106 protein-coding genes, 5 tRNA genes, 1 other RNA gene and 5 pseudogenes are annotated in these 112,107 nt (G+C 39.7%); 52 read left to right on the forward strand and 65 right to left on the reverse strand.

Annotated elements, in window-relative coordinates:
- The 3 genes from DV63_RS11200 to hypE form a co-directional block, all read left to right on the forward strand.
- A partial coding sequence (locus tag DV63_RS11200; protein ID WP_020982388.1) for an agmatine deiminase family protein occupies positions 1–395 on the forward strand: 395 nt, incomplete at its 5' end.
- On the forward strand, positions 392–2,644 hold the full coding sequence (gene hypF / locus DV63_RS11205; protein WP_017179836.1) for a carbamoyltransferase HypF: 2,253 nt from the start codon (positions 392–394) through the stop codon (positions 2,642–2,644). The genes DV63_RS11200 and hypF, both read left to right, overlap by 4 nt.
- Before the next feature lie 11 nt (positions 2,645–2,655).
- Positions 2,656–3,654, forward strand: a complete 999-nt coding sequence (gene hypE, locus DV63_RS11210) for a hydrogenase expression/formation protein HypE (RefSeq protein ID WP_000378787.1) — start codon at positions 2,656–2,658, stop codon at positions 3,652–3,654.
- 309 nt (positions 3,655–3,963) lie between these two features.
- Here hypE and DV63_RS11215 read toward each other — a convergent pair whose 3' ends face one another.
- From DV63_RS11215 to DV63_RS11280, 14 genes are all read right to left on the reverse strand, one after another.
- Positions 3,964–4,896 carry a GDP-L-fucose synthase family protein gene (locus DV63_RS11215; protein WP_001002918.1) on the reverse strand — a complete coding sequence of 311 codons (933 nt, stop codon included), beginning with the start codon at positions 4,894–4,896 and terminating at the stop codon, positions 3,964–3,966.
- On the reverse strand, positions 4,889–6,034 hold the full coding sequence (gmd, locus tag DV63_RS11220; RefSeq protein WP_000659792.1) for a GDP-mannose 4,6-dehydratase: 1,146 nt from the start codon (positions 6,032–6,034) through the stop codon (positions 4,889–4,891). The genes DV63_RS11215 and gmd overlap by 8 nt, the downstream gene beginning before the upstream one ends.
- A 28-nt stretch (positions 6,035–6,062) precedes the next feature.
- Positions 6,063–7,475, reverse strand: coding sequence for a mannose-1-phosphate guanylyltransferase/mannose-6-phosphate isomerase (locus tag DV63_RS11225; RefSeq protein WP_000694842.1), 1,413 nt, complete (start codon positions 7,473–7,475; stop codon positions 6,063–6,065).
- A gap of 69 nt (positions 7,476–7,544) precedes the next feature.
- Entirely contained in the window at positions 7,545–8,681 is a 1,137-nt protein-coding gene (locus DV63_RS11230; RefSeq protein ID WP_001045832.1) for a DNA type IV secretion system protein ComB10, read from the reverse strand.
- Positions 8,674–9,645, reverse strand: a complete 972-nt coding sequence (locus DV63_RS11235) for a TrbG/VirB9 family P-type conjugative transfer protein (protein WP_017179834.1) — start codon at positions 9,643–9,645, stop codon at positions 8,674–8,676. The genes DV63_RS11230 and DV63_RS11235 overlap by 8 nt, the downstream gene beginning before the upstream one ends.
- The gene (locus DV63_RS11240; protein ID WP_000660570.1) at positions 9,645–10,388 is read right to left on the reverse strand and encodes a VirB8 family type IV secretion system protein; all 744 of its coding nucleotides are present in this window, start codon (positions 10,386–10,388) and stop codon (positions 9,645–9,647) included. Before DV63_RS11240 ends, DV63_RS11235 begins: the two co-directional genes overlap by 1 nt.
- Positions 10,385–10,498, reverse strand: coding sequence for a hypothetical protein (locus DV63_RS11245; RefSeq protein WP_001217873.1), 114 nt, complete (start codon positions 10,496–10,498; stop codon positions 10,385–10,387). Before DV63_RS11245 ends, DV63_RS11240 begins: the two co-directional genes overlap by 4 nt.
- 15 nt (positions 10,499–10,513) lie before the next feature.
- Positions 10,514–11,569 (reverse strand): type IV secretion system protein, encoded by a 1,056-nt coding sequence (locus DV63_RS11250; protein ID WP_001016274.1) that lies wholly within the window; start codon positions 11,567–11,569, stop codon positions 10,514–10,516.
- A gap of 7 nt (positions 11,570–11,576) precedes the next feature.
- Positions 11,577–12,572 (reverse strand): PDZ domain-containing protein, encoded by a 996-nt coding sequence (locus tag DV63_RS11255; RefSeq protein ID WP_000468492.1) that lies wholly within the window; start codon positions 12,570–12,572, stop codon positions 11,577–11,579.
- The gene (locus tag DV63_RS11260; RefSeq protein WP_000347921.1) at positions 12,572–12,865 is read right to left on the reverse strand and encodes a YbaB/EbfC family nucleoid-associated protein; all 294 of its coding nucleotides are present in this window, start codon (positions 12,863–12,865) and stop codon (positions 12,572–12,574) included. The genes DV63_RS11255 and DV63_RS11260 overlap by 1 nt, the downstream gene beginning before the upstream one ends.
- Positions 12,866–12,867: 2 nt before the next feature.
- Positions 12,868–13,221 carry an aspartate 1-decarboxylase gene (gene panD, locus DV63_RS11265; protein ID WP_000142246.1) on the reverse strand — a complete coding sequence of 118 codons (354 nt, stop codon included), beginning with the start codon at positions 13,219–13,221 and terminating at the stop codon, positions 12,868–12,870.
- Positions 13,211–15,436: an AAA family ATPase gene (locus DV63_RS11270; protein ID WP_001051487.1), complete on the reverse strand. Its 2,226-nt coding sequence runs from the start codon at positions 15,434–15,436 to the stop codon at positions 13,211–13,213. The genes panD and DV63_RS11270 overlap by 11 nt, the downstream gene beginning before the upstream one ends.
- On the reverse strand, positions 15,436–15,711 hold the full coding sequence (locus DV63_RS11275; RefSeq protein ID WP_000708534.1) for an ATP-dependent Clp protease adaptor ClpS: 276 nt from the start codon (positions 15,709–15,711) through the stop codon (positions 15,436–15,438). The genes DV63_RS11270 and DV63_RS11275 overlap by 1 nt, the downstream gene beginning before the upstream one ends.
- Before the next feature lie 22 nt (positions 15,712–15,733).
- Entirely contained in the window at positions 15,734–16,147 is a 414-nt protein-coding gene (locus DV63_RS11280) for a universal stress protein (RefSeq protein WP_001023005.1), read from the reverse strand.
- Between the two features lie 145 nt (positions 16,148–16,292).
- Here DV63_RS11280 and DV63_RS11285 point away from each other — a divergent pair, with 145 nt between their 5' ends.
- Together DV63_RS11285 and bioD are read left to right on the forward strand one after the other, a co-directional pair.
- Positions 16,293–18,083, forward strand: coding sequence for a hypothetical protein (locus DV63_RS11285; protein WP_000927474.1), 1,791 nt, complete (start codon positions 16,293–16,295; stop codon positions 18,081–18,083).
- 3 nt (positions 18,084–18,086) lie between these two features.
- Positions 18,087–18,743 (forward strand): dethiobiotin synthase, encoded by a 657-nt coding sequence (bioD, locus tag DV63_RS11290; RefSeq protein ID WP_000897573.1) that lies wholly within the window; start codon positions 18,087–18,089, stop codon positions 18,741–18,743.
- Here the strand turns inward: bioD and DV63_RS11295 are convergent.
- Together DV63_RS11295 and icd are read right to left on the reverse strand one after the other, a co-directional pair.
- Positions 18,720–19,247, reverse strand: coding sequence for a DUF1523 family protein (locus DV63_RS11295; RefSeq protein WP_017179832.1), 528 nt, complete (start codon positions 19,245–19,247; stop codon positions 18,720–18,722). The two genes, bioD and DV63_RS11295, sit on opposite strands and share 24 nt — an antisense overlap.
- 71 nt (positions 19,248–19,318) lie before the next feature.
- Positions 19,319–20,596, reverse strand: a complete 1,278-nt coding sequence (gene icd / locus DV63_RS11300) for an isocitrate dehydrogenase (NADP(+)) (protein ID WP_000331117.1) — start codon at positions 20,594–20,596, stop codon at positions 19,319–19,321.
- Between the two features lie 200 nt (positions 20,597–20,796).
- Here icd and DV63_RS11305 point away from each other — a divergent pair, with 200 nt between their 5' ends.
- The 4 genes from DV63_RS11305 (at position 20,797) to lpxE (ending at position 27,232) form a co-directional block, all read left to right on the forward strand.
- Positions 20,797–22,077 carry a citrate synthase gene (locus tag DV63_RS11305; RefSeq protein ID WP_000117426.1) on the forward strand — a complete coding sequence of 427 codons (1,281 nt, stop codon included), beginning with the start codon at positions 20,797–20,799 and terminating at the stop codon, positions 22,075–22,077.
- 540 nt (positions 22,078–22,617) lie between these two features.
- The gene (sabA, locus tag DV63_RS11310; protein WP_000726333.1) at positions 22,618–24,687 is read left to right on the forward strand and encodes a Hop family adhesin SabA/HopD; all 2,070 of its coding nucleotides are present in this window, start codon (positions 22,618–22,620) and stop codon (positions 24,685–24,687) included.
- A 396-nt stretch (positions 24,688–25,083) separates the two neighbouring features.
- On the forward strand, positions 25,084–26,649 hold the full coding sequence (gene eptA, locus DV63_RS11315) for a phosphoethanolamine--lipid A transferase EptA (protein ID WP_000202342.1): 1,566 nt from the start codon (positions 25,084–25,086) through the stop codon (positions 26,647–26,649).
- A 10-nt stretch (positions 26,650–26,659) separates the two neighbouring features.
- Positions 26,660–27,232, forward strand: coding sequence for a lipid A 1-phosphatase LpxE (lpxE, locus tag DV63_RS11320; RefSeq protein ID WP_000819580.1), 573 nt, complete (start codon positions 26,660–26,662; stop codon positions 27,230–27,232).
- A gap of 9 nt (positions 27,233–27,241) precedes the next feature.
- Here lpxE and nspC read toward each other — a convergent pair whose 3' ends face one another.
- From nspC to DV63_RS11335, 3 genes are all read right to left on the reverse strand, one after another.
- Positions 27,242–28,459 (reverse strand): carboxynorspermidine decarboxylase, encoded by a 1,218-nt coding sequence (gene nspC, locus DV63_RS11325; RefSeq protein WP_000760849.1) that lies wholly within the window; start codon positions 28,457–28,459, stop codon positions 27,242–27,244.
- Positions 28,456–29,421 (reverse strand): chemotaxis protein CheV1, encoded by a 966-nt coding sequence (cheV1, locus tag DV63_RS11330; protein WP_000785473.1) that lies wholly within the window; start codon positions 29,419–29,421, stop codon positions 28,456–28,458. Before cheV1 ends, nspC begins: the two co-directional genes overlap by 4 nt.
- Before the next feature lie 99 nt (positions 29,422–29,520).
- Positions 29,521–30,861 (reverse strand): COG3014 family protein, encoded by a 1,341-nt coding sequence (locus DV63_RS11335; RefSeq protein WP_017179830.1) that lies wholly within the window; start codon positions 30,859–30,861, stop codon positions 29,521–29,523.
- A gap of 173 nt (positions 30,862–31,034) precedes the next feature.
- On the opposite strand from DV63_RS11335, the gene ffs reads away from it, so the two are divergent.
- Positions 31,035–31,132: signal recognition particle sRNA small type (ffs, locus tag DV63_RS17855), an RNA gene on the forward strand.
- A gap of 31 nt (positions 31,133–31,163) precedes the next feature.
- Here the strand turns inward: ffs and DV63_RS11340 are convergent.
- The 6 genes from DV63_RS11340 to dnaG all read right to left on the reverse strand — a co-directional run bounded on the left by DV63_RS11340 (position 31,164) and on the right by dnaG (position 37,867).
- Complete coding sequence (locus DV63_RS11340) at positions 31,164–33,527, reverse strand: VirB4 family type IV secretion/conjugal transfer ATPase (RefSeq protein WP_000890528.1); 2,364 nt, start codon at positions 33,525–33,527, stop codon at positions 31,164–31,166.
- Position 33,528: 1 nt separating this feature from the next.
- Positions 33,529–33,792 (reverse strand): hypothetical protein, encoded by a 264-nt coding sequence (locus DV63_RS11345; RefSeq protein ID WP_000584972.1) that lies wholly within the window; start codon positions 33,790–33,792, stop codon positions 33,529–33,531.
- Positions 33,792–34,073 carry a TrbC/VirB2 family protein gene (locus tag DV63_RS11350; protein ID WP_001277275.1) on the reverse strand — a complete coding sequence of 94 codons (282 nt, stop codon included), beginning with the start codon at positions 34,071–34,073 and terminating at the stop codon, positions 33,792–33,794. The genes DV63_RS11345 and DV63_RS11350 overlap by 1 nt, the downstream gene beginning before the upstream one ends.
- A gap of 145 nt (positions 34,074–34,218) precedes the next feature.
- Positions 34,219–35,046 carry a DUF5718 family protein gene (locus DV63_RS11355; RefSeq protein ID WP_001154901.1) on the reverse strand — a complete coding sequence of 276 codons (828 nt, stop codon included), beginning with the start codon at positions 35,044–35,046 and terminating at the stop codon, positions 34,219–34,221.
- A gap of 92 nt (positions 35,047–35,138) precedes the next feature.
- Positions 35,139–36,191: an MnmA/TRMU family protein gene (locus DV63_RS11360; protein WP_000802589.1), complete on the reverse strand. Its 1,053-nt coding sequence runs from the start codon at positions 36,189–36,191 to the stop codon at positions 35,139–35,141.
- Positions 36,188–37,867 (reverse strand): DNA primase, encoded by a 1,680-nt coding sequence (gene dnaG / locus DV63_RS11365; RefSeq protein ID WP_000601581.1) that lies wholly within the window; start codon positions 37,865–37,867, stop codon positions 36,188–36,190. Before dnaG ends, DV63_RS11360 begins: the two co-directional genes overlap by 4 nt.
- A 287-nt stretch (positions 37,868–38,154) precedes the next feature.
- On the opposite strand from dnaG, the gene groES reads away from it, so the two are divergent.
- The 8 genes from groES to DV63_RS11405 all read left to right on the forward strand — a co-directional run bounded on the left by groES (position 38,155) and on the right by DV63_RS11405 (position 43,834).
- Positions 38,155–38,511, forward strand: coding sequence for a co-chaperone GroES (groES, locus tag DV63_RS11370; protein ID WP_000671932.1), 357 nt, complete (start codon positions 38,155–38,157; stop codon positions 38,509–38,511).
- Positions 38,512–38,536: 25 nt separating this feature from the next.
- Positions 38,537–40,177, forward strand: a complete 1,641-nt coding sequence (gene groL, locus DV63_RS11375; protein ID WP_001040276.1) for a chaperonin GroEL — start codon at positions 38,537–38,539, stop codon at positions 40,175–40,177.
- A 323-nt stretch (positions 40,178–40,500) separates the two neighbouring features.
- A complete protein-coding gene (sabA, locus tag DV63_RS11380; RefSeq protein WP_000753157.1) occupies positions 40,501–42,609 on the forward strand; it encodes a Hop family adhesin SabA/HopD in 2,109 nt (702 codons plus the stop codon).
- Between the two features lie 691 nt (positions 42,610–43,300).
- A tRNA-Lys gene (locus DV63_RS11385) sits at positions 43,301–43,376 on the forward strand.
- 10 nt (positions 43,377–43,386) lie between these two features.
- Positions 43,387–43,461, forward strand: a tRNA-Glu gene (locus DV63_RS11390).
- Positions 43,462–43,502: 41 nt separating this feature from the next.
- Positions 43,503–43,578 (forward strand) — tRNA-Val (locus tag DV63_RS11395).
- A 40-nt stretch (positions 43,579–43,618) separates the two neighbouring features.
- Positions 43,619–43,695 (forward strand) — tRNA-Asp (locus DV63_RS11400).
- Between the two features lie 63 nt (positions 43,696–43,758).
- Positions 43,759–43,834: transfer RNA gene (locus tag DV63_RS11405), tRNA-Glu, on the forward strand.
- Between the two features lie 13 nt (positions 43,835–43,847).
- Here DV63_RS11405 and panC read toward each other — a convergent pair.
- Positions 43,848–44,678 (reverse strand): pantoate--beta-alanine ligase, encoded by an 831-nt coding sequence (panC, locus tag DV63_RS11410; protein WP_001264272.1) that lies wholly within the window; start codon positions 44,676–44,678, stop codon positions 43,848–43,850.
- Complete coding sequence (gene pyrF, locus DV63_RS11415) at positions 44,679–45,362, reverse strand: orotidine-5'-phosphate decarboxylase (RefSeq protein ID WP_001175267.1); 684 nt, start codon at positions 45,360–45,362, stop codon at positions 44,679–44,681. It lies immediately after the preceding gene.
- Between the two features lie 122 nt (positions 45,363–45,484).
- On the opposite strand from pyrF, the gene DV63_RS11420 reads away from it, so the two are divergent.
- From DV63_RS11420 to DV63_RS18490, 7 genes and pseudogenes are all read left to right on the forward strand, one after another.
- Positions 45,485–46,150, forward strand: coding sequence for a carbonic anhydrase (locus tag DV63_RS11420; protein WP_000643001.1), 666 nt, complete (start codon positions 45,485–45,487; stop codon positions 46,148–46,150).
- A complete protein-coding gene (kdsA, locus tag DV63_RS11425) occupies positions 46,137–46,967 on the forward strand; it encodes a 3-deoxy-8-phosphooctulonate synthase (RefSeq protein WP_000858038.1) in 831 nt (276 codons plus the stop codon). The genes DV63_RS11420 and kdsA overlap by 14 nt, the downstream gene beginning before the upstream one ends.
- A gap of 9 nt (positions 46,968–46,976) precedes the next feature.
- Positions 46,977–47,447 (forward strand): 6,7-dimethyl-8-ribityllumazine synthase, encoded by a 471-nt coding sequence (gene ribH, locus DV63_RS11430; RefSeq protein ID WP_000691112.1) that lies wholly within the window; start codon positions 46,977–46,979, stop codon positions 47,445–47,447.
- 1 nt (position 47,448) lies between these two features.
- Positions 47,449–47,865: a transcription antitermination factor NusB gene (gene nusB, locus DV63_RS11435; RefSeq protein ID WP_000235745.1), complete on the forward strand. Its 417-nt coding sequence runs from the start codon at positions 47,449–47,451 to the stop codon at positions 47,863–47,865.
- A 254-nt stretch (positions 47,866–48,119) separates the two neighbouring features.
- Entirely contained in the window at positions 48,120–48,881 is a 762-nt protein-coding gene (locus DV63_RS11440) for a YaaW family protein (RefSeq protein ID WP_000323683.1), read from the forward strand.
- Positions 48,882–48,965: 84 nt separating this feature from the next.
- Positions 48,966–49,106: a hypothetical protein gene (locus DV63_RS18345; RefSeq protein WP_000069195.1), complete on the forward strand. Its 141-nt coding sequence runs from the start codon at positions 48,966–48,968 to the stop codon at positions 49,104–49,106.
- A gap of 369 nt (positions 49,107–49,475) precedes the next feature.
- Positions 49,476–50,374: pseudogene (locus DV63_RS18490) on the forward strand (YaaW family protein); the annotation flags it as partial.
- Between the two features lie 106 nt (positions 50,375–50,480).
- Here the strand turns inward: DV63_RS18490 and flgG are convergent.
- The 4 genes from flgG to pdxJ all read right to left on the reverse strand — a co-directional run bounded on the left by flgG (position 50,481) and on the right by pdxJ (position 54,294).
- A complete protein-coding gene (gene flgG / locus DV63_RS11460) occupies positions 50,481–51,269 on the reverse strand; it encodes a flagellar basal-body rod protein FlgG (RefSeq protein ID WP_000946438.1) in 789 nt (262 codons plus the stop codon).
- A gap of 181 nt (positions 51,270–51,450) precedes the next feature.
- Positions 51,451–52,473, reverse strand: coding sequence for a tRNA (adenosine(37)-N6)-threonylcarbamoyltransferase complex transferase subunit TsaD (gene tsaD / locus DV63_RS11465; RefSeq protein ID WP_000603737.1), 1,023 nt, complete (start codon positions 52,471–52,473; stop codon positions 51,451–51,453).
- Between the two features lie 107 nt (positions 52,474–52,580).
- Entirely contained in the window at positions 52,581–53,504 is a 924-nt protein-coding gene (gene pdxA / locus DV63_RS11470) for a 4-hydroxythreonine-4-phosphate dehydrogenase (protein WP_001075086.1), read from the reverse strand.
- A gap of 1 nt (position 53,505) precedes the next feature.
- On the reverse strand, positions 53,506–54,294 hold the full coding sequence (gene pdxJ, locus DV63_RS11475) for a pyridoxine 5'-phosphate synthase (protein WP_001210813.1): 789 nt from the start codon (positions 54,292–54,294) through the stop codon (positions 53,506–53,508).
- Positions 54,295–54,434: 140 nt separating this feature from the next.
- Here pdxJ and wecA point away from each other — a divergent pair, with 140 nt between their 5' ends.
- The 4 genes and pseudogenes from wecA to DV63_RS11495 all read left to right on the forward strand — a co-directional run bounded on the left by wecA (position 54,435) and on the right by DV63_RS11495 (position 57,648).
- The gene (gene wecA / locus DV63_RS11480; RefSeq protein WP_017179826.1) at positions 54,435–55,445 is read left to right on the forward strand and encodes an undecaprenylphosphate N-acetylglucosaminyl transferase WecA; all 1,011 of its coding nucleotides are present in this window, start codon (positions 54,435–54,437) and stop codon (positions 55,443–55,445) included.
- Positions 55,442–56,038 (forward strand): lipid A 4'-phosphatase, encoded by a 597-nt coding sequence (lpxF, locus tag DV63_RS11485; RefSeq protein WP_017179825.1) that lies wholly within the window; start codon positions 55,442–55,444, stop codon positions 56,036–56,038. The genes wecA and lpxF overlap by 4 nt, the downstream gene beginning before the upstream one ends.
- Before the next feature lie 11 nt (positions 56,039–56,049).
- Positions 56,050–56,478, forward strand: coding sequence for a hypothetical protein (locus tag DV63_RS11490; RefSeq protein ID WP_000914388.1), 429 nt, complete (start codon positions 56,050–56,052; stop codon positions 56,476–56,478).
- Positions 56,479–56,522: 44 nt separating this feature from the next.
- A pseudogene (locus DV63_RS11495) lies at positions 56,523–57,648 on the forward strand (glycosyltransferase family 8 protein).
- Positions 57,649–57,679: 31 nt separating this feature from the next.
- Here DV63_RS11495 and DV63_RS11500 read toward each other — a convergent pair.
- The 4 genes from DV63_RS11500 to ribE are packed head-to-tail and all read right to left on the reverse strand — an operon-like array spanning position 57,680 to position 60,227.
- Positions 57,680–58,327, reverse strand: coding sequence for an ABC transporter permease subunit (locus tag DV63_RS11500; protein ID WP_000254592.1), 648 nt, complete (start codon positions 58,325–58,327; stop codon positions 57,680–57,682).
- 1 nt (position 58,328) lies between these two features.
- A complete protein-coding gene (locus tag DV63_RS11505) occupies positions 58,329–59,312 on the reverse strand; it encodes a methionine ABC transporter ATP-binding protein (protein WP_000634632.1) in 984 nt (327 codons plus the stop codon).
- Between the two features lie 21 nt (positions 59,313–59,333).
- Positions 59,334–59,606 carry a FlhB-like flagellar biosynthesis protein gene (locus DV63_RS11510; RefSeq protein WP_001044052.1) on the reverse strand — a complete coding sequence of 91 codons (273 nt, stop codon included), beginning with the start codon at positions 59,604–59,606 and terminating at the stop codon, positions 59,334–59,336.
- Positions 59,607–60,227, reverse strand: a complete 621-nt coding sequence (ribE, locus tag DV63_RS11515) for a riboflavin synthase (protein WP_000491112.1) — start codon at positions 60,225–60,227, stop codon at positions 59,607–59,609.
- A 74-nt stretch (positions 60,228–60,301) separates the two neighbouring features.
- Between ribE and DV63_RS11520 the strand changes: the two genes are divergently transcribed.
- From DV63_RS11520 to mrdA, 9 genes are all read left to right on the forward strand, one after another.
- Entirely contained in the window at positions 60,302–61,066 is a 765-nt protein-coding gene (locus DV63_RS11520; RefSeq protein WP_000469350.1) for a TatD family hydrolase, read from the forward strand.
- A 92-nt stretch (positions 61,067–61,158) separates the two neighbouring features.
- On the forward strand, positions 61,159–62,271 hold the full coding sequence (locus DV63_RS11525; protein WP_000873357.1) for a lytic transglycosylase domain-containing protein: 1,113 nt from the start codon (positions 61,159–61,161) through the stop codon (positions 62,269–62,271).
- The gene (locus tag DV63_RS11530; RefSeq protein ID WP_000521871.1) at positions 62,271–63,218 is read left to right on the forward strand and encodes a septal ring lytic transglycosylase RlpA family protein; all 948 of its coding nucleotides are present in this window, start codon (positions 62,271–62,273) and stop codon (positions 63,216–63,218) included. The genes DV63_RS11525 and DV63_RS11530 overlap by 1 nt, the downstream gene beginning before the upstream one ends.
- The gene (locus DV63_RS11535) at positions 63,215–63,709 is read left to right on the forward strand and encodes a KdsC family phosphatase (protein ID WP_000593733.1); all 495 of its coding nucleotides are present in this window, start codon (positions 63,215–63,217) and stop codon (positions 63,707–63,709) included. Before DV63_RS11530 ends, DV63_RS11535 begins: the two co-directional genes overlap by 4 nt.
- Complete coding sequence (locus DV63_RS11540) at positions 63,684–64,277, forward strand: hypothetical protein (protein WP_000830979.1); 594 nt, start codon at positions 63,684–63,686, stop codon at positions 64,275–64,277. The genes DV63_RS11535 and DV63_RS11540 overlap by 26 nt, the downstream gene beginning before the upstream one ends.
- A complete protein-coding gene (gene lptA / locus DV63_RS11545) occupies positions 64,277–64,834 on the forward strand; it encodes a lipopolysaccharide transport periplasmic protein LptA (RefSeq protein WP_001267849.1) in 558 nt (185 codons plus the stop codon). The genes DV63_RS11540 and lptA overlap by 1 nt, the downstream gene beginning before the upstream one ends.
- Positions 64,831–65,457 carry a ribosome biogenesis GTP-binding protein YihA/YsxC gene (gene yihA / locus DV63_RS11550; RefSeq protein ID WP_000560454.1) on the forward strand — a complete coding sequence of 209 codons (627 nt, stop codon included), beginning with the start codon at positions 64,831–64,833 and terminating at the stop codon, positions 65,455–65,457. Before lptA ends, yihA begins: the two co-directional genes overlap by 4 nt.
- 12 nt (positions 65,458–65,469) lie before the next feature.
- The gene (locus DV63_RS11555; protein WP_000949819.1) at positions 65,470–65,913 is read left to right on the forward strand and encodes a hypothetical protein; all 444 of its coding nucleotides are present in this window, start codon (positions 65,470–65,472) and stop codon (positions 65,911–65,913) included.
- Positions 65,894–67,660 carry a penicillin-binding protein 2 gene (gene mrdA / locus DV63_RS11560; protein WP_000793724.1) on the forward strand — a complete coding sequence of 589 codons (1,767 nt, stop codon included), beginning with the start codon at positions 65,894–65,896 and terminating at the stop codon, positions 67,658–67,660. Before DV63_RS11555 ends, mrdA begins: the two co-directional genes overlap by 20 nt.
- A 440-nt stretch (positions 67,661–68,100) precedes the next feature.
- Here mrdA and DV63_RS11570 read toward each other — a convergent pair whose 3' ends face one another.
- Entirely contained in the window at positions 68,101–68,916 is an 816-nt protein-coding gene (locus tag DV63_RS11570) for a MetQ/NlpA family ABC transporter substrate-binding protein (protein ID WP_001100436.1), read from the reverse strand.
- Positions 68,917–69,060: 144 nt separating this feature from the next.
- The gene (locus tag DV63_RS11575; RefSeq protein ID WP_000961633.1) at positions 69,061–69,657 is read right to left on the reverse strand and encodes a peroxiredoxin; all 597 of its coding nucleotides are present in this window, start codon (positions 69,655–69,657) and stop codon (positions 69,061–69,063) included.
- 241 nt (positions 69,658–69,898) lie between these two features.
- Between DV63_RS11575 and DV63_RS11580 the strand changes: the two genes are divergently transcribed.
- A complete protein-coding gene (locus DV63_RS11580; protein ID WP_000895616.1) occupies positions 69,899–70,900 on the forward strand; it encodes an ABC transporter substrate-binding protein in 1,002 nt (333 codons plus the stop codon).
- 23 nt (positions 70,901–70,923) lie between these two features.
- On the opposite strand, the gene DV63_RS11585 is transcribed toward DV63_RS11580, so the two are convergent.
- Positions 70,924–72,090 carry an FtsW/RodA/SpoVE family cell cycle protein gene (locus DV63_RS11585; protein ID WP_000205873.1) on the reverse strand — a complete coding sequence of 389 codons (1,167 nt, stop codon included), beginning with the start codon at positions 72,088–72,090 and terminating at the stop codon, positions 70,924–70,926.
- Between the two features lie 149 nt (positions 72,091–72,239).
- Here DV63_RS11585 and flgB point away from each other — a divergent pair.
- The 6 genes and pseudogenes from flgB to DV63_RS18495 form a co-directional block, all read left to right on the forward strand.
- Positions 72,240–72,714, forward strand: a pseudogene (flgB, locus tag DV63_RS11590) (flagellar basal body rod protein FlgB).
- A 12-nt stretch (positions 72,715–72,726) separates the two neighbouring features.
- Entirely contained in the window at positions 72,727–73,212 is a 486-nt protein-coding gene (flgC, locus tag DV63_RS11595; RefSeq protein ID WP_000480116.1) for a flagellar basal body rod protein FlgC, read from the forward strand.
- A gap of 127 nt (positions 73,213–73,339) precedes the next feature.
- Complete coding sequence (fliE, locus tag DV63_RS11600) at positions 73,340–73,669, forward strand: flagellar hook-basal body complex protein FliE (protein WP_001147918.1); 330 nt, start codon at positions 73,340–73,342, stop codon at positions 73,667–73,669.
- Positions 73,670–73,692: 23 nt separating this feature from the next.
- Positions 73,693–73,818 carry a transcriptional regulator gene (locus DV63_RS17870; RefSeq protein WP_080118665.1) on the forward strand — a complete coding sequence of 42 codons (126 nt, stop codon included), beginning with the start codon at positions 73,693–73,695 and terminating at the stop codon, positions 73,816–73,818.
- Between the two features lie 6 nt (positions 73,819–73,824).
- Complete coding sequence (locus tag DV63_RS11605) at positions 73,825–75,672, forward strand: peptidoglycan D,D-transpeptidase FtsI family protein (protein WP_000369150.1); 1,848 nt, start codon at positions 73,825–73,827, stop codon at positions 75,670–75,672.
- Between the two features lie 81 nt (positions 75,673–75,753).
- A pseudogene (locus tag DV63_RS18495) lies at positions 75,754–75,973 on the forward strand (hypothetical protein); the annotation flags it as partial.
- A 195-nt stretch (positions 75,974–76,168) separates the two neighbouring features.
- Here the strand turns inward: DV63_RS18495 and DV63_RS11610 are convergent.
- The 16 genes from DV63_RS11610 to DV63_RS11685 form a co-directional block, all read right to left on the reverse strand.
- On the reverse strand, positions 76,169–77,026 hold the full coding sequence (locus DV63_RS11610) for a cytochrome c1 (RefSeq protein WP_000657612.1): 858 nt from the start codon (positions 77,024–77,026) through the stop codon (positions 76,169–76,171).
- Positions 77,023–78,261, reverse strand: a complete 1,239-nt coding sequence (locus DV63_RS11615) for a cytochrome b (protein ID WP_000807843.1) — start codon at positions 78,259–78,261, stop codon at positions 77,023–77,025. Before DV63_RS11615 ends, DV63_RS11610 begins: the two co-directional genes overlap by 4 nt.
- A 10-nt stretch (positions 78,262–78,271) precedes the next feature.
- Positions 78,272–78,775: a ubiquinol-cytochrome c reductase iron-sulfur subunit gene (locus tag DV63_RS11620; RefSeq protein WP_000763650.1), complete on the reverse strand. Its 504-nt coding sequence runs from the start codon at positions 78,773–78,775 to the stop codon at positions 78,272–78,274.
- Between the two features lie 124 nt (positions 78,776–78,899).
- Positions 78,900–81,899 carry a transcription-repair coupling factor gene (gene mfd, locus DV63_RS11625; protein ID WP_000616312.1) on the reverse strand — a complete coding sequence of 1,000 codons (3,000 nt, stop codon included), beginning with the start codon at positions 81,897–81,899 and terminating at the stop codon, positions 78,900–78,902.
- A gap of 3 nt (positions 81,900–81,902) precedes the next feature.
- A complete protein-coding gene (locus DV63_RS11630) occupies positions 81,903–82,313 on the reverse strand; it encodes a bactofilin family protein (RefSeq protein WP_000963936.1) in 411 nt (136 codons plus the stop codon).
- Positions 82,232–83,170 carry a peptidoglycan DD-metalloendopeptidase Csd1 gene (gene csd1, locus DV63_RS11635; protein ID WP_000478130.1) on the reverse strand — a complete coding sequence of 313 codons (939 nt, stop codon included), beginning with the start codon at positions 83,168–83,170 and terminating at the stop codon, positions 82,232–82,234. The genes DV63_RS11630 and csd1 overlap by 82 nt, the downstream gene beginning before the upstream one ends.
- A gap of 8 nt (positions 83,171–83,178) precedes the next feature.
- The gene (gene csd2, locus DV63_RS11640) at positions 83,179–84,105 is read right to left on the reverse strand and encodes a M23B family cell shape-determining DD-metalloendopeptidase Csd2 (protein WP_001135940.1); all 927 of its coding nucleotides are present in this window, start codon (positions 84,103–84,105) and stop codon (positions 83,179–83,181) included.
- On the reverse strand, positions 84,105–85,274 hold the full coding sequence (locus DV63_RS11645) for a Mur ligase family protein (RefSeq protein ID WP_000798684.1): 1,170 nt from the start codon (positions 85,272–85,274) through the stop codon (positions 84,105–84,107). The genes csd2 and DV63_RS11645 overlap by 1 nt, the downstream gene beginning before the upstream one ends.
- On the reverse strand, positions 85,264–85,776 hold the full coding sequence (gene lptE, locus DV63_RS11650; RefSeq protein ID WP_001202108.1) for an LPS assembly lipoprotein LptE: 513 nt from the start codon (positions 85,774–85,776) through the stop codon (positions 85,264–85,266). Before lptE ends, DV63_RS11645 begins: the two co-directional genes overlap by 11 nt.
- Positions 85,773–88,193, reverse strand: coding sequence for a leucine--tRNA ligase (gene leuS / locus DV63_RS11655; protein ID WP_000345738.1), 2,421 nt, complete (start codon positions 88,191–88,193; stop codon positions 85,773–85,775). Before leuS ends, lptE begins: the two co-directional genes overlap by 4 nt.
- A 9-nt stretch (positions 88,194–88,202) precedes the next feature.
- Entirely contained in the window at positions 88,203–88,541 is a 339-nt protein-coding gene (locus DV63_RS11660) for a DUF6394 family protein (protein WP_000383774.1), read from the reverse strand.
- A 9-nt stretch (positions 88,542–88,550) separates the two neighbouring features.
- Positions 88,551–89,522: a protein translocase subunit SecF gene (gene secF / locus DV63_RS11665; protein WP_000418577.1), complete on the reverse strand. Its 972-nt coding sequence runs from the start codon at positions 89,520–89,522 to the stop codon at positions 88,551–88,553.
- An 8-nt stretch (positions 89,523–89,530) separates the two neighbouring features.
- Entirely contained in the window at positions 89,531–91,108 is a 1,578-nt protein-coding gene (secD, locus tag DV63_RS11670) for a protein translocase subunit SecD (RefSeq protein ID WP_000765462.1), read from the reverse strand.
- Positions 91,105–91,488, reverse strand: a complete 384-nt coding sequence (gene yajC, locus DV63_RS11675; RefSeq protein WP_000531789.1) for a preprotein translocase subunit YajC — start codon at positions 91,486–91,488, stop codon at positions 91,105–91,107. Before yajC ends, secD begins: the two co-directional genes overlap by 4 nt.
- Before the next feature lie 47 nt (positions 91,489–91,535).
- Positions 91,536–92,852, reverse strand: a complete 1,317-nt coding sequence (nhaA, locus tag DV63_RS11680; RefSeq protein ID WP_031202300.1) for a sodium/proton antiporter NhaA — start codon at positions 92,850–92,852, stop codon at positions 91,536–91,538.
- Between the two features lie 23 nt (positions 92,853–92,875).
- Entirely contained in the window at positions 92,876–95,716 is a 2,841-nt protein-coding gene (locus DV63_RS11685; RefSeq protein ID WP_000380096.1) for a RecB-like helicase, read from the reverse strand.
- 249 nt (positions 95,717–95,965) lie between these two features.
- Between DV63_RS11685 and rpsB the strand changes: the two genes are divergently transcribed.
- From rpsB to DV63_RS18500, 4 genes and pseudogenes are all read left to right on the forward strand, one after another.
- The gene (rpsB, locus tag DV63_RS11690; RefSeq protein ID WP_000258277.1) at positions 95,966–96,760 is read left to right on the forward strand and encodes a 30S ribosomal protein S2; all 795 of its coding nucleotides are present in this window, start codon (positions 95,966–95,968) and stop codon (positions 96,758–96,760) included.
- Positions 96,760–97,827 carry a translation elongation factor Ts gene (tsf, locus tag DV63_RS11695; RefSeq protein WP_000014379.1) on the forward strand — a complete coding sequence of 356 codons (1,068 nt, stop codon included), beginning with the start codon at positions 96,760–96,762 and terminating at the stop codon, positions 97,825–97,827. Before rpsB ends, tsf begins: the two co-directional genes overlap by 1 nt.
- A gap of 142 nt (positions 97,828–97,969) precedes the next feature.
- Positions 97,970–98,986, forward strand: a complete 1,017-nt coding sequence (locus tag DV63_RS11700) for a DUF5343 domain-containing protein (RefSeq protein ID WP_000384653.1) — start codon at positions 97,970–97,972, stop codon at positions 98,984–98,986.
- Positions 98,976–100,233: pseudogene (locus DV63_RS18500) on the forward strand (DNA cytosine methyltransferase). The gene DV63_RS11700 and the pseudogene DV63_RS18500 overlap by 11 nt, the downstream one beginning before the upstream one ends.
- Before the next feature lie 36 nt (positions 100,234–100,269).
- On the opposite strand, the gene DV63_RS11715 reads toward DV63_RS18500, so the two are convergent.
- The 5 genes from DV63_RS11715 to DV63_RS11735 form a co-directional block, all read right to left on the reverse strand.
- A complete protein-coding gene (locus tag DV63_RS11715) occupies positions 100,270–100,491 on the reverse strand; it encodes a hypothetical protein (RefSeq protein ID WP_020982392.1) in 222 nt (73 codons plus the stop codon).
- Positions 100,492–100,555: 64 nt separating this feature from the next.
- Positions 100,556–101,287 (reverse strand): hypothetical protein, encoded by a 732-nt coding sequence (locus tag DV63_RS11720; RefSeq protein WP_000891092.1) that lies wholly within the window; start codon positions 101,285–101,287, stop codon positions 100,556–100,558.
- On the reverse strand, positions 101,280–102,176 hold the full coding sequence (locus DV63_RS11725; protein WP_000254496.1) for a hypothetical protein: 897 nt from the start codon (positions 102,174–102,176) through the stop codon (positions 101,280–101,282). The genes DV63_RS11720 and DV63_RS11725 overlap by 8 nt, the downstream gene beginning before the upstream one ends.
- A 12-nt stretch (positions 102,177–102,188) precedes the next feature.
- On the reverse strand, positions 102,189–102,392 hold the full coding sequence (locus DV63_RS11730; RefSeq protein ID WP_001864762.1) for a hypothetical protein: 204 nt from the start codon (positions 102,390–102,392) through the stop codon (positions 102,189–102,191).
- A complete protein-coding gene (locus DV63_RS11735) occupies positions 102,392–103,264 on the reverse strand; it encodes a class 1 fructose-bisphosphatase (RefSeq protein WP_000384782.1) in 873 nt (290 codons plus the stop codon). Before DV63_RS11735 ends, DV63_RS11730 begins: the two co-directional genes overlap by 1 nt.
- Positions 103,265–103,333: 69 nt before the next feature.
- Between DV63_RS11735 and rpe the strand changes: the two genes are divergently transcribed.
- Both rpe and DV63_RS11745 read left to right on the forward strand, forming a co-directional pair.
- Entirely contained in the window at positions 103,334–103,987 is a 654-nt protein-coding gene (rpe, locus tag DV63_RS11740) for a ribulose-phosphate 3-epimerase (protein ID WP_000861412.1), read from the forward strand.
- On the forward strand, positions 103,965–104,828 hold the full coding sequence (locus DV63_RS11745; RefSeq protein ID WP_017179720.1) for a 3'-5' exonuclease: 864 nt from the start codon (positions 103,965–103,967) through the stop codon (positions 104,826–104,828). The genes rpe and DV63_RS11745 overlap by 23 nt, the downstream gene beginning before the upstream one ends.
- A gap of 162 nt (positions 104,829–104,990) precedes the next feature.
- Here the strand turns inward: DV63_RS11745 and DV63_RS11750 are convergent, their stop codons facing one another.
- The 5 genes from DV63_RS11750 to DV63_RS11770 form a co-directional block, all read right to left on the reverse strand.
- Positions 104,991–105,188, reverse strand: coding sequence for a hypothetical protein (locus tag DV63_RS11750; protein ID WP_000111865.1), 198 nt, complete (start codon positions 105,186–105,188; stop codon positions 104,991–104,993).
- 117 nt (positions 105,189–105,305) lie between these two features.
- On the reverse strand, positions 105,306–105,602 hold the full coding sequence (locus DV63_RS11755) for a hypothetical protein (protein WP_000539103.1): 297 nt from the start codon (positions 105,600–105,602) through the stop codon (positions 105,306–105,308).
- A gap of 17 nt (positions 105,603–105,619) precedes the next feature.
- Positions 105,620–106,927 (reverse strand): NFACT family protein, encoded by a 1,308-nt coding sequence (locus DV63_RS11760; protein ID WP_000667788.1) that lies wholly within the window; start codon positions 106,925–106,927, stop codon positions 105,620–105,622.
- Positions 106,924–108,498 carry a DNA repair protein RecN gene (locus DV63_RS11765; protein WP_001204454.1) on the reverse strand — a complete coding sequence of 525 codons (1,575 nt, stop codon included), beginning with the start codon at positions 108,496–108,498 and terminating at the stop codon, positions 106,924–106,926. The genes DV63_RS11760 and DV63_RS11765 overlap by 4 nt, the downstream gene beginning before the upstream one ends.
- Before the next feature lie 14 nt (positions 108,499–108,512).
- Positions 108,513–109,367: an NAD(+)/NADH kinase gene (locus DV63_RS11770; protein ID WP_031202302.1), complete on the reverse strand. Its 855-nt coding sequence runs from the start codon at positions 109,365–109,367 to the stop codon at positions 108,513–108,515.
- 185 nt (positions 109,368–109,552) lie between these two features.
- Between DV63_RS11770 and DV63_RS11775 the strand changes: the two genes are divergently transcribed.
- Positions 109,553–110,281, forward strand: a complete 729-nt coding sequence (locus DV63_RS11775) for an outer membrane protein (RefSeq protein WP_000713156.1) — start codon at positions 109,553–109,555, stop codon at positions 110,279–110,281.
- A gap of 9 nt (positions 110,282–110,290) precedes the next feature.
- Here DV63_RS11775 and DV63_RS11780 read toward each other — a convergent pair whose 3' ends face one another.
- Positions 110,291–112,048, reverse strand: a complete 1,758-nt coding sequence (locus DV63_RS11780; protein WP_001262977.1) for a DUF262 domain-containing protein — start codon at positions 112,046–112,048, stop codon at positions 110,291–110,293.
- Positions 112,049–112,107: the final 59 nt, after the last annotated feature.

Here is a 112,107-nt window from a genome sequence, read left to right on the forward strand (position 1 = left end):
ATAGCCATACCGACACGCTCGCTCGTTTTTTGGATAAAGACACCATTGTTTATAGCGCATGCGAAGATGAAAACGATGAGCATTACACAGCCTTAAAAAAAATGCAAGAAGAATTAAAAACCTTTAAAAAACTAGATGGCACGCCTTATAAACTCATCCCCCTAGAAATCCCCAAAGCCATTTATGATGAAAACCAACAACGCTTGCCGGCGACTTATGTGAATTTTTTATTGTGCAATAACGCTTTAATCGTGCCCACTTACAACGACCCTAAAGACGCACTCATTTTAGAAACCTTAAAACAACACACGCCCTTAGAAGTGATAGGAATTGATTGCAATACCTTAATCAAACAGCATGGGAGTTTGCATTGTGTAACGATGCAACTTTATTGAACAAAATCACGCTTTTTGGCGTGGTTCAAGGCGTGGGCATGCGCCCTTTTATTTATACCCTGGCTCAAAAATTAGAGCTTGTAGGCTTTGTGCGTAACGCCCAAGCGGCTTTAGAAATCATCTTGCCCGCTCATAAAACAGAGTCTTTTTTAAACGCCCTAAAAAACGGATTGCCCCCTTTAGCGTTGGTGGAGAAAATCATTATTAGCCCTTATGATAAGGCGCTTCATTTCAATGATTTTAGGATTTTAGAAAGCAAGAACCACCCCTTAAATTTGCTCAGTCAAATCCCTAAAGATTTAGGCGTGTGTGAGGATTGCTTGCGCGAAATCAGAGATAAAAACTCCCCCTATTTTCATTACGCTTTCAATTCTTGCGCGAAGTGTGGGGCGAGATACAGCCTTTTAAACGCCATGCCCTATGACAGAGAAAACTCCGCCCTAAAACCTTTCAAACTCTGCGGGTTTTGCGCATTCGTTTATCAAGACCCCACCAATAAGCGCTTCCACATTCAAGGCATCAGCTGCAAAAAGTGCGGTATCGCGCTCAATTACAAGCGATTCAAAAACGATGACGCTCTTTTAGAATGCGCTAAAGACATTCAAAAGGGTAAAATCATCGCTCTTAAAGGTTTGGGAGGCTTTGCTTTAGTGTGCGATGCGAGGAATGTTCAAACCATAGAAAGATTACGGCTTTTAAAAAACCGCCCCCTAAAGCCTTTCGCGCTCATGTTTAAAGATTTGAACACAGCCAAACAGCATGCGTTTTTGAACGCGTTAGAATGCGAAAGCCTAAATTCTGCAAGCGCCCCCATTCTTTTAGCGCGTAAAAAACCGGATACGCAATTAGCCCCCAATATCGCTAAAAACTCCCCCTTTTATGGCGTTATCTTGCCCTATACCCCTTTGCATGCTTTATTACTGGATTTATTGGATTTCCCTATTGTGTTCACGAGCGCGAATTTCAGCTCCCTCCCTTTAGCGAGTAATGAGGCTGAGATTGATTCCTTGAGTTTCATTTTTGATTTTAAGCTCACGCACAACCGTGCTATCATCCACAGGATTGATGATAGTATCGCACAGCGTGTGGATCATACCATCCGCCCCATGCGTTTGGCTAGGGGGTTTGCCCCCCTTTACCTCACTTTGCCTAAACGCTCTAATGGTTCGCCAAAAAAGATTTTAGCGCTTGGAGCGGAGCAAAAAGGGCATTTTAGCTTATTGGATAGCGAAACTTCCATTCTTTTACTCTCGCCTTTTTGCGGGGATTTGAGCGTTTTAGAAAATGAAAAACACTTTAAAGAAACTTTGGATTTTTTCTTAAAAACCTATGATTTTAAACCCACGCTCTTAGCTTGCGATAAGCATAAAAATTACACCACCACTAAAATGGCTTTTGATTTTAATACGCCCTTGTTGCAAGTCCAGCACCACCATGCCCACTTTTTAGCGAGCGTTTTAGACGCGTTGTTACAAGATCCGCATTTAAACAACCCTTTTATAGGTATTGTCTGGGATGGGAGTGGGGCTTATGAAAATAAGATTTATGGGGCGGAGTGTTTTGTGGGGGATTTGGAACGCATTGAAGAAACCGCCAGGTTTGAAGAATTTCTGCTTTTAGGGGGGCAAAAAGCGATTAAAGAGCCTAAACGCCTGGTTTTAGAAATGGCTTTAAAACACCAACTCAACAAGCTTTTAAAGCGCGTTCAAAAACATTTTAAAGAAGAGGAATTAGAAATTTTCCAGCAAATGCATGACAAAAAAATTCAAAGCATAGCCACCAATTCCATAGGGCGTTTGTTTGATATAGTAGCGTTTAGTTTGGGTCTAGTGGGAACGATTAGTTTTGAAGCAGAGAGCGGGCAGGTTTTAGAAAATCTGGCCTTACAAAGCGATGAGATCGCCTTTTACCCTTTTAAAATCAAAAACAGCGTGGTGTGTTTAAAAGATTTTTATCAAGCGTTTGAAAAGGATTTGGGCGTTTTAGAGCCCAAACGCATCGCTAAGAAATTTTTTAACAGCCTAGTAGAAATCATTAGTGCTTTAATTGCGCCTTTTAAAGAGCATGTGGTGGTGTGCAGTGGAGGCGTATTTTGCAACCAATTATTATGCGAACAATTAGCCAAACGATTGAGGGGGCTAAAGAGGAAGTATTTTTTCCACAAGCATTTCCCCCCTAACGACAGCAGTATCCCTGTCGGTCAAGCCTTAATGGCGTATTTCAACCCTACAATCATTAAAAAAGGATAAAAAGGATAAAAATGGATAGCGTAACTCTAGCATGCGGGAACGGGGGGAAAGAAACAAACGCTTTAATTGAGCGAGTGTTTATGCCCTATTTAAAAGAATTTATCGTTGCGTTTGATGAAGACGCCCCCAAGTTTGAAGCTAGTGGGGAATATTGCGTGAGCACGGATAGTTTTGTCATCACGCCCTTGATTTTTAATGGGGGCGATATAGGCAAGCTTTGCGTTTGCGGGAGCGCGAATGACGTGAGCGTGCAAGGGGGCAAACCTTTGTATTTGAATATGGGTTTTATTTTAGAAGAAGGCTTAGAAATTTCTCTTTTAAAACAAATTTTACAATCCATACAAAAAGAATTGTTTAAAGCCAACCTAAAACTCCTCTCCCTAGACACTAAAGTCGTGCCAAAGGGGAGCGTGGATAAGCTTTTTATCAACACAACCTGTATTGGTAAAACCATCAAGCCAGGGATTTCTTCGCGCCATTTAAAACAAGGCCAAGCCATTATCCTAAGCGACACTATCGCCAATCATGGGGCAAGCCTGTTTGCAATGCGTCATGAAATCAAGCTTAAAACGAATCTAGAAAGCGATTGCCAACTGCTCTATCCCTTATTAAAACCCCTATTTTTAAGCGATCTCAAAATCCATGCCTTAAGAGATGCGACTAGGGGCGGGTTAGCGAGCGTATTGAACGAATGGGCGAACAGCTCTAGAGTGAAAATCGTTATAGAAGAAGAAAAAATCCCCTTAAAAGAAGAAACGAAAGGGATTTGTGAGATTTTAGGGCTAGAACCCTACGCGCTAGCCAATGAGGGGGTATTTGTTTTAGCGCTCCATCAAAAAGACGCCCCTAAAGCCTTAGAAATTTTAAAAATTAACGAAAAAGCTAAAAACGCTTGCGTGATTGGCGAAGTGTTTGAAAACCCTTATCCTAGCGTGGTTTTAAAGAACGCATGGGGTTTTGAAAGGATCTTAGAGATGCCAGAAGGCGAATTATTGCCTAGGATTTGCTAACACGCCGTCATTTTTTAATCGTTTTAAGCCTGCCCTAAAAATGGTTTAGAGTCCGCTTAAGCTAAGTCTAAGTCCACTACACTCAAGGGATTTGAGAAAACTTGCAATATAGAGAGGGTTTTATGGTGGGTGTTACAAAAAAGCGGGCTTGATATTGATGATAAAAAAGCGCTTGAGATTGAGAGCGAAGCACACACCAAACCCCTTTTAATGGCTCAAAGTTTGTTTGAAGCTAAATAACCACAATATCGCAACTACCGCTAGCGCTTAATAGCGGAGCGTTTTTATTAACCCTATAAGGATTTTATTTCAAACCTCTAAAAGCTTCAAATAATACTCATAAGCTTCTTTGATGCCTTGCTCTAAAGGGATTTCTAATTCCCATTTTAAAGCCTTTTGTTTGGAAATATCCATAAGCTTTTGCTGCATGCCCACTGGTTTGGATAAATCTTTAACAAACACGCCCTTATAGTCTAAAACTTGAGCGACTTTTTCGTAATACTCTTCAATGCTGTAATCCACTCCAGAGCCGACATTCATCACGCTAGGGATTGAAGCGATATTGTCATAAGCTAGAGAAATGAACCTGGCTAAATCTTTAGCGTTTAGATACTCTCTTCTGGCCGTGCCATCGCCCCACATCGCAAACTCTTTTTCATTTTTTAATTTAGCGGTGTGCATCCTAGAAATAAGCCCTGGTATCATGTGCGCTATTTTTTCTTCAAATTTGTCAAACTCGCCATAAAGGTTGCAAGGCACTAAGGTTTTATAAAAAACGCCCTTTTCAGCGCTCACATACTCGCAATACTTCATCACAGAGAGTTTGGCTAAAGCGTAGCCTTCGTTCGTTGGCTCTAAAGAGCCGTTCAACAAATCGCTTTCCTTTAAAGGGTTAGGGGCGAATTTAGGATAAGCGCAAGAGCTCGCTAGATTAATGGCTTTTTTCACGCCCAAATCCAAAGCGCTAGAAAAGAGGTACAAGCCCATCAGCAAATTCTCAACCATGTAAGTTGAAAGATCGTTCATGTTAGCGACAATGCCCCCCACTCTCCCGGCGCAATGGATAATGCCTGTAGGCTTGTATTCTTTCAAATAAGCTTGAATGTTGTCTTTATCCAACAAATACAATTCGCTCTTTTTAGGGGTGAGCAACGCCACATCAGGCCTATTTTTTTTAAAATACAACGCCGTGTTCTGCCCCACCATGCCATAGGCGCCGGTGATTAAAACAATCTCATTCATAAAAATTCCTTAAAATATAACCCCCATCTTGCAAGTAAAGGTTTTTCTGGCATTCTTTTAAATCGTATTCTAACATGTCCTTAACCAACTCTTTTAAATCGTATTCCCTAACCCAGCCTAGCTCTTTTTCTGCCTTAGTGGGATCGCCTAAAAGCAAATCCACTTCAGTAGGCCTGAAATAGCGCTCATCTATGCGCACCACGATTTGGCCCGTTTTTAAATGGCTTAAGTTTAATTTTAAAGCGTTCGCTCTTTTTTCATCAACGCTTTTAATCAAACCGATTTCTTTAATCCCTGTATTTTGGAATTCTAAACCAATACCGATAAATTCAAAGCTCATTTTCACAAAATCGCGCACGCTTGTGGTCTTTCCTGTAGCGATCACATAATCTTGTGGGATGGGCGCTTGGAGCATCAAATGCATCATTTTCACATAATCTTTGGCATGCCCCCAATCTCTTTTAGCGTCTAAATTCCCTAAATACAAGCAATCCGTTAAGTTATACGCTATCGCGCTAGTGGCTCGTGTGATTTTACGAGTGACAAAAGTTTCGCCCCTTACCCTGCTCTCATGGTTAAAAAGAATGCCATTAACCGCAAACAAATTATAAGCCTCTCTGTAATTTTTGGTGATGTAAAAGGCATACATTTTAGCGACCGCATAGGGGCTTCGTGGGTTAAAGGGGGTGTTTTCATTTTGCGGGGTTTCTAAGACTTCGCCATACAATTCGCTCGTGCTGGCTTGATAAAATCGTGTTTTATTTTCTAATCCTAAAATCCGCATGGCTTCTAAAATCCTTAGCGTGCCAATACCATCAGCGTTAGCGGTGTATTCTGGGGTTTCAAAAGAGACTTTCACATGGCTTTGAGCGGCTAAATTATAAATCTCTGTAGGCTTAGTGGTAGCGATTAAATGGATGAGATTAGAGCTATCGGTCATATCCCCATAATGCAAGAAAAAACGCCTTTGATGATCGCTGTGCAAATCTTCATACAGATGATCGATCCTAGAAGTGTTGATGCCAGAAGAGCGCCTTTTTAGCCCATGCACTTCATAACCCAAATTGAGCAAGTATTCAGCCAGATAGCTCCCGTCTTGCCCGGTAACCCCAGTGATCAAAGCGATTTTTTCTTTCATTATTTCTCCTTATATTAAATTTTCTTTATTAGGCGTTTTGATTTTGTCTGTTAAAATCATCATCAATTCTTACAATATCGTCTTCACCGACATATTCGCCCACTTGAACTTCTATGATGATTAAAGGGATTTTGCCGTAATTAGCCAGGCGGTGTAAGGTGTTTTTAGGGATATAAGTGGATTCATTAGCTTGCAATTCAAACATTTTATGATCCAATTCCACGCTCGCCATCCCGCTAATCACCACCCAGTGTTCGCTCCTGTGGAAATGCTTTTGTAACGAAAGCCTTGCGTTAGGTTTGACTTCTAAAATCTTAACCTTGTAACACCCGCTCTCATGCAAGACTTCATAGCTCCCCCAAGGGCGATACACTTTAGTGTGCGTTTGCAACAATTCTTGGTTGTTTGTTTCCACCTCGCTCACTAAAGCTTTTAAATCGTTAGCCTTGTCTTTATGAGCGATTAAAAGAGCATCTTTAGTGTCAATGATGGCTAAATCCTCAACGCCTAAAAGAGCGCTCACTTTATGAGAAAACACTAAATTATTCTCGCTCTCTTTGGCAAAAATAGGCGTTTGATTCAAGCTGACATTTTCTTTAGGCTCGTTAGCCACCTCTTCAAAAAGAGCGTTAAAATTCCCTAAATCGCTCCATTTGGCGTTTAATCCTACCATTTTGATTTTGTGGCTTTGTTGCATTAAGGCTATATCCACGCTCACATCTTCTAAATCCTGCATGCTCTTTTCATTCAAACGAGCGATCTTTTTTTCAAAAAAATACGCGTTTTCCAAAGATTCAAACGCTCTTTCGCACCCCTTTAAAATAGTAGGGGCATGCTTTTTCAATTCGTCTAAAAAAACCCCCGCTTGGAAAACAAACATGCCGCTATTGAAATAAAAACCCCCGCTTTTTTGAAACTCTACCGCTTTTTCTAGGCTTGGCTTTTCAATGAATCGCTTGACATCTAAACCATTAGGGCTTTCAATATACCCAAATTCCGTGTTGGGCTTTTCAATATTGATCCCAAAAGTGACTAAAAAGCCTTTTTGGGCTAAATTAATCGCTTTTTTGATCGCATTTTCATACGCTTGAAAGTCTTTAATCAAATGATCGCTTGGCGTAACGATGAGTAAATCTTCTTTATCGCTCATTAAAGCGCTCAAAGCAATGGCGTTAGCGGTGTTTTTACTCAAGCTCTCTAATAAAAAACCCACGCTTTTGTTTTTGATTTCGCTCTCTATTTCTTCTAGGGCTAAAAAATAATGCTTTTCGTTGCACACAATGAGCGTTTCATCCACTAAAGAAGCGTTTCTTTTAAAACTCAATTTAAACAAGCTTTCATTGCCAAAAAGCTTTAAAAATTGCTTAGGGTATAGGCTACGGCTTAAAGGCCATAGGCGTTTTCCGCTCCCCCCACTCAGTAAGATATTTTTAATTTTCATGCGTTTTCTTGTCAAGCTCTCTTTTGTTTTTTAGGGTTATTATAGCGTTTTTAATCGGGCATTTTTGAGTTACTTCAAAAACTCAGCGATGACTTCATTCTCTCTGGGTATAGGAAAGAAGATGTCAGTATTGGGCGAAATGAAGACTCTGCTCCCCTCTCTAACCACCACAATAGGAGCGATTTTGCTCTTGTCTCTTAAAATTTGATTGACCACTTGATTGATCCCCATGCCGCTTTGCCTCATCAATTGCAATAAAAGATAATCCCCAAAGAAATTGGTCACCTCTTCTTTATTGCCCCTGTTGTTTAAAGCCGAAGTGATCCCAATCAACAAGCCGTTAGTGAGCGTAGAAAGCAGTAACGGCACGCCATAGCGCTGGAAATTCCTTTCAATCAATTCCCCCACCAAGCCGTTATAGCCTTTAATGTCCGCCCCTTTAGCGTTAGTGAGCATGATATTGATGCCATGGGGAGTGATGATGCGGCTCCACACAATATCCAAGCGGTATTCGCCCATTTTGTTGTTGTTGCTGTAATAGCCTATGACTTTAGAGCCTTTGGGGATTAAGACGGCCTTGCCCATGCTTGCAAAAATATCGCTCTCCACTTGCGCGATGACTTTACCAGCGATCTGGCTAGAAATAGGCGTGATGAGAAAGGCGGGTATCATCTTATCGGCTGTAATGGTGCGTAAAAGCTTGTTTTCATTAGTAGCGATGTCTTTTTCTTTAAGGTTAGTGAAACCATCGATGCCTTTAGGGTTATCCATGGGGAAAATCAGGTTTTCTTCGTAATTTTTAGGGCTTTGTTTGAAAGGGGTGATGCGAGCGGCCAGTAAATCTAATTGCTTTAGAGAAAAGTCTTTTTTAGGGGGGGTTGTGTTTGTTTTTAAATCTATGGGAGGGTTAGTAAAAGTTTCTTCTTTAGAATGGTTCATTTCTTTGGAGTTTAGGGCTTTTAAAGCGGCTTTGAGCTGTTCTTGTAAGGCTTTGATGGTAGCGTCTTTGGAGCTTTCTGTGGGAGTTGGCTGTGAGTTTTGAGTGAAGGTGTAGTCTTGTAAGGGGTATTTCACCTCATCGTCATTCAAAAGGTTTGGTTGGTTATTTAAGGGGGCTTTTGGCTTTTGGTGATAGATTAAAGAAATGGTTGTAATCGTTGCAAAACCACCCACAAAAACAAACGCCCCCTTAAGCCACTTATTCATCTTTACCCTTTTTGACAAAACGGATACACAAATAGTCCTTGCCCAATCTTAAAGTCCATTTAGCCGAAACGTCTTCAGCGATAATATAATCGCCCACAATCCTAGTATTCACCGGGTTATCATAGCCATCAACGACTTTATAAACCACCGGGAATTTAGAGAGCGCTAATTTTTTGTCAAATTTGAAATAAGTGAATTGCTTGTCGTTAAAAATTTCTTCAGGCATCAAAGAGGGTTTGGATTTTTTAGAACAAATCCCTAAACAATACCATTTCCTTTGAGAGCTTTTTAAAGCCCTATAACCTTTTTGAATGTCTTTTTTAACGATTTTCATTGCATTGGTGTTATCGCCAATAATTATAGTCTCTTCTTCTTTGGTTTCTTCTTTTTCTTCTTTTAAGGGCTTGTTGTTTGTGGGGGCATTTTCAAAAGTATTTTCTTTATTTTCTTTATTTTGCGGCTTCATAAAAGCGTTGGAGTAATAGTTTTTATCGTCTATGAAAACCTGTAAATTAGGGTGTTTGGAGCTAGTGAAAGTGGTAGAAAACACATAGAAAGAAAAAATCTTTCCCTCATTGTCAATCACGCTAATATTAGAATCCACGCCAATTTGTAGGGGTTTGATGAGCAAAATGCGATCGTTACTTTCTAAGATTTTCGCGTCAAAACCCACCTTATCCCCTAAAACAAAATCGCTAATAGGTTTTGAAAAAAACAATAAGGTCGCCATCGCATAACGCAAGCGGATTTTATAGGTTTGCCCCTGAAAGTAATCAATGTTCAAAGTGTTGGACATTTTTGAGCGGTTTTTGTCAAAAAAGCTCCCTTGAATAGCGTTTAAATCCTGCATGGGGTGGTTTAAATGTGCCGGGGCTGTTTCGTTAGCTTCTTCTAAAAAATCATCGGCTCTTAAAGCGCTAAAAGCCAACAAAAAGCCCATGAGAGCGTATAAAACCTTACGCATCAATCGCCCCTATTAGTCGGCGCGATTTCAGTGATGCTGTAGCGAGTGATTTTAAAGCCGGTAGGGTTTTTAGGCATGGAAGCGTAATCAAAATCCGGGGTGTCAAACAAATAGCTCAGCGCGATTTTATAACGCTTTTCATATACCAGCTTGTTTTCATTCATGAGTTTAGCTGCAATGGAGACGCTCGCAATGGGGTTATTGTCTTGCTGATAGATCGCAATATTGACGATATGAACTTCTCTTTCCAAATGGCTTTGCGCATAAATGCTGTTTTGGGTTTTAATCAAATCTTCAAAGCGTTGCCACACTTTAGAACTGCTTTGCAAGCGTACCAATTCATAGCGCGATTTATCGTCAATGCGGTTAATGCTCTCTCGGTTTAACACATACGCCCCTATAAGCGAACGAGCCAACGCTTCATTACTAGAAATGCTTTTATCCGCTCTTTGGATAATGGCGTAATGCTTGTCTTGGTTTAAAAAATCCACGAAATGGTGTTCGGTTTTTTGTAAGGGCAGAACACTGATTAACACGATCGCTAAAACAAGAGCGATAAAACTCATCAAGCCTAAGAGTTTATAAGCGATTTTCAAGCGGTTCCTCTCCAGCCTGAACACGCTTTGCATGTCCAAATCATTCACCGAAAAACCAGAAAGCTTGTTTTCTAAATGCTTTTCTTGGTGGCTTAAAAGCTCTTCTAAATAGTTCAATTGCTCGCTATTGAAAGGCTTTTCTTTCATGCGAGATTTAACCTGTTTTCATACAATGTGCAAGGGCTTTTTTTCATCTCATGCACCTTACTGGTGCAACCAAAAAACACAAGTCCCATGATAACAAAAAAAATTCTCATTAAATTCCCATTTATCTAAATTTCATTTTTTGTATTTATTGTATCCTTTTTAACCTTTTTTTGCTTGAAATTTGGGATTTTTACATCTAATTGAGTGGTTTCTACCTTGAATGTGGGGGAATGCGTTTCTTTTTCTTTAGAGACGCTTTTACTCATAGAAGCAGAAACGCTAGAAGAAGCGGGTGGGGTCGTGATGTATTGTAAGGAATTGAGGGCGTTTTGGCTGATGTTAGCGCTCAAATTGGTAGCGAGTTTGTAAGTTTCTTTAAGGCTGTTTTGCACCCTAAACAAAGCGTTGATGAAAAAAGGCACGCCTATAATAAAAACGCAACACAAAAATAACGCTACCACCAATAAGAGGCTTAAGTCTTGTTTTTCTTGCATGTGAGCGTCTATTAAAGCCTTAGTAACCGACACGTTCAAAAACCCCACCAACAACAAAAAAGGCTTGTAAAACCCAAGAGCGAAGCATTTTTTTAGGCACGCAACCACAACGCTCCTCCAGGTTTTAAAAAACCCAAACGCTAAAAACAGCACCCCTAAAGAGCACCACACATGCACTTCTAAATACACTAAAATGATGATCGCAAACAGCACGCTCAAAAAAAGCCCTTGCAAAATGCTTAAAAAAAGCCACACAGACATTTCATTATGGCTCAAATCGCTGATAAAACTAAGGGCGTAAAAACCATGATTAAAGATAAAATCTAAAGAAAGCGCGTGGTTAGAAAAGTTGCTCAAGCTTTGAGAGAGGCTTTGCGCGATCATGTTAGGCACAATAAAAATAGCGTTTTGGAAAAATTCATAAAAATGCAAAGGATTTTTTAAAGCGTAGTTAAAAAGCGCAAAAAACCCCACAAACAATAACGCTTCTGTTAGCGCGCTAACGCTGAAGAAATTCTGTTCTTTCAAGCTCCTGTAAGCAAAGAACATGAACGCCAAAGCGGCCACGCTATTAAACACCAATTGCGCATGCAAAGTGTAGAGAAAAAATTCAGCGAAACGCCCTAAAATCGCCGTGAGAGGCGTGATGAACCAAGAAAGAATGATTTCATAAGCGTTATGGTTCATCAATATTTCAACGGACTTTAATGTAAAATTCAAAGCCTTTACGCAAGACTAATAATTCAATTTTAGGCACGCTTAACGCTTCTCTTAAAGCCTTCGGGTTGAACGCCACATTTTTACGATTCACCCATAAAATCCTATCCCCAAGCTTTAAAAAATCCAAGCCTTTGGGTAAATGACTGCCTATTTTAGTGATAATAAAACGCTCATCTAAAGCGATGCCATAACGCTCTAAAAAAGTGTCTTTGAGCAAAAACCCTCCATAACGCTTATTGACTTTGAGCGTTACTTCTTTGATTTTATGGTTCCGTTTGATTTTCACTTTTGCAAGGCTTTGGTATTTAAGATTGCTCACCACCCATTCAAACTCCGCTAACGAGTGGATCTTTTGATGGTTGATCGCTAGGATTTCATCGTTTTTTAAAAAAGGGTTTTTAGGGAAAAAGGGATCAAATTGCGCTATTACCAAACGCTTATTCTCTTCTTCTAAACGCACCCCAATATCCCCATAATAAGGCTCTTGCTGGTTTAAAAAGCGCTTGATAAATTTCGTTTCTATAAAGCCATTCCCCCCTACCCCTAGCCCTAACATTTGGTAGCAAATATTGCTGATAACGCCATTTTTTTGAATCTCTTGTGAAATTTGGGCGTAGCGATCATAGCCTTTTTGCTTGGAAAGCAACCGCGCTTCTAGGGCTTCTTTATCCCCTATGCTAGCCATTGGCCTTATCAGGGCGTCTTTGTCTAAATCCCTTAAGGTATAAAAATACTCGCTCGGCACGCTTTGCAACAAATACAACCCTACAAAGGGATCGGATTTGATGACTTTGGCGTATTTGGGGTAAGTTTTGGAATAATACAAATACACGCCCTTAGGCAATTCTTTTAAAGCCACGCCCCCTTTTTGAAGGCTCGCTTTTTTAAAAAAAGCCTGACAATGCTTGAAATCATAAGCCCCTAAGCCATTCAAAAAAACCAATAGAACGATAAGGGCTTTGTGGAACATCACAATTTAGCAAAATTCCCCAGCATGTTAAAGGCTAAATTTTTTCGGTTTTCTTCTACAGCTTTATACCCGTCATTCAAAGCGCTCATCAAATAGATTTGCATCGCTTCTTTATCTTCTAACAGGCTGTCATCAATCTGCAAATCCACTAACTCCCCCACCCCATTAAAACTCACGCTCACCATTCCCCCACCGCTTTTGGAAGTGTGGATCGTGGTTTTATTCTTTTCTTCTAGTTGGGAAAACTCTTTTTTCATGCCGTCTAATAACCCGCCCAATTGGCTAAAATCCATCTCTAACCCTTTTCTAAAATTTCATTCTTTTCATTCACTAGCACGATGCATGGCTTGTGCGCGTTGATCTCATCTTCATTCATGCTCGCATAAGCTAAAATGATCACCACATCGCCTATAGCCACTTTTCTGGCTGCTGCGCCATTGACGCAAATTTCGCCCCTTTTTTTCCCTAAAATCACATAGGTGCTGAAGCGTTCGCCGTTATTGACATCCACGATTTCTACCTTCATGCCCTCTCTAAGCTTAGCGAGCTTGGCTAAATCCTCATCTATGGTGATCGAGCCTATATAATTGAGATTAGCGTCTGTGATAGTGGCCCTATGGATTTTACTATAAAGCATTTCAAAAGTCATTTTCTTTCACCTTTTGTAAGCGCTTGATTTCTTTTAAAACCAATTGGTTTTTTTCTAGCAAGCAAGCGATCTTACAAGGTTTTTTAAACGATTGCAAGAGCAGTAGATCGCTTAATGGGGTTTTGATCTCATTGTGAATGATTTTTTTAATTTCTCTCGCTCCTAAAGTCGTTTGATAGCTTTTTTGCGCGATGAATTTCAAAACTTCTTTATGGAATTTTAAGGCTATGTCTTGCTCTAGCGCTAGGGCTTTTAATTTGTCTAATTCCACAGAAACAATGCGTTCAAAATCCTCCAAACTGAGCGCGTTAAACGGCACGATCGCATCAATTCTGGAGCGTAATTCAGGGGTCAAAAGCTCTTTAACGGCCTTATCATACTTAGTGTTTTTAGCGCTAAAAAACCCTAGCGTATCCTTATCCTTACTCCCCACATTTGAAGTCATAATCAGTATCACATGCTTAAAACTCGCCTGATTGCCTGAATTATCGCTCAAAGTGGCGTTATCCATCACTTGCAACAACAAATCATACACATTAGAATGGGCTTTTTCTATTTCATCTAAAAGCAGCAAACAATGCGGGTGTTTTTTAATCGCATTCACCAACAGCCCCCCTTGCTCAAACCCCACATAACCGCTAGGACTCCCGATGAGTTTTGCCACGCTATGGGCTTCTTTGTATTCGCTCATGTCAAAGCGTTCAAAATGCAAATTCAAATTCAAGGCCAATTCTTTAGCCAATTCTGTTTTCCCCACCCCACTAGGCCCCACGAATAAAAAGCTCCCCACAGGCTTATTTTTTGCAGAAAGCCCGCAATACTGGATTTTAATCGCATTGCTGACGATACTAATCGCTTCCGCTTGGGCAAAAATCTTATTTTTAAGCGATTTTTCCAAATTCCTTAAAAGGGCTTTTTTATCGCTGCTCAAACGCATTTTAGGGATTTTAAGCTTCAGAGCGAGCGCTTCTTTCACGTCATCAACGCCGATTTTTTTGCCCTTTTTAGGACTGATTTTTTTCCTCGATCCCACCTCATCTAGCAATTCAATCGCTTTATCCGGCAAGAATTTATCATGCATGTAATCGCTCGTCAAATCCACGCATGCCTTAAACACGCTCTCATCATAACGCACCTGGTGGTGTTCTTCATAAAGGGGAGCGATCTTTTTTAAAATCAAATAACACGCCTCTTTAGAAGGCTCTTCAACTTTTATGACTGAAAAGCGCCTGTTGAAAGCCTTGTCTTTTTCAAACACACTGCGGTATTCTTCAAAAGTGGTCGCTCCTAAACATTTCAAGCTCCCATCTGTTAGAACCGGTTTTAATATGTTCGCCGCATCCAAGCTCCCAGCGTTACTGCTCCCTGCACCTAAAAGGGTGTGGATTTCATCAATGAATAAAATGATGCGGCCGTTTTGTTGGATTTCTTTGAGCGTTTTTTTCAAGCGTTTTTCAAAATCCCCTCTGTATTTTGCCCCAGCCACCATTAAAGCCAAATCCAAAGAATAGACTTCATATTCTTGCAAAAACTCCGGCACTTCTTTTTGAGCGATCTTTAAAGCCAAAGCTTCAGCGATGGAGGTTTTCCCTACGCCCGCTTCGCCGATTAAAAGCGGGTTGTTCTTTTTTCTGCGCCCTAAAATTTCTATCACTCTTAAAATCTCTTCTTCTCTGCCAATGACTGGATCTAAAGCGTTATCTTGGGCTAAAGCGCTCAAATTTTTAGCGTATTTTTTTAGGGGAGTGTTTTTGGGCGCTTCTTCATTATCATTAACATCATTAGGAATGCCATGGTTATCCAAATCCAATAAAGCAGGATTAGAATACAAACGAGCGATGCCAAAACTATCCATGAGTTTTGAAGCGTAACAATCGGGGTGATCCAGCATTAAAATAAGCAATTCTTCCACGCCCACGCTCTCAAAACCACTCGCATACATTCTTTTAAGCATTCTTAACAGCACAAAACTCCTGGCAGGCATTTTGGCTGGATCACTCTTTAAAGGCACATATTGCAACAAATAGTCTTTAAGGATTTGTTTTAATTTATCATAGTCATCTCTTTCTAAAGCGCCAATAATCTTTGCCCCGCTCTCATGCTCTAAAATGACTAGTAGCACATGCTCTGTGGTGCAAAGGGCGTGGTTAAGATCCAAGGCTAAATTTAAAGCTTGGTTGAGAACTTCATTGAGATCTTGATTGAATTTAGCCATTATCTTATCTCTTCTACCAACAATTTTAAAGGGAGATCTAACGCTTTAGCTTTGTCCCTAACGCATGCTGCCCTATACCTGGCAATATCATAAGGATAGACGCCACAAATCCCCTCGCCATCACGATGGATGCTTGATGTGAGGGCTTGAGCTTCTTCTAAAGACTTGTCAAAAAAATCCCTCAAAGCAGAGATTACAAATTCCGCTGTCGTAATGGGGTCATCAACCATGATCACTTGCGACATGGTGGGGGCGGGTATGTTATATATTTTCATGCTTTCATGTTGCTTATTCATGCTATTTGGCGATCACAACGGGGATACTGGATTGTTCAACAAGGCTATTTTGGTGCGAAATGAACAAACGATACAACAAATTAGATTCGCTCGCCCCAATCAATAACAAATCATAATCCTTAGCCATATCCAAAACCACATCAATCAAATCGCCGCTTTTTAAAACGCTCTCGCACTCTATATTTTCTTTTTTGAAAGCGTCTTCAAATTGCTTTAATAAAGCCTTAGCTTTTTCTTCTTCTAAGGCTTCTGTCTGGCCATAATCCATCATCCCGCTTTCGCTATAAATAAACACTTCCATGCTCACATGCAACAAGGTGAAACGGACCTCTTTAAGCGAATGGGCTAATTTGACAGCGAATTTAATAGCGTTATAGCATTCTTGCGTGTCGCTAATCCCAAATAAAATATTCATAAGAACCAACCTTAAATGAAGTTTTGGTATTATACCAAATAAACCCTAATGACCCGCTGAAAGATCAAGGATAAAGCGCTACCATCTCGCTTAAGGAGAAGCTCAAAAATAAAGCACTATAGTATTGCTCAAAAAAGGACACAAAATGTTATTGAGTTACGATTTTTTAGAATTTGAAAATGGCAAGACAGAGAACAGAACAAGAGACTATTCTTTGACAAAGGCTATTGATAAAGAATTAGAAGCTAAAAGACTAGCTAAATCAACTAGACCTAGAGTAAAGGTAAAAGAGGGCTTATCTTTAAGAGCGACACTAGATGCCTTTGGCGAGGAACTCTCACGACTTAAAAGAGAACAAAACACAAAGACTATTAAAGGCTCTACAATTGAAGCCACTAGACTTGGTGGTATTCTTAAAAAAATCAAAAGCGGACTACCTTTTGGGACTATCTCGGCGTTTAGACCTTTTAAAGACGCTTTTTATAAAGACTTTACTGAAAAAGAACAAAACGCTCTAATCTATGCTTATAAGAGCGGAGCAGACCCTAAAAATGCGGACATAGTAGCCAAATATTGGTTAAGTAAATCGGTGGATATAGACCCATTCAATCCTATTAAAGTTGTAGATTTCTTTCACCCACAACCTGAAAATGGTAAAGAGACCACAAAATTTAAAAATTACAAAGATATGATTGAGAACATTTATGGGACACTCTATAACAAATTAGGCAATTTTTATACAGACAAATTCTTTAAGAAAAACGCCACAATGAGAGACCTTATGTCTAGCGATAAATTTGTTGAGAGGTATCGCTACACTAGAAAAGAAAATATGGCAAGGACACAACAGCTAAAAGACATAATGAATATTGATAGAGACTTCATTGGTTACATTGAAGTGTTAGAGTATTGGAAAGACAACCCTAAAGACAATATCTTACCAGACAAAGAAGTTAGTTTCTTTGTATTTCAAAACGAACCTAGTAGCACATTTGATTTGAAAAACCACTTATTGATATGGGGAAAACAATTCAGACAAGCAGCGATTTGCTATGGCGGACAATTGATGGCTAATAAGAATAAGACTTATAGGATAGATTTGATAAGCTCTAGCCCTAATAGTTTTGGTAAGGTATGGGCTAAATTCACAGGGATTAAATTTTCAGTCCCTAGCGACTTACCCCAAGCTCTTACACGCATAAATGACAGCGTTTATACTTTTCTCTCTAGGTATAAAGAGGGTATCGGTCTTAATAAACTCGCTATGAATAAAGTCGTTAAGACAGAATTAAAAGCGACTTGTATGCCTTTTGATTACTCTAAACTCGGTATAGAGACTATTGGCGAGGACATTAGAAGCAATATTAAGGCACTACAGAAAATCACTCGTGGGTATGGACACCCTAAAGAGTTCTTTTTGGACGCAATGATAGAAAGACAAGAACAAGCGATTAAACGCATAGAAGCACGAAAATGTGCGGTAAGCGATGATTTCAGACAAGGTATGAAACGAAACATTCAAGTCAATAACCTTGTTAAAGCAATGCGACAAGGCAAAAAAGTAAGTAGGACATTGATTGCTAAAGTGCTTGCCAACACCACAGACACCGATGCGGGCTATTGCTTTATCTCGCCAACAGATTTAGCGACACAGCTTGGTAACATCAGCCCTAGACTATCTAAAAGTATCGTAACCGCTATAGAGCAAGCAGAGGGCGTGAGACTAACTTATGCGTTAATTGACAAGGTTACCTATAACTCGCTCCACAATATCTTAAGTTTCGTTTTTGATATTGATAACCCTTTAAGCGACCAAGCGTTTGAGGAGTTAGTGATTGAAGTCCCAAGAGAAGCGCTTAAAGATGTGAAGCTACCACAAATTAAAAATGTATTGAGCGCTCAAATCTTTGATGGGGCTTACCAGTTTAAAAGTTAAACCATGCTCTTTATCAGTGCGACTAACACGAATGCCGGAAAAACCACATGCGCTAGGCTATTAGCCCAGTATTGCAACGCCTGTGGCGTTAGAACGATTCTATTAAAGCCCATTGAAACAGGCGTCAATGACACAACCAACCCCTTTAGCGACGCGCATCTATTCTTGCAAGATAACCGCCTTTTAGATCGCTCTTTAACCTTAAAAGACATTTCATTCTATCGTTACGCTAAAGCTTCAGCCCCCCTCATCGCCCAACAAGAAGAAAACCAAAACGCCCCCATTGACACGGTTTATTTGATCCAACGCCTCCAGAATTTCACCAAAACTTACGATTTAGTCATCGTTGAAGGGGCTGGGGGGCTATGCGTGCCTATCACTTTAGAAGAAAACATGCTGGATTTTGCCCTAAAATTAAAAGCCAAAATGCTTTTGATTAGCCATGACAATTTGGGCTTGATCAATGATTGTTTGCTGAATGACTTTTTATTGAAATCCCACCAACTAGACTATAAAATCGCTATCAATTTGAGAGGAAACAACACCGCTTTTCACAGCATCAGTTTGCCCTATATTGAGCTTTTTAACAAACGCTCCAATAACCCCATTGTGGTTTTCCAACAAAGCCTAAAAGATTTAATGAGCTTTGCTCTTAAATAAAGTGCAGACAGAACGCACGCTGATAAAAAAGCCCACTAACAGCAAAGCGTATAAAATCCAGCTAAAAATGGGTTTTGAAATGTCAGCACTCTCTTTTAAGGGCTTTAAAAAAATCACATTAGGGAACATGTTAAACAAATTGATCCGCCAGCCATAGTATTTCACTTCCACTTGCTGATTGACTAAACTTTGAGCGAGAGCTGAAATATCAGCCGAATTGAACTTAAAATAAAAAGGAAAACTAAAGCGCGTGTCTTCGTTACGATAAACGGTTACGCTTTTTTTATCTTTAGGGTCGTAAGTTTGCACAAAATAGACATCTCTAGCAAGGGTTTTTACTTCCTTGTTATTGGGCGTGTTTTCATTTTCATTCATTCTTTTGACTTCCACCCCGCTAATGACAGCCGCGCTATAATGGGGCATGCAATAGCTCACCAAAAGCATGAGCGCTAAAAAGATCGCCGTTAAAATGAACAAAACCACATTACGCACAAATTTTATCAACTTCATTCCTTATGATAGTATTAGCCTTTTTTCGCATTCAAACACCATTTAAGAGTTTAAAAAACGCTCTTTCACATGTTTTCAATCATCACGCTAGCAAATTCAGAGCATTTCACTTCTTTAGCCCCATCCATTAAACGAGCGAAATCGTAAGTGACTTTCTTGCTTTTAATCGCTTTTTCCATCGCAGAGACGATCAAATCAGCCGCTTCCACCCAACCCATATGCCTTAACATCATTTCCGCGCTCAAAATAATAGACCCCGGATTGACTTTATCTAGCCCAGCGTATTTAGGAGCGGTGCCATGGGTGGCTTCAAACATGCCCACTGTGTCATTGAGATTAGCCCCAGGAGCGATACCAATGCCCCCCACCATCGCCGCTAACGCATCAGAGATATAATCCCCATTCAAATTCATGGTCGCAATGACGCTGTATTCGCTAGGGCGTAATAAGATTTGCTGCAAAAACGCATCAGCGATCATGTCTTTAATGATGATTTCTTTACCGGTTTTAGGGTTTTTCAAAGAACACCATGGGCCTTTATCAATGACTTGAGCGTTAAATTCTTTTTGAGCGAGCGCATAGCCCCATTTCATGAACGCCCCTTCGGTGTATTTCATGATGTTGCCTTTATGCACAAAAGTGACGCTTGGCTTGTCGTTATCAATAGCGTATTCAATCGCTTTCCTAACCAACCTCTCTGTGCCTTCTTTACTAATGGGTTTTACCCCTATGCCGCTGCTTTCAGGGAAGCGGATTTTTTTAACCTTTAGTTCATTTTGTAAAAAATGGATGAGTTTTTTCGCTTCCGCGCTGCCTTCTTGCCATTCAATGCCCGCATAAATGTCTTCAGAATTTTCTCTAAAAATCACCATATCCACTTTTTGTGGTTCTTTAACCGGGCTTGGGCTTCCATACCACCTGACCGGTCTCAAGCACACATACAGATCCATTTTTTGGCGTAACGCTACATTCAAAGATCTAAACCCCTCACCAATAGGCGTGGTCAAAGGCCCTTTAATAGAGACTTTATAATGGTTAATCGCTTCAATAGTGTCCGGTAACAGCCATTGCTCTTCGGGGCTTAATTCTTTGTGATCTTTAAACTTTTGATAGCATTTTTCGCCTACAAACACCTCATACCATGCGATTTTTTTCTCGCCCTTATACGCTTTTTGAACCGCGCTATCCACGACTTTAATCATCGCAGGGGTGATATCCGATCCAATGCCATCGCCCTCAATGAAAGGGATAATGGGGTGGTTTGGTACATGCAATTTCCCATCTCTAATTGTAATTTCTTCGCCCTCTTTAGGCTTTTGTAAAATTTTAGGGTTGTAAGCCATCTCTTATCCTTTTTATAAAATTTGAGTAACTATACTAGCGCAAAAATACTATATAACCCCTAAAAATCTTTTTTTTGAATGCGTGTTTAAAAGTAGCGGTTGGAAATAACTTGAAAAAACGCAATGTTTTTAAAAAGAAACCATTTAATTTTTTGGCTTATAATAGGGGCTGAATACTATCAAATACTTAAGGAAGTCAAATGTCTGTTACTTTAATCAATAATGAAAATAATGAACGCTATGAATTTGAAACGATTGAAAGCACTCGTGGGCCTAAAGCGGTGGATTTTTCCAAGCTTTTTGAAACGACTGGGTTTTTTTCTTACGATCCAGGGTATTCTTCCACCGCCGGGTGCCAATCTAAGATCAGCTATGTCAATGGCAAAAAAGGTGAATTGTATTACAGAGGGCATAAAATAGAAGATTTAGTCGCCAAATACAAATATGTAGATGTGTGCAAATTGCTCCTCACAGGGGAATTACCCAAAAATCAAGAAGAAAGCTTGGAGTTTGAATTGGAATTACGCCACAGAAGTTTTATACATGAGAGCTTGTTGAACATGTTTTCAGCTTTCCCTAGTAACGCCCACCCTATGGCGAAACTCTCTAGTGGCGTGTCTATTTTATCCACCCTTTATTCCACGCACCAAAACATGCACACTGAAGAAGATTACCAAACGATGGCCAGAAGGATTGTCGCTAAAATCCCCACGCTTGCGGCTATTTGCTATCGTAATGAAGTGGGAGCGCCCATTATTTATCCGGATATCGCGCGCTCTTATGTGGAAAATATCCTTTTCATGCTGAGAGGGTATCCTTATAGCCGCTTAAAACACACCACTCAAGGCGAAGTGGTAATCACGCCCCTAGAAATAGAAGCCTTTGATAAAATCCTAACCTTGCACGCTGATCACAGCCAAAACGCCTCTTCTACCACGGTAAGGAATGTCGCTAGCACCGGCGTGCATCCTTATGCAGCCATAAGCGCGGGCATTAGCGCTTTGTGGGGGCATTTGCATGGCGGGGCGAATGAAAAAGTGCTTTTACAATTAGAAGAAATTGGCGATGTGAAAAATGTGGATAAATATATTGCACGCGTGAAAGACAAAAACGACAGTTTCAAACTCATGGGCTTTGGGCATAGGGTGTATAAAAGCTACGATCCGCGTGCAAAAATCTTAAAAGGCTTAAAAGACGAACTGCATAAAAAAGGCGTTAAAATGGACGAGAGGTTGAGCGAAATCGCTGCGAAAGTGGAAGAAATCGCACTAAAAGACGAGTATTTCATTGAAAGGAATCTCTACCCTAATGTGGATTTCTACTCCGGCACGATTTTAAGGGCTTTAAAAATCCCGGTGCGTTTCTTCACGCCGGTGTTTGTCATTGGCAGAACCGTAGGCTGGTGCGCTCAGCTTTTAGAGCATGTCAAAAGCCCGCAATCTAGGATCACGCGCCCAAGACAAGTCTATGTAGGGGATTAAGGCTTTGTTTGAATAGAGCGTGATTAGAGCCGTTGGTTAAGCTTTAAGAAACGCTTCAAAGCCTTGTTTAAAAGAGTAAGGATCTCGTGCCAAGCGAGCGATAATTTTTAATAACCGCATGCAAACGCCCCCAAACTCATAACCCCACTTTTACAAGTAAACCCTTGAGTTTTTGGGGAAAATGGTTGCAAAACACCTCTCCTAAGAAAATTTAAGAAATCATTCTTACAATTTAAGAAATCATTCTTGCAACAAACCCAAAACAATCCAAGTTAAAAACCTCCTTTTTTGTAACTACCCCTATTCAAACAGCCTCATTTCTTTTAAAATTACCTTTATTGGTTTAATATTTGTTTAGAAACGCTACAAAAACCTTTTTTTTTTTTTTTTTTGAAAGGGCAAAAACGCCCAATTAATATCAAAATCCCATTAATTTATACTATATTAACGAAAGCTTGCGATATGGTCTTACTTAAAGACACACTTCCACAAGTTTTACGGACAAAATCAATCTTATTTCAAGTCATAAAAGGAGAAAACATGAAGAAAAAATTTCTGTCATTAACCTTAGGTTCGCTTTTAGTTTCCGCTTTAAGCGCTGAAGACAACGGCTTTTTTGTGAGCGCGGGTTATCAAATCGGTGAATCCTCTCAAATGGTGAAAAACACTAAAGGCATTCAAGAACTCTCAGACAGCTATGAAAGATTGAACAATCTTTTAACGAATTATAGCGTCCTAAACACTCTCATCAGGCAGTCCGCTGATCCGAACGCTATCAACAACGCAAGGACTAATTTGAACGCGAGCGCGAAGAATTTAATCAACGATAAAACCAACTCCCCGGCGTATCAAGCGGTGCTTTTAGCGTTGAATGCAGTGGTAGGGTTTTGGAATAGTATCGCTTGGAATGTGCAATGCGGAGGTTATACTGAAGCAAATGGAATACAAATAAAAGACAGTGAAACCTTTAACAACCAACCGGGACACAGTTCAGATCACATTACTTGTGGTGGTAGTGGTCTAGATCCGTATAAAGCCGGAATCAGTGGTCCTCTATCCATTGAAAATTTTAAAAAACTCAATGAAGCTTATCAAATCATTCAAACGGCTTTTAAGGGCAATCCTAAAGAAGGGCTTCCCGTTTTGAGTAACACAAATACAACAATGGAAGTCAAAATAATCACAAAAAAAAATAATAATAGTCAAAATCAAAATACTAATGAGACTAAGAATGTTACTAATAATGCCCACAATCTTTTAACTCAAGCTCAAACGATAATGAATGTTCTCACGCAAAATTGCCCATGGGTCAATAACAGAGAGGGTGAATTAGGCGGTGCGTCGTGGAGCATTAAAAAAGGTGGGAATGCGTGTCAGATTTTTGACACTGAAATCAGTGCGATTCAAGACGTGATCAAAAACGCTACAATAGTCGTAGAGCAATCCAAAATCGTTGCCGCCAACGCACAAAACCAGCACAACCTGGACACCGGGAAAGCATTCAACCCCTATAAAGACGCTAGCTTTTCTCAAAGCATGTTCGCTAACGCCAAAGCGCAAGCGGAGATTTTAAACCGCGCCCAACAAGTGGTGAAGGACCTTGAAACTATTTCTCAAACCTTTAGAGATGAATTTTTGGCATCATGCTATAAGCCCTATAATGGTGGCACATACGGCACACCGCTAGGCACAGTAACTAAAGACACCTTCGCTACAGGCTGCGCGTATGTGGGAGAGACCTTAACGAGTCTAAAAGACAGCATCGCTCATTTTGGCACTCAAGCCGAGCAAATCCATAACACACAAAACCTCGCCTACACTTTAGCGAACTTCAGCGGTCAGTATAAAAAGCTAGGCGAACATTATGACAGCATCACAGCAGCGCTCTCTAGCTTGCCTGATGCGCAATCTTTACAAAATGTGGTGAGCAAAAAGACTAACCCTAATAGCCCGCAAGGCATACAGGATAACTACTACATTGACTCCAACATCCATTCTCAAGTGCAATCTAGGAGTCAAGAACTCGGCAGTAACCCTTTCAGACGCGCCGGGCTAATCGCCGCTTCTACCACCAATAACGGCGCGATGAATGGGATCGGCTTTCAAGTGGGCTATAAGCAATTCTTTGGTAAAAACAAACGATGGGGCGCAAGATACTACGGCTTTGTGGATTACAACCACACCTATAATAAATCCCAATTTTTCAACGCCTCTTCTGATGTTTGGACTTATGGTGTGGGGAGCGATTTGTTAGTGAATTTCATCAACGATAAAGCCACTAAACACAATAAAATTTCTTTTGGCGCGTTTGGCGGTATCGCCTTAGCCGGGACTTCATGGCTTAATTCTCAGTTCGTGAATTTGGCGAATGTGAATAACTATTATAAAGCTAAAATCAACACCTCTAACTTCCAATTCTTGTTCAATCTGGGCTTAAGGACCAATCTCGCCAGGAATAAGAGAAGAGGTGCTGATCATAGCGCGCAACATGGCATGGAATTAGGCGTGAAGATCCCCACGATCAACACGAATTACTATTCTTTGCTAGGCACTACCTTGCAATACAGAAGGCTTTATAGCGTGTATCTCAACTATGTGTTTGCTTACTAAAGCATTAAACCCCTTTTTAAACCCTCTTTTAGGGGGGTTTAACCCACTTCTTTAACTGGCTTTTCTTTTAACTTTTTTTAATCTTTTCACAAATTAGCGTTCCATCAAAAACGCTACCTTAAACCAAGAAAAAGAAATTTCAAGGCATAATCGTTTGAAAGAGCGTTTGCTATTTTTACGCTTCCCACTTTTAGCTTCCCACTTTAGCTTCATGGCATGCTTTCTTATTTGCCCCACACCCTAACTATAAGGCACGATAAAATCCTACAACAAACGCGCTTTAAAGCTCTTAAATGCAAGCCACCCTTAAAAAACGCTTCTCTAGCCTTAAGATAAACCATAAAATCCCCATACCTACGATATAATCCTAAGATTGATTGATTTTAAGGGGTGCGTTTGACATCATTATTCCATCTGAAGTTTTTAAAACCCCTAAGTTGTCTGCAAGCTGGCTTGCTTTATAGCCTTATTTTTGGCGTTTTATACCATTTCCCTTTGTTCGCTTATGTTTATAAAGAAAGCAACCAGGTCAGTTTTATAGCCATGATGGTTGTGGTGCTTTTTTGCGTTAATGGCGCTCTTTTTTTGGCGTTAGGCTTGATCTCTATTCATTTGATGCGCCTGAGCGCGATGGTTTTTAGTTGGCTCAATTCCATCGCTTTCTATTTCATTAGCGCTTATAAGGTGTTTTTAAATAAAAGCATGATGGGTAATGTCTTAAACACCAATACGCATGAGCTTTTAGGCTTTTTGAGCGTTAAATTATTCATTTTTATCGTTGTTTTTGGGGTGTTGCCTGGCTATGTTATCTATAAAATCCCCCTTAAAAATTCTTCTAAAAAAGCGCCCTTTTTAGCGATCTTGGCGTTAGTGTTTATCTTTATCGCTAGCGCTTTAGCTAACGCTAAAAATTGGCTGTGGTTTGACAAGCATGCGAAATTCATAGGGGGCTTAATCTTGCCCTTCGCTTATAGCGTGAACGCTTTTAGAGTGAGCGCTCTTAAATTTTTCGCCCCCACTATCAAGCCGCTCCCTCTCTTTTCGCCCAACCATTCTAATTCGTTTGTGGTGCTAGTCATTGGCGAAAGCGCCAGGAAGCATAATTACGCCCTTTATGGCTATCAAAAACCCACCACCCCAAGACTAAGCAAGCGTTTAGCCGACAATGAACTCACTCTTTTCAACGCCACTTCTTGCGCCACTTACACGACAGCGAGTTTGGAATGCATTTTAGATTCTTCTTTTAAAAACAACGCTTATGAAAATTTACCAACCTACTTGACTAAAGCCGGTATCAAAGTCTTTTGGTATAGCGCAAACGATGGCGAAAAGAATGTTAAGGTTACAAGCTATCTTAAAAACTATGAATTGATTCAAAAATGCCCCAATTGTGGAGCGATCGCTCCTTATGATGAATCCTTACTCTATAATTTGCCCAACCTTTTAAAAGAGCACTCTAATGAAAATGTCTTACTCATCTTACACCTTGCAGGCTCGCATGGCCCAAACTATGACAATAAAGTGCCTTTAAATTTTAGGGTGTTTAAGCCCTATTGCTCAAGCGCTGATCTGTCTTCTTGCTCCAAAGAAAGCCTGATTAACGCCTATGACAACACCATTCTTTACAACGACTATCTGCTAGACAAAATCATCAGCATGCTCAAAAAAGCCAAGCAGCCCGCCTTAATGATCTATTTAAGCGATCATGGCGAAAGTTTGGGCGAAGAAGCGTTCTATTTGCATGGCATTCCTAAAAGCATCGCCCCCAAAGAACAATACGAGATCCCCTTTATCGTTTATGCCAACGATCTTTTTAAAGAGAAGCATTCCATCATTCAAACCCAAACCCCCATTAATCAAAACGTTATTTTCCATAGCATTTTAGGGGTGTTTTTGGATTTTAAAAACCCTAGCGCTGTTTATCGCCCTTCTTTAGACCTGCTTAAACACAAAAAAGAGTGAAATAACACGCATGAAAAGATTCTTATTTAAACAAAAATTTTATGAAAGCCTACCTAAAAGCTTTTCTAAAACTTTGTTAGCGCTCAGTTTGGGCTTGATTTTATCAGGCATTTTTGTGCCTTTCCCTAAAGTCCCTAAACAGCATAGCGTGCCTTTAGCACTTCATTTCACCGAACATTACGCGCGCTTTATCCCTACGATTTTATCTGTGGCTATCCCTTTAATCCAAAGAGATGCGGTAGGGCTTTTTCAAGTCGCTAACGCCTCCATCGCTACAACCCTTCTCACGCACACCACCAAAAGAGCCTTAAACCATATAACAATCAACGATCAGCGTTTGGGCGAGCGCCCTTATGGGGGTAATTTCAACATGCCAAGCGGGCATTCGTCTATGGTGGGTTTAGCGGTGGCGTTTTTAATGCGCCGTTATTCTTTTAAAAAATACTGGTGGCTCTTGCCCCTAGTCCCTTTAACCATGCTCGCTCGTATTTATTTAGACATGCACACCATTGGCGCGGTGTTGGCCGGGCTTGGCGTTGGAATGTTGTGCGTAAGCCTTTTTACAAGCCCCAAAAAGCCTTAATCAAAGGCTTTAATTTCTGTTTTTATAATCTTCATAAGAAAAGTTTTTAAGGATTTTAAACCCTTGTTGATCCACTTTAGCCAGGCTTGGGAGCGGCACGCCATTAAACGAGTTGTTTTTGACAATCGTATAATGGAGCATGTCTTGAAACACGATTTTATCGCCCCTTTTTAAAGGCGCATCAAAGCTAAAACTCCCCATAAAATCCCCCGCTAAACAAGTAGGGCCGCCCAAAAAGTAAGAAAACGCCCCTTGATTTTCGCCCTTTTCAACTTCAATAAGTTCTTCATCATTTTCTACAGAGATTTTAAGGATGCTAGGGCGGTAAGGCATTTCCAAGCAATCGGGCATGTGAGCGCTAAAAGAAGCGTCTAAAACCGCAATTTCTTGATCGTTTTTAACGATGTCTATCACGCTTGCGATTAAAAACCCGCATTGCCACCCTATGGCTTCCCCAGGCTCTAAAACCACTTCTATATTATGATAACGCTCTTTAAAATCCTTAATCGTTTGGATGAGCAAATTCACATTATAATCGCTCCTAGTGATGTGATGCCCCCCACCAAAATTCACCCACGCCATATTTTCCAAATAAGGCTTGAAATGCTTTTCTACATGCTCTAAAGTCCGGCACAAAGCGTCAGCGTTTTGCTCGCAATGCGTATGGAAATGCAACCCGCTCACCCCATCTAACCCATGCTCTTTCACCCCCTTTTCAAATCCGCTAGGCGTAATCCCTAACCGGCTTGTTTTAGAGCATGGGTTATAGATCGCTGGGGTTACTTCGCTATAGAGAGGGTTTATCCTCAAACCCATTTTAATGGGGCTTAAGCCCAAGTTTTCTAATTGCTTGTTTTTATCTAAAATCCTGTCTTTATAGGTAGCGTATTGGTAAAAAGAGTTAAAAATGATGCTTGTCGCTAGGGGCAAAATCGCGCTCATTTCAGCCTCTTTAAAAGCCGGGTTATAAACGCAAATTTCTTTGTGGCTCTCTCGCCCCCCAAATTCTTCAAAAGCGAGTTTAGCCTCATAAAGACCGCTCGCGCAACACCCGTTCAATTTTTGCCTCAAAATCCCAAACTCACGCCAAAACGCATACCCCTTTAAAGCGAGCAAGACCTTTGCCCCGCTTTGTTGGCGCACGATTTCTAAAATCTTGGCGTTTTTTTCTAAGCGTTCGCTCTCTAGCACATAGCAAGGGGTGGGGATAGCGCTGTATTTTTTCATGCTGATTCCAAAAATTGCTTAACCACTCGTTGTATGTCTTTGGGGTTAGACTTGGAGATGAAGTCATCGGCCTTTAAACTCCTGGCCATGTCTTCATTAGAACTACCGCTCATAGAAGAATTGACCACGATGGGGATTTTTGAAGTCAAAGGATTGTTTTTAACCTGCTTGATCACTTCAAAACCGCTCGCTTCTGGCATTTCTAAATCGGTAATAATCAGGCCAATATTGCCCACATCGGTTGTTGGGCTGAATAAATGCTCTAATAAGGTTTTACCATTGATAAAATCTATATGCCTAACACCCAGCTTGTCTAAAATCATTTGCATGGTTTTTAAAACGCTTGGGGAGTCATCAGCAAGCAAAACGCATTGGTTGGAATGGATTTTAGAGAGCGTCTCTAAATCGCTGTGTTTTTCATCTTCAATCCAAGGGAACACGTCTATAAGCATTTTTTCAATATCCACCACCTGCACCAAGCGCCCATCAAAATAGCGCGTGCGGCTCACGAGTTTGTTATTCCCAGCAGATCCCCCTAGCCCAGCGCTTTGCTCCATTTCAGTCCATTTCTTGCTCAAAATCCTATCCGCTTCATAGATCCTAACCCCTATAGTCCAGCGAGAAAACTCACAAATCATAACAATATCGTCTTCGCCTTTTTCTTTTTCTATCCTATAAGGGCGTAAATCCTTGTTTTTGTTTTGGCTGTCATAATAAAACCATTTTTTCATATCAATCAAGGGAATGGTGAGCTCTCTTATAATGATTAGCCCCTCAACGAGCGAATTGTTTTCGTGGCTAATGATAGTGAGATTGCCATGGTATTTCACCACTTCACGGATCTTAAAAACATTGACCGCATACAAATCCTTGTTTTTACCCAGCCTGAAACACAACAATTGCAACTCGTTATTTTTATGCAAACTCGTAACTTGATCAATGCCCGCTAAACTATCAGCCATGACTTCCCCTTAATTTAGGTTTTCGTATCGTTTTATAATTATATCGTGTTTGTGTTTAATGCCAACGACACTTAAAAACTATCTTTGGGGGTTTTTAAATCATTTTAAATGACTCAAAACAAACCCGTTTTTAAAACTGCGGATGTATAAAATATTATGGCGGTTAGAGCAAAAGATTTGTGGGGCTGTTACAAACCCAGAAAGCAACTCCCTAGCGTCAATGATTTTGGGGCTTTCAAGCGATCTTTTACAGGGCTTTAATGAAAACGAAAAAGCGTCAATAGAATCAGCTTGAACTTCATAATTTTCAAAGGCTTTATTTTTGATGCGCATAAGATAGATTTTATGGGCAAAAATGCTTGTGTTTCTGGTGTCTGCAAAGGTGCTAACACCTGAATACAACGAAGTTACTAGCCCTCCAACAAACCCCAAATAATAGTTCGCCACCGCTTGCATGCCCACCTTAAAAGTAGCCGATAAAATGGCTCTGGTGATGATGTAGGGCAATTGCTTCCTAAACTCGCTAGCGACCACCGCATCTATTGAGGCTAAAGTGTCAAAGGGGGTTACTTTTTCTCCATCTTTTAAAGTGAAATTTTGATAAAACGCTTCCCCTTTTTCTAGCTTGGGCAAGGCCACACTCACGTTATAAACCGAATCGATCATAAAAATAGGCACATCAATTTTAAATTCGCTTTTTTGCGGCTCTTTGCCATCTTCAATGATGATCCAAGTGAAATGGCTTCTGTTAGGGTTTTTGAAAAAAACCAAGTCTTTAGCCACGAAAGGGCTTTGACTGATCCCATAGGCTTCATTAAGATAGCCTAGCCCCTTATTTTTATCCCCATTTAAAGCGTAAAACAACCCTGAAAGATACGAAACCGCCGGATTAAGCAAGCCTTGATAAGCTTCGTATTTGTCTAAATTAGAATAGGTGTTGTTTAAAATTTCGCTCACTTCTGCCCTAGAGCGTTCCATATTAATATTGTGTTTTTTGCTAGAATCGATCTCTTTAATGGCTTTTTGAACTTCCTCATAATAAAATTCTTTAGCCCTGCGCTGGCGTTCATTCGCGCGGTTGAATTGCACCCTAGCGTTCGCGCTATCATTTAAAAGCATGTAGTCTATCGCTTTGTAATAATTGATTAAAACGCCCTCATAAATATTCCCCCCATAAGCGCGCACGTTATCATTAATCATGGTAGCGCCCACATAACTAGCCCCTCTTGTGAAAGCGCTTTGCGTTTTATCAAAGCGTTGCTCGGCCTGATCTAACACCCCTAAAGAAGTCTTGTAATCTCTTGCGTATAAAGCGCTCAAGCCGTTTTGCAAGTCCCATAAAAGAGCGTTCTTTTTTTTCTTAGTGAATTGTTTGGAATATTCATAAGCTTTTTTAGGGCTTTCTTCATAATAGAGCGTGTTAAAATGTTCTAAGTCCATACGATAGCCTATGCAACCTGTTAATGATATTCCTAAAATTACCGACATCAACAGAGTGAATATTTTCAATCTAACCCTTTTAATTGGCATTTTTTGCTTGATTAATTTGAGCGTATCATAACATTTTTAATGAAAACATAAGCTTTTTATGGCTAAAATGATCCCCAAGCTCTTATTTAGACCTATGCAATAGGATTTTAGGGTAACGCTTCAGGGTAGGAATACAGCAGAGTCCCCTAATCTCTTGTGTGCCTTAGCCATCTGAATAGGAGTGCTTCAAAATAAATATTAACTTTTTAAAACTAACTCTTCAAAAGTTTCTCACGCCACTCTGTAGGGTAGTCTTTTTGTAACGCTTTCACTTTGTTCACATGGCTAGAATCCGAATTAAAGATTTTCAAATAACGCCCTAAACCCTCCAAACTCACATCAATCATGTTAGAACTCCCGTTACCCAGATTTTTGACTAAAACCTGCCTGGCATACAAAGGGGTGTTTTCTAAAAAAGAAATTTCAGTTTCGCTCAAAGGCACATTGAAGTTGTGTTTCAACTCCCTAGCGTTTTTTTGCGGATACAAAATAAGAGTCCCCATGTTGCTTAAAAAACTATGAGCGTTTTTAACCCCGCTCAATTGGTAAATATCTTGCAAGGCCAACACCACCACGCCATTAGCCTTTCGTGCTTGCGTGATTAAAGCGTTAATTTTAGTGTTCAATAGATCGTTTTCCACATAGGATTTAAACTCGTCTAAAAAAACCAAAAAACCGCTGTCGTTTTTCCTGGATTCTTCTAAGATTTTATAAAACAAGTAATAGGCTAAAAGCCCTAAGTCTTTAGGGTTTTGGGTGATGGTGTCTAGGTTTATCACGTTTAAAAAAGCGTTGGAGTTGAATGAGTCATTCAAAGCGTTAAAAAGGGGGTTATTCAAATACGGCTCCAAGCTCAAGCCCAATTGGTTAGATGAGGTTCTTTTAAGCGTTTCTTTAAAGTCTAGCAAACTAAAGGCTTTAGGGTATAAGGTCTCATAAAGGCTCTTAATCGCGCTAAAAATCGCATTCATGTCTTCCAAGGCTTCTTTATCCCTTGAAGGGGCAAGATCAAACATGCTCAAAAAGAAGGATTGCAAAAATTCTAGATTCTGTAAATTAGGCTCTAAACAAAAGGGGTTAATGCTAAAAGATTGGCCGTCATGGTAATGCCCTTTAAAAAATTTTGTGAAAGAATACAGCCCTTGCATCCTGTCAAAAGCTAAAAGGCGCATGTTTTGGTATTTCAAAGCGCTCATCATTAAAAAACTAATCAGCGTGCTTTTACCGCTCCCGGTAGCCCCTATGATTAGAGTATGCCCATTCACTCTGGCGGTTTCTTTAGCGTTGTTGTGGCTCACTTCTTGGTTGTGGAAATTGAATAAAAAAGGGGAATAATCCAAATTTTTAAACACGCTCAAAGGGCTATTCCCCCATGAATTAGCCTTAAAACCTAAATTTTGCCTTTCAAACACCATTAAACACGCTAAGGCTTTAGAAGTTAAAAAACGCAAGCGGTGGTTTAAATGGATGCGTTCAGGGAAAAAGGAAAAATACCCCCCCTTCAAGCCAAAAGTTTCTATAACGCCCACTAAATTTTCTTTAAATAAAAGCCCTAAAACTAAGCTTGTTTGAGTATCTAAATCCTCTAAACTAGGGGCTTTGATAAGAATGTTTAAGGCGAATTTTTGCATGGACAGGCGTTTGGTTTTGACCAATTCTTGGTATTCTAGCAGCTCGTTTTTAACGAGATTGGACATGCTGAATTTGGCCCGTTCTTTTAAAAAATTCAGCGTTTTATTGACGCTCATAGGCTCTATAGAAAAGATGATGTCTAAAGGCGTCTCTTGGTATAAAAGCGCTCCGATCGCTATAGAAGTGATGCGCTCGCTCTCATAAGCTTTAATGCCAATCAAGCGGTTATAGGTTTTTTGATTAAAGCTTTCTTGAATGAAATAATCTTTTTCAAAAGTGGTAGAACTAGCGATATAGCTATCGCTCAAATACCCCCCTACTAAGGGCTTTAAAGGGAGATCAAACCCGTTAATGTATTCCGCGTAAAAATTCAAAACCTCTTTAGAGCTTAAGAGTTTGGGGGCATAGTTTTTGAGCTGGATTTCTAAGCTTTTTAAAGTTTCTTGTAAAAAATGCGCCTTATAAGAAAGAATGTCCTTAAAATTTTCCCTATTGGCATGCATTATGGATTTTTTCTTATGCTCCAAAACGCCCTGTAAAGAGTGCGCGCTTTCTAAAACTAAAAAATACTGATTTTCATACACTTCTTTGTTTTCAAATTGATTCAAAATCGCTTGCAAGTATTTAGAGTCAGTTTGAATGTTTTGCTGGTGATCCATTTTACGCCTTTTAACCACAAGGCGCGCCACGACTTTTTCTAAAGAATCCAACGCCATCTGGCGCTCGGTGAAGAGATCTTGCAATTGCTCTGTGCTTAAATGGGTGTAACTAACCCCTTCTAAACGGAGGATACCCACTAAATTTTCGTTTTTAGTAAGCAAGAAATGTTCATCATACAAGCCTAAAAGGTTGTTTTCTTCGCTCATAGAATAGCTTTTAGGCAAAACCCCTAAAAAATAGTTTGAAACTTTTTGTTTGATAGCGCTCAAAAGCTTTTCTAACATTCTACGCTCTATAACATTTGGTTTTAGTCTTTATTTTGCTTTTAGCCATAATAATATCGGCAATGTCTTCGTCAAAAAATTCCAGCACGCTAAAGAGCGCTAAAAACCCTAAATACAATAAAAAAGCGCTCAACAAATCAATCCAAGGGAGCAAGATAAAAGGCACAAAAACGGAAATCAAATAAGACTTAGCGTTCAGCCATAAAAATTTTTCTTTAACCGAAATTTCACGCAAATTCTTCACGCTCGCTGACAGGATAATCATTAAAAAATCCCCATAAACCAATTCGCTAAACTCGGGGCTTTAAAGAATAAAAAAATCCCAAACACCACGCCAAGGATCGTGAATAAAATCTCTTTCCACCGGTCTAAATTCCTCCACACATAAATAGCGATCCCTATGAAAATCACCATTAAAATCCCCTTAGCGATGGGGCTTTTGAGCTGGGCTTCTAGGGCGTTAAAAAACCCTTCTAAGCCTTCAGCGAACAAACTTGAAACGCACATGCCTACTAAAAAAATGATTTTTAAAAAATAAGCGGACATCAAAACCCTTTTGTTTAATTTTAATTAACTTTATAATTCTTTATTATCTCAAAAAAACCATAAAAACCCTCTAAAAGGGGGTCAAAAAGGGTGTATTTAATCTTTAAAGGGGTAAAAAAGCAAAGCTAAAGAGGTAAAAGCCTTACTATTCTACGATTTGATAGACATAAGAAAGATTAGCGTGTTCTTTGGTTTGTAGGGCGTCTTCTTCTAAGAGGTTTTGAATCTTTTCAAAACTGTATTGCAAATGGTTGTAAGCGACAATCACCACCTCATCGCCTTTTTGCAAAAAATGCTCTTGCGCAAAGGGCATATAAGGGGTAGCCCCAATCGCAAAAATCATTTTAGTGGGGAAATTATGGCGCTCTAAAAAAGGTCTTAGAGCCTCTAAAGAGTCGCCATCTTGTTGGTGGTTTAGTTGGTCTTTGATCCAATCTAAAAGCTTTTGATAAAAAAACTCGTATTTGAGCAATTTGCTGTTTTCCCCATAAATGTGCCAAACATTATTGTATTTCAAAAAAGACGCGATAGAGAAATTGTTACACACCCCCCCATAAACAAACCTGTCAATGGGCAATTTCTGCCCTATACCTTTAGAAGCTGGTGAAAAATTCTTTTTTTGGGAGAGTTTTGTGGCGTCTAAATTACGCACAGAAGCGTCATTAAACGCCATGAAAAAATTAGGCACAAGCTTGGTTACCAAATGTTTTTCATCGTATTTAACATCGCATTCCAAAGCGATTTCTGGCTCTGCTTGCACCCTTAAATTGGGATCATTAGGCAAAATAATTTTATGGTTATCAATGCAACAACGCCCCAAATAGCAATTCTCATACGGGATATAAAAAGGGAATAACCCCTTAGGGGCATCCTTTTCTTCGCTTTTCATGTTAATAAAACTATGACTCTCTCCTGCTTGCTCCAAATGCCCTGCAAAATTCCCCACCACACCAAAACCTAAAAACTCTTGCATGCAAACCTCCTAAAAAACAGCCCAACGCTGAATAGAGCTTTTTTCATTATAGCATAAAAAGAAAACCCCTAAAACCCTCAAAAAACTCCCTTTCAAGCGAACAAATACTCCCTAGCGTTCTCTTTATCCAAAGGGTAAAGCTCGCGCTTTTCATTCCCTATTTGAATGAGGTAAGCTTGATTTTTTAAAGTCTTAGCATAGCCTAAAGCGATACGGCCGGCCAATTCTTTATCTTCTTGGCTGGCGTTTTTATCCACTAAACTCAAAGGGCCTTTACAGCTTAGTAATTCAATCTTATCCATTAAGGGGTGTTCAATGTCTAATTTATGGTTTTCTTCTTCATTCCTTGCCACCACCAAACGAGCGTTATGGGGTAAGACAAAATAACGCCCGTTTTTGACAATCACGCTGTCTTCAAACACCATTTCTCTGTATTCTTTCAGATTCTTAATCTTATTGCTCACTTGAATGTCCGTAAGCAAGCACCCCCCACCTGGCTTTTCATAATATTTCAAGCCGTAATCTTTGATCATTTGCAATTGCCTGCTCCGCCCCCTGCCACTCACATCTAAAAGCTTTTCTCTATCAACAAAACCCTTTTTTTCCATGAAAGTAGGCTCTAAGAGTTTAGCGCTCATGGGCCGCAAAAGCAATTCATCTAAAAATTGCGGTTTCTCACCGCTTGCTTGCGTTCGGTCTAAAACGGGATCAAAACGCGCCTCTTCGCCCACTTCTCTGACTAATTTCCTCACCTGATTTAGCGCTTCTTTCCTTTGGGATTTAGGGCGTTGCCCCAATACTTCTCCGCTCAAAACAAAATCCGCGTTCAATTCAAGCATTTTATAAAAAGCGTTCCTAAACATGTTGGCATGGCAATCAATGCAAGGGTTGAAATATTTCCCATAGCCGTATTTGGGCTTGAACAACACGTCGTTAAAGAACTGCTCTCTAATATCGCACACTAGGAGCTTAGCCCCGATTTGCGCGGTGGCGTTTTCAAAATACTCTCTTTTATCTTTATTCCCCCCAAACCCTATATTGAAGTGTAAAGCGGTTACTTCAATGCCCTGATCGATGAGTAATTTCATAGACAACAAACTATCCAACCCCCCACTAAATAAGGCTAAAGCTTTTATTGGTTTCATACGGCGACTAATTCTCCTTGTTTTAATTTCATAATAGCCTGGCGGGCCTTTTTTAAAAAGATCATTTTTTCGCTAAAAGGGAGCGAGCTTTTAGGGATTTCTTTGAGTTGGCGCTCAAAATAGCGCAAAATCAACAAACGCAATTCCTTTTCAAAACCCCCTTCTTTTAGGGGTAAATTTGCATCTAATAATAACGCAACTAATTTAGGGTCGTCCAATTTTTCTTGACACAAAGCGTCAAATTCTTGCTTTTTATGCAAGAACACCCCACTATGGATATAGCCCACCGCCAAATCCAACAAGCTCCTGTCTTCTAAAAGGTAGCGGATCACTAATTTTTCTAAAAATTCCAAACTCATCGTGTTAGGAGCACTAGCGAACTTTTGAGCAAGATTGGGTTTTTCTGTTTTGGGGTAAAAAGGCTGAAAAGAGGCTGGCTCTCTAATCCCTAAAACATGCAAAGGCGCTTGTAAAAGTGCAGCGATTAAGGGCTTGTATTCGTTTTGTAAAAGCAAGGAAAAGTTTTTTAAAAACCCTAACATTCCTTTAAGGGCCTTATCTTTTTCTAAAGGATCGTCTAAAAGATAGGAATCCGCCATGCGCCTTAAAACAAATTCAATAAAAGCCATAGGGCGCGATAACAAGTCTTTTAAGGTTTCAATCTGATTATTAGCGATCATATCCGCTGGATCCAGGTTGTTTTCAAATAAAATCACCCCCCCCCTCCTTTGCTCTTTAGCCAACATCAAGCTCGCTTTATAGGCTGCGTTTCGCCCTGCCTTATCCCCATCATAGCTTAAAAGGATTTCGGGATCGCCTTTTTTAAGCAAGGGCAAATGCGATGGCGTTAAAGCTGTCCCAAGCGTGGCTATGGCGTTTTTAAAACCCGCCTGGTGCAATAAAATCACATCCAAATACCCCTCTGTTACAATGACCTGCTTTTGTTTGTAGATGTGTTCTTTAGCCAAATGATAGCCATAGAGCAAACTGGATTTATCAAAAAGCTTATTTTGGGGCGAATTGATATACTTGGCCGCTTTTTCTTTTAAGGTGCGCCCTCCAAAGCCCACCACTTGAGCGCTAGGGCTATAAATAGGGAACATGATGCGATCCAAAAAGCGCAAATAGGGTTTATCCCTTTTATCACTCTTGCCCAGCACGCCTAATTCAATGAGCTTGTCCTTATTCAAGCCTTTATTTTCAATGCCGTAATCAATCCTATTCGTGCATAAGCCTAATTTAAACGCTTTGATGCTCTCCATGCTAAGCCCTCTTTTTTGCAAATAATTCAAAAAAAATGGGGCGTTAAAAAGCTCTTCTTGATACAACGAACTCACCATTTCTAAAAGGTGGTAGTCTTCTCTATGATCATAATAAGCGCCTTTGTCATACTCTAAAGCCACATTGAATCGGTGGGCTAATTTCTCTAATGCTTCCACAAACGAAAGTTTTTCAAACTCCATCACGAATTTAATGCTATCCCCGCTCGCCCCACACCCAAAGCAATGGTAAAACCCTTTAATTGGATTGACGCTAAAACTCGCGCTCCTTTCTTCATGAAAAGGGCAACAAGCCATGTAGCTAGAACCTGATTTCCTCAAATCCACATAAGAGCTAATGACTTCTACAATATCTATCGTTTGTAAAAGGCGATCAATGGAACTTTTAAGAATCATTTTTCATGCTTTCTTCAAATGGGTTTTTTTGGTTTGACTTTCTCAAAAGGGATTATACTCAATAAATAAAATCTTAAAAAAGGTTTGTTAATAACGCCCCCTTTTCTAGTCCTTATATTTTTAAACTAATGAAACTTTATATAAATAGACTTAATAATCCTTATAGTTATATTATTAGCTTTGTTTTTATGGCTTGACTTATCCCTAAAAATGCGCTATAGTTATGTCGCTTAAGAATACTAAGCGCTAAATTTCTATTTTATTTATCAAAACTTAGGAGAACTAATATGAAGTTTCAGCCATTAGGAGAGAGAGTCTTAGTAGAAAGACTTGAAGAAGAGAACAAAACCAGTTCAGGCATCATCATCCCTGATAACGCTAAAGAAAAGCCTTTAATGGGCGTAGTCAAAGCCGTTAGCCATAAAATCAGTGAGGGTTGCAAATGCGTTAAAGAAGGCGATGTGATCGCTTTTGGCAAATACAAAGGTGCAGAAATCGTTTTAGACGGCACTGAATACATGGTGCTAGAACTAGAAGACATTCTAGGCATTGTGGGCTCAGGCTCTTGTTGTCATACAGAAAATCATGACCATAAACATGCTAAAGAGCATGAAGCTTGCTGTCATGATCACAAAAAACACTAAAAACATTAATATTTAAGGATACAAAATGGCAAAAGAAATCAAATTTTCAGATAGCGCGAGAAACCTTTTATTTGAAGGCGTGAGGCAACTCCATGACGCTGTTAAAGTAACTATGGGGCCAAGAGGCAGGAATGTGTTGATCCAAAAAAGCTATGGTGCTCCAAGCATCACCAAAGACGGCGTGAGCGTGGCTAAAGAGATTGAATTAAGTTGCCCGGTGGCTAACATGGGCGCTCAACTCGTTAAAGAAGTAGCGAGCAAAACCGCTGATGCTGCCGGCGATGGCACGACCACAGCGACCGTGCTGGCTTATAGTATTTTTAAAGAAGGTTTGAGGAACATCACGGCTGGGGCTAACCCCATTGAAGTGAAACGAGGCATGGATAAAGCCGCTGAAGCGATTATCAATGAGCTTAAAAAAGCGAGCAAAAAAGTGGGCGGTAAAGAAGAAATCACCCAAGTGGCGACCATTTCTGCAAACTCCGATCACAATATCGGAAAACTCATCGCTGACGCTATGGAAAAAGTGGGTAAAGACGGCGTGATCACCGTTGAAGAAGCTAAGGGCATTGAAGACGAACTAGATGTCGTAGAGGGCATGCAATTTGATAGAGGCTACCTCTCCCCTTATTTTGTAACCAACGCTGAGAAAATGACCGCTCAATTGGATAACGCTTACATCCTTTTAACGGATAAAAAAATCTCTAGCATGAAAGACATCCTCCCGCTACTAGAAAAAACCATGAAAGAGGGCAAACCGCTTTTAATCATCGCTGAAGACATTGAGGGCGAAGCTTTAACGACTCTAGTGGTGAATAAATTAAGAGGCGTGTTGAATATCGCAGCGGTTAAAGCTCCAGGATTTGGGGACAGAAGAAAAGAAATGCTCAAAGACATCGCTATTTTAACCGGCGGTCAAGTTATTAGCGAAGAATTGGGCTTGAGTCTAGAAAACGCTGAAGTGGAGTTTTTAGGCAAAGCCGGAAGGATTGTGATTGACAAAGACAACACCACGATCGTAGATGGCAAAGGCCATAGCGATGATGTTAAAGACAGAGTCGCGCAAATCAAAACCCAAATTGCAAGCACGACAAGCGATTATGACAAAGAAAAATTGCAAGAAAGATTGGCTAAACTCTCTGGCGGTGTGGCTGTGATTAAAGTGGGTGCTGCGAGTGAAGTGGAAATGAAAGAGAAAAAAGACCGGGTGGATGACGCGTTGAGCGCGACTAAAGCGGCTGTTGAAGAAGGCATTGTGATTGGCGGCGGTGCGGCTCTCATCCGCGCGGCTCAAAAAGTGCATTTGCATTTACACGATGATGAAAAAGTGGGCTATGAAATCATCATGCGCGCCATTAAAGCCCCATTAGCTCAAATCGCTATCAATGCCGGTTATGATGGCGGTGTGGTCGTGAATGAAGTGGAAAAACACGAAGGGCATTTTGGTTTTAACGCTAGCAACGGCAAGTATGTGGACATGTTTAAAGAAGGCATTATTGACCCCTTAAAAGTAGAAAGGATCGCTCTACAAAATGCGGTTTCGGTTTCAAGCCTGCTTTTAACCACAGAAGCCACCGTGCATGAAATCAAAGAAGAAAAAGCGGCCCCAGCAATGCCTGATATGGGTGGCATGGGCGGTATGGGAGGCATGGGCGGCATGATGTAAGCCCCCTTGCTTTGGTTCTTTCCTTGATAAAAGCCCTCTTTTTGGGGGCTTTTATTTAATAAAACCGCTCGCTTTTAAAAACACGCCACAAAAATCTCTGTTGAAATCAAGCTCTTATCATTAGCGCTCCATTAAAACAAAATCTAAAAACTCTTTACCACCCAAACAAAAGCGCAAAAAACGCAAAAATTCTAAAATTTTCTCCAAATGACAAAAAAAAAAAAANAAAAAAAAAAAAACGATTTTATGCTACAATAATCTCAAATACATTAATACATTCTTAATGTATAAAATCTCACTCAATTTAATTTCAAAGGATATTTATGAAAAAAACCCTTTTACTCTCTCTCTCTCTCTCTCTCGCTTCATCGCTTTTAAACGCTGAAGACAACGGCTTTTTTATAAGCGCGGGCTATCAAATCGGCGAAGCCGCTCAAATGGTGAAAAACACCGGCGAATTGAAAAGGCTTTCAGACACTTATGAAAATTTGAGCCATCTTTTAAGCAATTTTAACAACCTCAATCAGGCGGTAACGAACGCGAGCAGCCCTTCACAAATCAATGCCGCGATCAATAATTTAAAAGCCAACACGCAAGGGTTGACTGGCGAAAAAGACAATTCCCCGGCGTATCAAGCGGTGTCTTTGGCGCTCAATGCGGCGGTGGGCTTGTGGAACGTCATCGGCTATGCGATCATGTGCGGGAACGGCAACGGCACAGAGAGTGGCCCTGGCAGCGTGGTTTTTAACAACCAGCCAGGGTCGTATTCCACGAACATCACTTGCAACCGGTATGAAGCGACTGGGTATGGTAGTTCCATGTCTATCCAAGAATTTAAAAAACTCAATAAAGCCTATCAAGCTATCCAACAAGCTTTAAAGAATCAAAGTGGTTTTCCTGTCTTAGACAACAAAGGCACAGAAGTGACCGTAACATACACATACGAATGCAAACAAACTGCTGGTATTAATGGTGGTGTGAGCCAATTCTGTAACGAAAATGGTAGCGATAATGGTGTAACTAGCAGTGGTAACAACAACAAAGAAACGCAAAGCTTTCGATTCACCAATACCGCTCAAAACCTTTTAGAACAAGCAAGCACGATCATGAATGTCCTTAACACGCAATGCCCTTTAGTGCGATCTACGAATAATGAAAACGCTCCGGGTAATGGTAGCCCATGGAATATCAGTATAAATGGGAATTCGTGCCAAATCTTTAGCGCTGAATTTAGCGCCGTTACTAACATGATCAAAAACGCCCAAGAAATCGTTGCGCAAGCTCAAAGCCTTAACACTAACCAGCAAAACAATCAAAACGCGCCGCAAGATTTCAACCCTTACACCTCTTCAGATAGGGCTTTCGCTCAAAGCATGCTCAATCATGCGCAAGCGCAAGCTAAGATGCTTCAACTAGCCGATCAAATCAAAACCAATCTTAGCACTATCCCAGAAAAATTTACCAAAGACTACTTGGCAGCTTGCAGAAATGGGGGTGGCACAACACCTAATGAAGGGGTTACTTCTAACACTTGGGGGGCCGGTTGCGCGTATGTGGAAGAGACGATAACGGCTTTAAATAACAGCCTTGCGCATTTTGGCACTCAAGCCGAGCAAATCAAGCAATCTGAGTTGTTGGCGCGCACGATACTTGATTTTAGAGGCAGCCTTAGCGATTTAAAAAACACTTATAACAGCATCACCACGACCGCTTCAAACACGCCCAATTCCCCATTCCTTAAGAATTTGATAAGCCAATCCACTAACCCTAATAACCCCGGGGGCTTACAGGCCGTTTATCAAGTCAACCAAAGCGCTTATTCGCAATTATTAAGCGCCACGCAAGAATTAGGGCATAACCCTTTCAGACGCTTTGGATTGATCAGCTCTCAAACCAACAACGGCGCGATGAATGGGATCGGCGTGCAAATAGGGTATAAACAATTTTTTGGTGAAAAGAGAAAATGGGGGGCTAGGTATTACGGCTTTTTTGATTACAACCATGCTTATATCAAATCCAGCTTTTTCAACTCCGCCTCCGATGTGTTCACTTATGGGGTAGGAACAGATGTCCTCTATAACTTTATCAACGATAAAGCCACCAAAAACAGCAAGATTTCTTTTGGGGTGTTTGGGGGGATTGCGTTAGCCGGCACTTCGTGGCTTAATTCTCAATACGTGAATTTAACAACATTCAATAATTTCTATAGCGCTAAAATGAATGTGGCGAATTTCCAATTCTTATTCAACTTGGGCTTGAGGATGAATCTCGCTAAGAATAAGAAAAAAGCGAGCGATCATGTCGCTCAGCATGGCGTGGAATTAGGCGTGAAGATCCCCACGATCAACACCAATTACTATTCTTTGCTAGGCACTCAACTCCAATACCGCAGGCTTTATAGCGTGTATCTCAACTATGTGTTTGCGTATTAAAGCTTTTGTGGAACTCCCTTTTTAAGGGATTTCTTTTTTAAATCCTTTCTTTTTTGAATTTTCTTTCTTTTTTGAATTTTCTTTCTTTTTTGAATTATCTTTTTTTCTTTTGAACTCTTTTTTTGGGGGGGTTTGATCTTTTTCTTTTTGCTGATCCCCACTACTTTCGCTTTTTAATCTTTAAGTTTTTATTTTTTGGGGGTGGTTTGATGAAAAATCCTTTTTAGCGTTTTTTAGTTAGTAGAAAACTTCAGCGATAATCTTTTAAAAAAAGCGTTTTTTGGGGGGATTTTAGTTGTGAGTTGTAGGGGAGAGAATGGTTTCAAAGCGCTTCCTACCCCTTTAAGAAAATAAAACTTAAGAAAATGCGTTTTACAACTAAGATCTAAAGCAATAAAACAAAAACCCATTTTTTAAAAATGGAATTTTTTAAACCAAAAAGCGTTAAACCCCAATAATATTGATCTTGATAAAAACAAAGCTTTTTAAAACCCCTAAAAACAAGACTAACCAACAACAAAACGCATGGCGTCTGTTATTATCCTTATAGCATTAAAGCGCAAACCAGGTTTTTATTTAAACAAAAAGCTGTTATGCCATTTTAAGAGCGTTTCGTTTCTGTGAAAACCGCAATATTTTTCAATTATTCTTGACAAGCGTTAAAAAAAATTGTATCATTATCTTTTTGTGAGACCCGTTAGCTCAGTTGGTAGAGCAATTCCCTTTTAAGGAATGGGCCGTTGGTTCAAATCCAACACGGGTCACCATGAGCATCGTGGCTCCTTCATCTAGTGGTTAGGATACCACCCTTTCACGGTGGTTACAGGGGTTCAAATCCCCTAGGAGTCACCACTCTTTTATACGGGTTTAGTTGGATTTTATCTCAATATTTTGGTCGCTTAGCTCAGTTGGTAGAGCGCTACCCTTACAAGGTAGATGTCATAAGTTCGAGTCTTATAGCGACCACCATGACTAAAGCATGTATTTTTAGGCTATGGAGTTTGGATAGGGAGCGGTAGTTCAGCTGGTTAGAATATCTGCCTGTCACGCAGGGGGTCGCGGGTTCGAGTCCCGTCCGCTCCGCCACCAAGTGCTTTTTAAATCATTTTCTACGCTTTATTTCCAATATAATAGTCAGTCGTTAAAAATGACCCTTTCATCTAGTGGCCAAGGATACCACCCTTTCACGGTGGAAACGGAAGTTCAAATCTTTCAAGGGTCGCCACAAAAATTTCAAACTACACCCATAAATTATCTAAAAGCCTGGTTTTACCCACACGAGCCGCCACTAAAACCAGCGTGTTAGTTGGCTCTATGGTTTTTAAGGGTTCTAGCTTGTGGTCACAGCATTCCAAATAATCCACTTCTAAATTTTTTAAAATTTCAAGCCCTAGTTTTTTCAGTTTTTCGCACGCTTTTTCGCCCCTATCTATGGCTTGCTGGATATTTTCTAGAGCTTTTGGAATGGCTAGGGCTTGTTTTCTTTCTGTGGCATTCAAATACACATTCCTAGAGCTTAAAGCCAAATGATCGCTATCGCGCACAATCTCGCATGGCGCTATTTCAATGTCTAAAAGCAAATCTTGGACTAAATGCTGGATGATTAAAAGCTGTTGGGCGTCCTTTTTACCAAAATACGCTCTAGTAGGATTGACAAGATGGAACAATTTTAACACAACCTGAACCACCCCATCAAAATGCCCTTTACGCACCGCTCCCTCTAAAGAATGGGATAAAAATGCAGGGGCGTAGAGTTTTAAGCGTTGCTCTATTTCATAGGGATACATTTCGCTCATTTCAGGCAAAAACACCGCGCTAACGCCTAATTTTTCACACAAAGCCAAATCCTTTTCTAAAGGGCGTGGGTAAGCGCTAAAATCTTCGTTAGCCCCAAATTGCGTGGGATTGACAAAAACGCTCACAATCGTGTGGGGATTTTCTTTCAAACTCCTTTCTATCAAGCTTTGATGCCCTTTGTGTAAAGCCCCCATAGTCGGCACAAACCCCACGCTTTCTTTCAAACTTTTACGACATTCTCTTAAAGCAGCAATCGTTTCTAACACCCGCATTTAACAATCCTTTAAAAGCTCTAAAACCACTTCTCTAGGCTCTTTAGCCTGATAAATGGGGCGGCCCACCACGATAAAATCGCTTAAATTTTGTTTAGCTTCTTTAGCGTTCGCCACCCTTTCTTGATCTTCTTTATCGCTTTTATTGAGCCTTATGCCAGGGGTTAAAGTCAAAAAGTCCTTACCTAAAGCCTCTTTAATCGCTAAACTTTCAAACACCGAACACACCACCCCATCAATCCCGCTCTCTTTACCCATAGCACTCAATTTGATCGCTTGAGTTTTTAAAGGGGCGTTATACACCATCAAAAATTCCTCTTCGCTAAAGCTCGTTAGAGCGCTCACGCCCATGATCAAGGGGCGTTTTTTGAGAGCGTTTAAGCGTTGCATTAAAATGGTTAGCGCGCTTTTAGCGCTGCTCAAATGCACGGTGAGCATATCAATTTCTAATTTCGCGCATTCTAGCGCGGCATTTGCCATAGTATAAGGAATATCATAGAGCTTCAAATCCAAAAAAATCTTAAAATTCCCATCAATCTTTCTGATTTCATCTAAAAAACTAGCCCCATCTCTTATAAACGATCTAAGCCCCACCTTAGCCCATAAATCTAAGCCCTTTAATTCTTGCAATAAAGAAAGATTGTCCTCTTTTTTTTCTAAATCCAATGCGACACATAATTGCATAAAAGCCCTTTAAAGTGTAAAATAACGCCATTATAACAAAAAGAAATGCAAGATTTTTAGCTATGATAAGCGTTTTAAAAACAAAACGAATTTTAATCAAATAAGATTTTAAGGGTTAAAGAGTGAAAGCGTTTTTAGGAGCGTTAGAGTTTCAAGAGAATGAATATGAAGAGCTTAAAGAGCTTTATGAGAGCTTAAAAACCAAGCAAAAGCCCCACACTTTGTTCATTTCTTGCGTGGATTCACGAGTCGTGCCTAATCTGATCACAGGCACCAAACCGGGCGAATTGTATGTGATCCGCAACATGGGCAATGTGATCCCTCCTAAAACAAGCTATAAAGAGTCCCTTTCTACTATTGCGAGCATTGAATACGCTATTATGCATGTGGGCGTTAAAAATTTAATTATTTGCGGGCATAGCGATTGTGGGGCTTGCGGGAGCGTTCATTTAATTGATGATGAAACCACCAAAGCTAAAACCCCTTACATTGCCAACTGGATACAATTTTTAGAACCTATTAAAGAAGAATTAAAAAACCACCCGCAATTCAGCAACCATTTCGCCAAGCGTTCATGGCTTACAGAGCGTTTGAATGCGCGCTTGCAACTCAACAACCTCTTAAGCTATGATTTCATTCAAGAAAGAGTGATGGATAACGAATTAAAAATTTTTGGTTGGCACTACATCATAGAAACAGGCAGGATTTATAATTATAATTTTGAAAGCCGTTTTTTTGAGCCGATTGAAGAAACCATTAAACAAAGGAAAAGTCATGAAAACTTCTGAAACAAAAACCCCTAAATCCGTTTTAATCGCCGGGCCATGCGTCATTGAAAGCTTAGAAAATCTAAGAAGTATCGCTATTAAATTACAACCCCTAGCCAATAACGAGCGATTGGATTTTTATTTTAAAGCGAGTTTTGATAAGGCTAACCGCACGAGTTTAGAGAGTTACAGAGGGCCTGGTTTAGAAAAAGGCTTAGAAATGTTACAAACCATCAAAGATGAATTTGGCTATAGAATTTTAACCGATGTGCATGAGAGCTATCAAGCAAGCACAGCAGCCAAAGTAGCGGATATTTTACAAATCCCGGCGTTTTTGTGCCGCCAAACAGATCTGATTGTAGAAGTGAGCCAAACTAACGCCATTGTCAATATCAAAAAAGGGCAATTCATGAACCCAAAAGACATGCAATATTCCGTCTTAAAAGCCCTTAAAACGAGAGACAAAAGCATTCAAAGCCCCACTTATGAAACAGCGTTAAAAAATGGCGTGTGGCTGTGTGAAAGGGGGAGCAGCTTTGGGTATGGGAATTTAGTGGTGGATATGCGCTCTTTAAAAATCATGCGGGAGTTTGCCCCTGTGATTTTTGACGCTACTCACAGCGTGCAAATGCCAGGGGGAGCGAACGGGAAAAGTTCAGGAGACAGCTCTTTTGCCCCCATTTTAGCCAGAGCTGCAGCGGCGGTGGGGATTGATGGGTTGTTCGCTGAAACGCATATTGATCCTAAAAACGCCCTAAGCGATGGGGCGAACATGCTAAAACCTGGCGAGCTAGAACACTTAGTAACCGACATGTTAAAAATCCAAAATTTATTTTAAAGGAATTTCATGAAAATCATAGAAGGGAAATTGCAATTGCAAGGGAATGAAAAAGTCGCTATTTTAACATCGCGCTTCAATCATATCATCACAGACAGATTGCAAGAAGGGGCGATCGACTGCTTTAAAAGGCATGGGGGCGATGAAAATCTTTTAGACATCGTGCTAGTGCCTGGGGCTTATGAGTTGCCTTTCATTTTAGAGAGGTTGTTAGGGAGTGAAAAATACGATGGCGTGTGCGTTTTAGGAGCGATTATTAGAGGGGGGACTCCGCATTTTGACTATGTGAGCGCGGAAGCGACTAAGGGCATTGCCAACGCGATGCTAAAATACAGCATGCCTGTAAGCTTTGGCGTGCTGACCACGGACAATATTGAGCAAGCGATTGAAAGAGCGGGCAGTAAAGCCGGCAATAAGGGCTTTGAGGCGATGAGCACCCTCATTGAATTATTGAGCTTGTACCAAACTCTCAAGGGTTAAAATGGCGACACGAACTCAAGCTAGGGGGGCTGTGGTTGAATTGTTGTATGCGTTTGAGAGCGGTAATGAAGAAATTAAAAAAATCGCTTCTAGCATGTTAGAAGAAAAAAAGATTAAAAACAACCAGCTCGCTTTCGCTTTAAGCCTTTTTAATGGCGTGTTAGAAAAAATGGCTGAAATTGACGCTCTCATCGAACCGCATTTAAAAGACTGGGATTTCAAACGATTAGGGAGCATGGAAAAGGCGATTTTACGCTTAGGGGCGTATGAAATTGGCTTCACGCCCACGCAAAACCCCATCATCATCAATGAATGCATAGAGCTTGGCAAACTCTACGCTGAGCCTAACACCCCTAAATTTTTGAACGCTATCTTGGATTCTTTGAGCAAAAAGCTCGCTCAAAAACCCTTGAATTGAGGGCGTTTTATATTTAATGATTTTAAAAAATTAAAAAGAGAACATTATTCAGGCAATAACCAAAGAATTGATGCCTTAAAGCATGAAATCTATAGAGCTAAAAGCGTTGGGCTTTTGAGTTCAAGCCTTTTTAGAATATTAAGTGTAGTTTTAGACAAATGATATTAAAATCAGTAACCACTTTAAAAAAACAACGATGGAGCGCGAAAAGTCGTTTGTTTTTAACAAGTGATAAAACAATATAAAGGAATAATATGGCATACAAATATGATAGAGACTTGGAATTTTTAAAGCAACTGGAATCTAGTGATTTATTGGATTTGTTTGAGGTGCTTGTTTTTGGTAAAGACGGCGAAAAAAGACACAATGAAAAACTGACCAGCTCAATAGAATACAAAAGGCATGGCGATGATTACGCTAAATACGCAGAAAGAATCGCTGAAGAGTTGCAATACTATGGGAGCAATAGTTTTGCGAGTTTCATTAAAGGCGAAGGAGTCTTATACAAAGAAATCCTATGCGATGTGTGCGATAAATTAAAGGTCAATTACAACAAGAAAACCGAAACGACTTTAATTGAACAGAACATGCTTTCTAAAATCTTAGAAAGAAGTTTAGAAGAAATGGATGATGAAGAAGTGAAAGAAATGTGCGATGAATTGTCCATAAAAAACACTGACAATTTAAACAGACAAGCCTTAAGCGCGGCGACTTTAACGCTGTTTAAAATGGGAGGCTTTAAATCTTATCAATTGGCTGTCATTGTTGCGAATGCGGTCGCAAAAACCATTCTGGGGCGTGGTTTATCGCTTGCGGGCAATCAAGCGCTTACAAGAACTCTGAACTTTTTAACAGGCCCTGTTGGCTGGATCATTACAGGCGTATGGACGGCGATTGATTTTGCGGGGCCGGCTTATAGGGTAACCATACCGGCATGCATTGTGGTTGCCACTTTACGCCTGAAAACGCAGCAAGCCAGCGAAGATAAGAAGTCGTTGCAAATAGAATCCATTTAAGCTTTTTTTTAGGGGAAAAGGTATAGAATGGAAGCCTAGATGCGAAAGTGCATCTGGTTTTTATTTTAATTTAAGGGAGACAAAATGAGTAACAATTGCAGTAATCAACACCACAATCAAAAAGGTGATGCTAAAAATCAAAACAACGAAAGTTGTCAGAAAAATAGCCAAAACCAAGCCAATCAATGCAACGCTAACCACGAGCATAAAAACGATAAAAAGTAAGGGTTAGAGGGTTAAAGGAGGGGGTTTTTTGTGCCAAAAATCAAAGTAACGTTTCATTAAATTAACCCTAAAGAAAAAATCAATAGTTTCCTACTTTCAAATCGGATTTATCTTATCTAAAATGATAAGCGTATCAAAATGTATCAAAATATTTTAATCATTATCATCATTCTTTGGTTGTAAAATCAATAAAGTCCGTTAGCGTCTGTAGCGCTATCTTTGTGCGCAGTTAGCGGGCGTGTTTAAGCCTTTTATGTTAAACATGATTTTAAAAAATAATGCACTAACCACTAACCACTAATCACTAATCACTAAAAAGGGGGTTGGTGGGATTTGAGTGAGCGGCAGAAATAAAATTAAAGGGATTGCATGGCATACAGATACGATAGCGATTTGAAAGATTTGTTTGAGGTGCTTGTTTTTGGTAAAGACGGCGAAAAAAGACACAATAAAAAACTGACAAGCTCAATAGAATACAAAAGGCATGGTAGCGATTACGCCAAATACCCCAGAAGGATCGCTGAAGAATTGCAGTGTTATGGGGGCAATACTTTTGCGAATTTTTTTAGAAACGAAGGGGTCTTATACAAAGAGATTTTGCACGATGTGTGCGATCGTTTAAAGGTTAGTTACAATGAAGAATCTAACACCTCTTTGATTGAGCAAAACATGCTTGCTAAACTCTTGAAAGATAGTTTAGAACAAATGAGTAAAAAAGATCTTAAAGAACTCCGCCATGAATTGGGTACCACAAGCATTGATAAAATGATTGGTGAAAACAAACAAGTCCTAATCGCATCTGTTTTAACGCTGTTTAAAGCGGGTGGTTCTCATTCTTATGCGTTGGCTATAGCTGTTGCAGACGCAATGGTAAGAAAAACTCTAGGGCATGGTTTATGTGGTGGGTAAAGTAGCGCTTAAAAAAACTTTAGGCATTTTAGCTGGTCCTATTGGTTGGGTCATTACAGGCGCATTAGTGAGCATCAATCTTGCAGGGCCGGCTTATAGGGTAACCGTTCCGTCATGCGTTTTGATCGCCACCTTACGCCTAAAACTGAAAGCAGAACAAACAAAACGATTAGCAAAACAGAAAGCAGAACGAGAAGCGAATAAAACTAAGAAAACATGGTATCTGGCTATCATCTTTCTCGTTGGTCTAGCTATTTTAGCTGTTTTTTTCATCAAAAGAGAACACCAATCAAGCAATGATCCAAATAATAGCCCAAAAAGCGGTGTTAAAAAAACTCAAAAATCCTAGCCACAAGAACCATAAAAAGAACAATAACAACCACTCCAAAACACAAAACCACCCCAAACACAAAAACAATAAAGAAGCGGAAAGCCAAAGAGCGTTAAGGAGAGTAAAATCCCCTTTTAGCGTTTGAGAGAATTGACGGTTTGGAGCATGGCATCAGCGGTTTGAATGCTTTTAGAATTGGCTTCATAAGCCCTTTGAGCGGTGATTAGATCCGTCATTTCTTCTACCAGTCTCACATTGCTCAATTCCAAAAAGCCTTGCCTTAACTTGCCCAATCCTTGAGAATCCGGGTTGCCCACAATCGCCTCGCCGCTAGCGTTGGTGATTGAAAACAAATTATCCCCCATAGAATGAAGCCCCGCCGGATTGACAAAATTAGCCAAAGTGATCTGCCCAATCACATTAGAAGTCGTTTGCAAGCCTTGAGTCACGCTCACCGTGCCATCCACACCGATGTTTACTTGCGTGGTGTCTTCAGGTAAAGTGATTTGAGGGATCAAAAGATAGCCTTCGCTTGTTACAAGATTGCCCTGTTCGTCTAGCTTAAAATTCCCGCTTCTTGTATAAGCGGTGGTGCCATCAGGCAATTGGACTTGAAAAAAGCCTTTACCCGTGATGGCGACATCTAAATTATTTTCCGTTTCTTTAGGGCTGCCTTGCGAAAACATTTTAGTAATCGCGCTAGGACGCACGCCTAAGCCCACTTCCATGCCATCTGGCGATAAAGTCGTATTGCTTGTGTTGGTGCCAGCGTATTGCATCGCTTGGTAAAACAAATCGTTAAAATCCGCACGAGATTTTTTAAACCCGGTGGTATTGACATTGGCGATATTGTTTGAAGTGGTGTCAATATGCGTTTGTTGGGCGAGCATCCCTGAAGTGGCGCTATAGAGAGAGCGGAGCATGATTTTCCCTTTAAACTAAAACTTAATCACCCAAAATTCTAACAAAAATAAGATTAAATTTGACTAAAACGCTCTTTTTTAACCCTCTCATTTTTTAAGTTCTTGAACTCAAAATAACCGATACTTGACGCTATTGATAAATTTTAGGGCGTTTGATGATGTGCTTTCTTTTTGTATCCATTCACTCAAAACTTTTTAACAGCGTTCTTGGCGAAATGTTGGCCTTTTCTAAAGGGACAAAGCGCTTTTTTTGATAAGCCTCTAGGCTGGATCGCCCTATCATGGCGGCATTGTCGCTGCAAAATTCTAAAGGGGCTAAAACAAGCTTGCAATCAAACTCAGCGCACAAGTTTTCAAACGCCTTTCTTAAAGCAAGATTTTGGCTCGCTCCCCCCACAATGCCAAAAATTTTAGGGCGTTTGATTTTAAAATAGCGTTTAGTCTGCTGGATTAGATGCTTAATGGCCGCACTTTGAAAATGATAGCCAATCTTTTGTTTGAGGCTATCGTTCAAATTGGGGGCGTTTTTTTCAATCTCCAGACGCACCGCGTTTTTTAAACCCGAAAAACTAAAAGCCAGATTCGGGCTGTTTTTTAAAGGGATAGGGAACATTAAAGGCTCGTTTTGGTGCGCGTAATCAAGGGCTAATCTTTCCACTATGGGGCCTCCTGGATAGCCTAAATCAAGCATTTTGGAAACCTTATCAAAACTCTCCCCAAAGCTATCGTCTAAACTCGTGGCAACGATTTTAATGTCCTCATAATCTCTAGCCTCTAAAATCAAAGAATGCCCCCCAGAAACTAGCAACACGCTTAAAGGCATGCAGGTTTGCTTTTGATTGATAAAGAGCGAATACACATGCCCTCTCAAATGATCTTCTAAAATTAAAGGTAAATTCAAAGACAGGCTCAAGGCTTTTGCCATCATCAAACCTTCTATTAAAGTCACGCTCAAACCTGGCTGATTCGTGATAGCGATGGCTTTGAGCTTGGAAAAATCCTTATTCAAGCTGATTTTAATGCGTTCTAGTAAGAGCGGCAAATTCTCAGCATGCAAGCGCGATGCAAGCTCAGGCACAACGCCCCCATAAGAGCTGTGGTGTTTTTCTTGAGAGATTTTAAAATGAGCGATGAGTTGAGCGTCCTTTATTCTTGTAAGGGCTAAGGAGCTGTCATCGCAAGAACTTTCAATGCTTAAAATCATGCCTTTATCTTTGGGTGGTGTTTTTGCTTGAATTATACCTTGTTAGCAACATTCTAAAGCCTTTAAACAAAAACTAAAAAATAAGCCCCCTTTTTTAGAAAAAGCCTTTAAGCCAAATATTTGATCGCATTCAAATAGCTTTTGTTGTCCGCCTTGTTTTGATAAGCAATATCAAACGCCGTGCCATGGTCAGTGGAAGCGCGTAAAATGGGGGCGTTCAAACTCACATTAATGCTTTCATCAAAATAGAGCGCTTTTAAAGGGGCTAGCCCCACATCATGGCTCATGCTCACATAAAAGGGGGTTATTTTGCGCTTATTGGGGGCAAAAGCGCTATCAGCAGGCAGTGGCCCTAAAAAGCATTCAAAGCCCAGCGTTTGGTTGCTCTTTTGAATGGCTTTTAAAATCCTTTCATCTTCTTCCCCGAACAAACCCTCTTCGCCCGCATGGGGGTTAAAACCACACACTTGAACGATTTTAGCTTGAGTGCTTTTTTGAAACGCTAACAAAAACTTGACTAACGCTCCCACTTGAATGAGTTGAGAAACTGCCCCTAAAGGCACATGGTCGCTAAAGAGCCCCACAAAGAGTTTAGAACACCCAAGCATCATGATGATTTGATGATCTTTATAGCGTTGTTTTAAAAAATCGGTATGCCCCACAAAAGGGATTTGAGCTTGTTGCCATGCGAGTTTGTTGATAGGCAAAGTGCAAATGCCATCCACTTCTTTATTATCCGCTAACTCGCAAGCCTTTTTAAAACTCTCAAAACTATACGCCCCGCTTTGAGCGCTGACTTTGCCTATCGTGCTAGAATTTAATAAGGGTAAGGGGGAATTGATAGCGAGCGTGTTAAGCGTTTTAGTTTCATAAGCGTTATGAAGCAATTGATTGGCCCGCTCTAAAAGTTCGCCATCAATGAGATACAACGGCTCACAAAGCGCGCTCACTTCCTTATGGCTTTTTAAAATCAACTCTAAGCCTACGCCCTGAACATCCCCGCAACTGATCGCAATTTTCTTTTTAGCCATTTTACCGCTTGATGAGTTGCGCCATTTCTAAAATCGCTTTTTCCAAGCCCACAAAAACCGCTTTTGAAACCACGCTATGCCCGATATTAAGCTCTCTTAAAGAGGGGATTTTTAACAATTCTTTCACGTTAGAATAATTCAACCCATGCCCTGCGCATGCCACAATGCCCATAAAAAACGCTTCTTTGCTCATTCTTCTTAATTGCAAAAAGGCGTTGTGCAATTCTTCTTTCAGTTCTTTAGGGCTTTTGTCTTTGAGCGCGCTAATGGCATGGATTTGGTTGTTAGCGTTAGAGTATAGAGCGTTATGCAAATTCGCATACACCCCAGTGTGGAACTCCACTTGCTTGACTTGATGCTCCTTTGCAAAATGCAAAGCGTCTTTTAAAGGATCAATGAACAAAGACACTTCAATGCCTTTATTGTGATACGCTCTAATAACCTCTTCTAAACCCTTTAATGAGCAATCCAACCCCCCCTCTGTCGTAACCTCATCTCTGTTTTCAGGCACGATTGTAACCTTACTGGGCTTATTTTTTAAAGAGCATAAAAAATCAGTGATTGCTGCATTAATAGAGCATTCAATATTGATAGGCAAAGGGCTTATTTCAAGCAGCCTCAAAACGTCTTCATTTTGAATGTGTCGTTTGTCTTCTCTCAAATGAATGGTGATTAAATCCACTTTATGGGTGTTTTTAGCGATGAACAGGGCCTCTAAAATCTCAGGCTCATAAGTTTTTCTTATCTCTCTTAAAGTCACAATGTGATCAATATTCAATCCAAAACGCATGACTATCCTTTATTTTATAATAATGATTTTTGAAATTGTAACATAAAATCCGCCTCTTACACCTATAAGATTTTATCATCAAGCTATCTTGTAAAATGCTATAATACCCGAAACAAAATGTCAATTAAATCCAATAAAAAGTGTTGTGGGTGCTATATTTTTTAACCAGTTTATTTATTTGCTCTTTGATTGTTTTGTGGTCTAAAAAATCCATGCTCTTTGTGGATAGCGCTAACAAGATACAAGGCTTTCATCATGCAAGAACCCCACGAGCCGGAGGGCTTGGGATCTTTCTTTCTTTTGCATTGGCTTGTTATTTTGAACCTTTTGAAATGCCTTTTAAGGGACCTTTTGTTTTTTTGGGGCTGTTATTGGTGTTTTTAAGCGGTTTTTTAGAAGACATTAACCTTTCACTCAGCCCCAAAATACGCCTTATTTTACAGGCCGTAGGGGTTATTTGCATCATCTCATCAACGCCTTTAGTGGTGAGCGATTTTTCGCCCCTTTTTAGCTTGCCTTATTTTATCGCTTTTTTATTCGCAATTTTTATGTTAGTGGGTATCAGCAACGCTATTAATATCATTGATGGGTTTAACGGGCTTGCGTCAGGGATTTGCGCGATTACGCTTTTAATCATTCATTATACAGACCCTAGCAGTTTGTCTTGTTTGCTAGCTTACATGGTGCTTGGGTTTATGGTGTTAAATTTCCCTTTAGGAAAGATTTTTTTAGGCGATGGGGGGGCGTATTTTTTGGGTTTGGTGTGCGGGATCTCGCTCTTGCATTTGAGTTTAGAGCAAAAAATCAGCGTGTTTTTTGGGCTCAATTTAATGCTTTATCCGGTCATAGAGGTGCTTTTTAGTATCCTTAGGCGCAAAATAAAACGCCAGAAAGCCACCATGCCAGATAATTTGCATTTGCACACCCTTTTATTCCAATTCTTGCAACAACGCTCTTTAAATTACCCCAACCCTTTATGCGCGTTTATCCTTATTCTGTGCAACCTGCCTTTTATTTTAACAAGCGTCTTTTTTTGCTTAAACGCTTACGCGCTCATTGCCATTAGCCTAGTCTTTATCGCATGCTATTTAATGGGCTATGCTTATTTGAACAGGCGAGTTTGCGCTTTAGAAAAGCGAGCGTTTCAATGAAAAAACTCAAAAGTCTTTTTTTGAGCTTACTCTTATGGGTCTATCCTTTAAGGAGCGAGCCGATCAATCAAGGGGCATACATTTTAGAAGAGATTGGCGATGTGCTTAGGTTTTTGCCTATTTTTGTAGGCACGGTCAGTTTGGCGATGCGCGATTATAGAGGTTTAGGGGAATTAGCGGTCGGCACATTAGTCACTCAAGGCGTGATTTATGGCCTTAAAGGAGCTTTTAGCAACGCCCATAAAGATGGGGCTAGAGTGGAATTTGCTAAACGCCCGTGCTGTAATTCTTGGAGAGGGATGCCAAGCGGGCATGCTGGGGGGGTGTTTAGCGCGGCTGGGTTTGTGTATTACCGCTATGGGTGGAAACCGGCTCTTCCTGTGATCGCTCTTGCAATACTCACTGATGCCAGCAGAGTGGTGGCAGGACAACACACGATCTTGCAAGTTACGATCGGCAGCCTTATCGCATGGGGGTTTGCTTATTTATTCACTTCACGCTACAAACCCAAACAATGGATGCTCTATCCTGAAATCTCTAGCGATTTTAAGGGCAGCAGCCGCTATGGGGTGAGCTTTTCTTATCAATGGTAAAGGGATATAAAGTGCTAAAAAAATTATTACTCATTTCGCTCTTTTTAGGGTTTTTAAGAGCGGAAGGCGAACATTATGAAATCATCGTTGAGCTTTCAAAGGCTTTTGTGAAAGCCAAAGACGCTTTTATTGCGATCGATAAAACCTATCAAACCTGTGTAAAAACCGGGCATGATCGCACCCAAATACGCCTTCAAAACGCTTTTTTAGAGAACTTTTCTCAAACAGAACAGCAATTTGATGGTTATTTTGAGAAGGATTTTAAAAGCGTAGGAGTTTTAAAAACCTTGCTTAAAGACATCCAATCGTTAGAAAAAACTTCCAACAAGCTTGCATGCATTACCCCAAAAAACGCTCAAAATTTTGAAATTTTAGAGGGAGCGATAACGCAAATCATAGACTTAGAAAAACAGATGGATAATTTTATCAATAAAAACTAACATAAGCTATGATATAGTTTATTTTCACAAAAACTTCAAGGAAAATTGATGCAACATATGAAATCCCTATTGCCTTTGCCTTTGATAAAAACTACCTAAAAACAGGGGCTGTGGCTCTCTACTCTTTATTGCATGCCCATCGTGCAGTTGAAAGGGTATTTTTCAGTATCTATGTATTCTATAGCAGTTTGAATGAAGATGATTTAAACAGACTCCAAGAAACTATCAAGCCTTTCAAGCATTTTGCCACTTTAAAATGCCAAGATATTAGTGCCACTCTTGATTCTTTGCCCACCATCACGGATAGTACATGGGTTAATCGCTATTCTAGAACGATTCTAGTCAAATACCTTCTCCCTAGTTTATTCCCCCAATACAGCAAAATGATTTGGTCTGATGTGGATGTGGTGTTTTGCAGAGCTTTCGCTGATGATTTTATCGCTTTAGACACAAGCGAATCTTTTCATTTGAGTGGTGTGATAAGTTTAGTATCACAATCAGTTACAGAGGGGTTTTGGTTTTGCAATTTGGATTACATGCGAGAGCACTCTTTCACCCAACAGGTCTCAGAAAAATTTAAAATTCAAGTAATGCGTCCATATTTTAAAGAACCTACATTAATACACCATTTGCATGCTTATATTAAAGAACTTCCCTTACACTATTGTGTTTTGCCTTATTATTATCAAGAAGAACTTAATGATTTGAGACATAAAGCTTCCTTACCCATTCGGTTTGAAATCATCCACCAAGACAAACCCAATGAATTTATCTATCGCCAGCAAATCCCCTATGAGATCTCTCAAATTCAAGACATTCTTTCAAACCCTATTATCATGCACTATGAATCTGATAAAGACGCTCTTGGAATCTACAATGGCAAACCTTGGAAGTTCCCTTTGGGGAATCAATACCACCTGTGGTTAGAGATGCTTGCACACACTCCATTTTGGAAAGACTTCACTCTGGAAATGCAAAAAAAAACGCGTAGAATACCGAGATATTGCTCAAAAAATCCATTATTTTTCTCAAGACAAGCATCTCTATGAAGTGAGCATACGCTCCATTAAAGTTTTTGCATCTCATTACTATAATTTAGTGGTTAAAGAACGATGGTTTAAACCAATAAAAACTTTCTTTCAAAAAAAATTTTTTCAAAAAAAGTTCTAATTTGTTGGAATCACAGGGCGAAACCAAATCCCTAATACTTATGCTTTCTTAGGCGTTTCACCACATAATCCCCCACGCTTTGAATGATTTGCACTAAAACAATAATCACAACCACCGCATAAAAAAGCACATCGCCCCTATAACTTTGATAGCCAATCCTAATGGCTAAATCCCCCAAGCCCCCAGCCCCTAACGCTCCCGCCATAGCCGAATAGCCTATTAAAGAAATCAAGGTGATGGTGATGTTATTCGCTAAAGAGGGCAGGCTTTCTAAAAGCATCATTTTAATGACTTCCAAATTAGACGCTCCCAAACTTAAAGTGGTTTCAATCTTGCCATGCTCTACTTCCATTAAAGAATTTTCAAAAAGCTTTGCGACAAAAGGAATGGCTGAAATGGCTAGCGGGATAATGCTCGCGCTAGAGCCAATGCTTGTGCCAATCAAAAAGCGCGATAAAGGCAGGAGCAAAATAATCAAAATGATAAAAGGGAAAGAGCGAGTCATGTTGATGGAAGTGTCTAAAATTTTATGCAAAAGGGGTTTGTTTAACAAATGCCCTTTTTTACTCACTAACAATAAAACCCCCAAAGGCAAGCCAAAAACAACCGCCAAAAAGCTCGCCACAAACACCATATAAAGCGTTTCTAGCGTGGCTTGAATGAGCATTTGAGAAACCATTTTAATCCTTTAATTTTTCCACTTGCAAGCCTAAAGCGTTTAAATACTCTAAAGCCCTTTGAGTTTCTGTAGTATTGCCTAAAAACCGCACCACTAAATACCCTATATCTTTAGTCGTAAGCTCTTCAATATCGCCTGAAATGATGTTCACATCTATCTTAAAACGCCTGATCAAATTAGAAATGATCGGCTCGTCCAAATGCTCCCCTAAAAACACGATGCGATAAATGTCTTGGCATTTTTGATCCCCATGCTCGTTTTTGATGCCAAGCAATTCTTTAGTAACGGCATGTTTAGGGTTGGCAAAAATTTCTTCTACCGAGCCTCTTTCCACAATTTCGCCGCTGCTGATCACACACATTTGATTGCACAATTCTTTAACCACTTCAATCTGGTGCGTGATGAAAACGACGCTCAAATTGAGCTTTTTTTGAATGCCGCTTAAAAGCGTTAAAATAGAATGCGTGGTTTTAGAATCCAAGGCGGATGTGGCTTCATCGCAAAGCAATAAATCAGGGCAATTCGCTAAACTCCTAGCGATCGCCACTCTTTGTTTTTGTCCACCGCTGAGCTGTTTAGGATAAAAATGCATTTTATCTTCTAGCCCCACTAATTCCAATAATTCATGCACCCTTGATTTAATCTTAGTTTTTTCCCATCGGGCGATTTCTAGAGCGAAAGCGACGTTTTCAAACACATTTTTAGCGCTCAATAAATTGAAATGCTGGAAAATCATGCCTATTTTCTGGCGCGCTTTTTGCAATTCTTTAGGCTTTAATTTTAACAGATTGACCCCATTGACTAAAACTTCGCCAGAACTGGGGCGTTCTAAACAATTAATCAAGCGAATGAGCGTGGATTTCCCCGCCCCTGAATAGCCTATCACGCCTAAAATACCGCCTTTTTTCAATTCCAAATTCACGCCTTTTAGAGCATGAAACCCGTTTTCATAAATCTTTTCAATGTTTTTTAATTCCACTATCATCGTTTCAACTTTAAATCTTGCTCACTGAGACATTTGCGCGTTATTTTCCACGCTATTGAGCCATAAAAACACTTGCACCACGCTTTCATACAATTCTTCAGGTACCGCGCAGTCTAATTCTACCTTTAAAAGCGAATCCACCAGCATGGGGTTAGAAAAGAGCGCTATATCGTATTCTTTAGCTTTTTGAATGATCCTTTTAGCCACTTCGCCCACCCCGCTTGCGATCACTTTTGGGGCATGATCTTGCCCCATGTTATAGGCTAGAGCGGCGGCTTTTATAGTTTTATTCATCTAATACCCTAAAGTCAAAGCGTCAGCGTCATTCCAAGAGAAATTTTTTTCAAACCCTTTTGTTTTTTTCAAAATAGACGCAACGCTGCGCACTAGCATGTCCGTTTCAATATTCACGCACCGTTTGAGTTTATAAGTCTTAAAAAGGGTGTTTTCTAAAGTGTAAGGGATAATCGTTAGCCAAAACCCTTTTTCTTCTACTTTGCTTAAAGTCAAACTCACCCCATCAATGGCGATAGAGCCTTGTTCAACGCACAATAAAAGCGTTTCTTTAGAAGCGCTGATGAAAAAATCCACTTGATTAGCGTTGTGAATGATTTTTTCAATGACCCCGATAGCGTCAATATGCCCTTGCACAAAATGCCCATCCAAACTCGCATCGGCTTTCAGGGCTGGCTCAATATGGACTAAATCCTTGTAATTTTCTAACGCTACGCTGTTTTGGGTTTTTTGACTCAATTCCACGCTAAAATGCGTTTTTGAACTTTCTATGGCGGTCAAACATGCCCCATTAATCGCAATGCTGTCGCCAAGCTTGGGATTGAGATCGCTCTCTATGCTTAAAATATTGTTTTGGAAACTTTTCACTTTAGCTATTTGATTGATTAGACCGCTGAACATCGTTAATGATTATTTTCCTTATGTTAAAATGCTTGAACATTGTAACATATTAAATAAAACCACAGGATAAAAGCATGTTTATTGATACGCATTGCCATTTGGATCACAAGGATTATGAAAACGATTTAGAAGAAGTGTTAAAAGAAAGCCTGGAAAAAGGCGTTACCCAATGCGTGATTCCGGGCGCGGACATGAAGGATTTGAACAGAGCAATAGAGATTAGCGAAAAATTTGAAGGCGTGTTTTTTGCCATAGGCGCTCACCCTTATGATGTGGAGAGTTTTGATGAAAGCTTGTTTGAAAAGTTTGTTGGGCATCAAAAATGCGTGGCGATAGGCGAATGCGGACTGGATTACTACCGCTTGCCTGAATTGAATGAAAGAGAAAATTATAAAAGCAAGCAAAAAGAAATTTTTACTAAACAGATTGAATTTTCTATCCAACACAACAAGCCCTTGATTATCCACATCAGAGAGGCGAGTTTTGATAGTTTGAATCTTTTAAAAAGCTATCCTAAGGCTTTTGGGGTGTTGCATTGCTTTAACGCTGATGGCATGCTTTTAGAATTAAGCGATCGTTTTTACTACGGGATAGGAGGGGTTAGCACTTTTAAAAACGCTAAAAGACTGGTAGAGATCCTCCCTAAAATCCCTAAAAACAGGCTTCTTTTAGAAACGGATTCGCCCTATTTGACCCCACACCCTTTTAGAGGCACCAGAAATAGCCCTACTTATATCCCTTTAATCGCTCAAAAAATTGCCGAAATCATCAACATAGAAACTGAAGAGCTCGCTTCTTTAAGCACGCATAACGCTCAAACGCTCTTTAGTTTCCCCTGAAAATGGGGCTGTATTTAAAAAAGTATTATTCAAGTTTGGTTATAATTAGAGCCATTATTGAACTTATCAAATGATCAGGATTTTAAAAAAGAATGAAATATTTTAATACCAAATGGTTGTTTTTTTTAATGACTCATTGGTTCTTACTGACTTCTTTAGGCCATGCGAAAATGGCTTTTGAATCTAATATTGACACCAAAGCGTTAGAGGCTTTTGGGGTTAGTGCGGGCTTTTTATCCCAAATGCCAAACGCTTTAAAAAAAATGAATAAAGAAGAAGAATGGAAAAAGTTAGTCAAAAGATTTGATGTGAATTACCAGTTCATCCCCATCATTAAAAACATGCTAATAGAAGCGAGCGTGCCGCAAGAATTTTTATTTTTAGCGATGGCAGAGTCTAAATTTTCATCAAGGGCTTATAGCAGGAAAAAAGCGGTAGGGATTTGGCAATTCATGCCAAGCACGGCTAAAGAATTAGGGCTTAAGGTCAATCATTACATTGATGAAAGAAGAGACCCCATTAAAAGCACTCAAGCGGCGATCACTTATTTGAAACGGCTCTACAAACAAACCGGGGAATGGTATTTGGTCGCTATGGCGTATAATTACGGCTTACGCAAGGTTCAAAACGCTATTAAAGCCGCCGGCACTTCGGACATTAAGATTTTGTTAGATGAAGATAAGAAATACCTCCCCAAAGAGACACGAGAGTATATCCGCTCCATTCTAAGCCTGGCGTTGAAATTCAACAGCCTAGACAACCTCAAAGATAAAGAATACTTGCTCAATCGTGGGGCGAGGGTGAGTTTAGTGGGCGTCCCGTTTAAAAGGCACACTTCTTTAGTCCAAGTGGCCAAAAATTTAAACTTGAGTTTAGAAACCTTAAAATCCTACAACCACCAATTCCGTTATAACATTCTGCCTTCTAAAGACCCCACCTACACCATTTATATCCCTTATGAAAAACTCGCTCTTTTCAAACAACGCCAACTCAAACAAAATAAAAGCATTCAAGCCAGTTCAAAAAGCCCTTTTATCACCCATGTGGTCTTACCGAAAGAAACCTTATCTTCTATCGCTAAACACTATCAAGTCAGTATTTCCAGTATCCAATTAGCCAATAACCTCAAAGATTCTAATATTTTTATCCACCAGCGCTTGATCATCCCCACCAACAAAAAATTACTCGCTACAAGGGAATTTTAATGGGTTTGGCGTTAAAAAAAGTTTGTTTTTTAGGCGTTATTTTTTTGATTAGCGCTTGCGCGGTTAAAAAAGAGGGGGTAAAGAATTTGTCTTACAAGCATGAAAGCTTGCGCGCTTATGAAAACGCTAAAGACTATGACCCGACAACCCAAAAAGCCGCCTATAAACGCAATTTTTTTGAACGCCATTTCAAACACCACTCCAGTCCGCAAGATGGCAACACCAAAGATCAGCCGCTAGATAACGGCATGCGCGATTCTAGCGCGATCCAAAGAGCCACCATGCGCCCTTATCAAGTGGGGAGAAAGTGGTATTACCCCACTAAAGTGGATTTAGGCGAAAAATTTGATGGCGTTGCGAGCTGGTATGGCCCCAATTTCCACGCCAAAAAAACCAGTAATGGGGAAATTTATAACATGTATGCCCACACCGCCGCGCACAAGACTTTACCCATGAACACCGTGGTGAAAGTCATCAATGTTGATAATAATTTAAGCACCATCGTGCGCATTAATGATAGAGGGCCTTTTGTGAGCGATCGCATCATTGATTTGTCTAATGCGGCCGCTAGGGATATTGACATGGTTAAAAAAGGCACAGCCAGCGTGCGTCTTATTGTTTTGGGTTTTGGTGGGGTCATCTCCACGCAATACGAACAATCCTTTAACGCCAACTCTTCAAAGATCTTACACAAGGAATTTAAAGTTGGCGAGAGCGAAAAAAGCGTGAGCGGAGGGAAATTTTCTTTGCAAATGGGGGCTTTTAGAAACCAAATAGGCGCTCAAACTTTAGCGGATAAATTGCAAGCAGAGAATAAGAATTACAGCGTCAAGATTGCTTTTAAAGACGATTTGTATAAAGTTTTAGTTCAAGGGTTTCAAAGCGAAGAAGAGGCTAGGGATTTTATGAAAAAATACAACCAGAATGCGGTTTTAACGAGAGAATGATTAAGTTATTGCTTTTAGATGTGGATGGCACGCTCACAGATGGGTCGTTGTATTTTGATGAAAATTTTCACGAGATCAAGGCTTTTAATGTCAAAGACGGGCTTGGCATGACGCTGTGGCAAAAATTAGGCAAAAAAATCGCTATCATTACAGGAAGAACTTCAATAATGGTCAAAAAGCGCATGGAGAGTTTGGGCGTTCAGTTTGTTTTTATGGGCGTTGAAAATAAAAGCGTGGTCGTGGAGCGGCTCAAAAAAGACTTGCAATTGAATGCGCAAGAAATCGCATGCGTAGGCGATGATTATAACGATTTAGGCATGTTTAAGGCATGCGCTTGGAGTTTCGCTCCTTTTGATGCGCACCCCTTGCTTAAAAACAAAGCTTATAAAGTGTTGCAAAATTCAGGGGGCAAGGGGGCTGTTAGGGAAGCGATTGATTATCTTTTAACATTAGAAGGCTTGCAAGATGAAGCGCTCAAGCTTTACCTCTAATAGCGTTTTAAACTTTTTTGTGGTTTTGTCTTTCATCATGATAGGGCTAGTTTTTTTCTTTTTGCGTTCACAACCCACTAGCGTGGTCTCTAAAGAAAATATCCCTAAAATTGAATTAGAAAATTTTAAAGCGTTTCAAATCAACGATAAAATCCTTGATCTGTCCATAGAGGGCAAAAAAGCTCTACAATACGATGATCATGAGATCTTTTTTGATTCCAAAATCAAGCGCTATGATGAAGACACCATTGAAAGCGTTGAATCCCCCAAAGCCAAACGGCAGCAGGATTTGTATTTCTTCCCTAATGGGGTTACTTATAAAAGAAGCGATGATTCTAGTTTTTGGAGTGAAACAGGGATTTACAACCATAAAGAGCAGAATTTTAAAGGCAAGGGCCGTTTCATTCTCACTTCAAAGGACAGCAAGATTGAAGGGCTTGACATTTCCTATTCGCATGCTTTAGCCATTATTGAAGCTCAAAGCATTCAAGCGCATTTATTCTTAGATGAAATCAAACAAAGCCAAAAAGAAAAGAAAAAATTCCCCACTTTCAAAGGAGAGTTTTAATGCGTTGGTGGTGTGTTCTTGTGTGTTGTTTTGGTCTTTTAAGCGTGATGAGCGCTCAAAAAACAGATAATAAAGGTTTGAAAAAAGAAAGAGAGCTTTTAGAAATTACCGGCAACCAATTTGTAGCGAACGACAAAACCAAAACCGCCGTTATTCAAGGCAATGTGCAGATCAAAAAAGGTAAAGACCGGTTGTTTGCGGATAAGGTGAGCGTGTTTTTAAACGACAAACGAAAGCCAGAACGCTATGAAGCCACAGGGAACACGCATTTTAACATCTTTACAGAGGACAATCGTGAAATCAGCGGGAGCGCTGACAAGCTCATTTATAACGCATTGAATGGGGAATACAAATTATTGCAAAATGCGGTGGTCAGAGAAGTGGGGAAATCTAATGTCATCACCGGCGATGAAATCATTTTAAACAAAACTAAGGGTTATGCTGACGTGTTGGGGAGCGCGAAACGGCCCGCTAAATTTGTGTTTGATATGGAAGACATTAATGAAGAAAATCGTAAGGCTAAATTGAAGAAGAAAGGAGCTAAGGAAAAACCATGATCGCTATTAAAGACGCTCATTTTCTCACTTCTTCAAGCCAACTTTCGCAATGCCCTGCGAGCCTGACTTCTGAGATGGTCATTTTAGGGCGCAGCAATGTAGGTAAAAGCTCGTTTATTAATACTTTGTTAGGAAAAAATCTCGCCAAAAGTTCAGCAACGCCTGGAAAAACCCGTTTAGCGAATTTTTTTTCCACCACTTGGGAAGATAAAGAAAACGCCTTAACGACCACTTTTAATGTGATTGATTTGCCTGGGTTTGGCTACGCTAAAGTTTCTAAAAGCTTGAAAAAAGAATGGGAGGGGTTTTTATGGGAATTGTTGAGCGTTAGGGTTTCTATCAAACTTTTTATCCATTTAGTGGATGCGCGCCATTTGGATTTAGAAATTGACAAAAACGCTAAAGAAAACATTCAAGCCCTTTTAAGGCCCGATCAAGCTTACCTTTCTCTTTTCACGAAATTTGACAAGTTGAATAAAAACGAGCAACACCGCCTTTTGTTAAACGCTCCTAAACCTTTTTTAATCAATACCACCCATTTCAACGCTCTTTCTTCAAAATACCCCACCCTTGAAACAGTGCGCCAAACCCTTTTGAAACACTTGCTCACTAACCCTTCATAAGCCGCAAAAACCATGCTCTCTTTAAAACAAGATTCCTTTTTTTTCTTATGTTTAGGGATCTTTGGTTTTTATTTTTATAGCCTTTTGAGAGACTTAATGCCTTTTTTACCCCCTATGATTGGGTTTTTATTCTTGTTTTATGCGAAAAAATACGATCATTTTTTACCCAGTTTGAGCGTGTTTGGTTGTTTGTTTTGGTTTGAAAGCATGCATTTAAAGACTTTAGGCGTTTTAGCTTTATTGTTTTTAATCTACCACCAAATCATCTATAAAAACTCTTTAAAGCTTTTTAATGACGGCTTTTTATTCAAAACTTTGCATGTTTTTTTGATTTATTACCTTTATTTATCGCGCTTTTTTTCGGTGTCTTTGAGTTTGAAAATACTCGGCTTTCTCGCTCTTTTTGCTTTAATAGAGAGCGCTTTGTGGGGTTTGTATGAAAAATCTTCGCTATAAGCTTTTGCTCTTTGTTTTTGTAGGGTTTTGGGGGTTATTGGTTTTAAATTTATTTATTTTAAGCGTTAAAAATCAAGAATACTATGAAAAACTGGCTGAACGAAACATGACTAAAAAGGAATTTCTAGTCCCTACAAGGGGCAATATTGCAGACAGAAACCATGAGTTTTTAGCCACTAATGAATTGGTGTTTGGCGTGTTTTTGCCCAGCGGATTGAAACAAAAAGAGCTTTTAGAAAAAATTGGAATAATCCAAAAGTTTTTCCCTAACTTTTCCAAAGAAACGCTTTTAAACAATTACCAAAAAGAAAATTCGCTTTATAACCATAACCTCATTAAAGTGGTTGGCTTCATTCCTTATGCTACCATGCAACCTCTTTACACCAAACTCATCCAGACTCAAGGCATTTTTGCGCTTCCCTTAGACAAGCGCTACTACCCTAATAACGCTTTAGCTTCGCATGTTTTAGGCTATGTGGGGGTGGCAAGCTTGCAAGATTTAAAAGACGATGAAGAGAATCAATACAGCCAGATTGTGGGCAAAACCGGCATTGAAAAAGAATACAACAAGCTTTTACAAGGCAAGGTGGGCTATAAAATCATGCGTGTCAACGCGCTCAATCAAGAATTAGCCACATTAGAAGTAGTGCCACCAAGCACCAACAACCACTTGCAATTGAGTTTAGACAAACGCTTGCAAAAAGAAGCGGACAAGCTCTTTGAAAATAAAAGGGGGGCTATTTTAGTGATGGATGCAGAAAATGGGGAATTGCTCGTTGCAGGAAGTTACCCTGAATACAATTTGAACGACTTTGTAGGCGGGATCAGTCAAGACAAATGGCAAAAACTTCAAGATGATATTTATAACCCCTTATTAAACCGCTTCGCTAACGCCTTGTATCCGCCAGGATCTGTGGTTAAAATGGGCGTGGGCTTGAGCTTTTTAGAAAACCTTAATATCACAGAAAACACCACCATACCCACCCCGCCTTTCATTGAAGTGGGCAAGCGCAAATTCAGAGATTGGAAAAAAACAGGGCATGGCAATTCTAATTTGTATAAAGCCATTAGGGAGTCCGTGGACGTGTATTTTTACAAGTTTGGGCTTGAAATCTCTATAGAAAAACTCTCTAAAACCTTAAGGGAAGTGGGCTTTGGGGAAAAAACAGGCGTTGATTTGCCGAATGAATTTGTGGGGATTGTGCCGGATAATTTGTGGAAACTCAAACGCTTCAATCAAGATTGGCGCGTTGGGGATACGCTCATTACCGCTATTGGGCAAGGCTCTTTTTTAGCCACGCCCTTGCAGGTTCTAGCCTACACGGGACTCATTGCTACAGGCAAACTGGCAACGCCTCATTTCGCTATCAACAACCAACAACCGCTCAAAGACCCCCTAAACAGCTTTCAAAAAAAGAAGCTCCAAGCCTTGAGAGTGGGCATGTATGAAGTGTGTAACCATAAAGACGGCACCGCTTATCATTCCACAAGGGGTTCTAAGGTTACTTTAGCGTGTAAAACCGGCACCGCGCAAGTCGTGGAAATCGCTCAAAACATCGTCAACCGCATGAAAGAAAAGGATATGGAATATTTCCATCGATCCCATGCGTGGATTACCGCATTCTTGCCTTATGAAAAACCCAAATACGCTATCACCATTTTAGTAGAACATGGGGAAGGGGGCTCAAAACTAGGGGGCTTGTTAGTGAAAATGAGCAATAAACTCTATGAGCTTGGCTATCTTTAATCAAATTCTAAATCTTTTCAAAAACGCATTACCATGCTAAACGCTAAAACCCATTAGCCAACTTGTTTCTAACTCATTTTACCGCTCTATAACTCAGTCTAACGGGTGGGGTTTAGGCTTGCTGTATTTTTGGCCTTTTCTAACCGCATATTGACGGCTAAAGTCTTGTTCAATATTTTTAAAAAAATGGGGCTTTAGTTATTTTTCGTTTTAGATTTTATCATTATTTTCTTAAAGGGATAGAGAGGGTTATTTTGCGCCATTTCCCCCTTTAAGAAATAACGCTTTTTAGGAAATTATCGCTTGATTAGCGCAAGCTCTTTTTATTTGATTTTAAAAATACTTTTAGCGTTTTTAATGCTCAATGAGAAAAGAGCTTTTTATTAACGCCTAAAAGCACCCCCTCCATTCATCTTAAAGATGGATTTTACCCAAATAACTTAAAAAGCCGGGATAATCGCTCCCTTATAGGTATCCAAAATAAATTTCCTGGTCTTTTCACTCTGCAAAACTTCAATCAGCGCTTTTATGGCTTCATCTTGCGCGTTATCCTCACGAGCGGCTATTAGATTGGCATAAGGCGAGTTTTTGTCTTCTGAAAATAAGGCTCCAGTGAGTTTTGCTTGCAAGGCATAATTCCCTGTTACAATAGCCCCATCCACATCCCCTAAAACTTTAGGCAATAATGCGGCTTCTAAAGGCTTGATTTTGATGTTGTAAGGATTTTTGACAATATCAAACTCCGTAGCGTATAGATTGCTTGGATCTTTGAGAGCGATAATCCCTTGTTTATGCAGTAAAATCAACGCCCTGCCTTGATTGGCCGGATCATTTGGCACAGCAATCACTGAGCCTTTTTTAAGGTTTTTAATGTCCGTGATTTTTTGAGAATAAAATCTTAAAGGCTCCACATGGATATTGGCCAAACCAACGAGATGCATTTTTCTGTCCAAATTAAACCTGTCCAAATAAGGGCGGTGCTGGAAGTAATTCGCGTCTAAAGAGCCGTCATTGAGCGCTAAATTAGGCAACACATAATCCGTAAAAGACACGATCACCAATTTGATCCCTTTTTCCTTCAAATCGTCCACGACTGATTGCAAGATTTGCGCATGCGGAACAGGGTTAGCACCCACTTTAAGCTCACGAGTGATTTTGTGGTTTTCTTTTTTTTCTTTGTGGTGTTTGGCGTCTAAAAGATTAAAAAAACCTAAAACAACAGCGGTTATGCAAATAATACGCTTGAATACATTCATAAAAACCCTTTATTAAAAAAATTAATTCAAAAATGATAAAAAGATAAAACGATACGAAAATTTTAGAAACTGGCAAAGAATAAAAAGAAAAGGATTCAACCAAGAAAAACGAAGTTTCTCTTGATTGAACAGCGAATCAAACCATTAAAGGTTAATGGAATTTTCTTTAAGATATTCTGCAACGCCTTTGTGAGTTGCTTTCATACCTTTATCGCCTTTTCTCCAACCCGCTGGGCATACTTCACCATGTTCTTCAAAGTGTAAGAGAGCGTCTACCATGCGAAGCATTTCATCTGCATTCCTGCCTAATGGCAAGTCATTGATCACTGCATGTCTTACTTTCATGTTTTTGTCAATCAAAAAAGCGCCTCTCAAAGCGATCGCTTCTTCAAACAGCACATCATAGTCTCTAGAAATGCTCTTAGTAATATCAGCCACCATGGGGAAAGTTACTTGACCAATACCGCCTTTTTCTACAGGGGTGTTTTTCCATGCAAAATGCACTTGTTCGCTGTCAATAGACACGCCAATCACATTAAAGCCTTTTTCGTGGAAGTCTTTCACTCTTTTGTCAAACGCAATGATTTCTGTAGGGCATACAAAAGTAAAATCTTTTGGCCAAAAGAAAAGGATTGCACCATTTTTGCCTAAATTTTTAGAAAGCTCAAAGTGTTCATCAACCTCATTGTTTCCTAAAACGGCAGGCGCTTTAAAATCCGGGGCAAGTTTTGTAACTAACATATACAACTCCTTAAGTGTTTTAAAATTTTGTTGGATCAAAATTAAACCTAAAATTAGATTTAATTTCATTATGCTTTCCACTCAGTCAGTGGAAACATGGTGGAGTATATTCTTAAAAAGTTAATGAAAGGGTATTTCCTTTTAAATTTTAAGATTTTGTGAAAAATAGTTTCATTTTTACTGCATTGTATTTCCTTAATGGTGTTATAATCGCTTCATAAATCATACGAAAGGAATTGTTATGCTATTCGCTCGCTTTAAAAAAGCTTTAACCTCCTATTCTTTAGGCGCGCTCATTGTTTCATCTTTATTGGGCGTGGCTAACGCTTCAGTGCAAGAAGTTAAAGTCAAGGATTATTTCGGGGAGCAAACCATAAAGCTTCCTGTTTCTAAAATAATCTACTTGGGCAGCTTTGCAGAAGTGCCCGCTATGTTCAACACTTGGGATAGGGTTGTAGGCATTTCGGATTACGCTTTTAAATCTGATATTGTTAAAGCCACCCTCAAAGATCCTGAACGCATTAAATCCATGAGCAGTGATCATGTGGCGGCATTGAATGTGGAGCTTTTAAAAAAACTCAGCCCTGATCTTGTTGTAACCTTTGTGGGCAACCCTAAAGCGGTAGAGCATGCGAAAAAATTTGGTATATCATTCCTTTCTTTCCAAGAAAAAACCATTGCAGAAGTCATGGAAGATATTGACGCTCAAGCTAAAGCCTTAAAAATTGACGCTTCTAAAAAACTGGTCAAAATGCAAGAAACTTTGGATTTTATCAAAGAGCGCTTGAAAGATGTTGAAAAGAAAAAAGGGGTGGAACTTTTCCACAAAGCCAATAAGATCAGCGGTCATCAAGCCCTTGATTCAGACATTTTAGAAAAAGGGGGCATAGACAATTTTGGCTTGAAATACGTCAAATTTGGGCGCGCCGATATTAGCGTGGAAAAAATCGTTAAAGAAAACCCTGAGATTATCTTTATTTGGTGGATAAGCCCGCTTAGCCCTGAAGATGTGTTAAACAACCCCAAGTTTTCCACTATCAAAGCTGTCAAAAACAAGCAAGTTTATAAACTCCCCACAATGGATATTGGCGGGCCTAGAGCCCCACTCATCAGCTTATTTATCGCTTTAAAAGCCCACCCTGAAGCCTTTAAAGGCGTGGATATTAATGCGATTGTTAAAGACTACTATAAAGTGGTTTTTGATTTAAACGATGCGGAAATTGAACCCTTTTTATGGCACTGAATTTTAAAAAGGGCTGATATTTTTTAGCCTTTCGTGTATCGCGTCAGGCTTAGAACAAGCCCTATAGCGATACAATTCGCTAGAAGCGAACTCCCTCCATAGCTCAAAAACGGCACCGCTAGACCTTTAACCGGAAGAATCCCGCCCACTCCAAAGGCGTTGATCACCAAAGAAAAACTAATAAGCAGCACCACACCCACGCAAAATAGCGAATATTTTGGCTCTTTCAAGCGGTTAGCGATCCTAAAAATCAAAACGATCAAAACAGAAAACAAAATAAAACAAACGCATAGCCCCAAAAACCCCCATTCTTCGGCGATCCCAGCTAAGACCATGTCCGTATGCACTTCGCTCAAAAACCCCAGCTTGATTTGCCCAAGCCCAAGCCCTTGCCCAAACAACCCTCCATTATGCATGGCATTGCCTGCATGAAAGACTTGATAGGATTCGGGCAAGTCGCTTATTCTAAGAGCGTTCGCTAATTTATCCGGCAAAAGCGTGAAAAGCGAATTTTGCAAATTAGACCACCACAATTTTAGGCGTAAAATCCTATGAGCGCTTGTAACAACCGCTAAAACGCTGATCGCAAACGCCCCTGAAACAATCAAGCCAAACAAATGCGCACTCCCCCCAGAAAAAACCAATAACACCGCTAAAACCACTCCCAAAAGAACAATCTGCCCCAAATCGTTTTGCAAAACCCCCACCCCAATCGCTAATGCCACAAACACCACCGAATAAGGCACAAAAGTGATGAGTTCTTCTTTCACATTAGCCTTTTCTTGTGCCACAAAGGTGCGAGACAAACTCCACGCAAGAAAAAAGGTAAAGCCAACCTTTAAAAACTCCAAAGGTGCTAGAGAAAAAAACCCCAAACGAATCCATCGCTTCGCCCCTCCAGCGCTGCTAGAAAGGCTTTCTGGCAAAAAAAACATGCCAATAATGAGTAATGGTGGGATAAAAAGAAGAAAAAACCCCAAACGGCTAAACCACTTGCTAGGATCAACCCTAGACAACCCCCACATGATAACAATCCCCATGATCGCGCTTAAAAGCTGCCGTATGAAAAAATGGAATTCCCCATAATGATACAGCACCACTGTGGTGTAAGTTGAGAGCGAATAGCTCATCAATACCCCCAAAAAAATCAATAGCGAAGCGCAAAAAAACAGGTTTCTGTCTGTAGTCATTAGGATTTCCTTATTTTGGTTTTTGAATAGGCGTTCTCTTAAGGTATTTTAGGGGTATTTTACACTATAATGGCTCTGAATTGGCTTAGCGCTCAAGCTGAAGCGTTATTTCGTTGATCGCATTCTTTAATGAGGAAGCGAGCCGATTATTGGAATGCTTTTTGCATGCTAAATTTGTAAGGGTTTAAAAAAGGGGTTTTGATGGATTTTTCTAAAGCGTTTGGGTTGGTTTATAAAGCACTGGATTATAGGGCTTTAAGGCAAGATATGATCGCTTCTAACATCGCTAATGTGGATACCCCCTTTTACAGGCCAAAGGATTTGGATTTTGAAAGCGTTTTAGCGGAGAAAAAAGCGGAAATTTTTGAAAACCAATCCAGTAAAGTTTTGCCTTTAGCCCACACTAACCCTAGGCATTTAGACTTTGAAAACAGCGCTAAAGATGGGGCAAGCCTTTTTTTTAGAGATGGGCATTTGGCTAAAAATGATGGCAACAGCGTGGATTTAGACATAGAAACGAGTGAAATGGGTAAGAACTCCACCATGTATTTAGCCTTGAGTTCAGCCTTAAAAAAGTATCGAGGCGTGATCAATTACGCCATTGATTCCAGTAAGAATTTATAGTTAAGGGAAAGCATGTTTTTATCTTCTTTTGATATTAGCGGTTATGGTTTGTCCGCCCAACGCTTAAGGGCTAATTTGATTTCTTCTAATATCGCTAACGCTAACACCACACGCACGAGCGAAGGAGGCCCTTACAGGAGGCAAGAAGCGGTGTTTAGGGCTTTTGATTTCAATGAGATTTTAAACCAAAAAATCGCTCAAAATAATCAAATTACCCCCTATGAAGACCCCTTAGATGAAGGCGATGACAACCCCTTAATCCCTATCACAAGCGTGGTGGTGGATAAGATTGTGCGCGATGACAGCGAGCCTTTGATGAAATACGACCCAAGCCACCCTGACGCTAACGCTCAAGGCTATGTGGCTTACCCCAATGTGAATGCGGTGGTTGAAATGGCGGATCTAGTGGAAGCGACTAGGGCCTATCAGGCCAATGTTGCAGCCTTTCAAAGCGCTAAAAACATGGCGCAAAATGCGATTGGCATGTTACAAACATGAACGATTTTCAACAATTTATGGTAGTATAAGAAAATTTAGGTAGTATTAGCCAAAGATCAGTAGAATACAGAAATGAATAAGATATTTAATAGAGTTAAATTTTTAAAAAAGAGCTTAAGGAGGTTCTATGCAAGCCATACACAATGATAAAAGCTTATTGAGTCCTTTCTCTGAGCTTAACACGGACAACAGGACTAAAAGAGAAGAATCGGGCAGCACCTTTAAAGAACAAAAAGGTGGGGAGTTTTCCAAACTCTTAAAGCAATCTATCAATGAGCTTAACAACACTCAAGAGCAATCTGATAAAGCCTTAGCCGACATGGCGACAGGGCAAATCAAAGACTTGCACCAAGCGGCTATCGCCATAGGGAAGGCTGAAACGAGCATGAAACTCATGCTTGAAGTGCGCAACAAAGCGATCAGCGCTTATAAAGAGCTTTTAAGAACGCAAATCTAGTTTCTTAAGTGGCGTCTCTTTAAATGATCGCTTGGTCCTTTTTAAAGAGAGGGTTCGTTTTGACTACACCCAATTTTAATGGGTTTTATCATCAAAGATTCATGTTCTCATGCGTTGTGAAAATCCAACGCTACGCCATTTTCAAGTAAGCGTTCATGGATAATAAAAACATTGATTCCGACTTCAACCCAGAGCGATTTTTAGAAACCCAAAAATACAAGGGCTCTGTTACAGCATTAATCTTTTTGTTGCTTTTTATCGTTTTTTTAATGGTGGCTTTTAAAAAAGCTTTTTTTGCCCAAGCCAACATGCCCACTCTAGTGATAAGCAAGCAAGACACTGCGACTAGGGGGACTATCTATAGTCAAGACAACTACAGCCTGGCCGCTTCGCAAACCCTTTTCAAACTGGGCTTTGATACAAGGTTTTTAAACCCGGATAAAGAAGATTTTTTCATGGATTTCCTTTCTATTTATAGCAATATCCCTAAAAAGTCCTTAAAAGACGCTATCAATACGAAAGGCTATATTGTTCTAGCCTATGATCTCACGCCCAATACCGCTGCTAATCTTAGGGACTTGAATAAGAAATTTTTAACCTTTGGGGTTTTTCAAAATTTCAAAGACGCGCATGATAAAGTGTGGCAAAAGCAAGGGCTAAACATTGAAGTGAGCGGCGTTTCTAGGCATTACCCTTATCAAAATAGCCTAGAGCCCATCATTGGCTATGTGCAAAAACAAGAAGAAGACAAGCTCACTTTAACTACCGGTAAAAAAGGCGTTGAAAAATCTCAAGATCACTTGCTTAAAGCCCAACAAAATGGCATAAGAACGGGCAAAAGAGATGTGAGTTTTAACTTTATCCAAAACCACTCTTATACAGAGGTTGAACGGCTTGATGGCTATGAGGTGTATTTGAGCATTCCTTTAAAACTCCAAAGAGAAATTGAAACCCTATTAGACAAAACTAAAGACAAACTCAAGGCTAAAGAAATCCTAGTGGGCATCATCAACCCTAAAAGCGGGGAAATCTTATCGCTAGCTTCAAGCAAGCGCTTCAATCCTAATGCGATTAAAACCAGCGATTATGAAAGCTTGAATTTGAGCGTTGCCGAAAAGGTTTTTGAGCCAGGCAGCACGATTAAACCCATTGTTTATTCCTTGCTGTTAGACAAGAATTTAATCAACCCCAAAGAACGCATTGATTTAAACCATGGCTATTACCAATTAGGAAAATACACCATTAAAGACGACTTTATCCCTAGTAAAAAAGCCGTTGTTGAAGACATTTTGATCCAATCTAGCAATGTGGGCATGATAAAAATCAGCAAAAATCTCAACCCAGAGGATTTCTATAACGGGCTTTTAGGCTATGGATTTTCTCAAAAAACCGGCATTGATTTGTCCTTAGAAGCCACAGGAAAGATCCCTCCTTTATCCGCTTTCAAGCGTGAAGTGTTAAAGGGGAGCGTCTCTTATGGCTATGGGCTGAACGCGACTTTTTTGCAGCTTTTAAGGGCTTATGCGGTGTTTTCTAATGAAGGCAAATTGACTACCCCCTATTTAGTGCAACGAGAAACCGCCCCTAATGGCGATATTTACATCCCTAGCCCCAAACCCACTTTTCAAGTCATTAGCCCAAAAAGCGCTAGAAAAATGAAAGAAACCTTAATCAAAGTGGTGCGTTATGGCACAGGCAAAAACGCTCAATTTGAAGGGCTATACATAGGGGGCAAAACAGGCACGGCTAGGGTTGCTAAAAACGGGAGTTATAGCGCGGAGTCCTATAACAGCTCTTTTTTTGGGTTCGCTGAAGATGAAAGGCAGGTTTTTACTATCGGCGTGGTTATCTTAGGCTCGCACGGCAAGGAAGAATATTACGCTAGCAAGATTGCAGCCCCTATTTTTAAAGAAATCACCGAAATTTTAGTGCGTTACAATTACCTATCGCCCTCTATTGCGATTCAAAATGCGTTGGAGAAAAACCGCTTTAAGATAAAATAAAAGGCTCTTTTTAACCCAAACTCCAAAAAAGGAGTCTAAAGTTGCCGGATCTGTTGCATTAAGGCTAAATTTAGAGGATAGATTAGAAGAAAAATCGTTTATGTGGAGGGCGAATCAGATAAAATCTTTTTAACGCTTTTGAACAAAGTAAAAAATTTATGCATTGATGGTAAGTTGTAAGAGCGATACCAAGCTTTTTAAAGAAGCAAAGATTATTAAAGAATACCTAAAAGCTAAGGGTATTTACATCGTTTTTGATTCAGACAACCAAACAAAAGAGATTAAAATTCAAGAAATAAAAACCCTTGATTTTTACAAGTATTAGAATTTTTCTCAAATTGGGTTTAAACCGCTTAAAAAGCTTGTAGCCATAAAATCTTATAGGGGTATATTAGCAATAATAAAAGCCTAAAATAAAGGTTGTTTTGAAGTCGCCATTCAAACACCCCACTAGATCAAAAATCATAAAACCATGCCCTCCCCCCTTTTTTTCAAATCAATGCACTTCGCTCCAAACTTTTCTTTTCCACGCATAAGCCAAGAACGACAGCACCGCAAAGAAAATCATGATCTTTATCCCTAAGGTATTCCTTTCATGTTTTTTCCTATCACCCGCTTTTTCCAAATAAGAGATGACTTGTTTTTGAGCTTGTTCACTCAACCCCACTCTGGGCATAGCCGTGCCAGGCAAAAGCTTTTGCGGATCGTTGATGAAAACATTCAAGCCATGTTCGCCTTTAGCTCTAATCATCATGGACAAATCAGGCGCATGAGAGCCTAAATAATTGGCTAAATCTTTAGGATTGCTAAAGGCCTTGTCTTTAGCATAATCCAGGCTATGGCACCTTTGACAGCTTTGCGCGAACACTTCCTTATCGCTCAAATTTTTAGGTAAAATGGAAGTGAGATACGCCACAATGTCGCTCAAATCTTTATCGCTAAATTGAGAAAACGCCGGCATAGGATAGGGCCTTTCATCGTTGAATTTATGGCTCAATTTCGCCGTTTTCACAGGGTCTTTGATGAAGTGGGCTAAGAAATTCGCGTTCAAAACCCCCGCCACATGGCTTAAATCCGGTGGCACGACCCCAAAAGAGTTGCTCGCGCTAAGGCTGTCCATAGGGGCTGGAATGTTTTGAGATTTAATACCATGGCAAGCGGTGCAATTTTCGGCTACAAGCTGTTTGCCTTTATTAGCGTCGCCATTTTTTAAATCCATCGGCTCTAAATCCTTGAAAGCAAAATCTGCCGGAGCGACTTTAGGGTGCATCACCGAATGCGCATAAGGCTCAACCCCATAATAAATCACGCCTACCACCACAATAAGGATGATTAGAATCTTAAATTCTTTCATCTAACACCCCCTTGTTTCTTGCTCTCAGCGATAGTGATGATGGGCAACACCACAAAGAAAAGGGCTAGGAAAGTGATTGAACCTGCTAAGCCAATGTATTTACCAATCCCAAGTGGAGGCAATTTACCATAGATTGTTAAAACAATCATGTCAATGATTAAAAGCCAAAACCACACCATAAAAGCCGGCCGTTTGTGTGCGGGAGCGACCACTGGGCTTCTGTCCAAAAAGGGCAGCAAGAAAAAGATCACTTGCGCCACGCCAAAGGCCATTAACCCTAAATCAGCGCTAAAGAAAAAGCCCCTTAAGACTTCATAGCTCCACAAGAAATACCATTCAGGGTAAATGTGAGGCGGCGTTTTAAGGCTGTTAGCCCTTTCAAAGTTGATAGGATCCATCGCAAAATCATAGTGGTAACACACCAAGTAAAAGAAAAAGACCATGAACGCACAAACCACAAAAATATCTTTAGACAAGAATACCGGCCAAAAAGGAATGACTTTGGATTCTTTTTTCTTGCCTTCAATGAATTTCTTTTCTTCTATTTCAAAGTCAATCTCTTCGCCTTCTTGGTTATTGACATGCGGGATGCGTAAAGAATAAAAATGCACCCCAATGAGTAGAATGATCGCAATGGGCAGCAAAAACACATGGAGCATGAAAAAGCGCGTTAAAGTGGAATCTGCCACGACATAATTGCCCCTAATCCACTCCACCACATCAGCCCCAATGAAAGGAATGCCCCCAAATAAATTCGTGATAACCGCTGCCGCCCAATAGCTCATCTGCCCCCAAGGCAGCATGTATCCGCTAAAGGCTTCCGCGCTAAAGACCACAAACAAAATCATCCCGCTAATCCAAATCATCTCACGGCCCTTTTTGTAAGAGCCATAATAGATGCCGACAAACATGTGGATATAAATGATGACAAAAATCATGCTCGCTGCCGTGGCATGCATGTGGCGCCAAAGCCAGCCGTAAGCCACTTCTTGCATGATGGTGAAATTCACGCTATCAAACGCCATTTTCGCATCAGGCTTGTAATACATGAGCAAGAAAATCCCTGAGATCACAAGCACGCCAAAAAGGGTCAATAAAATCACCCCCATGGCCCATAAGAAATTGATGTTTTTAGGGATCCAATATTCTGTCATCAGCACTTTAACAAGCTTGTTAGTGCCAAGACGCATGTCCAGCCATTCGCCTAAATTCTTCGCTTTTTTTATCTCTGCCATGGAACTCTCCTTACGCTTTAGCCATCATTTTCTTGTATTCAGCCCCGGCTTCACCAAAAGTGATCTTAGTGCCTTCAATTTTAAAAGGCGGGATATCAAAAGGGCGTGGAGGGGGAGTGCCGGCAATATTCACGCCATCAGAAGTGAAACGCCCCCCATGGCATGGGCATAAAAAGCCTTTTTCTTCATCTTGATAAGTGGGGATACACCCTAAATGCGTGCAAATTTGAATGGCTGTGGTAAAAACGCTCCCGCCAATTTTAAAATCGCGCTTTTCATTAAAGCCCTCTTTTTTAGAACGCTTGAGGATATAGACCGGTTTCCCACGCCATTCCACGGTGGAAAACTGCCCTTCTTGCATATTCGCCACATCTATGGTCGTAAAACCGGCTGAAACAACGCTTGGAAGCGGATCCCAAGTCTTTTTCATCGCTACCAGACTCGCTATAGCCCCTATAGCTGTAACACTAGCAAGGCTCATTCCTAAAAAATCACGCCTTTGAATATCTGCCATGATTAAAAAACTCCTTAATGATAATTACCTTTTAACGACTAAAGGCATAGCAAATCCCTATTTTACACAAACTCTCTTAATAATCTTTTTAAAATAACAAAATTAACGCTAAAATCAAACGCTTTTAACGCCGCTTTAAAGAAATTTGAGCGCGCAAATGTTTCAAAAGGGTTTCTAAAATATCGTTATCGTCTTTGCTTGGGGCTTTCAGGCTTTCTTTTTTTTCACCGCTATAAGTGATGGTGATGTTTTGATTGAAATTAGAAAGTTTGATAATTCCAAGCTGGTTAGCTAGAATTTTAAGCGTAATGATTTGCAAAAATTGAGCGCTCAAATCGTCTATTTTGCCAAACCTGTCTTCTATTTCTTCATGGATTTGCCCCACCTCATCTGTATTTTCACACAAACTCAAACGGCGGTACAAATCCAACCTCAAACTATCGCTTGCAATGAGTTCAGGGTTTAAAAAAGCGCTCACGCCAAGTTGGATTTCTACGCTTTTTTCAAGCCTTTTTTTCCCCCCACTCAATTCATAAATCGCATCCTCTAGCATGCGTGTATAAAGCGCATAACCGATATTTTTAATATGCCCGCTCTGATCTTGCCCGAGCAAATTCCCACCCCCCCTGATTTCTAAATCATGATAGGCAATACTCTCCCCACTGCCTAAATACGAATTTTTTTCTAAAGCGAGCAAGCGTTTTAGGGCTTGTTCATTCAAACTTTTTTGATCTTCTATAAGGAAATAACAAAAGCCTTCTTTTTTGCCTCTCCCCACACGCCCTCTCAATTGGTGCAAATCAGCCAGCCCAAAATTTTGCGCATTATCTATAATAATCGTGTTAGCGTTAGGCAAATGAATCCCTGATTCCACAATAGAAGTGCATAATAAAACCTGATAGTTCCCCTTAGCAAACTCTAGCATGATTTCTTCGCTCTCATTAGCGTTAATCTGGGAATGCAAAATAGCGATTTTGAGTTTAGGGATTAAATCTTCTAGCTTGGTTTTGACTTTTGAAATGCTAGCGATGTGGTTATGGATGTAAAAAATTTGCCCATTACGGCGTAATTCTCTGTAAATAATCTCTTTTAAGAGTTCGTCATTCTTTTCTTTCAAAAAAGTGCGGCTGGGTTTTCTGTCTGTGGGCGGGGTTTTTAAAGAACTAATACCTTTAATTTGAGAGAGCGCCATGTTTAAAGTGCGCGGGATAGGCGTAGCGGACATGCTTAAAAAATGCACGCTCTTGCTCAATTCTTTTAAAGCTTCTTTTTGTTTCACGCCAAATTTATGCTCTTCATCCACCACCACTAAGCCCAAGTTTTTAAATTTCGCGCCTAAAATCGCATGCGTGCCTACAAGCGCATCAATCTGGCCTAATTCCACCGCCTTTAAAAGCTTGTTTTTTTCGCCCGCATATCTGTCCAAACGAGCCACTTTAACGCCAAAATTTTCAAAACGCGCCCTTAAAGTCTCAAAATGCTGGTGCGCTAATAAAGTAGTAGGCACGACCAGAGCGCTTTGAAAGCCGTTCAAAAACGCACAAAAAATCGCATGCATCGCCACTTCTGTTTTCCCAAAACCCACATCCCCACTCAACAATCTGTCCATCACTCTCTTAGAGCTTAAATCCTTTGAAATTTCAGCGATGGCTTTTTCTTGATCGCTGGTGTATTCAAACCCCGCATGCGATTTAAAGACTTCCAACTCCGCTAAATGCACATCCATCTTTTTACCCAAGATCAAATTGCGTTCAGCCGCTAATTCAATGATCTTGCTAGCAATCTCTAAAAGCTTAGTCCTGACTTTAGCTTTTAATTTGAGAAAGCTCCCTTTCCCTAGCCGGTCTTTAGCTGGCACGCTATCGCTTTGCGCCACATAGCGAGCGATGAGATGCAAGTTTTCTACCGGTAACAGCAGTTTGTCTTCGCCCAAATAAGCGATTTCTAAAAAATCCCTCTTGCTCCCTAAAACGCTGTGTTGGACTAATTGAGAAAACACGCCCACCCCGTAATCATCATGCACCACCCATTCGCCCGGATTCAATTCATTCAAAGCGAGCTTGGATTTTTGGCGTTTTTTCTTCCTTTCAAAAGAATTGAGCGAAATAAAAATCCCATCAGGGGTTTTAAAGTTTAACACAAAGGGGGCGATGACGCATTCCATGCTGCTTTTTTCAATCGTGCCTAATACATTGTCTAAAATCGTTTTATTGGGGGCTAGGAGCGTGATTTTATGATTTGAATGCAAAGCGATAAAGCCTTCTAGGGCATGCGCATGGATTTCTAAATCTTCATAGCCTTGCGCGTTTTCTAAAACCTTTAAAAATTTGAAACGCTCATAATCCAATTCGTTTAAGCCCGCTAATTCTTGAATTTCTTCTAAAGCTCTAGGGCTTATAACGCTTTTATAAACGCTTAGCAAGTCTTGTGCTTTTTCTCCTAAAAACCACAAACCAAAACTGGTTAAATCTTTAGAAAAGCTATTTAAGGGGCTTTGCTCCACTTTTGTTTTCAGATCCTTATAAGATGGTTCGTCCAAACTAAAAAGCGTGGGGGGGATTTCAATTTCTAACAAATCTTCTTTAAGACTCATTTGAGTGGTGGGATCCAATTCCTTAATGCTCTCACACTCCGTGTCAAAAAAGCTCAAGCGATACGCCTTAGAATTAGGTATATAAATATCCACAATATCCCCCCTAAAGCTCGCTTCGCCTTCCACTTCCACTAAGTCTAAAATTTCATAACCATAATAAAAGAGCTTGTCTTTCAAATCCTTAAGGTTATATTTTTCTAAAAGAGTGATTTTAAAGCTTTCTAAAAGTTCTTTTTTGGGTAAAGGGTGTAATAACGCGCTAATAGGGGCAATGATGATAGTTTCTTGCTTGTTTTCTAATGCCTGATAAAACTCCCTTAAACCCCCTAAAAGCTGTAAAAATTCTTCAAAAAACGAACGCAAATCATCGTTTTTTTTAGCCCTAAACTCTGGGAAAAGAATGGCTTTAATATTTGGCTTAAAATAGCTTATGACTTCTTTAGCGAGCTCGGACTCTTTAAAATCCTTACAAGCGAGTATTTGGTAATCAAAGCCTTTGTTTAAGGCTCTATAAAGACTAGATTGGATCATTCCCTATTTATTTTCAATCTTCTTTTCTTGCTCATTGATCAACAACGCCCCCCCTTGAATATTCTTAGGGCGAGTTTCCCCAATCAAAATCCCCTTCCTTTCCACCACAAGCTCTTGGCTAGAGATCTTACCATCCAAGCGCCCTAAAGGCATGATTTCTACCACTTCCGCTTCCACCGTGCCAGTGAACTTGCCATTGACCACTAATTTATTAGCAAAAATCTCACCCACTACCGAGCCGGTTTGCCCGATCACTACCGTGCTTTTAGAATGCACCACCCCTTCTAATTCGCCATCTATGTGCAAATGGTAATCCAAATGAAGCTCCCCCTTTATTTTTGTGCCTTGAGCGATGATAGTCGCTGGTCCTGTTTTTGCATTAGCTGATTTATTATTGTTATCAAAGATTGCCATCTGATGCTCCTTTCTTTATTGAAAACTTCTTCAAAATTTTTCATGTTCCATTTGGTGAAACTCATGGGGTTTATGGGTTGATCTAAAAAACGCACTTCATAATGCAAATGCGGCCCTGTGCTCATCCCTGTATTACCACTATACCCAATCAACTGCCCTTTTTTGACAAATTCGCCCGTTTTTACGATGATTTTATTCAAATGGGCGTAGTAGGTTTTAAAACCAAAAGGGTGGAAAACTTTAATCAAATTCCCATACCCCCCATTCCACCCTTTGCCCGCTAACCCCACTACCCCGCTCGCGCTCGCATACACAGGGGTGTTAATAGCGGTGCTTAAATCAAGCCCGGTATGGTTGTGTAACACATGCAAAATAGGGTGGATCCTTTTATTAAAGGCGGCTGAAACGCGCCGATAGGATTCTAGCGGGTAGTCATTAGGGATAAGGCGCATGATAAAGCTTTTTTGAAGCCCGGTAATCCCAGCGACATCCAAGCGGCTGGAAAAATTACCCTCTTCTTTTTCTTCTTCAGGCCTATTCACTCCCACCACTTCTTCTAAATCGTTGATGCGCTCCCCTGAAAGTTGCAAATCGTCTAAAAATTCATCCATTTGCAAGGAAAGCTTTTCATTAGTCTCTTTTTTTTTCTCAAATTCTTTAGTGATTAAGGCATGCTGCTTTTCAATATTTCTAATTTCTTTATTTAAAACCAGTAACGAAATGCCTAAAAACAATAAAGATCCCACAACGCTCAAAAGCGCATATAGGCCAATTTGACGGAATAAGATATGAACATTAAGATAACGGCTCCCCTTAGAGTCCGTAACCATCACAATCAAACGCCTGTCTAAAAACACCAAAATCCTTACTGGCTTATGAGCGCATCTTTATCCACATGCTCTTGGAGCTGGACAATGTCTTCTAAAACCCAAAACAAGTTCTTCCATTCAATAAATTTATTTTCTTCTAAAGCGCTTTGGAAATGATCCAAATCCCATGCCAGAAATTTTTCTGCGTCTAAAATTTTACCCAAAAAGCGCACTTCATAATGCAATTTTTCACCGCCGCTATTACCGCTCTTCCCGCTATAGCCAACCAACTGCCCTTTTTGGATAAAGCTTTTGGGCTGCACATTGACATGATCTAAATGCGTGTAAATGGAGCTAAAACCAAACGCATGTTCAATGCGCACCAAGTTCCCATACCCCACATTAGAATTAGTCTTCACAAAATCCACAATCCCATCAGCGCTCGCATACACAGGCGTGTTTAATGGCGCGATAAAATCAATCCCGGATTCAACGCCCTTAATTTTTTTAATGGGGTGGTTCCTTTCTTTGGTGGGTTTGATCGCGCTATAAGTTTTTAGGGGCATGCCATTAGGAATGAGCATGAGCGCTAAATGCTTTTGAGCCAGATTCAAATTGTCTAAATCCACTTCATCATAGAGATGCACGCCCCCATTAGCCCCTCTTTTGACTTCAATCAAGGATTCTATCGTGCGAATCTTTTGCCCCACAATAAAGAGCTCTTCTCGCTTGTTTTTAATCTCTTTGGTTAAAGTGTAATTTTTTTGATACAAATCCCTAAAATCCCTTAAAACCGCATTCCTTTCTGCTGTCATCGTGTCCATTTTAGCGATTAAAAATTTTAAAAAACCCACGCCAAGCCCCACGATCAACAAAAAAATAACAACAAAAATGATGAGGTTGCGTTTTAAATTTTTAGAAAATTTGAGCTGTTTAGAGCCTGATTCATCAATGATGGTGATCATGAGTTGGTTTTGCGGCATCAATCCCTCTTCTTTTGATAGCACTTATAAAAAGCGTTGGCTACTAAAAATGAGCCATACACCAAATAATTTTCATTTTCTTTCAAATCTTCAAACAAAGCGTATTCTAACCCTAAAGTTTCTAAAATCCCTTTAAGCTTTTCTAACTGGATAACTCTTTCTTCATGCAATTCTAAAATCAAAACCTTTTTAACCACAGGCTTTAAAATTTCTAGCACCCTAAAAGCGTCCTTATCTTGATAGCAATTATAAATCAAAATGATTTTAGCGTTAAAAATGCGTTTGATTTCTTCTTTTAAGGCTTTGGCACTATGGGGGTTATGCCCCACATCTATTAAGATATTAGGGCTTAAAAGCTCGCAACGGCCTATTAAATTCAGGGGCTTTAGGCTTTTTAAAACTTCTTGTTTATTGCATGGCAAAAGCGTTTCAAACGCTTTTAGAGCCACTTCTAAATTCATCGCTAAAAAACGGGCTAAATGGTGGCGCTCAATATAATCCCTGACTCCTTTTGAAATTTCATTTTGGACTACAATCAATTTTGCGTGTTTTTCTTTGGCGATTTTTTGGGCCGTATTTAAAACCAGTTCTTGTTGGGGAGCGATGATGTTAAGAGAACCCATCGCTTTTAATTTGGTTTGCGCAATGCTTTCTAAACTATCCCCTAAAAATTCCTTATGATCATAATCAATGGGGGTGAAGATGCTTAGGGTTTTTTCTAAAGCGTTCGTGCTGTCAAATTCCCCCCCAAGCCCTGCTTCTAAAACCAAATAATCGCAATCTTTAGCGAGCATGACGGCTAATAAGGTAGCGTATTCAAAATACGAGCAGGCGTTGCTGAAAGCGTGCGGTTGTAATTGCTGGTGGGCGTTTTCTAAAACGCTTTCTTTAACAACAGAACCATTCAAAAAAAAGCGCTCCCTGAATTCAAAAACATGAGGGGAGGTGAAATGCAACACCTTAAAATTTTGATCGGCTAATAAAAGGGTTAAAAACCGCCCCGTGCTGCCCTTACCATTAGTCCCTACAACATGAATGACTTTCGCTTGGATCTCAAAAAAAGCGTTTTTAAAATCTTTATAAATTTGAATGAAGCGGCTGGGGTCAAACTTATGGTATTCCTTAGGCTTTGTTTCTAAAAACGCACTCAATCCATAACTATTTTTCATTATTGAATTTCCCCTCATAAGCGATTTGCGCCACAAACTTAGTCAAAGTTTGTTCCACAGCTTGATTGATAGCGTAATAGCGGTTCTGGTAGGTATTAAGGGGGTCTTGTAAATTCACAGCGTAATTATAATACCCGCTATCTTGAAAAGTCTTTTGTGTGCCTCTTTTATTGTCGTAGGTGTAATTCACAGACACGGTTGCGCGATAGAAAGTCGTAAAGCCTTCTTTATTTTGCGTGATACTCGTATCGGTTACATTCGTGATTTCTATAATAATGATAGAATCCGCATCCTTTTCACTCGCTAAACGGCTTTGGAAGCGTTGCACGACTAAACGATTCATCAAATCCTTAAACTCTACAGAGTTTTCAGGGTTAGGCAAATTCACAATGAGTTTCACGTATATGCTATCGCCTAAAGCGTTTTGAGCGTAAGCTGCGATGGGCTTATACCCACAGCCCTTGAACAAAAGCAACAAAATAAAAAAAAGTAAAGCCCTCATGCGATCACAAAATTAACAAGCTTATTAGGCACATAAATTTCTTTTTTAACGCTCGCATTTTCTAAATATTTCTCTAATTCTTTTTTAGCCAAAATAATAATTTCTTCTTTACTGGCGTTAATATTGACTTTCAATTCCGCGCGCCTTTTGCCATTAATGGTAAGCCCTAAAGTCATAAAGTCTTCCATCAAAGCGTTTTCATCGATCGCTATAGGCTTAAAATTCTCTCTTTTAAAAAGCCTCTCGCTCAACTCCCATGCCGTGTGCGGGATAATAGGCTCTAAAATTTGCAACAACACAAAATAACCCTCGCATAAAATCCGCTCATTATTTTGCGCACTCAAAGCGTTTAAAGCCTCCATGCAACTTGCAATCAAAGTGTTAAACGCGTAAGCGCTTTCAGCCTTATTGAAAATTTCATGCGATTTTTTTAACGCTTCATAGACTTTTTTACGCCCTAGTTTTTGCGCTTCATTCAAGCTGACTTCTTTAAATTCAGGCTTAGAAAGAGTAGGGTTAATAATGCTCGCTTTGTCGTATAAGCGCTTGATAAACCGGTGCGCGCCTTCTAAAGTGCTGTCATTCCATTCCAATTCTTTAGCCGGTGGGGCAGCAAAAAGGATAAAGAGCCTTGCGGCATCGGCCCCGTATTTTTTCAGTATCTCTTTAGGGCTAACGACATTGCCTTTAGATTTGCTCATCTTAGCGCCATCTTTTAAAACCATGCCTTGAGTGATAAGCTGTTTAAAAGGCTCATCTAAATGAAGATAGCCCAAATCCCTTAAAGCCTTAGTGAAAAAGCGTGCGTATAACAAGTGCAAAATCGCATGTTCAATGCCGCCAATATAAGTATCCACTGGCATGAAATACTTCAAGTAATTTTGATCAAACGCTTGATTTTCACGCTGATTTTTGGGCGTGGTGTAGCGCAAGAAATACCAACTGGATTGGATGAAAGTGTCCATGGTGTCTGTTTCTCTTAAAGCGTTTTTGTGGCATTTAGGGCATTGAGTGAATTTCCAGCTCGCATGTTTTTCTAACGGATTGCCCTCCCCGTCAATCACAATGTCTTCAGGTAAAGTTACCGGCAGTTGGGTTTCAGGCACAATCCCGCAATGTTTGCAATGAATCATAGGAATGGGCGCTCCCCAATACCTTTGACGGCTCACTCCCCAATCTTGCAAGCGGTAGTTGATCACCCTTTTACCGAGGTTTTCTTTTTCAAAATAAGCAATGATTTTTTCTCTGGCCACTGAGCTAGAAAGATCGCTCCACTCCCCGCTATTTTTTAAAACCTCTTCTTTGGTGTGGGGCAAATTTTGAGGGCTTTGAGTGATCACTTTGATAGGGATATGATAAAGATTGGCGAATTCAAAATCCCTTTCATCGCAGGCTGGCACGCCCATTAACGCTCCAGAGCCATAATTAGCTAGGGCGAAATTAGCCACCCAAACAGGGATTTTTTGCTTTGTTAAAGGGTGGATAGCGTAAATGCCTAAAAACGCCCCTTTTTTCTCTAAAGCCCTTTCTCTTTGAGTCGTGTTTAAAATCGCTTTAATCGTCTTTGAATCTTCTTGACTCACTTGCTTAATGGCATGCTCTACTAAAGGGTGTTCTGGGGCTATAGCGATGAAAGTTACGCCATAAATGGTATCCGCTCTTGTGGTAAAAACTTCAATTTCTTGAATGCCGTTGCAAGCCTTCAAGCACTCATCAGCGATTTTAAAACCAAATTGCAACCCACTAGATTTCCCTATCCAGTTTTTTTGCATGATTAAGACTTGAGAAGGCCAATCATTTTCTAAAGCCTCTAAGTCTTTTAGCAACTCTTCAGCGTAATTTGTGATCTTCAAATAATATTGATAGAGTTCTTTTTGAATAACTTCTGTATCGCAACGCCAACACCTCCCGTCAATGACTTGCTCATTAGCTAAAACGGTTTTATCGTTAGGGCACCAATTGAGCATGGCTTTCTTGCGATAGACTAGCCCCTTTTCCCACAAATCAATGAAAAATTGCTGTTCAAATTTCGTGTAATCCGGATCTGAAGTGGCAAATTCCCTGTTTTTAGAAAAAGAAAACCCTAAAGCTTCAAACTCTTTTTGCATGTTTTCAATGTTTTCATAAGTCCAGGTTTTAGGGTGGATACCATGCTTAATGGCCGCATTTTCTGCAGGCATCCCAAAAGAATCAAACCCCATAGGGTGTAACACATTGTAAGAATGCAAACGATAATAACGCGCCAAAACATCGCCAATGGTGTAATTGCGCACATGCCCCATGTGGATTTCCCCACTAGGATAAGGCAGCATGCTCAAAATGTATTTTTTAGGGAGGTTAAAATCGTCTTTAGGCTCAAAACTCTTATTTTTCCACCAAAATTCTTGCCATTTTTTTTCTATATTGATAAAATCCATCGTTACCCCTTAATCTGTTTCGCTCGTTACAACGCTTTCAATCAACAAAAAGATGAGACTGAAAGCGTTGCTGATCAACGCCCCAATCATGAGCATGTAAGCGGTAACCAAATTATTTAAAATCTGTAAAAACACAAACGCCGGTATGAGGTGCAACACAGTGGCTAAAGAGCTAGCCAACAGCTCTGAAGCGAAACGCTTACACACCCCAATTTTGAGCGTAACAGAAATAAGATTTAAAGCTAACGCTACAAACAACACCACCGTGTTAGGCTCATACAAAAATCCTGCAATGGTGGTTAAAGAAATAAGGCTGAACAGCACATGAACGACCCGACCCCAATCCATAGAAACTCCTTAAACTTGACCGCCCTCATACAAACGGCGCATTTTTTCTTTCTCTTGAGCTTTTTTGATTTTTCTAGCCTCATTCTCATAATATTTATCCATATCAAAGCCTAGCAATAACGCTACTTTAGGGGCGATGAAAATAGAACTATAAGTCCCTACAATCGTGCCTATTAACATGGGCAATGAAAAGCCAATAATGATCTTACTCCCAAACACGCACAAAATCAACACCACAAAAAACACGGTTAAAGAAGTTAGAAGCGTGCGCGTGAGCGTGCTAGAAATGGCTTCATTAATGGCTTGAATGGCATTTTTGGTTTTTTGAGAGAGCATCTCTTCTCTGATCCTGTCAAAAATAATGATCGTGTCATTAATGGAATACCCGATCAAGGTGAGTAAAGCCGCAATCACTTCCAAATTCATATCAATCTTAAAAACAATCACTGAGCTTGCCACTAAAACCACATCATGCACAAGCGCAACAACACTCGCTAAAGCAAAACGCCATTCATAGCGGAAACTCACATAAACCATGATCGCCATTAACGCTAAAATCAGCGACAAAACGCCCTTTTCTTTCAATTCGCTCCCCACTCTAGGGCCCACGGTGTCAAATTTACGGATTTCAAAATCGCCACTGGGTTTTAGAATGTTAGCCACGATAGCGTTCAAATCTTCATTTTCAGCCGTTTCTACAAAAGGGAATTTGATTAAAATTTCTTCTTTAGAGCCAAACTCGCTCACTTGCACGCCTTTAAAGCGAGCTTCTTTTTCAAAAAGATCGCGCACTTCTTTAATGGGAGCGTTTTGAGTGTAACGCACTTGCACCAAACTCCCCCCCGCAAAATCAATCCCTAAAGAAAACCCTTTAAAAAACAAAAGCCCCAACGCTAGAAGCGCTAAGATCGCTGAAATAATCACCCCATAATTGGAATAACGCATGAAGCTTAAGATTCTAGTTTGCTTGAATAATTCCATAAAACCTCCTAAGCTCTTTTATTCACGCCAAACCAAAAGTAAAGGCTTTTTGTTTGGGTGAGTTTAGGTAAAAGGGCTTGATAAATCCCTTGCGTGCCTACAATAGCGGTGATAATAGAGGCTAAAATCCCAATGCCTGTGGTGAGAGCAAAGCCTTTAATCGCTCCTGTGCCATAAGCGTATAGCAATACCGAAGCGATCAAGGAAGTGATATTGGAATCAAAGATCGCCCGACTCGCATTGATATAGCCTAAATGGATCGCTTTAGCGATGCCCTCATTCTCTCTTAAGACTTCTCTAATGCGCTCGTTGATAATGATATTAGCATCCACGGCAATCCCCACGGTTAAAACAATGCCCGCCATTCCCGGTAAAGTCAGCGTCGCTCCAAAAACCGCCATGACCGCCACAATCAAAAAAAGATTGACCACTAACGCCAAACAAGCGATCATCCCCGCCATAGAGTAATAAAGCACCATAAAGCCCATCACCAAAATAAAGCCCCCCACTAGAGCGATAATGGAAGTTTTAACGCTGTCTTTCCCTAAACTTGGGCCTATAATCCTTTTTTCTAAAACCTGAATGGGAGCGCTCATCGCCCCACTCCTTAAAGCGATCGCTAAATCGCTCGCTTGAGCCACGCTAAAATTCCCGCTAATCTGCCCGCTCCCTCCGCCAATACGCTCCCTAATCACCGGGGCTGAATAAACCTTATTGTCTAAAACAATCGCCATGCGTTTGCCCACATTCGCGCCTGAGAAATCCCCAAAAATCTTAGCCCCTTGCGCATCCAGCGTGAAGCTCACCACCGGCTGGTTGTTTTGATCATACACCACTTTCGCATCTGTAAGCATTTCACCATCTAAAATGGGGATCGCTTTGAGCAAGATTTTACCCCCCATTTCCACATCAGACAATAATACGCTGCCTAATTTTTGAGCCTCTAAATCCGTCATTTTCATCGCATCTTTATTGTGCTCTTCATCCACCGCCATCATCTGCAAATGAGCGGACCTTGAAATCAACTCTTTAGCGCGCCGTTCTTCTTCTAAAGTCTTAATACCGGGCAATTGCACCGAAATTTCTTCTCTGCCTTGCTGAATGACTACAGGCTCTGCCAAACCAAATTGATCCAAGCGGTTACGAATGATCCCTATCACTTGCAAAATCGTGTTTTTACGCAATTCCTCTTGCTCTAAAGGGGTGAGCTTCACGCTATAAAACCCCGCTTCTTTGTTGATTTCAAACTGGCTATGGCCTTGCAATTCCACTAAAAGCGCGTCTAATTTTTTCGCTTCATCTTCATCTAAAAGCTCAAAACTGATCCCTTCTAGGCTGGATTTAATGTCTTTAAGCAAGATATTTTGCTTTTTAGCGTTGTATTCTAAAGCGGACGCCAAGCTTAAATACTTGTTTTTTAAAGCTTCATCGGTTTGCACCCCTAAAAGCATGTTTAACCCCCCCCTTAAATCCAAACCTAAAGTGATTTTAGGGCCTTTAGTCTCTAGTAAAGAAGGCACAGAAAACCCTACCCCTAAAAGAAGCGCGAAGATAAAAACGATCAAACGAGGGTTAAAAAGTTTCATTTAGTTGTTATTTGGCGTTGTTTCAAAGCTTTAGTACCAGATAATTTTGCCGAGATTTCTTCTCTGCCTTGTTGGATAACTATAGGCTCTGTCAAACCAAATTGATCCAATTCGTCTAATTTGAACGCTATATAGTTTTTAGAAAGTTTAGCGGTGGTGTCGTCATTGAGCTTCACGCTGAAAAAATTCGCTTCCGCTTTAAGCACCTCAACGATGAGCCCTCCTTGAGTGACAATTTTATCGCCCTTAGTCAAGCCCTCTATCATTTCTTTGTGCTTTTTTTGTTGTTGGCGTTGCGGGCGAACGATCAAAAAATAAAAAATAAGAAACAGCACCACAAAGGGCAAAAGCGTCGTTAGAATCTCTTTAGTTTGTCCCATTCAATTTCCTTAAAAGATGTTTTAATCTCAAATTATAGCATTTTTAGCTATTTCTTTAAAGCCGCTCTTTGGTTTAACAAAAATAAATACAAAGCCCCTATGATCCCAGAAATCAAAGATCCTAGTAAAATCGCAATTTTTGCCACTTCCATAGCGTCCTTATGCTCGCTCGTGAAAGCCAGATTAGAAATAAACATAGACATGGTAAAACCAATCCCTGCTAAAAGCCCGGCCCCTAAAATATGCCACCAGCTGATGCCTTTAGGGCGCGCGGTGATTTTAAGCTTTTCGCTTATAAAAGTGATTAAGAAAATCCCTAAAGGCTTGCCCAAACAAAGCCCTAAAATAACCCCTAAAAGCACCTTATCCACTTCTAAATTGATGCTAGAATCAACGCTCACTCCAGCGTTTGCAAACGCAAATAAGGGCATGATGAAATACCCGCTAATGGGGGCTAGAAAATGCTCCAATCTTTCTAAGGGGCTTTGTAAAGCGCTCGCTTTTTCTTCAATAGAATGCAAGATTTCTTGCTGCTCTTTGGTCAAAAGCGCTCCTGAACTCGTCTCTGCGTATCGCTTGCCCAGTTCCAAAAGCTCTACATTTTTAGAATCTTTAGGGATTTTCACCGGTATTATAAAAGCTAGAACCACTGCAGCGATTGTCGCATGGATACCGCTCTCATGCACGCAAAACCAAAGCAACACCCCTAAAAGCAAGTAAGGGACAAGCGAGCGGGCATTCAAGCGGTTCAATACCGCCAAGATAAGAACCACCCCTAAAGCCCCTAAAAGCCATGCGAATTTTAAATTCGTGGTATAAAAGAGCGCGATCACCACAATAGCCCCCAAGTCATCAGCCACCGCTAGAGTGATTAAAAAAACCTTTAAAGCGGTTGGAACCCTCTTGCCTAAAAGCATGATCACGCCTAAAGCGAACGCAATATCTGTCGCCATAGGGATCCCAAAACCATGCTGAGAAGGCGTGTTAGCGTTAAGAAAAAAATAAATCAACCCTGGGGCTATCATGCCCCCTATGGCCGCAATCACAGGAAAAGAAGCTTTTTTGAAACTAGACAGCTCCCCAAACAACAATTCTCGCTTGATTTCTAATCCTATCATTAAAAAGAATAACGCCATTAAGACATCATCAATCCAGTGATGCAAACTAAAGCCGATGAAAAAATCCCCTATTTGAAACCCAAAAGGGGTGTGCCATAGTGCAAAATAACTTTCTTTTAAAAACGAATTAGCCACCACCATCGCTAAAACAGCGTTTAAAAAGAGGAAAATCCCTCCAAAAGACTCGCTTTTAATAAAGTTTTTAAGCGTCAAACTGAGCGCGTTTTCTGTTTTTTTGATATTCATAGACAACCTTAAAATTTTTAATTTCAAACCCATAATTTTTCAAGCAGTCTTTTATGAGCGTAAATAATGCCCGCTTGTATCTTAAAATGGGGGGCTTGAGTTTGCAAAAACGCAGCGTAATGAGACACTTGCGCCTTATGGCTTTGCTGGTAATTTTGAGAGCTTTTATAATCTAAAACATACAAATTTTGCCCCTTATCCCACAATAAAACATCAATCCTGGACACAACCCCTTCAAATAAGAAAGCCGCTTCACCCTTTAGGGCCAAATTTTTAAAAAGAGCTTGTATCTCTGCATCGTTTTCAAAAAGCTCTAAACTTTCTTCTAACGCTTGGTAATCCAAACCATAAAAACCATGATGGTAGTTTAAATATTCTAAAACGCTTTTTTTAGGAATATTATAAGCGTATTGGTATTCTAACCCCTTGTGCAAGGCGATACCAAAATTGATCGCTTCCTGGTCGTTATTCTTTTCATAATCGCTATCTGGCTCTTCTTCTATCTCTTGGACTTGCTCGCCATAGGCATGGGGTTTGATCACAGCGCTTGCAATTAAAGGCTCTTTTTGTGGAGAAATAACCGGCGCGATTGTTCCCTCTTCTAAAGGCGCAAGATCCAATTTTTCGCGCATTCCTTTGTTTTCGCTTTCTTTTTTGCTTTCTTTTTTGTCTTTAGCCACGACAACCAGCCCTAACTCAGCCCTAGTGAATGCGACATAATACACATTGGTTTCTTCATTCTCTTTAGCCGCTTTTTCTTTGTCTAAAGCCCTAGCGTAATCTTTATCCACGACCTCACGATTTTTCATTCTGTAATAAAGGCGAAGAAGCTCTGTGCCATTATATTCTTCAAGGAATTGATTGGAGTTATTGGACCTAGGCTTGCCCAAGCGTTCACACACGATCACATAAGGGAATTGCATGCCTTTAGACGCATGAATGGTCATGATTTGTGCGCCTTTTGCATTGAAAGAAGCGATCTTTTTAGCCTCTAATTTTTCTAAAAATCCATCGGCGTCTTCGCACCCAACCGCCAACTCCAAGCAGATTTGAGCGCGCTCTCCATAAAGCTCAAACAATTCCATCACCTTCCACACAAAGCCTGCCACGCTCTCTTTTTTGGGGTTAAAACCAGGCAAAGCGATCGCATCATCATGCAAGTATCCAGCGAGTTTTAAAACGCTGTGCTTATAAAAGGGCTTGTAAGGTTCTTCCGCTAGAGCGTATCTTAAAGCGTTCTTAATGATTTTAGATTCTACAAATTGAGACAATTTTGCGCTAGATTCCGTGCTTGGGCGAATGGCGCTCAAATTCTGTTGCAAATAATTTTTGATTTCTAAAGCGTCATCATTAGTGGCGCATAAAATGGTAATGTCTTTAGGCTCAATACGATGATCTAAAAGGTTTTTAGCTTCTTGTAAGATTTGTTCTAATAACAATTCCCTTTCATCAGCCACTAAAGAGACTTTAACATAGCCGTCTGTAACATGTTTATTTTGAGAAGTTTTAGGGTATTTTTGCTCCAAATAAGCGGTGGGGGAATTTTGATAAGCCTTTTTAAAAATGGTATTCACATAATTAATAATCAAAGGCGCACTGCGGTGGTTGAATTGTAAATTATCGTGGTAAAAATCTTTAGCAACGCTTTCAAACAAGGAGCTAAAACTCCCCCTAAAGGCATAAATGCTCTGCTTGACATCGCCCACAAAAAACACGCTCCTGTGCCATTTAGCTTGCCCTATCCCAGCTTTAATCTCATCAATAAAAGGGGCTAAAATCTTATAATCGTTCAAGCTCGTGTCTTGAAATTCATCAATCAAAATGTGCGCGATTCTGCTGTCCAATCTGAAATAAAAAAACTCCGCCGGCACCTCTTCATAACCCTTCAATAAGGCATGGACTTTATCTTTAATCGCATCAAAATCCAGGGTTTGGATTTTAGAAGTGGCTTTATCATAAAGCTGGATGAATTTAGGGAATTTTTTAAACAATGCGATCTCTTTGGCTTCATAATAGCGTTTCAGATCGTTTTCAATTTCTTCGCATTCGCTCTCTAAAGTGGGGATTTCATTTTTGAGTTTTTTGAAATAGCGGTATTCGCTCTTTTTTTTAAGCCAGGTTAAAGAGCTGTTTAAAAACCCCCTAAAATCATCGCATTTAATGGCTTTTTTAGCATCATTTGACGCTGTTTCTATGCTTTGAATTTGTTGGTTTAAGCTTCTTAATTTTTCTAAAAAGCCCTCTTCATCAAATGCAGGCTCTTTTTTATTAGGATCAAATAAATAGAGCTTGTTTTTTAAAAAACGCAACCGCTCTAAAATAGAATCGCTTGTGTAACTATCATAACTTAAGCATTGAGCGATAAAAACGCTCAATTCTTCAAGCTGTTCGCCATTTAAAGCGCTCAAAAAACCCTCATTAAGCTGTTGTTGGTGCAATTTGGTGTCTTCATTGACTTCAAAATTCGCACTCAACCCCACAAACCAGCAAAATTTCCTTAAAATGCTTTGAAAAAACGCATCAATAGTGCTGATTCTGATTTCGGCGTTCAAAAAGCGTTGGTAGATTTTTTGAGCGCTATTTCGCACCAAATCAGGGTCTAAATGGTATTTTTCTTCTAATTCTTTTAGGATATTTTGGGATTTTTCTTTTTCATTTTCAAGGTTTTCTTGTTGCAAAATTTTTAAATAGTCTAAAATGCGCTCTTTCATTTCGGCGGTGGCTTTTTTAGTGAAAGTGAGCGTTAAAATCTCGCTAGGGTTAGCCCCCTTAAACAATAGGGCTAAAAACCGCACGCTCAAAGCGAAAGTCTTCCCGCTCCCTGCTGAAGCCTTTAAAGCCATGCATTGTCTTTTTGTATCCATTATAGCTACCCTAAATTTCTATTTTGTCTTTATTATAACCTAAAAGCCTTTTTTACTTAAGCTAAAAAACCTTAATCTTTTGCTATAATCATAGGGTTTTGTCGTTTTTTCTATCATTTTAATAGGAACAAAGGCAAAGACAGCGTCAAATTCACACATGCTAATCCTTGTATTTAGGTGTTCTTAAGAAAATTAAGAATCAAATGAGCATGGAGGAAGAGAACCAAAATAACTTTAAGGAGAATTCTCATGGTAACCATGAAAGATTTATTAGAATGCGGTGTGCATTTTGGACACCAAACAAGGCGTTGGAACCCTAAAACCAAAAAATTCATTTTTGGCGTTAGGAAAAATATCCATATTATTGATTTGCAAAAAACCTTGCGCTATTTTAGATACACTTATAATATTGTGCGCGATGCGAGCGCTCAAGGCAAGAGCATCATGTTTGTAGGCACTAAGAAACAAGCCAACGAGACTTTGAAAGAATTTGCTGAAAGCATTCAAGTCCCTTATGTCAATTACCGCTGGCTTGGTGGCATGCTGACTAATTTTAGCACCATTAGAAAATCGGTGAGAAAATTAGAAATCATTGAAGAAATGGAAAATAGCGGTCAAATTGATCTATTGACTAAAAAAGAAAAACTCATGATTTTAAGGAAAAAAGAAAAGCTGGATAAGTATCTTGGCGGGGTGCGCCACATGAAAAAAATCCCTGATATGATTTTTGTGATTGATGTGGCTAAAGAAAAAATCGCTGTCGCTGAAGCAAGAAAACTCCATATCCCTATCGTGGCTCCCTTAGACACTAACTGCGACCCTGATTTAGTGGATTACCCCATTCCTGGAAATGACGATGCGATCCGCTCTATTAGGCTATTTTGTAAAGAAATGAGCGAAGCGATTTTAGAGGGGCGAGAACTCATGCAAGAAGAAATCGTCCATGCGGATGAAAATAGCGAAGAGATAGAGTTCGTGAGCAATGAAGAAAAAGAAGAAATGCTCGCTGAAATCCAAAAAGAAATCACTCAAGGAGTCGAATAATGTCAGGAATTAGCGCTCAATTAGTCAAAAAATTAAGGGACTTAACCGATGCGGGCATGATGGATTGCAAAAAGGCTCTTGTGGAAGTGGCTGGGGATTTGCAAAAGGCCATTGATTTCTTGCGCGAAAAAGGCTTGAGTAAAGCCGCTAAAAAAGCCGATAGGATCGCTGCTGAGGGCGTTATCGCTTTAGAAGTAGCGCCTGATTTTAAAAGCGCGATGATGGTAGAAATCAATAGCGAAACGGATTTTGTGGCTAAAAATGAGGGCTTTAAGGAATTGGTGAAAAAAACTTTAGAAACGATCAAAGCCCATAATATTCATACCACAGAAGAACTGCTTAAAAGCCTATTAGACAACAAGCCTTTTGAAGAATATTTACACTCTCAAATTGCTGTGATTGGTGAAAACATTTTAGTGAGAAAAATCGCTCATTTAAAAGCCCCTAGCTCTCACATCATCAATGGCTATGCGCATTCGAACGCCAGAGTGGGCGTGTTAATCGGTATAAAATACGATAATGAGAAAAACGCTCCAAAAGTAATTGAATTGGCCCGAAACATCGCTATGCATGCCGCAGCGATGAAACCTCAAGTATTAGACAGCAAAGACTTTAGCCTTGATTTTGTCAAAAAAGAAACTTTAGCCTTGATCGCTGAAATTGAAAAAGACAATGAAGAGGCTAAACGCTTGGGCAAACCTTTAAAAAACATTCCTACTTTTGGGAGCCGCATTGAATTGAGCGATGAAGTTTTAGTCCGCCAAAAAAAAGCCTTTGAAGACGAATTAAAAGCGCAGGGCAAGCCTGAAAAAATCTGGGATAAAATCGTTCCTGGAAAAATGGAAAGATTTATCGCTGATAACACCCTTATTGATCAACGCCTGACCCTTTTAGGGCAATTCTATGTCATGGATGATAAAAAAACTATCGCTCAAGTGGTTGCTGATTGTTCCAAAGAGTGGGATGATGATTTAGAGATCACTCAATATGTGCGTTTTGAATTGGGCGAAGGCATTGAGAAAAAGGCAGAAAATTTCGCTGAAGAAGTGGCTTTGCAAATGAAATAGGGTTTTTGGGCGCGTTTTTCGCGCTTAAAAACTAACTTTAACCATCAATAAACTACATGCCCCTTACAGACTAGAAAAAGACTTCCAAGACTTAATCGCTAGCAACAACAACATTCAAAAAGACATTTGCTCTGTTTTAGAAATGGATTATAAAGATTTTAAGTTGTTAAGAGAGGACGCTTACATCAATGGCATTACAGCAGACTTCACGCTTTTTGAAAAAAATAAAGTTAGAGCTATCATAGAGTGTAAGGGTGGAGCTATCGGAGTGAGCGAGTATGTGCGTGGTGTCGGTCAAATTTTTCAATACGAATATTTTTTTGAAAACCATCTAAGCCTTAAAAATTATGGATTTTGCCAAAATTTTAACAGCGTGTTGGTTTTTCCTGAAAGCGTGTTGAAAAACAACGATTTTAATGTGGGGTTTTTCAAATACCCTAAAAGCAAGAAAATTTTAGAAATCAATCCGCACAATTTAGCCGTTAGATGCATTAATGATAGCGAATTGGAAAAGTTAAGAGAGACAAAACACAGGGATTTTAAAGTGATCTCGCCTTATTATGCACGTGATATTAGATTTTTTGAAGTGTATTTTTTGCTCCAAGTTTTAGCCATTTTTAAATTTAAAAACAAATTAGCGCATCGTAAAAACATAGAAGAAACGATTTTAAAAAAGACCAATTCGCTTAATAATGGTAATTGGCGCAATGTCTTTATCACGCTATCCACACTGGGTTTCATTGATAGCCAAAATTATCCTACAAGCACAGGTTTAAACTTTGTGAATATGAGTTATAGCGAATTTCTTGTGATGGTTTTTGAAAGCTATATCAAACCTTACTACATTGAAATTTTTAAACTTGTAGAAAATGATACGCTTAATTTAAAAAATAACGAAATAGCAGAACGCATTAAGATGAATTTTAACAACCATGAAGTCTTGTTTTTGACTGAGTCCAATTCAAGATACATTTCATCATGGCTCAATATCGCAAAAGATGATTTTGCTTTTTTTGATTTCACTAAAAGATTAGCGCAAAGGCAACTGATTTTTAACCCTTTTACCAGCAATAAAAAAAATTTTATTAAGCATGTTGAAAAACATTCGCTATACAATCAATATAAGGAAAGATATAAGGAAATTTTAAATGGCATATAATGTTTGTGAATTTTTTGTGGGAGCGGGCGGTTCGCATTTAGGTTTTATCCAACAAGGTTTTAAAACGCTCTATGTTAATGATATAGACAAAGACGCCCTAAAAACTTTACTCCATAATAATAAAGAACTAAAAAATGCCATCATCGATCAAACAAGCATTACAGAAATTGACCCTAAAAAATTACAAACACAGATAAAACAAGAGGTTGATGTGATTTTTGCAGGTATTGTGTGCAAAAGTTTTTCCTTAGCTGGGGGAGCGTTCACCCAACGACAAACGCAATTATTTTTACCGCTACTATTTAGAAATAATCAAAGCTCTAAGACCAAAAATCAGCATTATAGAAAATGTCAAAGGCATGCTAAACGCTAAAGTTTTGCCGCCAAATTCAGACCCTAAAATTTTACAAGAAGTGGATATTTTATACCAAGAGTTAGAAAACTATAAGGGCAAAAAAGCAGAGTTAAGAAAAAAGAATTCTATCACTAAGGAATTTGAAAATTACGGCTTAAATTTACGCCAAAAGAAACAAAACTTGCAAAAGAAACTCAATGATTTAATGCATGGCGTCGTAGATGACATTTTAAAAATTTATGAATAGTTAGGCTATCGTGTAGAGTTTAAAGTCTTAAATAGCGCATGGTATGGGAGCGCGACTAAAAGAGAAAGGTTGATTATAGTAGCTGTTAGAAACGATTTGCCCTTTCATTTCACATTCCCTAAACCCACCCATTTAAGCGATGAAATCAACACTAAGCTGGATTTTAAAGATTTACCCACAAGCTTTAAAAAACCTTTTTTGATTAGAGACGCTTTCAATTTGATTGATTATTCCAATTCAGACGATGCAGACAATTTGCCCCTGCAACACAACCCCAAAACAATTGAACGCTTTCAATACATACAAGAAGGCAAAAATATTCAAGAATGCATTGAGAGCTTGCCTAAGCATTTACAAATCTCTCAATTCTATTCTAGAGGCAATACCATGCGTTTAAAAATGGACGCCTTATCTCCCACTTTAGTGCCAGGGCATAGTAATTTCCCCTTACACCCGACAGAGCATAGAAGCATCACCATTAGAGAAGCAGCAACCATTACCGGCTTTCCTACTTCTTACAAATTTTTTGGCTCACACACCAAGCGTTGCGAACAAGTGGGCAATGCTGTGCCTATCGCTTTATCTAGCGCGATTGCTAAGGAAGTTAAAAGGTTTTTAGATAGTTTGAAACCAAAAACTATCTAAACGCCCAAAAAAGATTTACTGAAAGCCCCTTATCTATTATTCAGCTATTTTAAAATCAAGTTTTTGGCTGCTTTTTTCTACTTTTTTCTGCCTAGCGTTAGGTCTGTCTATTGATGGTGTTATCATTTTTGTAGCTGTTTTTACTCTTATTTGCTTCTGCTCAGTGCTTTCAAAAAGCAAGGTGTGCTGCCGCTCTAATTTTTCATAAAGAGCTGGGGGGTAAGGAATGTAAGGGGCTTTTTCTATTAGACTGATCATCAATTTCTTTACGCTAAAAATAAACTTGTATTTTACAAGAAATAGATAAATGGGAGCAAATATGCTAATGAGTGAGCGTTTTCAAAAATTCCAAGACATTTTGTTCTCTTAAAATGTGGTTTGACGAAAAGAAGCTTTCAATCTGGTGGTGGTTAGAAAATTCCTTTTTATGCTCATAAGCTTTTCTGATGTAGGGGGCAAACCCAAAAGGGTTTTCTAAATCCTTTAAGGCGTTTTTCAAACTTCCTTCATCTTTATCTAAAGTATCAAAATACTTGAGCAAGACCTCTCTGGTTTCATAACTCAAAATATCTGAGCCTTTAAAAAAAGTGATGTTCGCATTAGCGACTCCATACACATAAATCGCATTGGGTTTAGGCAAGTTTGAATTCCACATGGGGCGAGATGTTTGAAGATTTTTTTCACCCTTATCGTTTTTAGAAAACTTGATTTCAATCCCCACCACACAATCAAAAATAAAAACCAAAAAATCAGGGTAATTTTGTGAGCCAAAAGGCTGGTATAAAAAATGGCTTGTAAGGTTTGAAAAAGGGTTTTTAAGGGTGTTTGGGTGATTTTTTTCTAAAACTTGCTTTTTGAGTTGGTTAAAAGTGGTTTTGATTTCCTTATTAGGCTTTTCTTCAATATGGCTTAGTTCTTCTGTTAAACCGCCGTTGATTTCGCTAAAGTGTTTTTTTAATTCATTCCTAAATTTGTTTTCAAACTGCTCCCCTGTGCTAGAACTTGCAAAAAACTTTCTTTTGTTGGTAATTTCTTGGAACACTTTTTCAAGCATGCATTTCCTTTAATTTGCAATATTCTTCCACAAAATCATAAGTAGAAAACCCTAAAACTTGCGTGTTTTTATGAGCGAGTTTGTTAAAATCAATTTTATGGATAATCCTTAAAGCTTCTTTGGAGTGGGCTTTAATAAAAAAATATTGTCGGTTTTTAATCAGTAAATTTGCATTGGTGATCTTTTCGTTGTAATCATAAAAGCCTTGTCTCACCACCGCAAAATCCCATTGGTATTTTTCTTTGTTGAAATATTTAAGGGTGTGTGGCGTGTTGTTGTGAATATAAGTGATGAAGTCATTATGGCGGATTTTTGGGGGAGCAATGATGCGTTCGTCTTTAAGATTTAGGGCGATATTTTTATGCATATAGATTTGAAAAACGCATTTTACATCATAGGGTCGTTCATTAAAAATAAAAGCGTTTTTTTCTAAATCAGCGTTTAAAACCAATTTTGCACGCTTATCAATGTGTTTTTGAACAGAATAGCGTTTGAATAAATTGGGCAAAATAAACGCTACAATAGGTGCTTCGTTTAAAGATTTGTTTAAAAAATCTAGGGCTAATTTCCCTCTGTGCCCAAAAGGAGGGTTGCCAACAATGACACGCTTTTTATCAAACTCAATCAATTCCAATAAATAATCTTTTTTTTGAATGCCTTGAGCTTTAGGGGCAATATCAAGGGCGAGGCAATCAGCAATCCCTAATCCTTTTAACGCACCAACAAAGCTCCCACTCCCTGCACTTGGCTCTAAAAAATGGAATGCGCTTAAGTCTAGCCCTAGATTTTGATTGATGAGATCTTTTAATAAATCCAAACAAAACCGCGCGATTTTGGGGTGGGTGTAAAAAGCGTCTAAATTCTTTTGCAAGGTAGTATTACTAACCATTTTAATCCCATTTTAGTTGAAATCAAACCCACCCGCTTCGCCTAAACTCATGCTCTCATAAGCCGCATTCACATAGCTGTTGCGGATCTCGCAATTCAAAACCTTCTCGCATTTCAAGCAACTCGCTACTTGCTTTTCTTCTTGGCATGCTTGCAATTTCAAAAGAGCGTCATTAAAACGCTCTTCGTATTCTAATTTTTTAGCGCTATTTGGCATCATTCTCCCCTTAAATATTTTTCTAAAATTTGAGCTTCATGCGGGCTAGCTAAATAGCATTCGCTTTTTTCATGGTAATTTTCTACGCTTTGCTCTAGCAAACGCTTTTTAACCCCCTTATCAAAATAAAACGCTTCCCCTTTAGCTTTTTCAACCATCAAGGCTAAAGGAAAGACTTCAAAAAGCTTGCGCAATTTCTTTTGCGGGTAGGAAAACATTCCGCCTTTTTTGATGAGCACATGATGGACATCAGCCACCATAGATCCTGAGTATCGTAAGCGGTAATTTTCTGCAAAAAACCCTTCTAAAGCCTTTTTTAAGCCTGAAGAAAAATCCTTTTGATTGCCTCCGCTAGCGATGATTTTACCCTTATTTTCTAAAACAATGGTTTCTATAAAATGGAACTTGTTTTGGTAAAACGCGTAACGATAAACTTCTCCTAAAGCCACCACCAGTTCTATTTTATGCCCAAAAACCACATAAAGGCTTGCGGCTAAATTTTGCGCCTTATAATCCTTTTCATAAACCCCTATAATCGTGCCTACTAAGAAATTCGCCTCCATCACTGAACTCCCGTCTAGTGGGTCATAAGCGATCAAATAAGAGCCGTTTTCTTTAGTAACGGGTGTTTCTTTTTCTTCGCTAAAAACGCTTTTCACATTTTCTAAACTCAAAAAATTTTCTTCTAAAAATTTGTCTAGGGCTAAATCCGCTTTAATAGGCGTATCCCCGCTGCTGTTTTCTAATTTAGTGTAACTCCCAGCGTCCGGCTTTTCTAAAATCTCTTGGGCTTTTTTAACCCCTTTTTCTAAAAGACTGATGATTTCTATAACGATGTTCGCATGCTTGCCTTTAAAATGTTTGTAATCCATAAAAACCCTTTTATGATTTGATTAAAGATGCTAATATTTTACTTGAAAACATTGAAATAGGGAAGTATTTTGAAAGTAGCCCCGAGCCTTTTGAGCGCTGATTTTATGCATTTAGCCAAAGAGATAGAGAGCGTGAGTAACGCTGATTTTTTGCATGTGGATGTGATGGATGGGCATTATGTGCCTAATTTAACGATGGGGCCTGTAATTTTAGAGAATGTTACTCAAATGAGCAAAGTGCCTTTAGATGTGCATTTAATGGTAGAAAATGCGAGCTTTTTTGTAGGATTGTTCGCCCCTTTAAACCCGCAAATCATTAGTATTCATGCAGAAAATGAAAAGCACCCCCACAGGGTGTTGCAACTCATTAAAAATTCAGGCATCACGCCAGGAATTGTTCTCAACCCCCACACGCATGAAGAAAGCATGAAATACTTATTAGAAAGCGTGGGGCTAGTACTTTTAATGAGCGTGAATCCGGGCTTTGGCGGGCAGAAGTTTTTAGATTTAGTGCTAGAAAAATGCTTGAAAGTTAAGGAATTGATTAAGCGCTACAACCCTAGCTGTCTTTTAGAAGTGGATGGGGGCGTGAATGATAAAAATATCTTTGAACTCCAACAAGCGGGCGTGGATGTTGTGGTTTCAGGGAGTTATATTTTTAAATCCAAAGATCGTAAGCTGGCTATTGAAGGCTTACAGAATGTCAGACAGCCTCTTGCATAAAGATATTCAAGCCCTAATCGCTCGTTTAAAGCACCAGGATTTAAGCTTAGGCATGCTAGAAAAATCGCTCTCTCGCCTTATTTATGATGAAGTCAATTTGGAATATTTAAAAGCGTGCGGGCTTAATTTCGTAGAAACGAGCGAACATTTAATCACGCTCAAAAACCTTAAAACCCCCCTTAAAGATGAGGTTTTTTCCTTTATTGATTTAGAAACCACCGGCTCTTGCCCCCTAAAACATGAGATTTTAGAAATCGGAGCCGTGCAAGTGAAGGGGGGGGAAATCATCAATCGTTTTGAAACCCTTGTGAAAGTCAAAAGCGTGCCTGATTATATCGCTGAGCTTACAGGAATCGCTTATGAAGACACCCTAAACGCCCCAAGCGCGCATGAAGCTTTGCAAGAATTGCGGCTTTTTTTAGGCAATAGCGTGTTTGTAGCCCATAACGCTAATTTTGATTACAACTTTTTAGGGCGTTATTTTGTAGAAAAATTGCATTGCCCCTTATTGAATTTAAAGCTTTGCACTTTGGATTTATCCAAACGAGCCATTTTGTCCATGCGTTATTCTTTGAGCTTTTTAAAAGAGCTTTTAGGGTTTGGTATAGAAGTCAGCCACAGAGCCTATGCGGACGCTTTAGCGAGCTATAAGCTCTTTGAAATATGCTTATTAAACCTGCCCAGTTACATCAAAACGACAATGGATTTGATTGATTTTTCCCAATGCGCTAACACCCTAATCAAAAGACCCCCAAGAGCTAAATATCAAGAGACTCCACCGCCATTTTCTCTTTTTGAGAGGACAAAGGGCTTGTTAAATATCATAAAAGCAACCAGTTAAACGAAAGCTGTTTGATTGGGTTTGATTAGGGGTGAAATTTTATTCCGTCATTTTTGTTTTTTGAGAATGCCGCATGCTTCTTTTAACCCTAATCTGCAAGCTTTTTAAGACTTTCTGTCATTTGTTTTTCATCTTTTGCTATGCTTTCATTATAAAACGCTGCTAAAGCGTAACACCTTTAGCATCGTTTAATTTACAAGCTTTTTTTAAAATATTTCTTGGCTCTAGTGGAATTTTATCCGTGTAAATAGTGATACCTGAAAATACAAGCTCTTTAGGGTCTTGCTCTGCCATTAACCCCCCACATAAACACAACGCCCCCAAATACAAAATCCTAAAAACCGCTTTTTTGACGCTCATGGCACTTCTTTATTTATGCTCAAAACTTTAATGTTTAAAAGGTAGGGCTTTAGTTGCTTTATTTTCATCGTTTTATAGCCAAAACTCATAAAAGGATAGGGGGTTATTTGCGATACCCTACCCCACAATATCCAACAAATGCTCTTCATGCCATAATTCAATTTCTTCTTCTTCCAAGCCAAACGCCTTAGCCCTTTGGCTGTTTTGATAGCGGTTTTTAGAGCCTTCTTTAGGGTCTTTATCGCTAATAGCTTGCATGTTTTCTAACGCTCTTGTTTCTTGGGCTAATTCAAGCTTACTTTGAAAGCTTTGCGCTAAATCCAGCATATCACTTCTTGCACCCTGTTGGATAGCAGAATTTAAAGGAGCGTTTTGGTTGATATAAGTTACATTGCCTAAAGCTGAAACACCCATGCTAACCTCCTTAGTGCTTAAGTGTCCTTTAGACTAATAGTTCGGTATTTTGAGTAAATGACATTAGCTCCTTTGATGATTTTGACAAATTTTCGTTGCGTGTAGTCAATTTCGTAACTATTAAACGCATCTTTTTGCATTTTAATCAACATTTTGGCTAATTCCATAATGACCTCATCTTTGGGCACATTCTTTTGGCAAAAAACGATCAAATGCGATCCAGGAATGCCTCTTACATGCATCCATAAATCATTCGCTCTTGCGTCTTGTAAGAGTTTGATATTCTCTTTTTGGTTTTTCCCTAAACCGATTTTAAAATCCTTATAATACAGCACTTCATACCCGCTCATCGGGCGTTTGGTTTTAGAATTTTTTACCGGCATAAACATTTCTAAAACGCTTTCTTCTTGTGCTCCTTTAACATAATTAATTTGATTTTCTTTAAAGGCGATTTTTTCTTTTAGATTCTCTTCTTCTAAATGCAAGAATTGCGATTTTTGTTTCTTTTTTTTGCTGAGAGTGAATTTCTTATTGATAAAAGCGTTTAAGGGCATGCTCTTATCAATTTCAATCGCGCGTTCTTTATCTTCAAAATCCTTTAAAACCACGCGGCTTTCATGCCTGTTGATTGAATGCTGGTAAGTGAGTAATAGCTGGGCTTGAGTTTGCAATTCTTTCGCTTCCAGCTGTAAATTTTTAGGATCTTCTAGTTTTTCTAATTTTTCTTTCAAGCGTTCTTTTTGGGTATTCAACCGCTTGATGATTTGATTTTTTTTGTGTTCTAATTCTTTATGCTGGTAGGATAAAAAATCTTTTTCTAAAATGTCTAACAACCCCTTAAAATCCAAATCCTCTTCTTGATGCTCGTATGCATTAAAAGGCAATGCCCCTAAAATATCGTTTTTAGCGACCCTGTCATTAAAACGAAAGGCCTCTATCACGCATTTTTCTTTATCTAAAATCATGAGGTTGGCTTTTTTAGGGATCATTTCTAAACGCAAAATAAAATTTTCACTCTTATAGGCCAAATCTTTAGCGCATGCGATTTCTAAAATCCGATCGTTATCAATGATGTTTGCTTGTAAAATTTTGGCGTTTTTAGTGAATTTATTCAAACAAAAATCTAACGCTAGGGTGTTTTTTAAAACGCTCTCTGGGGGTTTTTTGGACAAACCGATATAAGGCACACTCAAATCTACAACAAAGGCGTGTTTTTCTTTGGAAAAAGTCTCTAATAAAAAACCAGACGCGTTCAAGCGTTTGAGGTTAAAATGCGTTTGAGCGTTTAAAAATTCGCTGAATTTCTTTAAAAGAAAAAATTTCATTCTTGCGCCTTTAATTTTTCCTTAGCGAAAGAAATCGCGCTCCCTATATTCTCGCTCCCCCCTATCATGCGCGCGATTTCTAAAACCCTTTCTTCGTTATTAAGGGTTTTGGCGAGGCTTTTGTGGTTTTCTTTGAAGACTAAAATATGGTTTTTAGCGAGTGCTGGGATATGGACTTGGTGCGAAATGGCAAAGATTTGGGAATGGCTGCTCAAGGTTTCAAGGGCTTTAGAGACCGCCAAACTCTCTTCACCGCTCAGGTTGGAATCCATTTCATCTAACACCAACACTCCTTTAAAATCCTTTAAAAACTCCATTTCCAAAAGCATGAACGCCAACCTCAAACGGCTGTATTCTCCAGAGCTTAAGGTTTCTAATTGGGAATTTTGCAAATTCAAAACGAGTTTTTGAGCGCCTTTTTCGCTCATGGGGGCTTCTTCTAAAACCAAACTAGGGCTTTTTAGGAGCAAATCTTTCGCTTTAGCGCTTAAAAGAGCGTTAAAACCGGCTAAATACTCTTTTCTAAAACCGCTTATTTCTTCGCACAATTTCAAGCATTCGGTTTTTAGTCGCTCTGTTTCTTTGTGGTAAGTTTCGCAATGATGATCAATTTCTTTCAGGTTATACAATTCGTTTTTAACATGCCTTAATCGTTCTTTAGCATGCGCAATGCTCCCGTAATCCTTAATGATCCCGCTTAGCATGCCAAGCCTTTCTAGCACTCTTTCAATATCCAAACGCTCGCACTCTTCTAATTTAGCCTGCTCTTTTTCCAACAGAGCGCTCGCTTCTAATAAAGCGCTTTTTAAAAACTCCGCGCTATGGCCCACGCTCTCTAAAGCATGCGTGATTTTGTGGGTATTTTCTAGCACCTCTAACGCCAGAGCGATTTTATCGTTCAGTTTTTCCTTACTAGAGAGCAATTTTTTTTGCTCTAAAAGGCGTTCGTATTCGTCTTCTTTTAAATCCAAGCGCTCTAATTTCATTTTTTCAAAATTCAAACGCTCTTCTAAATCCTTTTGGAAACGCTTTTTATCCTCTAATAACCGCCTTTCTTTTTCTAGCTTCTCTAAGCGGGTGAATTTTTCTTCAAGCGCGCCTAAAAGGGGGCTAAACGCCTTGTTTTCGTTGTGGATATAGCCATCTAGTAAGGAGAGCATTAAAGTATCATTGAGTTCATTCTGGCTGAATCTATCGTTAGACAAGCGTTTGATCAAACCTTTTAATAACGCTTTGAGCGTGTTTTTAGACAGGCTTGTTTGGTTTAAAAAATAGCGCGTTTTTTCTTTTTTAATCACGCTGATGACTAAGGGTTCATGTTCATCTTCTCTGAAAATGCCGTATTCTTCAGTGTCTAAAAAAGGCGCGATCAATTCCACTTCAATGTTTGAAGCGTTGCTCTCTTTAAGCCCAAACGCCCCTAAAAGGCTCGCAATAAGAACGCTTTTTCCCACCCCGCTAGCCCCACTAATCGCGCTCAAGCCGTCTTTAAACTCCAAATCCAGTTTTTCAAAAACAGCGTTTTGACGCACTTTTAAGCGTGTGATTTGAGCGTTATTAAAATCTCGCATGTTTTTCACCCTTTTTATCTTTTTTTGTTAGGGCTTTCCCCCCATAAGAGCTTTTCTTTAAGCACTTTAAAATAATCCCTTGAATTTTTTTGTAGGAGTTTGGTGGTCGTGGGGCTTTTTTGAATGTATAGGGGTTGGTTGGCTTTTAAATCATAGGTGGCTTGCCCGTCAATAACTACAAGAGCGTCTTCATGAGCGCAAAAATTCAAGCAAAATTCCGCTCCTAACACTAAAGGGCGTTGCGTTAAAGAAAAATCGCACAAGGGCGTTAAAATATAGCTCTGGCTTAAAGCATGCACAATCGGCCCATGAGCGCTCAAATTATAAGCGGTCGAGCCTAGGGGCGTGGCAATGATAAGCCCATCGCCCTTATAGGTGTTAAAGGGCGTATGGCCTGCATAAGCTTTGATGTCTAAAACCCCTAAAGCTTTTTTTTTAGCGATCACAATTTCATTGATCGCATAAAAAGAGGTTTTCCCAATACGGCCCTCTAAAGCCAAATGCTCTTCTAGTTTGATAGCGCCTTGCTTGAGATCTTGTAAGAAATCTTTCAAACCATTCAACTCAACCGCGCTCAAAAACCCTAAATTCCCTATTCTAACCCCAAAACATGGCTTATTGTAAGAATGCGTCATTCTTAAAGCCCCTAAAATCGTGCCATCGCCCCCTAAGCATAAAAACGCATAGGCTTTTTCTATCAATCGCGCATCTTTTGCCCCATCAAGGCTATCAATCATAAAACTTTCAAACCCCTCATCTTCTAAAAGCCTTAAAACCCATTCTTTAGCTTGTTCTAGCTTTTCAAAAAGGGGGTTTTGATAATGAGTGGGCCGCACAAACACGCCGATAGTTTGAGGTGAATCTTTCATGCGTATATTGTAGCTTAAAGCTTGAAACAAAATTTTAAAAAAGGGGGTTTTAGCCGCTTTTTTATCATCTTATGTGAAATTCATAAGGAGTTTTTATTTTTATTAATGTTTCATTTTTCAAACTTTTTTAATTGTTTTTTGGGTATTCTTTTTAAGAATGTAAGCATTATGTTAAGGAATCACACATGAAAAAATTTTTTTCTCAATCTTTGTTAGCTTTGATTGCTTCTGTCAATGCGCTATTAGCTATGGATGGTAATGGCGTTTTTTTAGGGGCGGGTTATTTGCAAGGACAAGCCCAAATGCATGCGGATATTAATTCTCAAAAACAAGCCACTAACGCTACTATCAAGGGGTTTGACGCGCTTTTAGGGTATCAATTTTTCTTTGAAAAACACTTTGGCTTGCGCCTTTATGGGTTTTTTGACTACGCCCATGCCAATTCTATCAGGCTTAAAAACCCTAACTATAACAGCGAAGCAACACAAGTGGCGGGTCAAATTCTTGGGAAACAAGAAATCAATCGTCTAACGAGCATCGCCGATCCCAAAACCTTTGAGCCAAACATGCTCACTTATGGGGGGGCTGTAGATGTGATGGTCAATGTCATCAATAACGGCATCATGAGTTTGGGGGCTTTTGGTGGGGTGCAATTGGCCGGCAATTCATGGCTTATGGCGACGCCGAGTTTTGAGAGCCTTTTAGTGGAACAAGCTTTGGTGAGCAAAAAAGCCACTTCTTTCCAATTTTTATTCAATGTGGGGGCTCGCTTAAGGATCTTAAAGCATTCTAGCATTGAAGCGGGCGTGAAATTCCCCATGCTAAAGAAAAACCCCTATATCACTGCGAAAAATTTGGATATAGGGTTTAGGCGCGTGTATTCATGGTACGTGAATTATGTGTTCACTTTCTAGGGTGTGGCCCTAGAGCTCAAGCGCACTCTCAATGATTTGAATCAGCTCTTCTTTTCTTTCTTCTAAGCTTTTAGGCGTCCATTCTGTGTAGTGGTGTGCAATATCTATGGTCATCTTATAGCAAGTCATCACCTTAAAAGGTTTCTTCTTGCCTAGCGTGATTTCTTCTCCCATGTAGATTTTCTTTTTATCTTTGAAATCCAAATTTGAAGCTTTGGTGTTTTTCGTGCCTCCTAAAAGCGTGAGGTTGGCTAAAGAATGCGTGTATAATTTCCTTTCTTCTTCGCTAAAGTCTTTAACCCATTGGCTTGAAGGACCGGGGTTTTGGGGCAAAATATGTTCGACATGAAAATCGTTCTTTTCAATGCGTTTAGGTCTAGGATCATCGCTCATGAAATATTCCACTAGAATAAGAATGGGTCTGATCCATGAATTTTTTGAAGCCCTTTTGTGTTTTTCATACAAACGGTCATCTTTTAGTTTTTCTCTAAAGTTTTGTGTTACCTTATTATTATCATCATCTAAATATTTTTTCACAATAGAAGCGATGTCTTCTACGCTTTTCTTTTCTTTTAGGGCTTTAATAATGTTGCAATTAGTTTGTTTTTTAGGTTCTTTTTGCTCTGCAACCCAATTTTGGTAGTAAAGCTTGACCAACAACTCCTTTAAAGCCTCTATGTCTTGATCGCTATAATGGTGCAATATGCTAGTGCACAAAATAACGCGCCAAAAATCAGAGGCTAGATAAGAAAGCAAATGAGCATGCCAATCTTGCATTTCTAACACCTTACAATAAGCATTGTAAAAATCCTCTACGCCCTTAAAGTATTCTAAAGGGGGTTTATTAAGCCTTTCAAACTGATCGGCAAGCCTTTCTTCCATGCTTTTCCCACTAGTTACCGGATTGAGATAGGTTAAATACCAGCTTAATAAGGTTTCTGTGGCATTCTTCTCTCGCTTGTTCTCTTTTCTCTTTGGAAATTTTGACTCATTCCCTGAGCATTTTTGATGCAAGGCACTCCAACGAGACACAAACTCTTCTTGATCCTTTTTGTTAGCGAGTTTTTTTAGTAACTCCACCTTAAAAACATCTATCGCATGCAAGGGCAAACCTCTAGCGTTTAAAACACTAAAAATCCTTAACGCCATACTTACATTGGGGCAAGTGGTTTTGATAAATACGACCTTAAAATACAACCACTTAATGAAATCGTTAATGTCTTTAATCTCTTTCTCTTTAAGATAGTTTTTTAAACAAATCGCATTTTTTAGGTAATTGTTCTTATTATTTTTATTCTTGCTTGCTTGAGAGTCGTTGAAATGTTCTAATGCATACACAAAATCATCTTTAGCGTTAAGCCCCATAATGTTAAAATGCAACCGCTCCCTTTTTTCTCCATCAATATCGCACAAACTCTTTTCTAAAAGTTCTCTGCTAGTTGGGTTTAAATCTTTATCATAGAGGGTGGCTAAAACTTTTGCAAGCAGAATGAAAGTGCTTAAGCGTTGCTGGCCATCCACAATATCATAGGTTTCAGCGTTAGTTTCGGAATCTGTGTTAATTACGATTAAAACTAACGAGCCGCAAAAATAACCGCTTCCTTTATAATATTCATAGCTAGAAAACAAATCGTCTAAAAGTTTTTCGCAGTTTTTTTCTGTCCATTGATAAGGGCGTTGGTAATCAGGGATTTGGTAATAAGAAACAAGTGCTGTAGCTAAAATATCTTTTAATGGACGATCTACGCCTTTGACTTCATTTGCCATAAAAACCCCTTATATTGTTTAGGATAGATTATAACATTAAAAAGTGTTTTTTTTTTTTT

Origin of the sequence: Helicobacter pylori FD535 (genome assembly GCF_000296015.2) — a bacterium.
Taxonomy (GTDB): Bacteria; Campylobacterota; Campylobacteria; order Campylobacterales; family Helicobacteraceae; genus Helicobacter; species Helicobacter pylori_CT.

Coding starts and splice junctions, on each gene's coding strand:
- pdxJ (WP_001210813.1), bottom strand. CDS start 54,294: ATGCGTTTTGGATTGAATATTGATCACATTGTGACTTTAAGAGAGATA.
- bioD (WP_000897573.1), top strand. CDS start 18,087: ATGCTCTTTATCAGTGCGACTAACACGAATGCCGGAAAAACCACATGC.
- pyrF (WP_001175267.1), bottom strand. CDS start 45,362: ATGCAATTATGTGTCGCATTGGATTTAGAAAAAAAAGAGGACAATCTT.
- groES (WP_000671932.1), top strand. CDS start 38,155: ATGAAGTTTCAGCCATTAGGAGAGAGAGTCTTAGTAGAAAGACTTGAA.
- mfd (WP_000616312.1), bottom strand. CDS start 81,899: ATGATCCAATCTAGTCTTTATAGAGCCTTAAACAAAGGCTTTGATTAC.
- DV63_RS11505 (WP_000634632.1), bottom strand. CDS start 59,312: ATGATAGTGGAATTAAAAAACATTGAAAAGATTTATGAAAACGGGTTT.
- lptA (WP_001267849.1), top strand. CDS start 64,277: ATGCGTTGGTGGTGTGTTCTTGTGTGTTGTTTTGGTCTTTTAAGCGTG.
- DV63_RS11500 (WP_000254592.1), bottom strand. CDS start 58,327: ATGGTTTCTCAAATGCTCATTCAAGCCACGCTAGAAACGCTTTATATG.
- DV63_RS11760 (WP_000667788.1), bottom strand. CDS start 106,927: ATGAAATTTTTTCTTTTAAAGAAATTCAGCGAATTTTTAAACGCTCAA.
- DV63_RS11355 (WP_001154901.1), bottom strand. CDS start 35,046: ATGCAAGAGTTTTTAGGTTTTGGTGTGGTGGGGAATTTTGCAGGGCAT.
- lpxE (WP_000819580.1), top strand. CDS start 26,660: ATGAAAAGATTCTTATTTAAACAAAAATTTTATGAAAGCCTACCTAAA.
- DV63_RS11765 (WP_001204454.1), bottom strand. CDS start 108,498: ATGCGAGATTTTAATAACGCTCAAATCACACGCTTAAAAGTGCGTCAA.
- kdsA (WP_000858038.1), top strand. CDS start 46,137: ATGAAAACTTCTGAAACAAAAACCCCTAAATCCGTTTTAATCGCCGGG.
- DV63_RS11700 (WP_000384653.1), top strand. CDS start 97,970: ATGGATTATAAAGATTTTAAGTTGTTAAGAGAGGACGCTTACATCAAT.
- fliE (WP_001147918.1), top strand. CDS start 73,340: ATGCAAGCCATACACAATGATAAAAGCTTATTGAGTCCTTTCTCTGAG.
- DV63_RS11630 (WP_000963936.1), bottom strand. CDS start 82,313: ATGGCAATCTTTGATAACAATAATAAATCAGCTAATGCAAAAACAGGA.
- DV63_RS11605 (WP_000369150.1), top strand. CDS start 73,825: ATGGATAATAAAAACATTGATTCCGACTTCAACCCAGAGCGATTTTTA.
- DV63_RS11305 (WP_000117426.1), top strand. CDS start 20,797: ATGTCTGTTACTTTAATCAATAATGAAAATAATGAACGCTATGAATTT.
- cheV1 (WP_000785473.1), bottom strand. CDS start 29,421: ATGGCTGATAGTTTAGCGGGCATTGATCAAGTTACGAGTTTGCATAAA.
- DV63_RS11255 (WP_000468492.1), bottom strand. CDS start 12,572: ATGTTCCACAAAGCCCTTATCGTTCTATTGGTTTTTTTGAATGGCTTA.
- DV63_RS11225 (WP_000694842.1), bottom strand. CDS start 7,475: ATGAAAATTAAAAATATCTTACTGAGTGGGGGGAGCGGAAAACGCCTA.
- DV63_RS11525 (WP_000873357.1), top strand. CDS start 61,159: ATGAAATATTTTAATACCAAATGGTTGTTTTTTTTAATGACTCATTGG.
- DV63_RS11285 (WP_000927474.1), top strand. CDS start 16,293: ATGTTATTGAGTTACGATTTTTTAGAATTTGAAAATGGCAAGACAGAG.
- DV63_RS11615 (WP_000807843.1), bottom strand. CDS start 78,261: ATGGCAGAGATAAAAAAAGCGAAGAATTTAGGCGAATGGCTGGACATG.
- ribE (WP_000491112.1), bottom strand. CDS start 60,227: ATGTTCAGCGGTCTAATCAATCAAATAGCTAAAGTGAAAAGTTTCCAA.
- DV63_RS11610 (WP_000657612.1), bottom strand. CDS start 77,026: ATGAAAGAATTTAAGATTCTAATCATCCTTATTGTGGTGGTAGGCGTG.
- DV63_RS11535 (WP_000593733.1), top strand. CDS start 63,215: ATGATTAAGTTATTGCTTTTAGATGTGGATGGCACGCTCACAGATGGG.
- DV63_RS11780 (WP_001262977.1), bottom strand. CDS start 112,048: ATGGCAAATGAAGTCAAAGGCGTAGATCGTCCATTAAAAGATATTTTA.
- DV63_RS11735 (WP_000384782.1), bottom strand. CDS start 103,264: ATGGATTACAAACATTTTAAAGGCAAGCATGCGAACATCGTTATAGAA.
- DV63_RS11770 (WP_031202302.1), bottom strand. CDS start 109,367: ATGAAAGATTCACCTCAAACTATCGGCGTGTTTGTGCGGCCCACTCAT.
- DV63_RS18345 (WP_000069195.1), top strand. CDS start 48,966: ATGAGTAACAATTGCAGTAATCAACACCACAATCAAAAAGGTGATGCT.
- DV63_RS11585 (WP_000205873.1), bottom strand. CDS start 72,090: ATGACTACAGACAGAAACCTGTTTTTTTGCGCTTCGCTATTGATTTTT.
- DV63_RS11685 (WP_000380096.1), bottom strand. CDS start 95,716: ATGGATACAAAAAGACAATGCATGGCTTTAAAGGCTTCAGCAGGGAGC.
- DV63_RS11440 (WP_000323683.1), top strand. CDS start 48,120: ATGGCATACAAATATGATAGAGACTTGGAATTTTTAAAGCAACTGGAA.
- yajC (WP_000531789.1), bottom strand. CDS start 91,488: ATGGGACAAACTAAAGAGATTCTAACGACGCTTTTGCCCTTTGTGGTG.
- sabA (WP_000753157.1), top strand. CDS start 40,501: ATGAAAAAAACCCTTTTACTCTCTCTCTCTCTCTCTCTCGCTTCATCG.
- csd2 (WP_001135940.1), bottom strand. CDS start 84,105: ATGCCGCAAAACCAACTCATGATCACCATCATTGATGAATCAGGCTCT.
- DV63_RS11215 (WP_001002918.1), bottom strand. CDS start 4,896: ATGAATGAGATTGTTTTAATCACCGGCGCCTATGGCATGGTGGGGCAG.
- groL (WP_001040276.1), top strand. CDS start 38,537: ATGGCAAAAGAAATCAAATTTTCAGATAGCGCGAGAAACCTTTTATTT.
- DV63_RS11230 (WP_001045832.1), bottom strand. CDS start 8,681: ATGAATAAGTGGCTTAAGGGGGCGTTTGTTTTTGTGGGTGGTTTTGCA.
- tsaD (WP_000603737.1), bottom strand. CDS start 52,473: ATGATTTTAAGCATTGAAAGTTCTTGCGATGACAGCTCCTTAGCCCTT.
- DV63_RS11510 (WP_001044052.1), bottom strand. CDS start 59,606: ATGAATAAAACTATAAAAGCCGCCGCTCTAGCCTATAACATGGGGCAA.
- DV63_RS11720 (WP_000891092.1), bottom strand. CDS start 101,287: ATGCTTGAAAAAGTGTTCCAAGAAATTACCAACAAAAGAAAGTTTTTT.
- DV63_RS11775 (WP_000713156.1), top strand. CDS start 109,553: ATGAAAAAATTTTTTTCTCAATCTTTGTTAGCTTTGATTGCTTCTGTC.
- DV63_RS11530 (WP_000521871.1), top strand. CDS start 62,271: ATGGGTTTGGCGTTAAAAAAAGTTTGTTTTTTAGGCGTTATTTTTTTG.
- DV63_RS11340 (WP_000890528.1), bottom strand. CDS start 33,527: ATGTTAGAAAAGCTTTTGAGCGCTATCAAACAAAAAGTTTCAAACTAT.
- DV63_RS11645 (WP_000798684.1), bottom strand. CDS start 85,274: ATGAAAAATAGTTATGGATTGAGTGCGTTTTTAGAAACAAAGCCTAAG.
- DV63_RS11745 (WP_017179720.1), top strand. CDS start 103,965: ATGTCAGACAGCCTCTTGCATAAAGATATTCAAGCCCTAATCGCTCGT.
- DV63_RS11575 (WP_000961633.1), bottom strand. CDS start 69,657: ATGTTAGTTACAAAACTTGCCCCGGATTTTAAAGCGCCTGCCGTTTTA.
- flgG (WP_000946438.1), bottom strand. CDS start 51,269: ATGCTCCGCTCTCTCTATAGCGCCACTTCAGGGATGCTCGCCCAACAA.
- lpxF (WP_017179825.1), top strand. CDS start 55,442: ATGAAAAAACTCAAAAGTCTTTTTTTGAGCTTACTCTTATGGGTCTAT.
- DV63_RS11275 (WP_000708534.1), bottom strand. CDS start 15,711: ATGAAAATATATAACATACCCGCCCCCACCATGTCGCAAGTGATCATG.
- DV63_RS11755 (WP_000539103.1), bottom strand. CDS start 105,602: ATGGGTGTTTCAGCTTTAGGCAATGTAACTTATATCAACCAAAACGCT.
- DV63_RS11245 (WP_001217873.1), bottom strand. CDS start 10,498: ATGAGAATTTTTTTTGTTATCATGGGACTTGTGTTTTTTGGTTGCACC.
- ribH (WP_000691112.1), top strand. CDS start 46,977: ATGAAAATCATAGAAGGGAAATTGCAATTGCAAGGGAATGAAAAAGTC.
- flgC (WP_000480116.1), top strand. CDS start 72,727: ATGTTTTTATCTTCTTTTGATATTAGCGGTTATGGTTTGTCCGCCCAA.
- nusB (WP_000235745.1), top strand. CDS start 47,449: ATGGCGACACGAACTCAAGCTAGGGGGGCTGTGGTTGAATTGTTGTAT.
- DV63_RS11580 (WP_000895616.1), top strand. CDS start 69,899: ATGCTATTCGCTCGCTTTAAAAAAGCTTTAACCTCCTATTCTTTAGGC.
- icd (WP_000331117.1), bottom strand. CDS start 20,596: ATGGCTTACAACCCTAAAATTTTACAAAAGCCTAAAGAGGGCGAAGAA.
- DV63_RS11235 (WP_017179834.1), bottom strand. CDS start 9,645: ATGCGTAAGGTTTTATACGCTCTCATGGGCTTTTTGTTGGCTTTTAGC.
- DV63_RS11715 (WP_020982392.1), bottom strand. CDS start 100,491: ATGATCAGTCTAATAGAAAAAGCCCCTTACATTCCTTACCCCCCAGCT.
- DV63_RS11360 (WP_000802589.1), bottom strand. CDS start 36,191: ATGAAACCAATAAAAGCTTTAGCCTTATTTAGTGGGGGGTTGGATAGT.
- dnaG (WP_000601581.1), bottom strand. CDS start 37,867: ATGATTCTTAAAAGTTCCATTGATCGCCTTTTACAAACGATAGATATT.
- DV63_RS11335 (WP_017179830.1), bottom strand. CDS start 30,861: ATGGACTTAGAACATTTTAACACGCTCTATTATGAAGAAAGCCCTAAA.
- hypE (WP_000378787.1), top strand. CDS start 2,656: ATGGATAGCGTAACTCTAGCATGCGGGAACGGGGGGAAAGAAACAAAC.
- secD (WP_000765462.1), bottom strand. CDS start 91,108: ATGAAACTTTTTAACCCTCGTTTGATCGTTTTTATCTTCGCGCTTCTT.
- nspC (WP_000760849.1), bottom strand. CDS start 28,459: ATGAAAAAATACAGCGCTATCCCCACCCCTTGCTATGTGCTAGAGAGC.
- yihA (WP_000560454.1), top strand. CDS start 64,831: ATGATCGCTATTAAAGACGCTCATTTTCTCACTTCTTCAAGCCAACTT.
- DV63_RS11540 (WP_000830979.1), top strand. CDS start 63,684: ATGAAGCGCTCAAGCTTTACCTCTAATAGCGTTTTAAACTTTTTTGTG.
- panC (WP_001264272.1), bottom strand. CDS start 44,678: ATGCGGGTGTTAGAAACGATTGCTGCTTTAAGAGAATGTCGTAAAAGT.
- DV63_RS11725 (WP_000254496.1), bottom strand. CDS start 102,176: ATGGTTAGTAATACTACCTTGCAAAAGAATTTAGACGCTTTTTACACC.
- DV63_RS11730 (WP_001864762.1), bottom strand. CDS start 102,392: ATGCCAAATAGCGCTAAAAAATTAGAATACGAAGAGCGTTTTAATGAC.
- rpsB (WP_000258277.1), top strand. CDS start 95,966: ATGGTAACCATGAAAGATTTATTAGAATGCGGTGTGCATTTTGGACAC.
- DV63_RS11620 (WP_000763650.1), bottom strand. CDS start 78,775: ATGGCAGATATTCAAAGGCGTGATTTTTTAGGAATGAGCCTTGCTAGT.
- pdxA (WP_001075086.1), bottom strand. CDS start 53,504: ATGGCTAAAAAGAAAATTGCGATCAGTTGCGGGGATGTTCAGGGCGTA.
- tsf (WP_000014379.1), top strand. CDS start 96,760: ATGTCAGGAATTAGCGCTCAATTAGTCAAAAAATTAAGGGACTTAACC.
- sabA (WP_000726333.1), top strand. CDS start 22,618: ATGAAGAAAAAATTTCTGTCATTAACCTTAGGTTCGCTTTTAGTTTCC.
- DV63_RS11350 (WP_001277275.1), bottom strand. CDS start 34,073: ATGTCCGCTTATTTTTTAAAAATCATTTTTTTAGTAGGCATGTGCGTT.
- DV63_RS11660 (WP_000383774.1), bottom strand. CDS start 88,541: ATGGATTGGGGTCGGGTCGTTCATGTGCTGTTCAGCCTTATTTCTTTA.
- DV63_RS11520 (WP_000469350.1), top strand. CDS start 60,302: ATGTTTATTGATACGCATTGCCATTTGGATCACAAGGATTATGAAAAC.
- gmd (WP_000659792.1), bottom strand. CDS start 6,034: ATGAAAGAAAAAATCGCTTTGATCACTGGGGTTACCGGGCAAGACGGG.
- secF (WP_000418577.1), bottom strand. CDS start 89,522: ATGGAATTATTCAAGCAAACTAGAATCTTAAGCTTCATGCGTTATTCC.
- DV63_RS17870 (WP_080118665.1), top strand. CDS start 73,693: ATGATCGCTTGGTCCTTTTTAAAGAGAGGGTTCGTTTTGACTACACCC.
- panD (WP_000142246.1), bottom strand. CDS start 13,221: ATGACTTTTGAAATGCTTTATAGTAAAATCCATAGGGCCACTATCACA.
- DV63_RS11345 (WP_000584972.1), bottom strand. CDS start 33,792: ATGATTATCCTGTCAGCGAGCGTGAAGAATTTGCGTGAAATTTCGGTT.
- DV63_RS11570 (WP_001100436.1), bottom strand. CDS start 68,916: ATGAATGTATTCAAGCGTATTATTTGCATAACCGCTGTTGTTTTAGGT.
- lptE (WP_001202108.1), bottom strand. CDS start 85,776: ATGAGGGCTTTACTTTTTTTTATTTTGTTGCTTTTGTTCAAGGGCTGT.
- nhaA (WP_031202300.1), bottom strand. CDS start 92,852: ATGAATATCAAAAAAACAGAAAACGCGCTCAGTTTGACGCTTAAAAAC.
- DV63_RS11270 (WP_001051487.1), bottom strand. CDS start 15,436: ATGGCTAAATTCAATCAAGATCTCAATGAAGTTCTCAACCAAGCTTTA.
- DV63_RS11555 (WP_000949819.1), top strand. CDS start 65,470: ATGCTCTCTTTAAAACAAGATTCCTTTTTTTTCTTATGTTTAGGGATC.
- mrdA (WP_000793724.1), top strand. CDS start 65,894: ATGAAAAATCTTCGCTATAAGCTTTTGCTCTTTGTTTTTGTAGGGTTT.
- DV63_RS11280 (WP_001023005.1), bottom strand. CDS start 16,147: ATGAATATTTTATTTGGGATTAGCGACACGCAAGAATGCTATAACGCT.
- DV63_RS11750 (WP_000111865.1), bottom strand. CDS start 105,188: ATGAGCGTCAAAAAAGCGGTTTTTAGGATTTTGTATTTGGGGGCGTTG.
- DV63_RS11260 (WP_000347921.1), bottom strand. CDS start 12,865: ATGGATTTTAGCCAATTGGGCGGGTTATTAGACGGCATGAAAAAAGAG.
- leuS (WP_000345738.1), bottom strand. CDS start 88,193: ATGGATTTTATCAATATAGAAAAAAAATGGCAAGAATTTTGGTGGAAA.
- DV63_RS11240 (WP_000660570.1), bottom strand. CDS start 10,388: ATGAAAGAAAAGCCTTTCAATAGCGAGCAATTGAACTATTTAGAAGAG.
- DV63_RS11250 (WP_001016274.1), bottom strand. CDS start 11,569: ATGAACCATAACGCTTATGAAATCATTCTTTCTTGGTTCATCACGCCT.